At 64.0% G+C, this 92,467-nt stretch carries 84 protein-coding genes and 1 tRNA gene; 55 read left to right on the top strand and 30 right to left on the bottom strand.

From position 1 onward, the window contains the following. From C6A77_RS08865 to C6A77_RS08835, 6 genes are all read left to right on the top strand, one after another. Positions 1 to 4,647, top strand: coding sequence for an immunoglobulin-like domain-containing protein (locus C6A77_RS08865; protein ID WP_346330246.1), 4,647 nt, complete (start codon positions 1 to 3; stop codon positions 4,645 to 4,647). A gap of 309 nt (positions 4,648 to 4,956) precedes the next feature. Next, positions 4,957 to 5,298, top strand: a complete 342-nt coding sequence (locus tag C6A77_RS08855) for a tryptophan synthase subunit beta (protein ID WP_114169114.1) — start codon at positions 4,957 to 4,959, stop codon at positions 5,296 to 5,298. A 197-nt stretch (positions 5,299 to 5,495) separates the two neighbouring features. Then, the gene (locus tag C6A77_RS08850) at positions 5,496 to 6,395 is read left to right on the top strand and encodes a TauD/TfdA family dioxygenase (RefSeq protein WP_114169113.1); all 900 of its coding nucleotides are present in this window, start codon (positions 5,496 to 5,498) and stop codon (positions 6,393 to 6,395) included. A gap of 17 nt (positions 6,396 to 6,412) precedes the next feature. Next, positions 6,413 to 7,432: an ABC transporter substrate-binding protein gene (locus C6A77_RS08845; RefSeq protein WP_114169112.1), complete on the top strand. Its 1,020-nt coding sequence runs from the start codon at positions 6,413 to 6,415 to the stop codon at positions 7,430 to 7,432. Positions 7,433 to 7,438: 6 nt separating this feature from the next. Then, complete coding sequence (locus tag C6A77_RS08840; protein WP_114169111.1) at positions 7,439 to 8,302, top strand: ABC transporter ATP-binding protein; 864 nt, start codon at positions 7,439 to 7,441, stop codon at positions 8,300 to 8,302. 14 nt (positions 8,303 to 8,316) lie between these two features. Continuing rightward, positions 8,317 to 9,180, top strand: a complete 864-nt coding sequence (locus C6A77_RS08835; RefSeq protein ID WP_114169110.1) for an ABC transporter permease — start codon at positions 8,317 to 8,319, stop codon at positions 9,178 to 9,180. Between the two features lie 117 nt (positions 9,181 to 9,297). Here the strand turns inward: C6A77_RS08835 and C6A77_RS08830 are convergent, their stop codons facing one another. Then, the gene (locus C6A77_RS08830; protein ID WP_114169109.1) at positions 9,298 to 9,858 is read right to left on the bottom strand and encodes a WYL domain-containing protein; all 561 of its coding nucleotides are present in this window, start codon (positions 9,856 to 9,858) and stop codon (positions 9,298 to 9,300) included. Between the two features lie 207 nt (positions 9,859 to 10,065). Here C6A77_RS08830 and C6A77_RS08825 point away from each other — a divergent pair, with 207 nt between their 5' ends. The 8 genes from C6A77_RS08825 to C6A77_RS08790 all read left to right on the top strand — a co-directional run bounded on the left by C6A77_RS08825 (position 10,066) and on the right by C6A77_RS08790 (position 17,121). After that, entirely contained in the window at positions 10,066 to 10,860 is a 795-nt protein-coding gene (locus tag C6A77_RS08825) for a tetratricopeptide repeat protein (protein ID WP_114169108.1), read from the top strand. Between the two features lie 231 nt (positions 10,861 to 11,091). After that, positions 11,092 to 11,544, top strand: a complete 453-nt coding sequence (locus tag C6A77_RS08820; RefSeq protein WP_114169107.1) for a MarR family transcriptional regulator — start codon at positions 11,092 to 11,094, stop codon at positions 11,542 to 11,544. Beyond that, positions 11,541 to 13,628 (top strand): FUSC family protein, encoded by a 2,088-nt coding sequence (locus C6A77_RS08815; RefSeq protein WP_114169106.1) that lies wholly within the window; start codon positions 11,541 to 11,543, stop codon positions 13,626 to 13,628. Before C6A77_RS08820 ends, C6A77_RS08815 begins: the two co-directional genes overlap by 4 nt. Beyond that, positions 13,625 to 13,837 (top strand): DUF1656 domain-containing protein, encoded by a 213-nt coding sequence (locus tag C6A77_RS08810; RefSeq protein ID WP_114169105.1) that lies wholly within the window; start codon positions 13,625 to 13,627, stop codon positions 13,835 to 13,837. Before C6A77_RS08815 ends, C6A77_RS08810 begins: the two co-directional genes overlap by 4 nt. After that, positions 13,834 to 14,709, top strand: coding sequence for an HlyD family secretion protein (locus tag C6A77_RS08805; protein WP_114169104.1), 876 nt, complete (start codon positions 13,834 to 13,836; stop codon positions 14,707 to 14,709). Before C6A77_RS08810 ends, C6A77_RS08805 begins: the two co-directional genes overlap by 4 nt. Continuing rightward, positions 14,706 to 16,124, top strand: coding sequence for a TolC family protein (locus C6A77_RS08800; protein WP_114169103.1), 1,419 nt, complete (start codon positions 14,706 to 14,708; stop codon positions 16,122 to 16,124). The genes C6A77_RS08805 and C6A77_RS08800 overlap by 4 nt, the downstream gene beginning before the upstream one ends. A gap of 473 nt (positions 16,125 to 16,597) precedes the next feature. Further along, a complete protein-coding gene (locus tag C6A77_RS08795) occupies positions 16,598 to 16,873 on the top strand; it encodes a hypothetical protein (protein ID WP_114169102.1) in 276 nt (91 codons plus the stop codon). Beyond that, on the top strand, positions 16,870 to 17,121 hold the full coding sequence (locus C6A77_RS08790) for a DUF3077 domain-containing protein (protein ID WP_114169101.1): 252 nt from the start codon (positions 16,870 to 16,872) through the stop codon (positions 17,119 to 17,121). The genes C6A77_RS08795 and C6A77_RS08790 overlap by 4 nt, the downstream gene beginning before the upstream one ends. Before the next feature lie 205 nt (positions 17,122 to 17,326). Here the strand turns inward: C6A77_RS08790 and C6A77_RS08785 are convergent, their stop codons facing one another. Then, positions 17,327 to 17,776, bottom strand: coding sequence for a transposase (locus C6A77_RS08785; RefSeq protein WP_114169100.1), 450 nt, complete (start codon positions 17,774 to 17,776; stop codon positions 17,327 to 17,329). 237 nt (positions 17,777 to 18,013) lie between these two features. Here C6A77_RS08785 and C6A77_RS08780 point away from each other — a divergent pair, with 237 nt between their 5' ends. Continuing rightward, positions 18,014 to 19,957, top strand: a complete 1,944-nt coding sequence (locus C6A77_RS08780) for a cytochrome c/FTR1 family iron permease (RefSeq protein WP_114169099.1) — start codon at positions 18,014 to 18,016, stop codon at positions 19,955 to 19,957. 133 nt (positions 19,958 to 20,090) lie between these two features. On the opposite strand, the gene C6A77_RS08775 is transcribed toward C6A77_RS08780, so the two are convergent. Together C6A77_RS08775 and C6A77_RS08770 are read right to left on the bottom strand one after the other, a co-directional pair. Further along, positions 20,091 to 20,336, bottom strand: coding sequence for a TIGR02647 family protein (locus C6A77_RS08775; protein WP_114169098.1), 246 nt, complete (start codon positions 20,334 to 20,336; stop codon positions 20,091 to 20,093). 69 nt (positions 20,337 to 20,405) lie between these two features. After that, on the bottom strand, positions 20,406 to 20,708 hold the full coding sequence (locus C6A77_RS08770; protein ID WP_010951568.1) for a hypothetical protein: 303 nt from the start codon (positions 20,706 to 20,708) through the stop codon (positions 20,406 to 20,408). Positions 20,709 to 20,855: 147 nt separating this feature from the next. Here C6A77_RS08770 and C6A77_RS08765 point away from each other — a divergent pair, with 147 nt between their 5' ends. After that, positions 20,856 to 21,518, top strand: a complete 663-nt coding sequence (locus C6A77_RS08765; protein WP_114169097.1) for a glutathione S-transferase — start codon at positions 20,856 to 20,858, stop codon at positions 21,516 to 21,518. Positions 21,519 to 21,642: 124 nt separating this feature from the next. On the opposite strand, the gene argH is transcribed toward C6A77_RS08765, so the two are convergent. Beyond that, the gene (gene argH, locus C6A77_RS08760; protein WP_114169096.1) at positions 21,643 to 23,037 is read right to left on the bottom strand and encodes an argininosuccinate lyase; all 1,395 of its coding nucleotides are present in this window, start codon (positions 23,035 to 23,037) and stop codon (positions 21,643 to 21,645) included. 295 nt (positions 23,038 to 23,332) lie between these two features. Here argH and C6A77_RS08755 point away from each other — a divergent pair, with 295 nt between their 5' ends. From C6A77_RS08755 to rsd, 7 genes are all read left to right on the top strand, one after another. After that, positions 23,333 to 24,076, top strand: a complete 744-nt coding sequence (locus tag C6A77_RS08755) for a LytTR family DNA-binding domain-containing protein (RefSeq protein ID WP_114169095.1) — start codon at positions 23,333 to 23,335, stop codon at positions 24,074 to 24,076. Positions 24,077 to 24,272: 196 nt separating this feature from the next. Then, positions 24,273 to 25,214, top strand: a complete 942-nt coding sequence (hemC, locus tag C6A77_RS08750) for a hydroxymethylbilane synthase (RefSeq protein ID WP_114169094.1) — start codon at positions 24,273 to 24,275, stop codon at positions 25,212 to 25,214. Next, a complete protein-coding gene (locus tag C6A77_RS25950) occupies positions 25,211 to 25,978 on the top strand; it encodes a uroporphyrinogen-III synthase (RefSeq protein WP_241507401.1) in 768 nt (255 codons plus the stop codon). Before hemC ends, C6A77_RS25950 begins: the two co-directional genes overlap by 4 nt. A 45-nt stretch (positions 25,979 to 26,023) precedes the next feature. Beyond that, positions 26,024 to 27,121, top strand: a complete 1,098-nt coding sequence (locus tag C6A77_RS25945; protein WP_241507400.1) for a uroporphyrinogen-III C-methyltransferase — start codon at positions 26,024 to 26,026, stop codon at positions 27,119 to 27,121. Next, the gene (locus C6A77_RS08740) at positions 27,118 to 28,356 is read left to right on the top strand and encodes a heme biosynthesis protein HemY (protein ID WP_114169093.1); all 1,239 of its coding nucleotides are present in this window, start codon (positions 27,118 to 27,120) and stop codon (positions 28,354 to 28,356) included. The genes C6A77_RS25945 and C6A77_RS08740 overlap by 4 nt, the downstream gene beginning before the upstream one ends. Positions 28,357 to 28,578: 222 nt before the next feature. Beyond that, positions 28,579 to 29,085, top strand: coding sequence for a disulfide bond formation protein B (locus C6A77_RS08735; RefSeq protein WP_114169092.1), 507 nt, complete (start codon positions 28,579 to 28,581; stop codon positions 29,083 to 29,085). 230 nt (positions 29,086 to 29,315) lie between these two features. After that, positions 29,316 to 29,786 carry a sigma D regulator gene (gene rsd, locus C6A77_RS08730; protein WP_114169091.1) on the top strand — a complete coding sequence of 157 codons (471 nt, stop codon included), beginning with the start codon at positions 29,316 to 29,318 and terminating at the stop codon, positions 29,784 to 29,786. A gap of 9 nt (positions 29,787 to 29,795) precedes the next feature. Here the strand turns inward: rsd and C6A77_RS08725 are convergent, their stop codons facing one another. After that, positions 29,796 to 30,434 carry an FKBP-type peptidyl-prolyl cis-trans isomerase gene (locus C6A77_RS08725; RefSeq protein ID WP_114169090.1) on the bottom strand — a complete coding sequence of 213 codons (639 nt, stop codon included), beginning with the start codon at positions 30,432 to 30,434 and terminating at the stop codon, positions 29,796 to 29,798. Between the two features lie 382 nt (positions 30,435 to 30,816). Between C6A77_RS08725 and C6A77_RS08720 the strand changes: the two genes are divergently transcribed. Further along, positions 30,817 to 31,881 carry an AlgP family protein gene (locus tag C6A77_RS08720; protein ID WP_114169089.1) on the top strand — a complete coding sequence of 355 codons (1,065 nt, stop codon included), beginning with the start codon at positions 30,817 to 30,819 and terminating at the stop codon, positions 31,879 to 31,881. Here the strand turns inward: C6A77_RS08720 and C6A77_RS08715 are convergent. Next, on the bottom strand, positions 31,857 to 32,339 hold the full coding sequence (locus C6A77_RS08715) for a TIGR02444 family protein (RefSeq protein ID WP_114169088.1): 483 nt from the start codon (positions 32,337 to 32,339) through the stop codon (positions 31,857 to 31,859). The genes C6A77_RS08720 and C6A77_RS08715 overlap by 25 nt on opposite strands. Before the next feature lie 50 nt (positions 32,340 to 32,389). Between C6A77_RS08715 and C6A77_RS08710 the strand changes: the two genes are divergently transcribed. The 5 genes from C6A77_RS08710 (at position 32,390) to C6A77_RS08690 (ending at position 36,691) form a co-directional block, all read left to right on the top strand. After that, positions 32,390 to 34,300 carry an ATP-binding cassette domain-containing protein gene (locus tag C6A77_RS08710; RefSeq protein WP_114169087.1) on the top strand — a complete coding sequence of 637 codons (1,911 nt, stop codon included), beginning with the start codon at positions 32,390 to 32,392 and terminating at the stop codon, positions 34,298 to 34,300. Positions 34,301 to 34,384: 84 nt separating this feature from the next. After that, complete coding sequence (locus C6A77_RS08705) at positions 34,385 to 35,017, top strand: LysE family transporter (protein ID WP_114169086.1); 633 nt, start codon at positions 34,385 to 34,387, stop codon at positions 35,015 to 35,017. 204 nt (positions 35,018 to 35,221) lie between these two features. Then, a complete protein-coding gene (locus C6A77_RS08700; protein WP_114169085.1) occupies positions 35,222 to 35,680 on the top strand; it encodes a YbaK/EbsC family protein in 459 nt (152 codons plus the stop codon). Between the two features lie 60 nt (positions 35,681 to 35,740). Then, the gene (locus C6A77_RS08695; RefSeq protein ID WP_114169084.1) at positions 35,741 to 35,983 is read left to right on the top strand and encodes a DUF2789 domain-containing protein; all 243 of its coding nucleotides are present in this window, start codon (positions 35,741 to 35,743) and stop codon (positions 35,981 to 35,983) included. A gap of 69 nt (positions 35,984 to 36,052) precedes the next feature. Then, positions 36,053 to 36,691: an NADH:ubiquinone oxidoreductase subunit N gene (locus tag C6A77_RS08690; RefSeq protein ID WP_114169083.1), complete on the top strand. Its 639-nt coding sequence runs from the start codon at positions 36,053 to 36,055 to the stop codon at positions 36,689 to 36,691. 6 nt (positions 36,692 to 36,697) lie between these two features. On the opposite strand, the gene C6A77_RS08685 is transcribed toward C6A77_RS08690, so the two are convergent. The 3 genes from C6A77_RS08685 to C6A77_RS08665 form a co-directional block, all read right to left on the bottom strand. Then, on the bottom strand, positions 36,698 to 37,135 hold the full coding sequence (locus C6A77_RS08685; protein WP_114169082.1) for a CBS domain-containing protein: 438 nt from the start codon (positions 37,133 to 37,135) through the stop codon (positions 36,698 to 36,700). A 392-nt stretch (positions 37,136 to 37,527) separates the two neighbouring features. After that, on the bottom strand, positions 37,528 to 39,258 hold the full coding sequence (locus C6A77_RS08670) for a dipeptidase (RefSeq protein WP_114169079.1): 1,731 nt from the start codon (positions 39,256 to 39,258) through the stop codon (positions 37,528 to 37,530). Between the two features lie 160 nt (positions 39,259 to 39,418). Beyond that, positions 39,419 to 39,495: transfer RNA gene (locus C6A77_RS08665), tRNA-Arg, on the bottom strand. A 195-nt stretch (positions 39,496 to 39,690) separates the two neighbouring features. On the opposite strand from C6A77_RS08665, the gene C6A77_RS08660 reads away from it, so the two are divergent. The 8 genes from C6A77_RS08660 (at position 39,691) to C6A77_RS08625 (ending at position 46,875) form a co-directional block, all read left to right on the top strand. Further along, positions 39,691 to 40,440 (top strand): GntR family transcriptional regulator, encoded by a 750-nt coding sequence (locus tag C6A77_RS08660; protein WP_114169078.1) that lies wholly within the window; start codon positions 39,691 to 39,693, stop codon positions 40,438 to 40,440. Continuing rightward, positions 40,437 to 42,161 carry a fumarate reductase/succinate dehydrogenase flavoprotein subunit gene (locus C6A77_RS08655; RefSeq protein ID WP_114169077.1) on the top strand — a complete coding sequence of 575 codons (1,725 nt, stop codon included), beginning with the start codon at positions 40,437 to 40,439 and terminating at the stop codon, positions 42,159 to 42,161. The genes C6A77_RS08660 and C6A77_RS08655 overlap by 4 nt, the downstream gene beginning before the upstream one ends. A gap of 37 nt (positions 42,162 to 42,198) precedes the next feature. Further along, the gene (locus C6A77_RS08650; protein ID WP_008096634.1) at positions 42,199 to 42,444 is read left to right on the top strand and encodes a ferredoxin family protein; all 246 of its coding nucleotides are present in this window, start codon (positions 42,199 to 42,201) and stop codon (positions 42,442 to 42,444) included. 122 nt (positions 42,445 to 42,566) lie between these two features. Beyond that, entirely contained in the window at positions 42,567 to 43,973 is a 1,407-nt protein-coding gene (locus C6A77_RS08645; protein WP_114169076.1) for an ABC transporter substrate-binding protein, read from the top strand. A 16-nt stretch (positions 43,974 to 43,989) separates the two neighbouring features. Beyond that, entirely contained in the window at positions 43,990 to 44,772 is a 783-nt protein-coding gene (locus C6A77_RS08640) for an ABC transporter permease (RefSeq protein ID WP_114169075.1), read from the top strand. After that, positions 44,772 to 45,623, top strand: a complete 852-nt coding sequence (locus tag C6A77_RS08635) for an ABC transporter ATP-binding protein (RefSeq protein WP_114169074.1) — start codon at positions 44,772 to 44,774, stop codon at positions 45,621 to 45,623. Before C6A77_RS08640 ends, C6A77_RS08635 begins: the two co-directional genes overlap by 1 nt. Next, complete coding sequence (locus C6A77_RS08630; protein ID WP_114169073.1) at positions 45,620 to 46,585, top strand: HEAT repeat domain-containing protein; 966 nt, start codon at positions 45,620 to 45,622, stop codon at positions 46,583 to 46,585. Before C6A77_RS08635 ends, C6A77_RS08630 begins: the two co-directional genes overlap by 4 nt. Continuing rightward, the gene (locus C6A77_RS08625; RefSeq protein ID WP_114169072.1) at positions 46,585 to 46,875 is read left to right on the top strand and encodes a gamma-butyrobetaine hydroxylase-like domain-containing protein; all 291 of its coding nucleotides are present in this window, start codon (positions 46,585 to 46,587) and stop codon (positions 46,873 to 46,875) included. Before C6A77_RS08630 ends, C6A77_RS08625 begins: the two co-directional genes overlap by 1 nt. Here the strand turns inward: C6A77_RS08625 and C6A77_RS08620 are convergent. Both C6A77_RS08620 and C6A77_RS08615 read right to left on the bottom strand, forming a co-directional pair. After that, complete coding sequence (locus tag C6A77_RS08620; protein WP_114169071.1) at positions 46,870 to 47,733, bottom strand: ABC transporter ATP-binding protein; 864 nt, start codon at positions 47,731 to 47,733, stop codon at positions 46,870 to 46,872. The two genes, C6A77_RS08625 and C6A77_RS08620, sit on opposite strands and share 6 nt — an antisense overlap. Next, on the bottom strand, positions 47,730 to 49,331 hold the full coding sequence (locus C6A77_RS08615) for an ABC transporter permease (RefSeq protein ID WP_275937128.1): 1,602 nt from the start codon (positions 49,329 to 49,331) through the stop codon (positions 47,730 to 47,732). The genes C6A77_RS08620 and C6A77_RS08615 overlap by 4 nt, the downstream gene beginning before the upstream one ends. Positions 49,332 to 49,628: 297 nt before the next feature. Between C6A77_RS08615 and C6A77_RS08610 the strand changes: the two genes are divergently transcribed. After that, positions 49,629 to 50,666: an ABC transporter substrate-binding protein gene (locus tag C6A77_RS08610; protein WP_114169070.1), complete on the top strand. Its 1,038-nt coding sequence runs from the start codon at positions 49,629 to 49,631 to the stop codon at positions 50,664 to 50,666. A 37-nt stretch (positions 50,667 to 50,703) separates the two neighbouring features. Then, the gene (locus tag C6A77_RS08605; RefSeq protein ID WP_114169069.1) at positions 50,704 to 51,609 is read left to right on the top strand and encodes a TauD/TfdA family dioxygenase; all 906 of its coding nucleotides are present in this window, start codon (positions 50,704 to 50,706) and stop codon (positions 51,607 to 51,609) included. Positions 51,610 to 51,714: 105 nt separating this feature from the next. Here the strand turns inward: C6A77_RS08605 and C6A77_RS08600 are convergent, their stop codons facing one another. Further along, a complete protein-coding gene (locus C6A77_RS08600) occupies positions 51,715 to 52,629 on the bottom strand; it encodes a LysR family transcriptional regulator (RefSeq protein ID WP_114169068.1) in 915 nt (304 codons plus the stop codon). 192 nt (positions 52,630 to 52,821) lie between these two features. Between C6A77_RS08600 and C6A77_RS08595 the strand changes: the two genes are divergently transcribed. The 5 genes from C6A77_RS08595 to C6A77_RS08570 all read left to right on the top strand — a co-directional run bounded on the left by C6A77_RS08595 (position 52,822) and on the right by C6A77_RS08570 (position 61,489). Beyond that, positions 52,822 to 55,158 carry a TonB-dependent receptor gene (locus C6A77_RS08595; protein WP_114169067.1) on the top strand — a complete coding sequence of 779 codons (2,337 nt, stop codon included), beginning with the start codon at positions 52,822 to 52,824 and terminating at the stop codon, positions 55,156 to 55,158. A 17-nt stretch (positions 55,159 to 55,175) separates the two neighbouring features. After that, positions 55,176 to 56,852 carry an aryl-sulfate sulfotransferase gene (locus tag C6A77_RS08590; RefSeq protein ID WP_114169066.1) on the top strand — a complete coding sequence of 559 codons (1,677 nt, stop codon included), beginning with the start codon at positions 55,176 to 55,178 and terminating at the stop codon, positions 56,850 to 56,852. Between the two features lie 338 nt (positions 56,853 to 57,190). After that, entirely contained in the window at positions 57,191 to 58,633 is a 1,443-nt protein-coding gene (gene gabD / locus C6A77_RS08580; protein WP_114169065.1) for an NADP-dependent succinate-semialdehyde dehydrogenase, read from the top strand. Positions 58,634 to 58,816: 183 nt separating this feature from the next. Continuing rightward, complete coding sequence (gabT, locus tag C6A77_RS08575; RefSeq protein ID WP_114169064.1) at positions 58,817 to 60,094, top strand: 4-aminobutyrate--2-oxoglutarate transaminase; 1,278 nt, start codon at positions 58,817 to 58,819, stop codon at positions 60,092 to 60,094. Between the two features lie 135 nt (positions 60,095 to 60,229). Beyond that, positions 60,230 to 61,489 carry a response regulator gene (locus tag C6A77_RS08570; RefSeq protein WP_114169063.1) on the top strand — a complete coding sequence of 420 codons (1,260 nt, stop codon included), beginning with the start codon at positions 60,230 to 60,232 and terminating at the stop codon, positions 61,487 to 61,489. A gap of 75 nt (positions 61,490 to 61,564) precedes the next feature. Here the strand turns inward: C6A77_RS08570 and C6A77_RS08565 are convergent, their stop codons facing one another. Both C6A77_RS08565 and desA read right to left on the bottom strand, forming a co-directional pair. Continuing rightward, entirely contained in the window at positions 61,565 to 62,593 is a 1,029-nt protein-coding gene (locus C6A77_RS08565) for a sensor domain-containing diguanylate cyclase (protein WP_114169062.1), read from the bottom strand. A gap of 100 nt (positions 62,594 to 62,693) precedes the next feature. Beyond that, entirely contained in the window at positions 62,694 to 63,878 is a 1,185-nt protein-coding gene (desA, locus tag C6A77_RS08560; protein ID WP_114169061.1) for a delta-9 fatty acid desaturase DesA, read from the bottom strand. A 146-nt stretch (positions 63,879 to 64,024) separates the two neighbouring features. Between desA and dibA the strand changes: the two genes are divergently transcribed. Continuing rightward, a complete protein-coding gene (gene dibA, locus C6A77_RS08555; protein ID WP_114169060.1) occupies positions 64,025 to 65,920 on the top strand; it encodes a phosphodiesterase DibA in 1,896 nt (631 codons plus the stop codon). Between the two features lie 93 nt (positions 65,921 to 66,013). Here dibA and C6A77_RS08550 read toward each other — a convergent pair whose 3' ends face one another. From C6A77_RS08550 to tcyJ, 9 genes are all read right to left on the bottom strand, one after another. Further along, positions 66,014 to 66,658, bottom strand: a complete 645-nt coding sequence (locus tag C6A77_RS08550) for a methionine ABC transporter permease (RefSeq protein ID WP_008096606.1) — start codon at positions 66,656 to 66,658, stop codon at positions 66,014 to 66,016. Then, positions 66,648 to 67,757: an ATP-binding cassette domain-containing protein gene (locus C6A77_RS08545; RefSeq protein ID WP_114169059.1), complete on the bottom strand. Its 1,110-nt coding sequence runs from the start codon at positions 67,755 to 67,757 to the stop codon at positions 66,648 to 66,650. The genes C6A77_RS08550 and C6A77_RS08545 overlap by 11 nt, the downstream gene beginning before the upstream one ends. Before the next feature lies 1 nt (position 67,758). Further along, positions 67,759 to 68,559: a MetQ/NlpA family ABC transporter substrate-binding protein gene (locus C6A77_RS08540; protein WP_114169058.1), complete on the bottom strand. Its 801-nt coding sequence runs from the start codon at positions 68,557 to 68,559 to the stop codon at positions 67,759 to 67,761. Next, complete coding sequence (locus tag C6A77_RS08535) at positions 68,552 to 69,943, bottom strand: LLM class flavin-dependent oxidoreductase (protein WP_114169057.1); 1,392 nt, start codon at positions 69,941 to 69,943, stop codon at positions 68,552 to 68,554. The genes C6A77_RS08540 and C6A77_RS08535 overlap by 8 nt, the downstream gene beginning before the upstream one ends. Then, the gene (locus C6A77_RS08530; RefSeq protein ID WP_114169056.1) at positions 69,943 to 71,124 is read right to left on the bottom strand and encodes an SfnB family sulfur acquisition oxidoreductase; all 1,182 of its coding nucleotides are present in this window, start codon (positions 71,122 to 71,124) and stop codon (positions 69,943 to 69,945) included. The genes C6A77_RS08535 and C6A77_RS08530 overlap by 1 nt, the downstream gene beginning before the upstream one ends. Positions 71,125 to 71,227: 103 nt before the next feature. After that, positions 71,228 to 72,469, bottom strand: coding sequence for an SfnB family sulfur acquisition oxidoreductase (locus C6A77_RS08525; protein ID WP_114169055.1), 1,242 nt, complete (start codon positions 72,467 to 72,469; stop codon positions 71,228 to 71,230). Positions 72,470 to 72,797: 328 nt separating this feature from the next. After that, positions 72,798 to 73,556 (bottom strand): L-cystine ABC transporter ATP-binding protein TcyN, encoded by a 759-nt coding sequence (tcyN, locus tag C6A77_RS08520; RefSeq protein WP_114169054.1) that lies wholly within the window; start codon positions 73,554 to 73,556, stop codon positions 72,798 to 72,800. Between the two features lie 2 nt (positions 73,557 to 73,558). Continuing rightward, positions 73,559 to 74,227, bottom strand: coding sequence for a cystine ABC transporter permease (gene tcyL / locus C6A77_RS08515; protein WP_003255849.1), 669 nt, complete (start codon positions 74,225 to 74,227; stop codon positions 73,559 to 73,561). Further along, positions 74,224 to 75,018, bottom strand: a complete 795-nt coding sequence (tcyJ, locus tag C6A77_RS08510) for a cystine ABC transporter substrate-binding protein (RefSeq protein WP_114169053.1) — start codon at positions 75,016 to 75,018, stop codon at positions 74,224 to 74,226. Before tcyJ ends, tcyL begins: the two co-directional genes overlap by 4 nt. 304 nt (positions 75,019 to 75,322) lie before the next feature. Here tcyJ and epsC point away from each other — a divergent pair, with 304 nt between their 5' ends. Beyond that, entirely contained in the window at positions 75,323 to 76,255 is a 933-nt protein-coding gene (gene epsC / locus C6A77_RS08505) for a serine O-acetyltransferase EpsC (RefSeq protein WP_114169052.1), read from the top strand. Between the two features lie 327 nt (positions 76,256 to 76,582). Then, the gene (gene betT / locus C6A77_RS08500) at positions 76,583 to 78,544 is read left to right on the top strand and encodes a choline transporter BetT (protein ID WP_164497663.1); all 1,962 of its coding nucleotides are present in this window, start codon (positions 76,583 to 76,585) and stop codon (positions 78,542 to 78,544) included. Between the two features lie 119 nt (positions 78,545 to 78,663). Here the strand turns inward: betT and tauD are convergent, their stop codons facing one another. The 4 genes from tauD to tauA are packed head-to-tail and all read right to left on the bottom strand — an operon-like array spanning position 78,664 to position 82,169. After that, positions 78,664 to 79,497, bottom strand: a complete 834-nt coding sequence (gene tauD / locus C6A77_RS08495) for a taurine dioxygenase (RefSeq protein ID WP_114169116.1) — start codon at positions 79,495 to 79,497, stop codon at positions 78,664 to 78,666. 48 nt (positions 79,498 to 79,545) lie between these two features. Beyond that, positions 79,546 to 80,385, bottom strand: coding sequence for a taurine ABC transporter permease TauC (gene tauC / locus C6A77_RS08490; RefSeq protein ID WP_114169050.1), 840 nt, complete (start codon positions 80,383 to 80,385; stop codon positions 79,546 to 79,548). Further along, positions 80,382 to 81,170 carry a taurine ABC transporter ATP-binding subunit gene (gene tauB, locus C6A77_RS08485; RefSeq protein ID WP_114169049.1) on the bottom strand — a complete coding sequence of 263 codons (789 nt, stop codon included), beginning with the start codon at positions 81,168 to 81,170 and terminating at the stop codon, positions 80,382 to 80,384. Before tauB ends, tauC begins: the two co-directional genes overlap by 4 nt. A 27-nt stretch (positions 81,171 to 81,197) precedes the next feature. Next, positions 81,198 to 82,169, bottom strand: a complete 972-nt coding sequence (tauA, locus tag C6A77_RS08480) for a taurine ABC transporter substrate-binding protein (RefSeq protein WP_114169048.1) — start codon at positions 82,167 to 82,169, stop codon at positions 81,198 to 81,200. Between the two features lie 587 nt (positions 82,170 to 82,756). Here tauA and C6A77_RS08475 point away from each other — a divergent pair. From C6A77_RS08475 to C6A77_RS08440, 8 genes are all read left to right on the top strand, one after another. Further along, positions 82,757 to 84,091 carry an OprD family porin gene (locus C6A77_RS08475; RefSeq protein WP_114169047.1) on the top strand — a complete coding sequence of 445 codons (1,335 nt, stop codon included), beginning with the start codon at positions 82,757 to 82,759 and terminating at the stop codon, positions 84,089 to 84,091. Between the two features lie 167 nt (positions 84,092 to 84,258). Continuing rightward, positions 84,259 to 84,897, top strand: a complete 639-nt coding sequence (locus C6A77_RS08470; RefSeq protein ID WP_114169046.1) for a peroxiredoxin — start codon at positions 84,259 to 84,261, stop codon at positions 84,895 to 84,897. Positions 84,898 to 85,184: 287 nt separating this feature from the next. Then, the gene (gene ssuE, locus C6A77_RS08465) at positions 85,185 to 85,778 is read left to right on the top strand and encodes an NADPH-dependent FMN reductase (protein ID WP_114169045.1); all 594 of its coding nucleotides are present in this window, start codon (positions 85,185 to 85,187) and stop codon (positions 85,776 to 85,778) included. Positions 85,779 to 85,862: 84 nt separating this feature from the next. Next, on the top strand, positions 85,863 to 86,828 hold the full coding sequence (locus C6A77_RS08460) for a sulfonate ABC transporter substrate-binding protein (RefSeq protein WP_114169044.1): 966 nt from the start codon (positions 85,863 to 85,865) through the stop codon (positions 86,826 to 86,828). Positions 86,829 to 86,887: 59 nt separating this feature from the next. Beyond that, on the top strand, positions 86,888 to 88,036 hold the full coding sequence (ssuD, locus tag C6A77_RS08455; RefSeq protein WP_114169043.1) for an FMNH2-dependent alkanesulfonate monooxygenase: 1,149 nt from the start codon (positions 86,888 to 86,890) through the stop codon (positions 88,034 to 88,036). 10 nt (positions 88,037 to 88,046) lie between these two features. Continuing rightward, positions 88,047 to 88,844: an aliphatic sulfonate ABC transporter permease SsuC gene (gene ssuC / locus C6A77_RS08450; protein WP_114169042.1), complete on the top strand. Its 798-nt coding sequence runs from the start codon at positions 88,047 to 88,049 to the stop codon at positions 88,842 to 88,844. Beyond that, positions 88,841 to 89,653, top strand: a complete 813-nt coding sequence (gene ssuB / locus C6A77_RS08445; RefSeq protein ID WP_114169041.1) for an aliphatic sulfonates ABC transporter ATP-binding protein — start codon at positions 88,841 to 88,843, stop codon at positions 89,651 to 89,653. Before ssuC ends, ssuB begins: the two co-directional genes overlap by 4 nt. A 27-nt stretch (positions 89,654 to 89,680) precedes the next feature. Then, the gene (locus C6A77_RS08440) at positions 89,681 to 89,896 is read left to right on the top strand and encodes a molybdopterin-binding protein (protein ID WP_003255829.1); all 216 of its coding nucleotides are present in this window, start codon (positions 89,681 to 89,683) and stop codon (positions 89,894 to 89,896) included. A gap of 129 nt (positions 89,897 to 90,025) precedes the next feature. On the opposite strand, the gene C6A77_RS08435 is transcribed toward C6A77_RS08440, so the two are convergent. Together C6A77_RS08435 and gshA are read right to left on the bottom strand one after the other, a co-directional pair. Further along, complete coding sequence (locus C6A77_RS08435; RefSeq protein ID WP_114169040.1) at positions 90,026 to 90,658, bottom strand: TetR/AcrR family transcriptional regulator; 633 nt, start codon at positions 90,656 to 90,658, stop codon at positions 90,026 to 90,028. Further along, positions 90,658 to 92,235, bottom strand: coding sequence for a glutamate--cysteine ligase (gshA, locus tag C6A77_RS08430; protein WP_161959657.1), 1,578 nt, complete (start codon positions 92,233 to 92,235; stop codon positions 90,658 to 90,660). Before gshA ends, C6A77_RS08435 begins: the two co-directional genes overlap by 1 nt. Positions 92,236 to 92,467: the final 232 nt, after the last annotated feature.

Below are 92,467 nucleotides of genomic sequence, written 5' to 3'. Positions count from 1 at the left end.
GTGACCCAGGTCACCGATACCATCGATACCACTACCGTGACCTTGACCGCGACTCCGTCCGTGGCAGAAGGCGGCGTAGTGACGTACACCGCATCGGTCAACCACAAGGTCACCGGTTCGGATCTGGTGGTGAAGTTGGCCAACGGCCAGACCATCACCATCCCGGTGGGTGAGTCGTCGGCTTCGGTACCGTTCACCGCGCCGAACAACGTCCACAACACCAACCTGGACCTGAGCAACAAGATCACCAGCATCTCGGGTGGCAACTACGAGAAGACTGTGGCTGTCGGCGAGCCAGTGACCACCGTCACCGACAACCCGGCAACCCCGGACATCACCACGCTCTCGCTGACCGCGACCGACACCGTGGCCGAAGGCGGCAAGATCACCTACACCGCCACCTTGAGCAACCAGGCCGGTACCGATCTGGTGGTCAGGCTGAGCAATGGCGAGAGCATCACCATCGCGGCGGGCCAGAAGCAGGGTTCGATCACCATCGACGCCCCGGGCGACGATGTGTACGTTGACGCAGGGAACGTTCAGGCCAAGATCGACGGCACCACCGGCGGCGACTTCGAGCTGCTGGCTACCAGCGGTGCCTATGCGGTAACCAAGGTCACCGACACCATCGACCAGACCGGCCTGAGCCTGAGCGCCACGCCGACCGTCGCAGAAGGCGGCCAGATCACCTACGTCGCCACCCTGACCAACAAGGCTGGCACCGACATGACCGTCAAGCTCAGCAACGGTGCTGTGATCAGCATCGAGGCGGGCAAGCTCTCCGGCTCCGTGACCGTTCCGGCGCCCGCCGATGACGTCTACATCGATGCAGGCAACGTTTCGGCGAAGATCACCGAAACCAGCGGTGGCAACTTCGAGAAGCTGAACGTCAGCGAGACGGCGGCGGTGACCGCGGTCTCGGATACCATCCAGACCACCACCCTGAGTCTCAGCGGTACCACTGCCGTGGCTGAAGGTGGCAACGCCACCTACGTCCTGAACCTGACCAACAAGGCCGAGACCGACGTCACCGTCAAACTCAGCTACACCGGTACCGCCGCCGATGGCACGGACTACACCGGCGTCGCCACCGTGGTGATCAAGGCCAACACCACGCAGGGCACGTTCACCATCCCGACCTTCAAGGACAACGTCACCGAGGGCACCGAGCACTTCACCGTCAAGATCGACTCGGCCACTGGCGGCAACTTCGAGAAGCTCGACATCAGCACCAGCGCCGGTAGCGTGACCACCCAGATCTTCGAGCCGGCTCCGGTGCTGGACCTGGATGGCAACAACTCCAGCGGCAAGACCGGTGCCGACTACCAGACCACGTTCACCGAGAACCAGCCGGGCAGCGGCGTGTCGATCGGCGATGTGGACGTCACCATCACCGACTTCGACAGCTCGCAGCTGACAGGCGCGACGGTCACCCTGACCAACCGCCAGCCGGGTGATGCACTGAACCTGGGCAACAGCGTCAACGGCATCTCGATCAACGCCAACAGCACCGATGGCAAGGTAGTCCTGACCTTGAGCGGCTCTGCATCGCTGGCCGACTATATCCAGGCAATCAAGAACATCACCTTCATCAACAGCAGCGAGAACCCGAGCACCACGCCACGCGTCATCACCGTGACGGTGACTGACGGTGTGAACACCTCCAACACCGCCACCACAACGGTCAATGTCATCGCCGTCAACGATGCCCCCGTCGCCACCGGCGGCGCCGTCAGCGGCGTGGAAGACACCCCGCTGGTGCTCGGCTGGAGTGACTTCAACGTTTCCGACGTCGACAGCGCCCTGTCGAGCCTGGGCTTGACCTTCACCCAGCTGCCGACCGGTTCCCTGCAGTTGTTCAATGGCAGCGCCTGGGTCAACGTCGCCCAGAACCAGACGGTCAGCCAGGCCGACATCGCTGCTGGCAACCTGCGGTTCGTGCCGAAAGCCAACGAGTCGGGTACCGATGGTTATGGTGGCACCGGCGTTGGCAACAAGCAGGCCGACTACGCCCAGATCAAGTACAAGCCTACCGACGGTAGCGCTGCGGGCGGCGAGGCGACGCTGAAGGTCGACATCACGCCTGTGGCCGACAAGCCTGACCTGAACATCGGCAGCAACAACGCCGCTTCGCTGGGCCTGACCCGTGAAACCTGGACTAGCCTCACTGGCCTGGGCACCAACGGCAACGGCATCAGCGGTGCAGCGCTGAAGACCGTGTTCGCCAACTCCGGCAGCGCCGGCAAGACCGAGCAGGTTACCAGCGCCGACTCGGCTGGCAGCGTCGCCGCCGGCAGCGGCTCGAAGACCTCCGGCCTGATCTATCTGGAAGCCGGCCAGACCTACACCTTCAGCGGCGTAGCCGATGACAGCATGCAGGTGTATATCGGAAAAACCGCCGTGGTCGGCGCCACCTGGGGTGCGGGTGGCGGCATCGCAGGCAGCTACACGCCGCCGGTCAGCGGCTACTACACCCTGGAAATCTACCACGCCAACCAGTCCGGCCCGGGCAGCCTGGACATCAACGTCAAGGTCGGTAACGGCCCGGTGACCGACCTGAACAACTCGGCCATCCCGATGTACCCGAACGTGACTGCGATGGGTAACGCCGGGCTTTCCGTGTCCGACTTCCATGGCAGCGACGGCCAGGGTTACTACGACGGCTACAAGCTCAACGAAGGGCCGGAGAACGGCACCGTCAAGCTGGTCGGTATCTCGACCAGCCTGACCGACACCGACGGTTCGGAAAGCTTGAGCGTCAAGCTGGACGGCATCCCGGCAGGTTCGGTGCTCAGCGATGGCGCCGGCCATACCGTCACCGTCGGCGCCACTTCGGTCGACGTCACCGGCTGGAACCTTGGCGGCCTGAGCATCAAGCCGCCGGCGTACTACCAGGGCAGTTTCGATGTGAAGGTCACCTCGACCGCCACCGAGGGTGTTGGCGGCAGCAAGGCCTCCACCGAAGGCTTGATCAAGGTAACCGTCTATCCGGACACCTATACCACCAGCAACCTGACCACCGACAGCGACTCGTTCACCGGCACCGTCAGCAACGACGTCATCGTTGCCGACATCAGCGGCCTGCACGTGACGCCGGGTCAGGACTACAACATTGCGTTCATCGTCGATACCTCCGGCAGCATGGGCAGCGCGGTCGATGCCGCGCGCAACTCGCTGAAGTCGGTGTTCGATACCTTGGCCAACAGCGTCAAGGGCGCGCAATCCGGCACGGTGAACATCCTGCTGGTGGACTTCTCCACCCAGGTGAACAGTACCGTTTCGGTCAACCTCGGCGACAAGAACGCGTTGAGCTCGCTGTACACCGCGCTCAACACGCTCTACTCCAGCGGTTCGACCAACTACGAGGATGCCTTCAAGACCACCGCCAACTGGTTCAAGCAGTTGATGGAGGCGGGCAACACCGGCAGCCGCCAGACCTTCTTCATCACCGACGGTCAGCCGAACGTGTATCAGTCTGGTGAACGCGAGGGCACCTTCAAGAACATCGGCATCACGGTGGATTCCGTGCTCAAGTCGATCGGCTACAAGTTGGGCGACGTGGTCAGCTACAAGATGGTGGGCAGCGACAACCGCTTCAGCATCGATGCCAAAGGCAACATGACCGCCGAGTACTACAACAAGGGATGGCGTACCGACAGTGGTGCTTCTGGGCAGCTGCACCCGCAGGGCGATGGCACTTTCGAGTTCTCCTACACGGAAAACGGTTACTACGCGGACTCCAATTCGCAACAGAGCTTCCTGTTGCTGTCGAGCCTGTCCGGCGTGGAAGCCATCGGCTTGAACAGCGCGGTCAATGTCAACGACCTGAAGCCTTACGACAGCGATAGCAAGCCGCAGACCAACATCGACCCGAGCAAGCTGGCGGAAGCAATCCTGGGCCACAGCGAAGCCACCACGCCAGGCAACGACACTGTCAACGGCGGCGACGGCCACGACATCATCTTCGGTGACCTGGTGAGTTTCGGTTCGGTCGCCGGCAACGGTGTGGAGGCCATACAGGGTTATGTGGCAGGCCAGCTGGGGATGGCTGTGGGGGATATCGACGGCCGCGTGCTGCACAAGTACATCGTCGAGCACGTCAGCGAATTCGATGTCTCGCGCAGCAACGACGGCAATGACCTGCTCAACGGCGGCGCCGGCAATGACCTGCTGTTCGGCCAGGGCGGCGACGACACTCTGGATGGTGGCAAGGGCAATGACATCTTGATCGGCGGCCTGGGCAAGGACACCCTGCTGGGTGGTGAAGGTAACGACATCCTGCTGGGCGGCAAGGGTGATGACACCCTGACCGGTGGCAGCGGCGCCGATACCTTCGTGTGGAAGTCTGGCGATACCGGCAGTGATGTGATCAAGGACTTCAAGGTGGCCGAGGGCGACCGTATCGACCTGAAGGACCTGCTGCAGGGCGAGAAGGGCAGCACCATCGACAACTACCTGAAGCTCACCACGGTGGAAGGCACGACGACGCTGCAGGTCAGCAGCGAAGGCAAGCTCAACGCCGCCGGTGGTATCGCCAACGCCGACGTGACCATCAAGCTGGAAGGGGTGAACTGGTCCAACACCACGATCAACTCGTTGATCAGCGGTGCTGACCCGACCATCATCATCCACAATAAAGACAGCTGATCGCCGGCAAGTCAGCTCCTACAGGGATAGCGCAAGGCTTTGGTCAATTTCCAAAAGCTGGCGCGGTCCCTGTGGGAGCGGCCGTGGCCGCGAACACCGGCGTAGCCGGTGCCATCCACCGCGTCGCCTGCTTCGCGGGCTTGCCCGCTCCCACAGGGGAATGCGTATGCCACAGGTCAACGCTGCACCTGTGGCTCTTTCCTGCCATCTTCCGACAGCGCATACTCTGGCGCCGGAGCTGCGTGCCCGGCGATCTTTGCCTATGCTGCTGTCTACCATCAAAGGACCAACGTGACGAGGGACACCGCCATGTTCTACGTGCAACGCGATGCCGCCGGCCAGTTGCGGCGGGTAGAAGCGGCCGCTTTCGACGAGTTCACCGAAATGCTTCCCGCCGACCATGCCGACATCCAGGAATGGTTTGCCGATGACGTCGTGGAAAACAGCCTCAACCAGCTCAAGCAAAGCGACCTGGACATGATCCGCGTGCTCGAGGACCTGATCGATGTGCTGACCGCCAAAGGTGTGTTCAACATTACCGACCTGCCGGCTGGCGCGCAGACCAAGCTGCTCAACCGCTCCAAGGCGCGCAAGGCGCTCAGCAGCCTGACCAACCTCATCGAAGAAGAAGAGCAGGGCGGGTTGATCTGATCATCGGCGAGCAAATCCCGGTGCTATGGTTATTCTCTAAAGGTATTTAAATTATTGCTCTTATGACTTTATAGTCACTTCCACTGCGTACCCGTCGACCAATCGATGCGCCGCACGACTTGAACCCACACGGGAAATCCCCGTGCGTTTCTGATCGTTGCGCGCCATTGAAGTCGCGCACTGCGTGGGAGTGAAAAATGTCAGCCGCCTCGAACGCCTTGTCGATCATCGACAGCGCCCAGCCGCAACGCTTCGAAATCCGCCCGTTCTCCGGTGCCGTAGGCGCCGAGATCGTCGGCCTGGACCTGGCCAGACCGGTCAATGCCGAGGATTTCACCCGTATCCATCGCGCCCACCTCGACCACCATGTGCTGGTGTTCCGCGACCAGCGCATCAGCCCGGACCAGCAGATTGCCTTCAGCCGCCGCTTTGGTGAGCTGCAGATCCATGTGCTCAAGCAGTTTCTGCTCGCAGGCCATCCCGAAATCCTGATCGTTTCCAACATCATCGAGAACGGCCAGAACATCGGCCTGGGTGATGCCGGCAAGTTCTGGCATTCGGACCTGTCGTACAAGGAATTGCCCAGCCTCGGCTCCATGCTGCATGCCCAGGAACTGCCCAGCGAAGGTGGCGACACCCTGTTCGCCGACATGCACAAAGCCTGGGACGCCGTCCCGGCAGCCCTGCGCAAGGTGATCGAGGGCCGCAGTGCCGCTCATTCCTACACCGCCCGTTACGCCGAGACCAGGTTCGAAGGCAACTGGCGCCCGACCCTGACCGCCGAGCAGCTGGCGCAGGTTCAGGAAGTCATCCACCCGGTGGTCCGTACCCACCCGGAAAACGGTCGCAAGGCACTGTTCGTCAGTGAAGGCTTCACCACCCGCATCGTCGGCCTGCCAGACGACGAGAGCCGCGACGTGCTGCAACAGCTGTACGCCCTGAGCGTGCTGGAGCAGAACATCTACCGCCATCAGTGGCAGCCCCACGACCTGGTGTTCTGGGACAACCGCTCGCTGATCCACCTGGCCACCGGCTGCCCCGCACACCTGCGACGCAAGCTGTACCGCACCACCATCCAGGGCGATGCCCCGTTCTGACGACTGAGGAACCCATCATGCGCAAATCCATCAGCCGCCTGGCGGCAAGCATCGGCCTGGGCGCAAGCCTGGTCATCGGCAGCCTGGCGGCCCCCGCCGTGGCGCAGGCCGAAGGCAAGATCCGCATCGCCGAGCAGTTCGGCATCGTCTACCTGTTGCTGAATGTGGTGCGTGACCAGCACCTGATCGAAAAGCACGGCAAGGAGCAGGGCATCGACATCGAGGTCGACTGGGCCCAGCTGTCGGGCGGGTCGGCCATCAACGACGCCCTGCTGTCCGGTTCGGTGGACATTGCCGGCGCTGGCGTCGGCCCGCTGCTCACGGTGTGGGACCGCACCAAGGGCCGACAGAACGTCAAGGCCGTCGCCTCGCTGGGCAACTTCCCGTACTACCTGGTCAGCAGCAACCCCAACGTGAAGACCGTTGCCGACCTTTCCGACAAAGACCGCATTGCCGTGCCAGCGGTAGGCGTGTCGGTGCAGTCGCGCTTCCTGCAGTACGCCGCTGCCCAGCAGTGGGGCGACAAGGAATACAACCGCCTCGACAAATACACCCTGGCCGTGCCGCACCCGGATGCCACCGCTGCGCTTCTGGCCGGCGGCACCGAGCTCAACGGGCACTTCTCCAACCCGCCGTTCCAGGACCAGGTACTGGCCAACAAGAACGTGCACGTGGTGCTTAACAGCTACGACCTGCTCGGCCCCAACTCGCCGACCTTGCTGTTTGCTACCGAAAAATTCCGCCAGGACAACCCGAAAACCTACAAGGCCTTCATCGATGCCCTGGCCGAGGCTGCGGATTTCGCCCAGAAAGACAAGGCGGCCGCCGCCGATACCTACATCCGCGTGACCAAGGCCAAGATCGACCGCGACACGCTGATCAAGCTGATCGACAACCCGCAGTACGAATTCACCGTCACGCCAAAAAACACCTACAAGCTGGCCGAGTTCCTCTATCGGGTGGGTGCCATCAAGCACAAGCCGGCGTCGTGGAAGGACTACTTCTTCCAGGATGAACGCCCGCTGCAAGGGAGCTGACCGATCATGACCGCCCCATTGCCAGGCCACACGGCCAGCAACCTGAGCCGTGTCGCCACGCCGCCGTTGCTCAAGGTGGCCAACCTCAGCCTCGAATACCGCACCGCGCAACGCGTGGTGCGCGCCACCCACCAGGTCAGCTTCGAAGTCGACCGTGCCGACCGGTTCGTGCTGCTTGGCCCCTCCGGTTGCGGCAAGTCCACCCTGCTCAAGGCCGTGGCCGGGTTCATCCAGCCGCAGGAAGGGCAGATTCTGCTGCAAGACCAGCCGGTCCGCGGCCCGGGCCCTGACCGTATCGTGGTGTTCCAGGAGTTCGACCAGCTACCGCCGTGGAAGACGGTGAAGCAGAACGTGATGTTCCCGTTGCTGGTATCCGGCCAGCTGAAACACGCCGAGGCCGAAGAGCGGGCACTGCATTACCTGGAGAAGGTCGGCCTGGCCGCCTTCGCCGATGCCTACCCGCATACGCTGTCGGGCGGCATGAAGGCCCGCGTGGCGATCGCCCGGGCGTTGGCCACGCAGCCGAAGATCCTGCTGATGGACGAGCCGTTTGCCGCACTGGACGCACTGACCCGGCGCAAGATGCAGGAGGAACTGCTGCTGCTGTGGGAGGAAGTGCGCTTTACCCTGCTGTTCGTCACCCATTCCATCGAAGAAGCGCTGGTGGTCGGCAACCGCATTCTGCTGCTGTCGCCACACCCGGGGCGGGTGCGTGCCGAAGTGCACAGCCACCAGTACGACCTTGGCAGCCTGGGTGGCAGCGACTTCCAGGCCAGCGCCCGGCGCATCCACCGTCTGCTGTTCGACGAGGCGGACGACCTGCCGCAGCCGGACGACCTCGGTTTCAACGACATCCGCATCGCATACTGACAGGAGTTTCAGCCATGACCCCTACACCTGTACGCCAGGAATACGAGGTGCAGCTGCAGCCCCTGCTGAGTGTGCCTGTGGAGCGCCGACTGCCTCTGGCCCAGCGCCTGTGGCAGCAGGGCTGGTTGCGCAAGGCGGTTATCCTGCTGGTGATCGCTGCGCTCTGGGAAGCCGTCGCCCGTTATCAGGGCAACGACCTGTTGCTGCCAGGTTTCCTGCAAACCGCCGTGGCCCTGTGGGATGGCCTGGTCAGCGGAGAACTGCCGGCCAAGGTCGGCGTGTCGCTGGTCATTCTGCTCAAAGGGTACCTGCTCGGCATCATCCTCGCCTTCGGCCTGACCAGCCTGGCAGTTTCGACCCAGCTGGGCCGCGACCTGCTGGGCACGCTGACCTCGATGTTCAACCCGCTGCCGGCGATTGCCTTGCTGCCATTGGCCTTGCTGTGGTTCGGCCTGGGTGACAACAGCCTGATCTTCGTGCTGGTGCACTCGGTGCTGTGGGCGCTGGCGCTCAATACCTACGCCGGCTTCCTCGGCGTGTCGGAGACCTTGCGCATGGCCGGTCGCAACTATGGCCTGAGGGGGTTGCGGCTGGTGCTGCACATCCTGGTGCCGGCGGCGCTGCCGTCGATCCTGTCGGGGCTGAAGATCGGCTGGGCCTTCGCCTGGCGCACCCTGATCGCCGCCGAGCTGGTGTTCGGCGCCAGCAGCGGCAAAGGCGGGCTGGGTTGGTACATCTTCCAGAACCGTAACGAGCTGTATACCGACAAGGTGTTTGCCGGCTTGGCGGTGGTGATCCTGATCGGCCTGCTGGTGGAGGGGCTGGTATTCAACACCCTGGAGCGGTTGACCGTGCGGCGCTGGGGGATGCAGCGCTAACTGCAGGCCTGTGCCGGCCTCTTCGCGGGCTTGCCCGCTCCCACAGGAAAACCACACGCTTCAGCATCTGCGCAGTACCTGTGGGAGCGGGTTTACCCGCGAAAGGGCCAGCACAGGTTACGAATTCTGGTACTGCGCAGCCGCATTGCTAAGAATCCGGCCAATCTCCTCGCGCAACCCACCCGGCTGTTCCACCACAACCCCATCGCCATGGCTCAACAGCCACCAGCGCAACGGCCAGCCATCGCTTACCGTGGCGCGCAACCGGTGCCCATGCTCCAGCGCCGTCAGCTGCATGTCGCTGCTGAGCGGCGCATCCCGCAACTGTCGCGCCAGCGCATCGCTGATCCGCGCTACCAGTTCCACACCCTGACCTTGCGCCACTTGCAGCGCATCCCCGCGCAGGTGCGTCAGCAAGTCGAAGTTGCCGCGCAACTCGCCCACCGCGCTCGCCGACCAGTGCCAGCCAAACGGGATGCTCTTGTCATTGCGCTCCAGCGGAAATATCAGTGATAGCTCGTTGAGGTCGCGTTCGACCGTGCGTTTGCTGACAGAGAAGCCCACATCACGCAGGCGCCAGACCAGCTCGGCGCTGGTAATGCCTGGGGAACGGCTGGGCAGCTGGCGCAGCAGCGCCCACTGACGGCTGAGGGTGGCGCGAGTGGTGGCGAACGGCAAAAGATAACGTCCTTGTCTAGGCTTGCCGCAATAGGATGGCGGCAGGCGTGGGGCATGGCAATTGGCCACGGCCTGCTCAGATCAAGGAAGTCGCATTTGGTTGCCTGGTGCCGAATCGTTCGCGACAGGTTTTGACGTTACGTCACGCAGAATCACGCCTCATCACAGCCGAAGGTTGGGGTTGTGCGTCGTTCAATGAGGATGAACATGTCTGCTGCCAGCAATATCCATTCGCTGCTCGCCCGCTTGCTGCCCGAGCGGGTCATTGCCCCACCGGCCGTTGTCGGAAGGCGACAGCGCCTGTTTGCCGGTGTGGGGCTGCCCAGTTCGCGCGCGCTGCTGGTCAGCCGTCTGGACGAGGCCAGCGATGTGCAGGCGGTCTATATCGACCTGCGCCGGCAGGCGCTGCAAGGCAACGTGGCGGCGCTGAACGACCTCGGCTGGATCTGGCTCAACGGCAAGTACTGGCGCGCCGACACTGTGTTGGCCGGCCACCTGTTGCGCATGGCGGCCCTGCAAGGCAATGCGGCAGCGTGGTTCAACCTGGGCCAGCAGCACTACTTCGGCAAAGGCATCGAGCCCTCCTATGTGCAGGCGGCGGAGTGCTACCGCCAGGCTTTTGAGCGGGGCATGCTGCATGCCGCTGCCGCGTTGGGTGACCTATACGAGGAAGAGGTGTGCGATGGCGAGCTGCAGTGGCAGGTCGACCTGGTGCAGGCCTATCAGTGGTTCCTGCGCGGTGCCGAACGGGGCGAGGCACGCTGCCGATTCGAGGTGGGTTACCGGTTGCTGCACGGGCTGTATGTGGAGGCCGACATCAAGGCTGCGCTTTATTGGCTGGAGCTGGCGGCTGCGGCAGGGGTGGTGCAGGCGGCCGAAGAGCTGGCGGTGCACTTCAGCAGCCGGGACGAGGCGCGCTACCAGGAATGGCGTGACCGAGCGCTGCAGATGGGCAGTACTTTGGCCTTGACCATGAAGCTGGAAGACCAGATACAGCCTTGAATTCTTGTTGTCTGTCCGGCCCTCTTCGCGGGTAAACCCGCTCCCACAGGTACCGCACATGGCTTGAACCTAGGCAGCACCTGTGGGAGCGGGTTTACCCGCGAAGAGGCCGGCACAGGCAGGCAAAAGCCCTGCATGAACAACAATTCATCCATCCCCCCGGTTGACGACAGGGGTAGGCACAAGCGTATATTGATAGTTAGCAAACTATGAATATGCCTGGTTCCTGTCATGTCCCTTGATCTCCTGCGCCTGCAAGTCAGCAGCGGCATGGTGGTTGCCGCCCGCCACTGGCGGCGCATTTGCCAGACCGCGCTGACCGGCTACGGCATTTCCGAGGCCTGCGCCACGCCGCTGCTGATGATCGTGCGCCTGGGCGACGGCGTGCATCAGGTGGCCGTGGCCCAGGCCGCCGGCCTGGAAAGCCCGTCGCTGGTGCGCCTGCTCGACCAACTGTGCAAGGCTGGCCTGGTCTGCCGCAGCGAAGACCCACTGGACCGCCGTGCCAAGGGCCTGAGCCTGACCGCTGAGGGCCGCGCCCTGGCCGAAGCGATCGAAGCCGAGCTGGTGCGCCTGCGTCGCGAGGCGTTGCAGGGTATCGACCAGGCCGACCTGGAAGCCGCCTTGCGCGTGCTGCGGGCTTTCGAGGCCGCCGGCCTGGGCAAAACAGGCGGGGCGGCATGAGCGGGTTTTTCAGCTCGGTGCCCCCGGCCCGCGACTGGTTCTACGGCGTGCGAACTTTCGCCGCTTCGATGATCGCGCTGTACATCGCCTTGCTCATGCAATTGCCGCGGCCCTACTGGGCCATGGCCACGGTGTACATCGTTTCCAGCCCATTCCTCGGCCCCACCAGTTCCAAGGCCTTGTACCGTGCCTTGGGTACGCTGCTCGGTGCCGGTGGCGCGATTTTCCTGGTACCGCCGCTGGTACAGTCGCCGGTGCTGCTGAGCATCGCCATTGCCCTGTGGACCGGCACCTTGCTGTTCCTGTCGCTGAACCTGCGCACTGCTAACAATTACGTGCTGATGCTGGCTGGCTACACCTTGCCGATGATCGCCCTGGCGGTGGTCGACAACCCGCTGGCGGTGTTCGATGTGGCGTCCTCCCGTGCCCAGGAAATCTGCCTGGGCATCGTCTGCGCGGCGGTGGTCGGGGCGGTCTTCTGGCCGCGCCGGCTGGCACCGGTGGTAGTCGGCGCCACGGGTAACTGGTTCGCCGAGGCGATTCGCTACAGCGACACCTACCTGGCCCGCCAGGCCAGTGCCGAACAGGTGGGCGGCATGCGCGGGACCATGGTCACCACCTTCAACTCGCTGGAGCTGATGATCGGCCAGCTCGGCCATGAAGGCGCCGGGCCGCACACCCTGAAGAACGCCCGCGAGCTGCGCGGGCGCATGATTCACCTGCTGCCGGTGATCGACGCCCTCGACGACGCCCTGGTGGCCCTGGAAGGCCGCGCTCCGGCACAGTTCGCCCAGTTGCAGCCGCTGCTCGACGCCTCCCGCGAATGGCTCAAGGGCACTGCCGACAGCGCCTCGGTGGCCCGCTGGAGCGCCCTGCACGAACAGATCGAGCGCCTGCAACCCGGCGCCGCAGCCCTCGACCAGCGCGCCGAACTGCTGCTGTCCAACGCCCTCTACCGCCTGAGCGAATGGGTCGACTTGTGGCAAGACTGCTGCAGCCTGCAACATGCCCTGCGCAGCGACGACGCCAAACCCTGGCGCGCGGTCTATCGCCACTGGCGCCTGGGCCGCCTGACGGCGTTCTTCGACCGTGGCCTGATGCTGTATTCGGTGGCCTCCACCGTACTGGCGATCGTTGTCGCCTGCGGCCTGTGGATCGGCCTGGGCTGGAACGACGGCGCCAGCGCGGTGATCCTCGCCGCCGTGTCGTGCAGTTTCTTCGCCGCCATGGACGACCCGGCGCCACAGATCTACAGGTTCTTCTTCTGGACGCTGATGTCGGTCATTTTCTCCAGCCTGTACCTGTTCCTGGTGCTGCCGAACCTGCACGACTTCCCGATGCTGGTGCTGGCCTTCGCCGTGCCGTTCATCTGCATCGGTACCCTGACCGTGCAGCCGCGCTTCTACCTGGGCACCTTGCTGACCATCGTCAACACCTCGACCTTCATCAGCATCCAGGGCGCTTACGACGCGGACTTCTTCACCTTCCTCAATTCCAACCTGGCCGGCCCGGTGGGGCTGTTGTTCGCCTTCATCTGGACCCTGGTGATGCGCCCGTTCGGCGTGGAGCTGGCGGCCAAGCGCATGACCCGCTTTGCCTGGCGCGACATCGTCGAAATGACCGAACCGGCCAGCCTGGCCGAGCACCGCCAGGTGGGTGTACAGATGCTCGACCGCCTGATGCAGCACCTGCCGCGGCTGTCGCAAACCGGCCAGGACAGCGGCGTGGCGCTGCGGGACCTGCGCGTGGGGCTGAACTTGCTGGACCTGCTGGCGTACATGCCGCGGGCCGGGCAGCAGGCCCGCGAGCGGCTGAACACGGTGGTCGCAGAGGTGGGCGCGCATTATGCCGCCTGCCTGCGCGCCGGCGAGCGCCTGCACGCCCCGGCCGCGTTGCTGCGCAACATGGAACGCGCGCGCCTGGCGCTGAATCTGGATGAACTGTACGAGCGTGGCGATGCCCGTACCCACCTGCTGCATGCCTTGAGCGGCCTGCGCCTGGCGCTGTTGCCGGGGGTCGAGGTGATGCTTGAGCCAGCCGAACAACCGCAACTGCCCCCCGGCCTCGACGGAGCGCCCCTGTGATTGGTGAACTGGATATCAGCGGGGTCTTCCTGCCTACGCTGCTGGTGATGATGTTTGGCACCTACCTGCTGTTCCTCGGGGTGCACGCGGTGCTGGTGCGCGTGCACTTCTACCGCCTGGTCTGGCACCGGGCGTTGTTCAACGTTGCCTTGTATGCCGTGCTGCTTGGCGCGGTGGACCACTTTTGCCGAAACCTGATGCTGCCATGAAAAAACCTTTGCTGACCTTGGGCCGTGTGGTCCTGACCTTGCTGGTAGTGACCTTCGCCGCCGTGCTCGTGTGGCAAATGGTGGTGTACTACATGTTTGCCCCCTGGACCCGCGACGGCCACATTCGCGCCGATGTGATCCAGATCGCCCCGGATGTGTCCGGGCTGATCCAGAAGGTCGAGGTGCGCGACAACCAGACCGTCAAGCGTGGCGATGTGCTGTTCACCATCGACCAGGACCGCTTTACCCTGGCCCTGCGCCAGGCCAAGGCAACCCTCGGCGAACGCCAGGAGACCCTGGCCCAGGCCGCCCGCGAGGCGCAGCGCAACCGCAAGCTCGGCAACCTGGTTGCCGCCGAACAGCTGGAAGCAAGCCAGTCCCGCGAGGCCCGCGCGCGGTCCGCCGTCAGCGAAGCGCAGGTGGCTGTCGATACCGCCCAGCTCAACCTCGACCGCTCGGTGGTGCGCAGCCCGGTGGACGGCTACCTCAACGACCGTGCGCCGCGTAACCACGAATTCGTCACCGCCGGCCACCCGGTGCTGTCGGTGGTCGACAGTGCCTCGTACCACGTCGACGGCTACTTCGAGGAAACCAAGCTGGGCGGCATCCATATTGGCGATGCCGTGGACATTCGCGTGATGGGCGACAACACTCGCCTGCGTGGCCATGTGCAAAGTTTTGCGGCTGGTATCGAAGACCGCGACCGCAGCAGCGGCGCCAACCTGCTGCCCAACGTCAACCCGGCGTTCAGCTGGGTGCGCCTGGCCCAGCGTATTCCGGTGCGGATCGCCTTCGACGAGGTGCCGCAAGACTTCCGCATGATCGCCGGGCGCACTGCCACGGTGTCGATCCTAGAGGGCCAGCGGCCATGAAGCAGCTGATCCTGGCTGGCCTGTGTCTGTCGCTGGGGGCCTGCATGATGGCAGGCCCCGACTACCAAGTGCCGAACGGCGCGGCGGTGCAGCGCAGCGACCTCAACGGCCCGCTGCGCCAGGATGCCGATAGCGTGGTATCGGCGCCGGTGCCCGAGGACTGGTGGCAGCTGTATCAGGATCAGCGGCTGAACCAGCTGGTGCGCCAGGCGCTGGCGGCCAACACCGAGTTGCGCGTAGCTGCAGCCAACATCGCCAAGGCCCGTGCCCAGGTGGAGGTAGCCGAGTCGCAGGGTGGTTTCAACGGCGGCGTCAAACTGGGCGCCCAGCGCCTGCAGGAGTCTGGCGAAGCCTTCCTGCTGCCCGAGAAAGTGCCGGTGGCCAACATCGGCGAGGCCATCCTCAGCGCCTCGTACCAGTTCGACCTGTGGGGTACCTTCAAGCGCGGCACCGAGGCTGCCAAGGCCAATGCCGACGCGGTGCAGGCCGCCGCCGATACCGCCCGCATCACCCTGGTCGCGGATGTGGTCAAGGCCTACACCCAGGTGTGCTCGGCCAACGAGGAATACCACATCGCCCGCGCGTCGCTCGACCTGCAGGAGCAGAGCGTGAAGCTCAACCAGCGCCTGCGTGATGCTGGCCGTGGCGATGAAACCCAGGTCACCCGCTCGCAGACCCAGTTCAAATCCTTGCGCGCCGAGCTGCCACGCTTCAAGGCCGAGCGCGAGACTGGCCTGTACACCTTGGCGGCGCTGCTGGCCACACCGGTCGACCGGCTGCCTGCCGGCACGGCCGATTGCGCCGAGCTGCCACACCTGAGTCAGCTGGTCCCGGTGGGCGATGGTGCGGCCCTGCTCAAGCGCCGCCCCGACGTGCGCCAGGCCGAACGCCAACTGGCGGCCGCCACCGCCAACATTGGCGTGGCCACCGGCGCGTTGTACCCGGACATCAGCATCGGCGCTCAGGTCGGCACCATCGGTATCCTCGAAAACCTCGGTGAGCCGGCTACCAACCGTTGGGGCTTCGGCCCGCAGGTCAGCTGGACCATCCCCACCAACGGCACCCGCGCGCGCATTCGCATGGCCGAAGCCTCTACCCAGGCGGCCTTGGCTAACTTCGATGGGGTGGTGCTGAACGCCATTCGCGAAACCCAGACGCGTCTGGCGCAGTACAGCGCTTTGCTGGACCGGCGCGATGCGCTGGCCGAGGCAGAGAAATCGGCGAAGGAAGCGGCGGAGCAGACGCACCGCTATTACCAGGCAGGGCGTGAGTCGTTCTTGGCGGATTTGCAGGCGACGCGGACCTATACCGACATGCGCGCGCAGCTGGCAGCGGCTAATAGCCAAGTGGCGCAGGGGCAGATTGGCGTGTTCCTGGCGTTGGGTGGGGGGTGGAAAGACACCGCCAAGCCTTAAGGCCCGATCGCCGGCAAGCCAGCTCCCACAGGTACTCCACTGCATTCGAGACCTGTGATTAACCTGTGTGAGCCGGCTTTTCCATGCCTTGAAGTTGGTGCGGGTCCTGTGTGGCTTGCCGGCGATCGAGGGCAAAGCCCTCGCCTAGGTTCTGGAGCCGTAAGACATTTCCGAACCTGAAACCAAATGCTTCAGTTCGGACGCCCTGTCGAATTATCCTACAGCACCTGTCGGAAGGTGCTGTCTTGGCTGGAAAGTGTTCCCGGAATACTGTCGTGGGGTCGCCTCGCAAGGCGATCGGGCGTGAGACACCCGGATTTCATTCGGTAGCACCGCTTTATGGCGGTCGTGTGCGGACAGGCTTCGGCCTGGCCGGGATTACCGTATGTCCCGTGTCTCACACCGTGCACGACTGCCACCCAACTTCGTGAGACAAGGAGGGGAGCAGTTCAATCCCCATACGGAGTTCCGCCATGAACAAGCTCGTCCCCGATCCACCAGGTACCGATCTGCTGCTGCTCGACCCTCCCGCGCTCTCACTGATCGATCCACTCAGCCCCCAAGACTGCGAAGTGCTGATCAGCGCCATCACCCTGACCATCGATCACACCACCACAGTCCTGCTCGACAACCCTCCCGGCGACATGCGCAATGCCATGGGCATGAATATTCGATTGCTCTGCCGCCTGATCAACGCCGTGTGCGACCACACCCATGCAACCCACCGCGATCAAGGAGCGACCCGATGAGCGATGATCCGAGAGATTCCGCAACCGCTGGGGTGGAAACCTTCGACCTGTTCCGCCTGCAACCCAATGTGCCGTTCAGCCATGCCTTTTCGCAGTTGTCCATGCTGCTCGGTTGTATCCGCCACCTGACTACCGAAGCGGAAATGGAGAATGACTGCATTGCCGGCAGCGCTGCGCGGATACTCAGTGAAATGGCCAAGGCGCTCATCGATGATATGGAGCGAGGAATGAGCAAGGTTCTTCAATAGCCTTCAAGCACCTGGGGCCGCTGTGCGGCCCATCGCCGGCAAGCCAGCTCCCACAGGTACTCCACTGCATTCGAGACCTGTGATTAACCTGTGTGCTGGCTTGCCAGCGATGAGGCCCTGACAGGTCAGCTCCTGCTGTAAAACTGATGAGTAACTTTGTGGGAGCTGGCTTGCCAGCGATGGGGCCCTCACAGGCAATACCCGATCAGAGCCAGATCGCATCCCAATGCGGATAATCCCCTACCCTCACAACCAGACCCGCCCGTTTCGGGTTCATGACGATATACCGCGCCACATCTTGCACATCCTCCTCCCGGCGCAACGCCCGGTCATGAAAACCTTTCTGCCAGAGCTGACCGCTTCGCCCTCTATGCCTGTTGATCATCATGGTGCTACGAGACTTCACCCGGCGCATCAAGCGCTTCAGGCTGGCCGGCCCAAGTTCGACCAGCCAGTGAAGGTGGTCAGGCATTACCACCCATGCCAAAGATCGGGCGGCACCTTCCTCTTCAGCCTGGCGGAACTCCGCCACCAGCAAACGGGCCGAGTGAAAGTCATTAAAGATTGGGGCTCTGTTAAGGGTGGTAAGCAAATACAATCGGCTGGTTTCCGAGAACCGGCCGAGCCGCAACTGCTCTGAATGGGGACGATCCATGTTCCCTGCCTCCTGATGTATTGCTCGACAGGCTAGTGGCTATGGATCTGCTGCTGATGAATCAATTGGTACCCGGTGTTTCCAGTGACATCCGTGTAGCCTTGATCGCCGGCAAGCCAGCTCCCATAGCGATCCCGTCCGGTCCTCGCTCAGGACATCCTGTTTCATCTGATTTGTAGCAAGATTTTTCATGAAATCCGCCCGACGCCCTTGAGCGAAGCAAAGTGGAAGTGAACAATGTTCTCTTTCGCATTCCCTTCGAGACTGGCCATGAAAACCCGTTCCCGTCTGCTTGCCTGGCTGCCGGCCATATTGCTCGGCCCGGTGCTGGCGCTGTGTAGCACTTTGGCGCTGGCCGAAGCCCCCGCCGAGGCCACCAAGGCCCTGCACCTGCTGGATTACATTGGCGCCGACTACCCGCCGACCGTGCAGGACGGCAAGGTGATCGACGACGGTGAATACCGCGAGCAACAGGAATTCAGCGCGGTGCTGGCCGACCTGGTCAAACAGTTGCCCGCAAATGCCGAGCAAGCCCACCTGGAGCAAGGCATCCAGGCGCTGCGTGAGGCCATCGATCAGCGTCAGGAAGGCCCGGCAGTCGCCAGGCAGGCCCGCCAGCTGGGCGCGCGCCTGGCGGTAGCCTACGAAGTCAGCCAGGCCCCGGTGATTACCCCGGACCCGGCCCGTGGCGCTGCACTGTATGCGCAAAACTGTTCGATCTGCCACGGCGACACCGGCGCCGGCGACGGCCCGGCTGGCGTCGGCCTGGAACCTGTCCCCGCCAACCTGCGCGATGCCTCGCGCCTTGACCAGTTGAGCCTGTTCGACCTCTACAACACCCTGGCCCTTGGCATCGATGGCACCGAGATGCCGTCGTTCGCCGACCAGCTGGACGACCGCCAGCGTTGGGATGTGGCTGCCTACATCGCCAGCTTCACCGCCAAGCCGGAAGCCGGCAAGGGCGACAAGGCCTGGAACATCGCCGACCTGGCCCGCCAGACGCCGGCCGAAGTGGCCGCCACCGAGGGCGCCGCTGCGCTGGACGCCTTCCGCGCCCAACGGGCCCAGCCACCGCAGGTCAAGCGCGGCCCGGCGCAACTGCTCGAATACACCGCCAGCACCCTGGACAAGAGCCTGGCGGCCTACCGCGCAGGCGACCACGACCAGGCTTACGACCTGTCGGTGGCGGCCTACCTGGAGGGCTTCGAGCTGGTGGAGAGCTCGCTGGACAACATCGATACCCAGGCGCGCAAGGACACCGAAAAATCGCTGATGGCCTATCGGCAATCCTTGCAGGATGGCCTGCCCGTAGCCCAGGCCGAGCAACGCCTGGCCGAAGCCAAGGGCAAGCTCGAACAAGCGGCAAAACTGCTGGGCAGCGATGGCCTGAGCTGGTCGCTGAGCTTTGTTTCCGGCTTGCTGATCCTGCTGCGTGAAGGCCTTGAGGCGATTCTGGTGCTGGCGGCGATCCTGGCCTTCCTGCGCAATACCGGCCAGCAGTCGGCGGTGCGCAGCGTCAACATCGGTTGGGGCCTGGCGCTGCTGGCCGGTTTCGCTACCTGGGCGCTGGCGGCCTACGTCATCGATGTGGGCGGTGCCCAGCGGGAATTGCTGGAAGGCTGCACGGCGTTGTTCGCCGCAGTGATGGTGCTGTGGCTTGGCGTGTGGATGCACGACCGCCGCCACGCCGCTGCCTGGCAAGACTACATCAAGAGCAGCCTGGTCAGTGGTGGTGGGCGCTTTGGTTTTGCCGTGCTGGCGTTCTTCTCGGTCTACCGCGAACTGTTCGAAGTGATCCTGTTCTATGAAACCCTGTGGCTGCAGGCCGGGCCTGCCGGGCACCAGGCGGTGCTGGCGGGTGGCGCCACGGCGCTGGTGCTGCTGGTGGGGTTGGCCTGGGTGATCCTGCGTGGCTCGGCCAAGCTGCCGCTGTCGCTGTTCTTCAGCATCAACGCCGGGCTGCTGTGCGCCTTGTCAGTGGTGTTCGCCGGGCATGGCGTGAAGGCGCTGCAAGAGGCCGGGGTGCTGGGTACACGGCCGGTGGCGTTCTTCGAATTCGATTGGCTGGGGATTCATGCCGACGCCTATTCGCTGTCGGCGCAGGCAGTGGCCTTGCTGGCCATCGTGTTCCTGTACGGGCGTTCGCGTCTGGTAGAAAAACGCAGGGCGACCGTTCACTGACCGGGGCCGCGCTGCGGCCCATCGCCGGCAAGCCAGCTCCCACCCCGAGCGCATAGGCTTCAAGCCATTTGCAGTACCTGTGGGAGCCGGCTTGCCGGCGATGGGCTGCAGGGCAGCCCCTAGCATTATCAGTTCAAGCCGGTTGTGGCGCCTTGAGGATGTTCTGCAACAGCTGGACACTTTCGACGGCGTCATGACCCAGGCTGGTCAGGTAGCCACCATCAGGTTGGTCGGTCAGCCCCTTTTCATGCAGGCGTTGCGCCGCGGCAACCAGAGCAGGGGAGGCGTTCTTGTGAATCTTGATGCCTTCCTGGCTGCTGTCATGCTTGAACAGCGCGAGCACTTCCAGTTCGGCGATCAAATCGGGGGTAAAAGGCATGGCGACTCCTGACTTCCAGACAAGGATGGCGGCACCTATGGTGGTGCCTGACCTAGGAGTGTAGTCGGGTTATTCGTCGTCGCCTTGATCCATCTCAGGGGGCAGTTCCGGCAGCGCACGCAGGGCGTTTTCATACCACTCGCCGTTGAACGCGCGGTCTTCCACCAGCATGTTGTCGATCTCGAAGGCCAGCACATGGGCCATCAGGTTGAGGATGTCTTCACGCTCGTAGCCAACCAGGGTCAGCTTGTTGAAGGTGGCCTTGGCTGCAGGCGGCTCGCCGCTTTCGATCTGGTTTTCGATGGCCTGGGTCAGCGTTGCCTCGGCGAAGGCTTCGTCGTCGTCATTGTCGATATCGGTTGGCTCGCTCATGGCGCTACTCCTGTGTTTGGACGCACAGTGTGCCACGCCTGTAGCGGCAATGCCCGGGCATTGACGTGGCGCATGACACTGGTCAGCAGCTGGCGATCGGTCTATAAAAGCCGGGCCAACCCCTTACGGCCTGGAGGCTGTTACCTCATGCTCAAGCTTCATGGATTTGCGGTCAGCAACTACTACAACATGGTCAAGCTGGCCCTGCTGGAAAAAGGCCTGCCCTTCGAGGAAGTCACCTTCTATGGCGGCCAGGCCCCACATGCGCTGGAAGTGAGCCCGCGCGGCAAGGTGCCGGTGCTGCAGACCGAACATGGCTTTCTCAGCGAAACCAGTGTGATCCTCGACTACATCGAGCAGACCCAGGGCGGCAAGGCGCTGCTGCCGGCCGACCCGTTCGGCCAGGCCAAGGTGCGCGAGCTGCTCAAGGAAATCGAGCTGTACATCGAGCTGCCGGCCCGTACCTGTTACGCCGAGTCGTTCTTTGGCATGTCGGTGGAGCCGCTGATCAAGGAAAAGGCCCGGACCGACCTGCTGGCCGGGTTTGCCACGCTCAAGCGCAACGGCCGCTTCGCACCCTACGTGGCGGGTGAGCAACTGACCTTGGCAGACCTGATGTTCTGCTTCTCGGTCGACCTGGCCTGTGCCGTGGGCAAGAAGGTGCTGAACATCGACTTCCTGGAAGATTTCCCCCAGGCCAAGGCGTTGCTCGGGCTGATGGGCGACAACCCGCACATGGCGCGGATCGTGGCAGACAAGGAGGCGGCGATGCCGGCCTTCATGGAGATGATTCGTAGCGGTAAACGCTGAGAATAGTGTTGCGGCATTCGCGGGTAAACCCGCTCCCACAGGTACAGCACTGCTTTTGAAGCCAGTGCAACACCTGTGGGAGCGGGTTTACCCGCGAACGAGGGCGAAGCCCTCGCAATAGGGGTTAACGCGAAGCCAGCAGCGCCTTGCCGCGAGCAACGGCGGCACGCACCTGCGCCGGCGCCGTACCACCAATGTGGTTACGCGCATTCACCGAGCCTTCCAGGGTCAGCACGGCAAACACGTCCTGCTCGATCTGGTCGCTGAACTGGCGCAGTTCGTCCAGGCTCATCTCGGCCAGGTCCTTGCCGCTGTCCACGCCATACTTCACCGCATGGCCGACGATCTCGTGGCAGTCACGGAACGGCAGACCACGGCGTACCAGGTAGTCGGCCAGGTCGGTGGCGGTGGAGAAACCACGCAGGGCCGCTTCACGCATGATCGCATGCTTGGGCTTGATCGCCGGGATCATGTCGGCGAAGGCGCGCAGCGAGTCACGCAGGGTATCGGCGGCGTCGAACAGCGGTTCCTTGTCTTCCTGGTTGTCCTTGTTGTAGGCCAGCGGCTGGCCTTTCATCAGGGTCAGCAGGCCGGTCAGGGCGCCGAACACGCGGCCGCTCTTGCCGCGTACCAGTTCCGGCACGTCCGGGTTCTTTTTCTGCGGCATGATCGAGCTGCCGGTGCAGAAGCGGTCCGGCAGGTCGATGAACTGGAACTGCGCGCTGGTCCACAGCACCAGCTCTTCAGAGAAGCGCGACAGGTGCATCATCGCCACGCTGGCGGCGGCGCAGAATTCGATGGCGAAGTCACGGTCCGACACACCGTCCAGCGAGTTGCCGGCCACGGCCTCGAAGCCCAGCAGCTTGCAGGTGAGCTCGCGGTCGATCGGGTAGGTGGTGCCGGCCAGCGCGGCGCTGCCCAGGGGCATGCGGTTGGCGCGCTTGCGGCAATCGACCAGGCGCTCGTAGTCGCGGCTGAGCATTTCGAACCAGGCCAGCAGGTGGTGGCCGAAGGTGACTGGCTGCGCTGTCTGCAGGTGGGTGAAGCCGGGCATGATGGTTTCCGCTTCACGCTCGGCCTGCTCCAGCAGGCCCTGCTGCAGGCGGGTGATTTCGGCCAGGATCAGGTCGATTTCGTCGCGCAGCCACAGGCGGATGTCGGTGGCCACCTGGTCGTTGCGGCTACGGCCGGTGTGCAGCTTCTTGCCGGTGATGCCTATACGGTCGGTCAGGCGTGCTTCGATGTTCATGTGCACGTCTTCGAGGTCGACGCGCCAGTCGAACGTACCCGCCTCGATTTCGCCCTGGATGGTCTTCAGGCCATCGATGATGGTGTCGCGCTCGGCATCGCTGAGCACGCCGACCTGCGCCAGCATGGTGGCGTGGGCGATCGAACCCATGATGTCGTGGCGGTACAGGCGCTTGTCGAAATCGACCGAGGCGGTGAAACGGGCGACGAAGGCGTCGACGGGCTCACTGAAGCGGCCGCCCCAGGACTGATTGGTCTTGTCGGTGCTCATGGATTCACTCATTGCAGGCGTGAACGAAAAAGTGGCGCCGATGATAGCAGGGTTGGGCTGGCCGCCGCAGGGCGCTGGTCGAGAGAAATGCCCGGAAAATGCTGGCGAACGATTTCAAGGAATGAACGGCAGTGTTCCACGGACCGTCTACAGTTGGACAGAGGACGGGCAGTGAATCTGCCGTCGGAGTGAATCTTTGGCCATCGCACCGGTCTAGAGCGTGACCTTGTGTCGCTCGAACCCCACCTGTCTACGCTATACCTGTGCGAGACTCATTCAGGAATCCAGCGCAACTATGAATGTCCTGATCGTTGATGACGAACCCCAAGGCCGTGAGCGCCTCAGCCGGCTGCTCGGCGAACTGGAGGGCTACACCGTGCTGGAGCCTAGCGCCACCAACGGCGAGGAGGCCTTGGCGCTGATCGACAGCCTGAAGCCCGATGTGGTCCTGCTGGACATCGGCATGCCTGGCCTGGATGGCCTGCAGGTTGCCGCTCGCCTGTGCGAGCGCGAAGCGCCGCCGGCGGTGGTGTTTTGCACCGGGGATGATGAATACGGTGCCGAGGCTTTCAAGGACAGTACCCTCAGCCATGTGACCAAGCCGTTCCAGGCCCAGGCCCTGCGCGATGCTTTGCGCAAGGCCGAAAGACCCAACCGCACCCAGCTGGCGGCGCTCACCCGGCCGGCCAACGAAGGTGGCGGCCCGCGTAGCCACATCAGTGCCCGCACGCGCAAAGGCATCGAGCTGATCCCTTTGCCCCAGGTGATCTATTTCATTGCCGACCACAAATACGTGACCTTGCGCCATGAGGCCGGGGAAGTGCTGCTCGATGAGCCGCTCAAGGCCCTGGAAGACGAGTTTGGCGAACGCTTCGTGCGTATCCACCGTAACGCGTTGGTCGCCCGGGAGCGTATCGAACGCCTGCAGCGCACCCCGCTGGGGCATTTTCAGCTGTACCTGAAAGGCCTCGACGGTGACGCCCTGACCGTGAGCCGGCGCCATGTGGCCGGCGTGCGCAAGATGATGCAAACCCTCTGACTCGACGCCCTCTTGGCAAGGGCTGCGCCCTTGTTCGCGGCTAAAGCCGCTCCCACAGGTACGGTGCCGGTCTGAAGGCAGTGATGACCCTGTGGGAGCGGGTTTACCCGCGAAGGGCCCTATGCTGATCCACATCTGCTAGCGATACCGGCGATGCTGTTATCATCGGCAGCATTTCTCTGGATCGGGGCGTTTCATGTCCACTCGCGAAATCCGCATTGCCACCCGTAAAAGTGCCTTGGCCTTGTGGCAGGCCGAATACGTCAAAGCCCGCCTCGAGCAGGCCCACCCCGGTCTGCTGGTGACCCTGGTGCCCATGGTCAGCCGTGGCGACAAGCTGCTCGACGCGCCGCTGGCGAAAATCGGCGGCAAGGGCCTGTTCGTCAAGGAACTGGAAACCGCCCTGCTGGACAACGAAGCCGACATCGCCGTGCATTCGATGAAGGACGTGCCCATGGACTTCCCCGAAGGCCTGGGCCTGTACTGCATCTGCGAGCGTGAAGACCCGCGCGACGCGTTCGTCTCCAACCGCTTCGCCAGCCTCGACGCGCTGCCGGCCGGCAGCATCGTCGGCACCTCCAGCCTGCGCCGCCAGGCCCAGTTGCTGGCGCGCCGCCCGGACCTGCAAATCCGCTTTCTGCGCGGCAACGTCAACACCCGCCTGGCCAAGCTCGATGCCGGTGAGTACGACGCCATCATCCTCGCTGCCGCCGGCCTGATCCGCCTCGGTTTCGAAGAGCGCATCACTTCCACCATCAGCGTCGATGACAGCCTGCCGGCTGGCGGCCAGGGCGCGGTGGGCATCGAATGCCGCAGCGCCGACCGTGAGATCCACGCGCTGCTGGCGCCGTTGCACCATGCCGACACGGCCGACCGGGTGGTGGCCGAACGCGCCCTGAACAAACGCCTGAATGGCGGCTGCCAGGTGCCGATCGCCTGCTACGCGGTGCTCGAAGGCGACCAGCTGTGGCTGCGCGGCCTGGTCGGCCAGCCCAGCGGCGGCATGCTGCTGGTGGCCGATGCCCGCGCACCTCGCGCGGCCGCCGAAACCCTCGGCGTGCAGGTGGCCGAAGACCTGCTCGGCCAGGGCGCCGAGGCCATCCTCAAGGAAGTCTACGGCGAGGCCGGCCACCCGTGAGCCCATGGCGCCTGTTGCTGACCCGCCCTGCCGAGGACTGTGCGGCACTGGCGCAAAGCCTGGCGGCAGCGGGGGTGGGCAGCAGCTGCCTGCCGCTGCTGGCGATTGAGCCGATCGCTGTGGATAACCGGCAACGCCCGTTGCTGGAGGGCTTGCAGGACTTTCAGGCGATCATCGTGGTCAGCAAACCGGCGGCCAGGTTGTTGCTCGAGCAATTGGCCCTGGCTGGCCTGCAGCCACCCCGGCAAGGCTGGTTCACCGTAGGCGAGGCGACTGCCGCAGTGCTGCAAGCGGCGGGCCTGGCGGTGAACGTTCCGCCGCGTGGCGATGACAGCGAGGCCCTGCTCGCGCTGCCGGCCCTGCGCCAGGCAGTGGCCGGGCCGGCGCCACGGGTGCTGATCGTGCGTGGCCTCGGAGGTCGCGAACTGCTGGCAGAGCGTCTTGCACAGCAAGGTGCTAGTGTCGATTATCTGGAACTGTATCGTCGCTGCCTGCCGGCTTACCCGGCAGGCACGCTGATGCGCCGCATCGAAGCGGAACGCCTCAATGGCCTGGTGGTCAGCAGTGGGCAGGGTTTCGAGCACTTGCAGCAGCTGGCCGGCGCCGATTGGCCGCAGCTGGCGCGGCTGCCGCTGTTCGTGCCCAGCCCGCGGGTTGCCGAGCAGGCCAGGGCCGCCGGGGCCCAACAGGTTGTGGATTGCCGTGGCGCCAGTGCCGCGGCCTTGCTGGCAGCCGTGCAGCGCAGCGCTGCACCTGCCTCTTAAGGCGCTAAGCTGAACGCGATGCGCCCCCATGCAAAGGATGGATACGTGAGCGAGACTGTCTTGTCCAATAACGATCAACCGTCGGCACAGGCGCCGGCGGAGCCCGTCACCCCACCTGCCAAGCGCTCCGGCAGTGGCCTGGCAACGCTGGCCCTGCTGTTGGGCGCGGCCGGGGTTGCGGTAGGTGGCTGGGGTGTCTGGCAGGTACGTCAACTGCAGGGCAGCGAATTCGACCAGGGCCAGCACATCGAGGCGCTGAACCAGCGCGCCGAGGCCCTGCAGCAGCGTGAACAGCAGATCAGCGCGCAACTGGCCAGCCTGCCGGCGGCCAGCGAGCTGGAAGACCGCCGCCGCCTGGTGGCGCAGTTGCAAGGCGACCAGCAACGCCTGAGCCAGCGCCTGGAAACCGTGCTGGGCGAAAGCCGCAAGGAATGGCGCCTGGCGGAAGCCGAGCACTTGCTGCGCCTGGCCACCCTGCGCCTGTCGGCCTTGCAGGACATCACCAGTGCCAAGGCGCTGGTCGAGGGCGCCGACGAGATCCTGCGCGAGCAGAGCGACCCGGGTGCCTTCGCCGCCCGTGAGCAGTTGGCGCGCAGCCTGGCCACGCTCAACAGCACCCAGCAACCGGACCGCACCGGGCTGTTTCTGAAGCTGGCCGCACAGCGCGAACTGGTGCAGCAACTCAGCGCCCAGTCGCCGGAATTCGACAGCAATGCCGATGCCCTGGGGGCCCTGACCGCCGACGGTGATGGCGCCAGTCGCCTGTCGCAATGGTGGGCGGAGATTTCCAAATACTTCCAGATCGACTTCAACGCCGATGACAACGTGCGTCCGCTGCTCGCCGGGCAGCAACTGAACCAGCTGCGCCTGGCCCTGAGCCTGACCATCGAGCAGGCCCAGTGGGCGGCGCTCAATGGCGACGCCAAGGTCTACACCCAGGCGCTGGATGACGCCCGCAGCGTGCTGCTGGCCAACTTCAATGCCGACAACCCGCAAAGCAAGGCCATGCTCGACAGCCTCAACGCACTGGCCGAGCAACCGGTGTCGGTGGTTACTCCCGACCTCAGCCAAAGCCTGGCGGCAGTGCAGGCTTACATCCAGCGCCGTCACCTGCCGGCCGAGGCCGAAGGGGGCAAACCATGAAGCGCGTCTACTTGCTGGCGGTGCTGGCGATTGTGCTCGCCGCGGCGCTGGGCATCGCGGTCGCCAAACACAGCGGCTACGTGCTGATTTCCTATGGCAGCTTCCGCTACCAGTCGGGGTTGTGGGCAGCGCTGGCCGGCCTGCTGGCCGTGGTCGCGCTGCTGTGGCTGCTGCGCTATCTGGTTGGCCTGGTGCTGACCTCCAGCGGCGTGGTCAACCCGTGGTCGCGGCGTAACCGCAGCCGGCGTATTCGCCTGGCCATCGAGCAAGGCCAGCTGGACCTCGCCGAGGGTCGCTGGGCCAGTGCCCAGCGCCACCTGCATCGGGCTGCCGAGGCTGAACGCCAGCCGCTGCTGTTCTACCTCGGTGCCGCGCGTGCGGCTAACGAGCAAGGCCGTACCGAAGACAGCGACAACCTGCTGGAGCGTGCCCTGGAGCGCCAGCCGCAAGCGGAACTGGCCATCGCCCTGACCCATGCGCAGTTGCAGATGGACCGTGGCGAAAGCGATGGGGCGCTGGAAACCCTGCTGGCCATGCAGGAGCGCCACCCGCACAACAGCCAGGTGCTGCGCCTGCTGCAGCGCCTGTATCTGGAGCGCGGCGACTGGTCGGCACTGATTCGCCTGCTGCCCGACCTGCGCAAGCACAAGGTGCTGCCAGCTGCCGAACTGGCGGCCCTCGAGCAACGTGCCTGGGGCCAGAACCTGAGCCTGGCCAGCACCCGTGGCGAGGACGCGCAAAGCGCCCGCCAGGCGCTGGAGCGCGCCTGGCAGCAACTGACCGCGGCTCAACGCCAGGAGCCACAACTGGTGCTGGCTTACGCTGAGCAACTGCGCCAGGTGGGGGCCCAGAGCGAAGCCGAACAGGTGCTGCGCACTGCCCTCAAGCGTGACTACGAAAGCCACCTGGCCCGCCTGTACGGCCTGGTGCGCGGCGATGACCCGGCGCGCCAGCTGCAGACTGCCGAAGGGTGGCTCAAGGATCACCCACAAGACGCCAGCCTGTTGCTGACTTTGGGCCGCCTGAGCCTGCAGAACCGGCTGTGGGGCAAGGCACGCGACTACCTGGAAAGCAGCCTGCGCATGGAGCGCAACCCAGAGGCCTGCGCCGAGCTGGCGCGCCTGCTCGCCGGGCTTGGCGAGACCGAGCGCAGCAACCAGTTGTTCCAGGAAGGCCTCGGCCTGCTGGATGAGCGCCTGCTGGCCCTGCCATTGCCGGAAGGCGTCCGCGCCTGACCCTACCCCAGGGCCCGCGCCAAGGTGCGGGCTTCGGGGGCGGGTAACTTTTCTATCGATGTAAGTTTGATCTGCAGTCCATTTCTTCAGACGTTTCCTACTGCACCGCTGGAAATTTCCTTCGCTATTCAGCGACTTGTCGCTGCTGTCGCGCCTTGAAACAAAGCGCGTCTTTCCTCTACCGTTTCAAGCCACTTCATTGCCCCCGGACCTTCACCGCCCATGCTGCCGGCCCGTTTGCGCACCTTTTACCTACCTGCCTGCCTCGCTGCACTGGCGGTACTGGCCGCGTCCTTCCACCTGGAAAACGTGCTGGGGCTGGTGCCGTGCCCGTTGTGCTTCAGCCAGCGCCTGCTGCTGGGGCTGTACGCCCTGCTGTGCCTGGCGGCGGTGCTACACGCACCGGGTACGGCGGGCATTCGCTGTTACGCACGGGCGACGCTGGGCTGTGCGCTGGCCGGGGCGACGCTTGCCGCACGCCATGTGTGGCTGCAGGGGGCCGATGGCGCCTTGCCGGTGTGCCCGGTGCCTATCGGCCGGCTGATCGAGCAATCCTGGGGCGAGGCGGCTCGGCAGCTGCTGTTCGGCGGCCCGGATTGCAACGCGCTGGCCTGGAGTTTTCTCGACCTGACCCTGCCTGAGTGGAGCCTGCTGGCGTTCCTGCTGCTGGCGGTGCTGCCCTTGAGCTGCCTGTTGGCGTATCGTTTCCGCACCGTGGCAAGAACATGACCTGGCGCAAGTTTCGGCCATTGGCACGACCAATGGCCAAGTAACAGGGTATTAAACACTTGTATGAACTTTGTCTGCTGCATACCTTGAAGGCCAGCCCGTGCGGGAATAATCTCCCAGCACGCATACCGAAAACACAACTGCTCGATGCCGCCTGCTGATGTCACCTTTGTGCTGCATGGTCGTGGTGCGAGGTGCAGCGGCATCTACCCAGAAGGGAAGAGATCGCCATGCTCGATAGTTGTCAGAACGCTCAGGAACGCTGGGGTGGGGTTCACAAGCTGATCGATCGCTGGCTGAAGGAGCGCCAGGACCTGGTGCAGGCTTTCCGCGCGTTGCGCGATGCCAAGCCGGCCTTCGCCGACAAGGACACGCATGGGGACTTTTGCGCACTCCTTGTCGATTACGTTTCGGCGTGGCATTTCGAAGTCTGCGAGCAGTTGGTCAGCGAGGCCAAGGCTTTCGATGACGAAAAGGCGCTGAAGCTGGCCGAAGAGATCAACCCACGACTCAGCGACATCACGCAGATCGCACTGGCCTTCAATGACCATTGCGCAAAGGGCGAGTGCAAGGACACCGAACGCTTTGCCGAAAAACTGGGCAAGCTGGGCGGCCTGTTGCACGAGCGCTTCGAACTGGAAGACTGCCTGATCGAGGTACTGCACAACGCGCACAAGGAAGTAGACGCCGTCCAGGCTTGAGGGTTGGCGTCAGTCGCCAACCGCCAGCAGCTCGATCTCGAACACCAAGGGTGTGTAGGGTGCGATCAGGTCACCTGCGCCCTCGGCACCATAGGCTTGTGCCGACGGGATCACCAGGCGCCATTTGGCGCCGGCGTGCATCCGCGGCAGGGCCACCTGCCAGCCTTCGATCACCGAGTCCAGGTTGAACCACTGGGGCGTCTGGTTCTGGTCGAACACCGAGCCATCCGGCAGCCTGCCGACATAGCGCACTTGCACCTTGCCGCCGGCTTTGGCTTGCGCGCCCGTACCAGCCTGCAGTTCGCTGTAGAGCACGCCCTCTGGTAATTCGTGCATGCCATGACGGGCACGCTCGTTGGCCAGGAAACGTGTTTCGGCAGCTTGCAGCTTCTGCATGGCTGCATCGCCTTCCTGCGCTTCCTGCTCCTGAAGCAAGGCCTGCATGCGTGCCTTGTCGAGTTTCAGCGGTTGCCCCTGGTAGGACTGGCGCAGGCCTTCTACCAGCGCATCCAGCTGCAGGCCCGGCATATCCTGGCGCAGCCGTTCACCCAGGCTGGCGCCGAGGCTGTAAGCCAGGTCGTGTTCGTCGCTGTCGGCCAGGGCAAGAGGCGCCAGCAGGCATAAACCTAAAACAAGAAATCGAGGCATGGTCAGTTCCTGCGCCAATGAGCGTGGAAGTATGCCAGTGTTCACTACTTGTATCGGCCTTTTCATAGACCTTGTGGGAGCGGCCTTGTGTCGCGATAGGGCTGCAGAGCAGCCCCGCGATATTTACGGCGACGCTAGAATCCGGGGGCCGCGATGCGGCCCTTTCGCGACACAAGGCCGCTCCCACAAGGCGATAGTGGCCTGTAGATAAATGCCAAATATCAGCAATGATTTATTCAGCAACTACACTTGCTCGGAGCTGCACGATAACAACTTTGCCCAGGCATGCAACGCGGCGTAAACAATACTGTCAACATGCCCTAGCGGCGGTAGCAGCAGAAGCATAGTATGAGCCGCAATCTCGTCAGCCAGGAGGTAAACCATGTCGGCCAAGAAGAAGCCAGTAAGTACGCCGTTACACCTGCTCCAGCAACTTTCGGGCAGCCTGCTCGAACATTTGGAAGAGGCCTGCTCGCAAGCGCTGGCTGATGCGGAAAAACTGCTGGCCAAGTTGGAAAAGCAGCGAGTCAAGGCCCAGGAAAAACTGCACAACGGTCGCCTGAAACTGCAAGACGCGGCCAAGGCCGGTAAAGCCAAAGCGCAGGGCAAGGCGCAAAAAGCCATTGGCGAACTTGAAGAACTGCTCGATTCGCTCAAGGAGCGTCAAACCCAGACGCGTACTTATATCCAGCAACTCAAGCGCGATGCCCAGGACAGCCTGAAGCTGGCCCAGGGTGTCGGCAAGGTGCGCGAAGCTGCAGCCAAGGCGCTTGACCAGCGTGCAGCCAAGGCGCTTGACCAGCGTGCGGCCAAGACCAGCAAACCGGCAGCCGCGAAACCCGCTACCCGAGCGGTTGCGGCAAAACCTGCAGCCAAGCCAGCTGCTAAAACCACCGCTACTGCCAAACCTGCAGCCAAGCCAGCCGCCAAAGCCACTGCTGCTGCCAAACCTGCAGCCAAACCAGCTGCCAAGGCCACTGCTGCCGCGAAACCTGCAGCCAAGCCAGCCGCCAAAGCCACTGCCGCTGCCAAGCCTGCAGCGAAGCCAGCTGCCAAAACCACCGCTGCAGCCAAACCGGCAGCCAAGGCTACTGCTGCGGCCAAGCCTGCGGCCAAGCCTGCGGCCAAAACCACAGCTGCTGCCAAACCTGCAGCCAAACCAGCTGCCAAGGCCACTGCTGCTGCAAAACCTGCAGCCAAACCAGCCGCCAAAGCCACTGCCGCAGCCAAGCCAGCGACGAAACCAGCTGCCGCCAAAGCCCCAGCGCGTTCGGCCGCCAAGCCAGCAGCCGCCAAGCCTGTTGCCAGCAAGCCAGCCGAAGCCAAACCGGCTACGCCCGCCGCCAGCACTCCGGCCGCCACAACCAACTCGGCGACCCCGGCCGCTTCGGTAGCGCCATCGGCACCGGCCAGCACCTCGGCTCAGACACCGTCTTCGGCGTCCTGAAGCGCCGCCGCCGCGACGCGCAACCTGATCAGCGCGTCGTGGTGGCGGGCCTGGTCCGGCGCCAGCCGGCTCAGCCAGTCGCTCGTGGGCTCATGGGAGCCTGCGGGCCACTGCCACGCGCGTTCCTGCAAGCGCGTCAGCAATGCCTTCTCGGCCTGTAGTTCCAAACCCTTCAATTGCTCACGTAACGGCGCCAGCTGCGCATCACCTTGCGCGGCTGCCCGCCACTGTTGGCGCAAGTTGCGTAACGGGCTGACCACTTCACGCTGCCAGGGCTCGGCAACCTCGCGCAATGCCTGCAGGTACTCGTCACGCACGGCCACGCCACGCGCCTGCAGCCAGGTTGCGCACAGCAGCAGGCAGACATCGCCACCCAGCGCCTGAAGGTCGAGGCAGGCGGCTTCCACGCCGGGCCTGGCGTACAGGGCCAGGGCGTGATTCCACAGGTCGGTGTGCATGGTTCAACTCGCGCTATGGGCCAAGGAAGCTGGTAGACTCCGCGACCATCATGATCAGACTATCCAACCTCACTTTACAGCGTGGTCCGCAGCGCTTGCTAGAAGGCGCCGAGATGACCCTGCACGCCGGTCACAAGGCCGGCCTGATCGGCGCCAACGGTGCCGGAAAATCCAGCCTGTTCGCCTTGCTGCGCGGTGAGCTGTCGCCCGATGGCGGCGATTGCCAGTTGCCCGGCGACTGGCGCATCGCCCACATGCGCCAGGAGGTCGATACCCTCGACCGCCTGGCCGTGGACTATGTGCTCGACGGCGACGCGCGTCTGCGCAAGGTTCAGGCTGAGTTGGCTGCCGCCGAGCAGGCCCACGACGGCACTGCCCTGGCGCGCCTGCACAGTGAGCTGGAAAGCGCCGATGGCTATACCGCCGACGCCCGCGCCCGCAAGTTGCTGGCTGGGCTGGGCTTCACCAACGAGCAGATGGACCGCCGCGTCGGCGACTTCTCCGGTGGCTGGCGCATGCGTCTGAACCTGGCCCAGGCGCTGATGTGCCCGTCCGACCTGCTGTTGCTCGACGAGCCCACCAACCACCTGGACCTGGATGCGATCCTGTGGCTGGAGGACTGGCTCAAGGGCTACCCCGGCACGTTGTTGCTGATCTCCCACGACCGCGACTTCCTCGACGCCGTGGTCGACCATGTGCTGCACGTCGAGCAGCGCAAGCTGAACCTGTACAAGGGCGGCTACAGCGCCTTCGAGCGCACCCGTGCCGAGCGCCTGGCGCAACAGCAACAGGCCTACGAGAAGCAGCAGGCGCAGCGCGCGCACATGGAAAAGTACATTGCCCGCTTCAAGGCCCAGGCCACCAAGGCGCGCCAGGCACAGAGCCGGATCAAGGCCCTGGAGCGCATGGAGGAGCTGTCGGCGGCGCATGTCGATTCGCCGTTCGACTTCGTCTTCCGCGAATCGCAGAAAATCTCCAGCCCGTTGCTGAGCCTGTCCGAAGGCCGCCTGGGTTACGCCGACAAGGTCATCCTCGACAAGGTCAAGCTGCAGCTCACCCCGGGTGCGCGCATTGGTTTGCTGGGCCCCAACGGTGCAGGCAAATCGACCCTGATCAAGAACCTTGCGGGCGAACTCGAACCGCTGTCAGGCCGCCTGGTCCGGGGTGAGAACCTGGCCGTGGGTTACTTCGCGCAGCACCAGCTGGACTCGCTGGACGACAAGGCCAGCCCGCTGCTGCACCTGCAGCGCATCGCCCCCACCGAGCGCGAGCAGACGCTGCGCGACTTCCTCGGCGGCTTCGACTTCCACGGCGACCGCGTCGACGAGCCGGTGGTGAACTTCTCCGGCGGCGAAAAGGCCCGTCTGGCGTTGGCGCTGATTGCCTGGGAACGGCCAAACCTGTTGCTGCTCGACGAACCGACCAACCACCTAGACCTGGAAATGCGCCTGGCGCTGACCATGGCGTTGCAGGAGTTCGCCGGTGCCGTGGTGGTGGTGTCGCACGACCGTCACCTGCTCAAGAGCACCACCGATGATTTCCTGCTGGTCGCCGACGGCAAGGTCGACACTTTCGATGGCGACCTCGACGACTACAGCCGCTGGTTGGTCGAGTACCGTCAGCGCAGCGCGCCGGCCAGTACTGCCTCGGCCAACCCGGACAAGACCGACAAGAAGGCCCAGCGCCAGGCTGCGGCAGCCTTGCGCCAGCAACTGGCGCCGCACAAGAAGGCGGCCGACAAGCTGGAAACCGAACTCAACCAGGTGCACGCGCAACTGGCCGAGATCGAGACCGCGCTGGGTGATGGCGGCCTCTACGATGCTTCGCGCAAGGACGAGCTGCGTGACCTGCTGGCGCGTCAGAGCAAGCTCAAGCAGCGTGAAGGCGAGCTGGAAGAAACCTGGATGGAAGCGCTGGAAACCCTGGAAAACATGCAGGCCGAACTCGAGGCGTTGTCTTGATCGAATGCTGCAGAAATTACTGGTGATTTTTTCGCCAACGCCTTAGCTTAACGTTTTGCAACATATGTTCGAGCGAGGTGTGTGATGTCGATGGAAGTGTGGTTGGGCTTCTTTGCCGCCTGTTGGGTGATCAGCCTTTCACCCGGCGCGGGGGCGATTGCTTCGATGTCCAGCGGCCTGCAGTACGGCTTCTGGCGTGGTTACTGGAACGCCCTGGGCCTGCAACTGGGCCTGATCGTGCAGATCGCCATCATCGCCGCCGGCGTCGGTGCCATTCTGGCGGCCTCGGCCACAGCCTTCCAGATCATCAAATGGTTCGGCGTCGCCTACCTCGTCTACCTGGCCTACAAGCAGTGGCGTGCCCTGCCCATGGACATGAGCGACGAGTCCGCGGTACGCCCTATCGGCAAGCCGCTGAGCCTGGTGTTCCGTGGCTTCCTGGTCAATGTCAGCAACCCCAAGGCGCTGGTGTTCATGCTGGCGGTACTGCCGCAGTTCATCAACCCGCATCAGCCGCTGCTGCCGCAGTATGTGGCGATCACCGTCACCATGGTCAGCGTGGACATGTTGGTGATGGCCGGGTACACCGGCTTGGCCGCGCGGGTGTTGCGCATGTTGCGTACGCCCAAGCAGCAGAAGCGTCTGAACCGGACCTTTGCCGGTTTGTTCCTGGGTGCTGCCACCTTCCTCGCGACCCTGCGCCGCGCGCCGATCTGATAGATAAAGCTGGCGCGATCCCTGTGGGAGCGGCCGTGGCCGCGAACACCGGCGCAGCCGGTGCCATCCACCGCGTCGCCTGCTTCGCGCGCTTGCCCGCTCCCATAGGGGAAGATTCCCCACTGCTTTTATTGCACGCGTTCAGCGCTGCCTGCTACCAGCGGGCCTAGAATTGAACATTGGGGGCGAAACCGGAGGTGCATCATGCGTATGGCAAAGACCCTGCAGGATCGCCTGAACAAGGCCAACTGCGACTACGACATCATTCCCCATCCCCGTTCGGCCACCAGCCTGGAGTCGGCCCGCACGGCCGGCGTGCCCGCCGAGCGCGTCGCCAAGTCGGTAATGCTCGATGACCGCCGTGGCAACTACCTCATGGCCGTGTTACCGGCCAACCGGCATCTGGACATGACCAAGGTGCGCATGTCCGGGGCCTGGCAACTGACCCGGGAAAGCGGCCTGCCGAGCCTGTTCGGCGACTGCGAGCGCGGTGCCGTGCCGGCGCTGGGCGAGGCCTACCAGATAAAGATGCTGCTTGATTCGAGTCTTACCCGCCAAGGCGATGTCTATCTGGAGGCAGGTGATCACGATCATCTGATTCACATGAGCATGGAGCAGTACCTGAAGCTGGTGCCGCGCGCCGAAGTGCGTGAGCTCAGCTGATGCTCTCAACCCATGCCGGGCTGGCATCGTCGATGACCGGCCCGGCGACGAGGAGGAACCATGGATAAGCCGATTCATCCTTTGTCGGAGATTTTCCAACAGCTGGGGTTGCCGGACGATCCGGTCGAAATCGACCGTTTCATCACCACCCATTCGCCGCTGGACGACGATGTGAAGCTGGTTGATGCGCCTTTCTGGAACGATTCACAACGCGCATTCCTGAAAGAAAAGTACATTGCCGATGACGACTGGATCCCGATGATCGACCAACTGAACGAGGCGCTGCACCTACCCAAGAAATAAAGCGCCGAGCGGTGCCTGACGAGTGATTGGCCGTTGCTATGCTCAGGAAAACAACAAGGGGATAGCGCGATGAAAGATCCCTATGCACCGGGTTTCTGGTGCTCCGTGACGATCCTGGGCACGCTGACGGCCAGTTACTTCTACGGCATCAGGCACACGCAACAGATGAACCAGGCCGTGCATTTCCTGTATGCGGCTGCGGCTGTCACTGTGGCGGTGGTGCTGGTGGCGCTGACCTGGATCGCCTGGCAGCAGCTGCACCTGAACAAGCGCGAAGTGGTGCAGGGGCGAACGTTGCTGACCATCTGGAACACCAAGGTCGCGCTGCGCCGCGTCGAAACGGTGTTCGATCGCTATTTCTGGGGCAGTTACTGGCATTCGGGGCGCACGTTCGAAGAAGTCATGGGCGAACTCAGGGGCACACCGCTGGAGCAGAGCCTGGACGCGTTGAAACGCCAGTGCCGGCTACTCGACCGCGAGATTCATGACCACCACCATCACTGGCTGGCCAATGCCCGCGACCTGTCCAGCGTGGCCCAGGCCATGGCCCGTGAACGCTACCAGCTGGACCTGGGCGAACCTACCCACAGCGGCCACGGCAATACCGCCGTGCTCAACCGCGATCTGGAAGTGTTGGTGTACACCTGGTCGGCGCGCCTGCGCAGCTTCGACCATCAACTGGACGAGCTGGAGCGCGCATACCATTGAAGCGCGTCATTCGCCGCGGATGTACTGCTCCAGTTTGACGATCAGGCTGGCCTGTTCGGCGATGGTTTCCTTGACCAGGTCGCCGATCGACAGCAGCCCGAGCAGCTCGCCGTTGCTGACCACCGGTAGGTGGCGCAGATGGCGGTTGGTCATCAGGTTCATGCAGTACTCGAGGTTCTGTTTCGGTTCCACGGTGACCACCGGTGCACTCATGATCTCGCGCACGGGCGTCGCGGCGGACGAGCGGCCTTTGAGTACCAGTTTGCGTGCGTAGTCCCGTTCACTGACGATACCGACCACTTCGTTGCCCTCGACCACGGGCAGCGCACCGACGTTTTTCTCCGCCAGCATTTTCAGGGCGTCGAGCACCGAGTCATCCGGGCCGATGGTGTATACGGTCTGGTGCTGGGACTTGGTCTTGAGGATTTGTTCGACGGTCTTCATACGGGCCTCTGCGGGTGAAAAGTGCGCTGTCTCGGAGTAACTAAAGCATCCGGTACGGCGCTCTGCACGGCAATGCAGGAAACGGCATGGAGTCGATTGAAAAACGTCATGAAGGGGGGGCCTGTACCGGCCTCTTCGCGGCTAAAGCCGCTCCCACAGGAATTACACCGCCTTTGAAAACTGCGCTATCTCTGGTGGGAGCAACTGCTTGCTCAATTTTGAAACATTGGCGCCAACTCTGTGGGAGCGGGCGCGCCCGCGAACATCGGCGCAGCCGGTGCCATCCACCGCGCCGCCTGCTTCGCGGGCATGCCCGCTCCCACAGGATTGGTGTGGCCTGTGGGCCTTGTGCAATACCTGTGGGCTTTAGCCGCGAAGACCGTCACCACCAATCAGAGCTTCGGCAACTGCCCGATCCGCGCGACCATCTCGCTCACTACCTGCAGGTCCAGCATGAACTGTTCCACGGTCTTGAACTCGTTGTCGTTGTGCCCGGTGTACTTCACATCCGGCATGGCCAGGCCAAACTGCACGCCGTTGGGCAGGTCATGCACCGAGGTGGCGCCGGCCGAGGTGCCGAACTCGTGCTTCATGCCCAGGTTTTCAGTAGCCACGGCAAGCAGGGCCTTGACCCATTCGCCTTCAGGGTTACGGTACATCGGCTCGTCCAGGCTGTAGTCGAAGGCCACCGAGGTGTGGCTTTGGCGGGTCCATTTGCCCAGCTTGTCGGCCAGCTCGTCCTGGATCGTGGCAATGGCTTTGCCTTTGGGAATGCGCAGGTTCACCGCCAGCTTCAGGCCTTTGTCATCCACCCCGACAAAGGTCAGCGAGGCGGTCAGCGGGCCCATGAACGCGTCCTTGTAGGCAATGCCGAGCTTGTTGCCCAGGTAGTCCAGGCCCCAGTTGTCGGTGGCATAGCGGGCCGCATCGGTGAAGTGGTTGTGCTTGAGTGGTACCTGCTTGCCCAGGCCGTTGATGAAGTCGAGCATGCGGGCTACCGGGTTGACGCCAGACTCCGGCTCCGAAGAGTGGGCGGAAACGCCGGTCACCGTAAGCAGCACATTCTTGCCTTCAGGCTTGGCGTCGATGCTGAAATCGCCGCCATGCTTTTTCACGTACTTGGCGCCGGCTTGCTGCAGGCGCTTGGCCAGTTCTGCCGGGTTATCGGAGGTCAAGGTCGCCACCGAGGTGGTCGGGATCTGGTTGGTGGCCAGGCCGCCGGTCAGGTTGACGATTTCTGCGCCCTGGCCACTGGCCGGGCGTTTGCTGAAGCTGGCCATGACCGTGCCGTAGCCTTTTTCAGCGATGACCACCGGGTAGCCGCCATCGAGGGCCAGGTTGTAATCCGGGGTCGGGTTGCGCTCGAAGTAGTAGGGAATGGCATCGCCGCTGGTTTCTTCGGTGGTATCGATCAGCAGCTTGAACTGCCGGGCCAGCGGCAGGTTCTCGTCCTTGGCCACTTTCAATGCGTACATCGCCACGACAATGCCGTTCTTGTCGTCCTCGGTGCCGCGGCCGTACATGCGGTCACCGACCAGGGTGACCTTGAACGGGTCCAGGCGCGTGCCATCGGCCAGCTTCCAGTTGTCCGGGTTGACCGGCACCACGTCGGCGTGGGCGTGAATGCCGATCACTTCCTTGCCGCTGCCCAGCGAAATCTCGTAGACCCGGTTGTCGATGTTGCGGAACGCCAGGCCGAAGCTGTCGGCCAGGGCCTTGATCTTGTCGGCGATCTTGAGGAACTCGGGGTTCTCGTGCTGCGGCGTGCCCTCGACGTTGAAGGTGGGGATGGCCACCAGTTCACGCAGGGTCTCGCTGGCGGCCTTGCCGTACTTGATGCGGGTGTACAGGCCGAGCAGGCGGTTGATTTCGTTCTGTTGCTCGGCGGCCAATGGCTTGCCGGCCAGGTAGGCATCGAGGGTTGCCTCGAGGTTGTCGGCCTTGGCCAGGTCGTTGCCTTTGAGCTTGCCGAGGAATTGCTTGAAATCGCTCGGGTCGCTGCCGTCGAAGGCTTTGACGATGGCAGCGGACTGCTGCTGGGTAAGGTTGGCCTGGGCCGGCTGGGTGAACAGGCCGATGCTGGCCAGCAGCAGGGTAGTGGCGGTGAGTTTTTTCAGGTACATGGTTGTGCGCATTCCTTCGCCAATCATTGTTGTGGGTTACCCGTCGGGAAACGGGAAGACGCCCACGCTAACACCAATGACCCCTGGCACGGGAGTGCCAGAAACGCGACATGTCGCACAAACGAAAAAGCCCTGGGCGCAGGCCCAGGGCTTTTTGATATGGCGCACTCGGCGGGATTCGAACCCACGACCCCTGCCTTCGGAGGGCAGTACTCTATCCAGCTGAGCTACGAGTGCAACGCGCACGCATGATACCCATCTGCGTCGGTGGCGTCCATCGCCTTGATCTATGGCTGTTTTTCCCCGTTTGCCTGGTCCAGAGGCAAATCCATCTATCCATATGCGATATCAGTATTTCCTTACAGCTGCTTATGCCGACTACTCTCCGGTCACAACTTGTTATAACAAGTCACTGATCAGCGAAGAGACACCATGGCCGAACTGCTTCCCCTGTCCCCGGTACCGCTTTATACCCAGCTGAAGGAACTGCTGCGCGAGCGCATTCTCGACGGCACCTATCCACCGCACAGCCGCATGCCCTCGGAAAGCGAACTGGGCAAGGCCTTCGACGTCAGCCGCATCACCGTGCGCCAGGCGTTGGGCGACCTGCAGAAAGAAGGGCTGATCTTCAAGATCCACGGCAAAGGCACCTTCGTCGCCAAGCCCAAGGCGTTTCAGAACGTCACGACCTTGCAGGGCCTAGGTGAATCGATGACGCAGATGGGCTACGAGGTGATCAACCGCCTGCGCAGCTTCCGCCATGTGCCGGCCAATGCCGTGGTGGCGGCGCGCCTGCAGGTCGAGGAAGGCAGCCTGGTCACCGAGATCCGCCGCGTGCGCCTGATCAACCGCGAGCCGGTGTCGCTGGAGCTGACCTGGCTACCCAAGGCGGTCGGCGAAAAACTGGAGAAGGCCGACCTGGTCACCCGCGACATCTTCCTGCTGCTGGAGAACGACTGCGGGATTGCCCTTGGCCATGCCGACCTGGCGATCGACGCGGTACTGGCCGACAGCGACCTGACCCAGGCGCTGGAGGTGGAAGAGGGCGCGCCGATCATGCGCATCGAGCGCCTGACCCACGCCGCCGACGGTACCCCGCTGGACTTCGAACACCTGTACTACCGCGGCGATGCCTTCCAGTACCGCCTGCGTATCGACCGCCAGAAGGGGAGCAAGGCATGAGCATCCAGACCCAGGACTACGACATCATCGTCATTGGCGGCGGTACCGCCGGGCCGATGGCCGCGATCAAGGCCAAGGAGCAGGACAAACACCTGCGGGTGCTGTTGCTGGACAAGGCCAACGTCAAGCGCAGCGGCGCCATCAGCATGGGCATGGACGGGCTGAACAACGCCATCATCCCCGGTCACGCCACGCCGGAGCAGTACACCAAGGAAATCACCGTAGCCAATGACGGTATCGTCAACCAGGCCACCGTGCATGCCTATGCCACCCACAGCTTCGAGACCATCGAGCAGCTCGACCGCTGGGGTGTGAAGTTCGAGAAGGACGAAACCGGCGATTACGCGGTGAAGAAGGTTCACCACATGGGTGCCTATGTGCTGCCCATGCCCGAAGGCCACGACATCAAGAAGGTGTTGTACCGGCAGCTCAAGCGGGCGCGGGTCGAGATCAGCAACCGCATGGTCTGCACCCGTGTGCTGCTTGACGACGAAGGCGCCGCCGCTGGCGTGCTGGGTTTCGATTGCCGCAGCGGCGAGTTTCGTGTGGTCCGCGCCAAGGCGGTGATCCTCGCCTGTGGTGCCGCCGGGCGCCTGGGCCTGCCGTCATCGGGCTACCTGATGGGCACCTACGAAAACCCGACCAATGCCGGTGATGGCTATGCCATGGCGTACCACGCTGGCGCCGAGCTGGCCAACCTCGAATGCTTCCAGATCAACCCGTTGATCAAGGACTACAACGGCCCGGCCTGCGCCTACGTCACCGGCCCTCTGGGCGGCTACACCGCCAACAGCAAAGGCGAGCGCTTCATCGAGTGCGATTACTGGAGCGGGCAAATGATGTGGGAGTTCCACCAGGAGCTCGAAGGCGGCAATGGCCCGGTGTTTCTCAAGCTCGACCACCTGGCCGAAGAAACCATCCAGAACATCGAACAGATCCTGCACAGCAATGAACGCCCCAGCCGTGGCCAGTTCCATGCCGGACGCGGTACCGACTACCGCCAGCACATGGTCGAGATGCACATTTCCGAGATCGGCTTTTGCTCGGGCCATTCGGCCTCCGGGGTGTGGGTCAACGAGAAGGCCGAGACCAGCGTCAAGGGCCTGTATGCCGCCGGCGACATGGCCGCCGTGCCGCACAACTACATGCTCGGGGCCTTCACCTATGGCTGGTTTGCCGGGGTGAATGCGGCGCAGTACGTGGCCGGGCGCGAGTTCGCCGAGGTCGATGCGGTGCAGGTCGAACGCGAGCGTGCGCGGGTGTTCGCCCCGCTGCAACGCGAGCATGGCCTGCCGCCAGCCCAGGTCGAATACAAGCTGCGGCGGATGGTGAACGATTACCTGCAGCCGCCGAAGGTCACCAAGAAGATGGAAATCGGCCTGGCGCGCTTTGCCGAGATCGAGCGTGACCTTGCCCAGATGAAGGCCAGCAACCCTCACGAACTGATGCGGGCCATGGAAGTTTCGGTGATTCGCGACTGCGCGGAAATGGCCGCCAGGGCCTCGCTGTTCCGTGAGGAGAGCCGCTGGGGCCTTTATCACAACCGGGTGGATTTCCCCGAGCGAAACGATGGCGAGTGGTTCTGCCATTGCCACCTGAAAAAAGGCGAAAACGGCGAAATGACCAGTTTCAAGAAAGCGGTCGAGCCGTACCTGATCGCTTTGGATGCCGAAGAGCAGACCGCCTATGACCGGCTGCGGGTGAAAGCCGACGCTGCCTGAGTAAAACAGAGGGCCAAAGGCCCCAAGGACCCGTGAAATGGCTTACCAGCCCCAGGAAATCTTCTTCCGCAGCAGCGCCCCGGTAACCATCGATGAAGACAAGTGCATCGCCGAAAAAGGCTGCACCGTCTGTGTCGAGGTCTGCCCCATGGATCTGCTGGCGATCAACCCGGCCACGCAGAAAGCCTATATGGCCTTCGACGAATGCTGGTACTGCATGCCCTGCGAAAAAGACTGCCCCACCGGCGCGGTGAAGGTCGACATTCCGTACCTGTTGCGCTGATTCATCTCCGCCATCCGGTAAACCTCCGGACGCGACTTCTGCAATGCCCCCTCGTTTCCCACCACCCAGGCCCGGTGGCGGAGACGACACCAGAACTCAAAACGATTCGAGGGGAAACACTCATGCGCCTTGTAGCAACCGTGGCCGGCCTCGTGCTGGCGCTCGCTGGTGTCAACGCCAGCGCCGAAACCATCCGTATCGCCATCGGCACCCAGGACACCACCATCAACTGCGCCACCGGTGGCCTGCTGATCCGCGAGCTGGGCCTGCTGGAAAAGTACTTGCCACACGATGGCAAGTACAAGGACGCCCAGTACCAGGTCGAGTGGAAGAACTTTACCAGCGGTGCGCCGCTGACCAACGAGATGGTTGCCGGCAAACTCGACTTCGGCGCGATGGCCGATTTCCCGGGTTCGTTCAATGGTGTTGCGCATCTGGATGCCGGCAAACGCAGCCTGTTCATCAGTGTGCTGTCGGGCAGTGTGCATGGCAGCGGCAACGGCATCGTGGTACCGGCGGCGTCCAGTGTGCAGTCGCTTGGCGATCTCAAGGGCAAGACCATTTCCGTGCCGTTCGCTTCCACCGCCCATGGCATGCTGCTGCGCGCCGTCGCAGCCCAAGGCTGGGACCCGCAGAAAGATGTGCGGATCATCGCCCAGGCGCCGGAAATCGCTGGCTCCGCCCTGCGCAGCAACCGCATCGAGGCCCACGCCGACTTCGTGCCGTTCGCCGAACTGTTCCCCAACCGCGGCTTTGCCCGCAAGATCTACGATGGCGCCCAGGCTGACGCGCCGACCTTCCATGGCGCCCTGGTCGATGCCGGCTATGCCAGCAAGTATCCGGAAGTGGTGACCGCTTACCTGCGTGCCAGCCTCGAAGCCAACCGCCTGATCGCCGCCGAACCGGAAAAGTACAGCGAGTTGATCGAGAAGGTCACCGGCATCGAAGCCGAGGTCAACTACCTGTTCCACGGCCCACTCGGGCTGCAGACCCGCGACCTGACCTGGAAGCCTGAGTACCGCAAGGCCGTGGCGACGTCCATCGATACCCTCAAGCTGCTGAAAAAGACCGACCGCGGGCTCGACACCAGCAAGTTCATCGACGACCAGTACATCCGCGCCGCCTTCACCCAAGCCGGCCTGGACTACGAAAAGGCGCTGCACGATTACGCTGCGCTGCCACTTCAGGCCAATGACGCACTGACCGGCAAGCCAATCACCGATTTCACCCGCCTGGCGCAAATCTGGGTGCGCGGTGAAGACAAAGTTCGCCATTACGCATCGCCGCAAGCCGCGTTGGCAGCCTTGGCCCAGTTGGAGCAAGAGGGCAAGGATATCCGCGCCATCTACGCCCAGGCTGCCGACAGTGGCATCAAGTTGCTGGCCAACCAGGCCTGGTTCGTCCGCAACGCCAAAGGTGAGCTGGCTGCGTTCCTGCTCAAGGACCAGGCCGAGCAGTACGCCAAGGCCCATGGCGGTGAAGCGCTGGACTTCGTCAGTGCCAACCAGAAGCTGGTTGCCCAGCGCTGACCCAGGAGCCCGCCACATGATCCGCACGCTCAAGCGCTGGCCTGTGCGCCTGGTTTCGCTGCTGGCCTGCCTGCTGTTCTGGCAGTTGGCGGCCAGCCTGAAGCTGGACCTTGGTCTGCTGACGTTCACCTATGTACCTACGCCGAGGTCGGTGCTGGATGCGACCTGGCAGTTGCTCACTTCCAGCGCACTGCTGGCACACCTGGGCAGCAGCCTGTCGCGGGTGTTTGCCGGTTATGTCGCTGCGGCGCTGCTGGGCGTGGCGCTAGGGTTGCTGATCGGGCGCTGGAAGTGGGCCGAAGACCTCCTGCTACCGCCCCTGGAAGTGCTGCGGCCAATCCCGGCGGTGGCGTGGATACCGTTGGCGATCCTGATGTTCCCGTCGTCGGAATTGTCGATGGTGTTCATCACCTTCACCGGCGCGCTGTTCCCGATCCTGCTCAACACCGTGCATGGCGTCGAGGCGGTCGACCCGCGCCTGGTGGCGTCGGCGCGCAGCCTCGGCGCCGGGCGTTGGGCAATCCTGCGGGAAGTGGTGCTGCCTGGCGCGCTGCCGAGCATCGTCACCGGGCTGGCCATCGGCATGGGCACCTCGTGGTTCTGCCTGGTAACCGCCGAGATGATTTCCGGGCAGTTCGGCATCGGCTATTACACGTGGGAGTCCTACACCCTGCAGAACTACCCGGACATCATCGTCGGCATGCTGTTGATCGGTGTGCTTGGCATGGGCAGCAGTGCCCTGGTCAAGCGTCTCGGTGCATTGGCCACGCCTTGGTATCGCACGCGGAGGGCTGCCTGATGAACAGTTATCAACAGGCCCCTGGGCGCATCGATGGCCAAGGCGTGTCGATTTGCCTGGGCCAGGGCCGCGAGGCATTCGAAGCGGTACAGCGCCTGGACTTTGCCGTGGAGCCCGGCGAGTTCGTGTGTATCCTCGGGCCTTCCGGCTGCGGTAAATCGACCTTGCTCGGTGCCTTGGCCGGGCACCTGTCGCCCAGTAACGGGCAACTGCGCGTGGACGGCCAGGCCATTGACGGGCCATCCCCGCAGCGCGGCATGGTGTTCCAGCACCACACCCTGCTGCCCTGGCGCAGTGTGCTCGACAACGTGGCGTTCGGCCTGAAAATGCAGGGCCTGGGCAAAGCCGAGCGGCGCCAGCAAGCGCATGAAATGCTGCAACTGGTCGGCCTGGCCGATTTTGCCGGGCGCTGGCCCAGCCAACTGTCTGGCGGCATGCAACAACGTGCGGAGATCGCCCGGGTGCTGATCAACCGCCCGCGCCTGCTGCTGATGGACGAACCCTTCGGCGCGCTCGACGCACAGACCCGCGCGCGTATGCAGGAGCTGCTGCTGGAGGTATGGACGCGCATCCGCACGACCGTGGTTTTCGTCACCCACGATATCGATGAAGCGCTGTTCCTGGCCGACCGCATTCTGGTCATGAGCCCGCGCCCCGGGCGCTTTATCGAAGACCTGCGCCTGGCCTTTCCCCGCCCACGCCGGGTCGGCCTGCTGACCAGCCCCGAATTCACCCACCTCAAACGCCACTGCCTGGCCTTGCTGCGCCATGAAGAGGGCCGCGAACTGCCGCGCCTGACCCCGCTTGGCCTGCCAGGCACCGACCACCTGCCATTACGGATCGCGCTATGACTGAACGAAGCACCGACAACCCCGACGTCCTTGAACTGCTGCCGCGTCTGGAGGCGGGCGACGCCGGTGTGCGCCGAATCGCCCTGATCGAACTGGCGGATCTGGAAGACCCCGAGGCGCTGCCATGGCTGACCGACGCGTTGCTGGTCGACAGCGCCGACGAGGTGCGTGCCGAGGCCGCGCGCTTGCTGGAGGCCTGGGAACAACCCGAGGTTATCCAGGCGCTGTGCGCGGCGTTGGCCGATAGCGCCGAAGCAGTGCGCCTGGCTGCGGCCCAGAGCCTCAGCGAATTGAAGAGCCAGGAGGCCGGGCAACTGATCCTGCCGTGGGCCGCCCATGCCGATGCGTTCGTCCGCGCCAGTGCCCTGCGAGCGTTGCGCGAATTGCGCCTGGAGGACGCTGCCCAACCCGCACTGCAAGCGTTGCAGGACCCGGACGCAGCTGTGCGCCGCGAAGCGGTCGGCATTCTCGGCTGGCTCAAGCATGAACCGGCGTTGCCGGCACTGGCGTTGCTGGCTGAACGCGAGCCGGATACCGAAGTACGCCGTGCTGCCATCGGCGCCTTGGGCCTGGCCCGTGACGGCACTGTGTTGCCCGCCTTGTTCGCTGCGCTGAATGACCACGCCTGGCAAGTACGTGAAGAAGCGGCCACCACCTTGGGCAAGGTTGGCCATGCCCAGGCCGGCCCGGCGCTGGTCGAAGCGCTGGGCGACAGCTTCTGGCAGGTGCGCCTGCGTGCCGCGCGCTCGCTGGGCCGGCTGCGTCATGCCGCAGCGCTGGAGGCGCTTGTGGCGCTGCTTGGCCACGGCATTGCCAACCTGCGCAAGGAAGCTGCACTGGCATTGGGCGAACTGGGCCAGGCAGGTGCCTTGCCGGCGTTGCAGGCGGCCGAGGCCGACAGCGATCCAGAAGTGCGCAAGGCGGTGCGTATCGCCCTGGCGCAGTTGCGCGGGGTGGCCTGATGGCAGCCCCGAGCGCGATTCGCAACCAGCGTGGGGCCGGGCAACTGGTCTTGCAGTGGGCCGATGCCGAGCTGGTGTTCAGCCATGCCCGGCTACGCGGCGCCTGCCCCTGCTCGCAATGCCGGGCTGCCAGGTTGCAAGGGCGGCTGTCGTTGGTCAGCGCCGATGTGCATGTGGAACAGGTAGTCATGCAGGGCTATGGCGTGCAGCTGCTGTTCAGCGATGGGCATGAGCGGGGCATCTATCCTTGGCAATACTTGCGCGATCTCGGTCAGTCGCTACAGCTATAGCGCGATCAATTCGGGCCGCAGGCCTTCCACCCGGCGCGCTGGCGGCGGCAGGTAGCCGCCGTCGCCGGTAATCTGGTGCAAGACCTTTTCGCGCAGGCCGTGCAACGCTGCACCGGTGCGCAAGCGCGGGTGCGGCAGGTCGATCTGCACCACCGACTTGATCCGGCCCGGGCGCGGCTCCAGCACCACCACCCTGTCGGCCAGGTAAGTGGCTTCTTCGGCATCGTGGGTAACCAGCAGCACCGTGATGCCGGCACGTTCGCGAATGGCCAGCAGTTCGTCCTGCAGTTGCTGGCGGGTCAGCGCATCCAGCGCGCCGAACGGCTCGTCGAGCAGCAGGATGCGCGGGCTGGCCACCAGGCCGCGGGCAATCGCCACGCGCTGGGCCATACCGCCAGACAGTTGGTGCGGGTAGGCCGACTCGAAGCCGGCCAGCCCCACCAGTTGCACGAACTCGTGTACCCGCCGCGCGCGCTCACCCTGAGTGAGCCGTTCGTTGACCAGGCCCAGGGCAATGTTCTGTTCCACACTCAGCCAGGGGAACAGCCGGTGTTCCTGGAACACGATACCGCGCTCGCCGCCGATGCCGCTGACGGTATGGCCGTCGATGCGGATGCTACCGCTGTAATCGGTGTCCAGCCCCACCAGCAGGCGCAGCAAGGTGGACTTGCCGCAGCCGGACGCGCCGACGATGGCAATGAACTCGCCCTGGTTGATCGACAGGTTGAAGTCGCGGATGGCCTCCAGCGGCTGACCATCGACGCGGAACACTTTGCCAACCCCCTCGAAGCTGACCAGGGGCGGGGTGGCGTCGGGCTGGTTGGCCGCGCGCAGGTACGAGGTATTGAATGCAGTCATGCGGTTCTCCAGCGCGTGGCGCGCGATTCGAGGCGTTGTCCAAGGGTGCCGAGCAGGGCGCCGACCAGGCCGATCAACAGCATGGCGGCCATTATCTGGTCCATGCGGAACAGTTGCTGGGCGCCGATCATCAGGCTGGCGATACCGCCGTCCGAAGGCATGAAGTATTCAGCACCGATCGTGCCCAGCCAGGCGTAGATCAGTGACAGGCGCAAGCCGGCGAAAATTGCCGGGGCCGCGCCGGGCAGCACCAGCAGGCGCAGGCGTTGCCACAGGTTCAGGCGCAGGGTGCGGGCCGCTTCGCCCAGCTGCGGCGAAAGGCTGGCGATCCCGCGTTGGGTGGCGATCAGCAGCGGGAAGAACGCGGCCAGGCCGACGAATACATGCTTGGCCCCCTCGCCCAGGCCGAACCAGGCGGTCAGCAGCGGCACCCAGGCGAACAGCGCCACCTGGCGCAAGGCCGACAGGCTGGGCCCGAAGACCCGCTCGGCGGGGGTGCATAGCCCCAGCAGCAAACCGCCGAGCAGGCCTGCGCTGCCGCCCAGCAGCAGGCCAGTCAGGGTGCGCTGCAGGCTCAGCAGCAAGGCCTGCGGCAGGGAACCATCGGCCAGGCCGGCCAGCAGCGTATGCAGTACCTCGAGCGGCGAGGTCAGGATGTTCGTATCGACCCAGGCAAAGCTGCTGCTGGCCTGCCACAACGCCAGGAGCGTCAATGGCAACAGCAGGCTTTGCCAGCCGCGTGGCAGCGGCCCGCGCTGCTGTTCGCCCGTGGCCGGTTGCGGCCAGTACAACAGGCGCCGTTCCAGGGCAGAGAACCCGCGCTCCAGCAGCGCGCCAACCAGGCCGATCACCAAGATGCACAGCAGCACCAGGTCGAGCATGAACAGCTGGCGCCCCCACACCATCAGGTAGCCGATCCCTTCGCTGGAAGCCAGCAACTCGACGGCCAGCAGCGAGGTCCAGCCGGTGGCGAGGGCCAGGCGTACGCCGGTAAGAAAGGCCGGCAGGGCGGCCGGCAGCAACACGCGCAGCAGGCGAAGGTGGCGAGGCAAACGCAGCACCGCAGCGGCCTCGCGCAGTTTTGGCTGGGCATCGCGCACACCGACCAGCGTGTGCAAGGTGACGGGGACTACCACCGCTTTCACCAGCACCACCAGCTTGAGCCATTCGCCGATGCCGAAGAACAGCATGAACAACGGGATCCAGGCCAAGGTCGGGATCTGCGCCAGCGCCACGAAGGTTGGCAGCACCAGCGTCTGCGCCTGTCGCGAAGCACCCAGCCAGATGCCCAAAAGCAAACCAGTGCCGATGCCGACCGCCAACCCCCCGAACAACCGCTGCAAGCTTATCCACAGGTGCCCCCACAGCTCGCCGGAGCCAAACTCCAGCGCGCTCTGCCATACCAGTGTCGGCGCCGGCAAAATCTGCTCGCTCATCCACTGCTCTCGGCTGGCCACCACCCAAAGCAGCGCAATAACCACAGGCAACAGCCACGGCAGCAAGCTGGCGCGATCTTTGTGGGAGCGGCCTTGCGTCGCGATAGGGCCGCGCAGCGGCCCCCGAAACCAACCCCGACCTCTGCTCAGAATTCCATTCATCGGCCATCTCTCGAAACGTTGCCAGAATATTCACTTATGGAATAAAAAAAATTCCAAAGTAACGTTCAAGAGATAAGACCATGCGCTCTCTGCATGCGGAAGTCCTTATCCGTTGCGTTTTCCTCATATTTTCCATGCGTTTTTCGCAAGCCAGCCCGGGGCCCCCGTCCCACCTGGTTTATGCAAATCGGTTACTAGCGAATGAAGTTTTGATCTTTTGCGGTTCTAACCAGACCTGCCTAGCTTCTGGCCAAAGCGCCGGCCATCGCCGGTGGCAGCCTGCCAAGGAGCCTTGCCATGAAAACCCCGCTGCGCCACCTGATCACCGCCCTCGGGCTGGCCTTCACCCTCAGCGCCCACGCGGCTGAGCCAGCCAAGCCGCAAAGCATCCGTATTGCCGTGCCCGACCTCAGCGCCGGCAGCAAGCCCAGCGCCGGCGGCGTGGTCGATGTGCTGCGTGAGCAGCAGCTGCTGGAGAAGGAATTTGCCAAGGACGGCATTCGTATCGACTGGCACTTCTTCAAGGGCGCCGGGCCGGTGGTGAACGAGGCGTTGGCCAACGGCCAGGCGGATTTCGCCTACCTCGGCGACCTGGCAGCCATCGTTGGCAAGGCCAATGGCCTGGATACCCGCGTGCTGTCGGCGGGCGTGCGGGGGGTGAAGAGCTACCTGGGCGTGGTGCCCGGTTCCGGCATCAAGACCCTGCACGACCTCAAGGGCAAGCGCGTGGCAGTGTTCCGCGGCACCGCCAACCAGCTGTCATTTGCCAGCGCCCTGGCCAGCCAGGGGCTGAGCGAGCGCGAGCTGAAGGTGATCAACCTGGACTTCAACGCGGCCAACGCTGCGCTGGCGGCCAGGCAGATCGACGCCACCTGGGGGCTGTCCAACCTGCTGTCGCTGCGCGAGCGCGGGCTGGTCGAGTTGCCGGTCAACTCGCGTGACCTGGAAGGCGCCGGCAGTACCCAGGCCGTGCTGCTGGGTACCGGCGACTTCATCCGCCAATACCCCGAACTGGTCCAGCGCCTGGTCAATGCCCAGCAGCAGGCCAGCGCCTGGCTACGCGACGAACATAACCGCCAGGCCTATATCGACCTGGTGGCCAGCAACGCCAACTGGCCGCGCAGCATTCTCAGCGACGACCTGGCCAGGGAAGACCTCGCCCATTACTTCGACCCTCGGCTGGATGCCGGCTTCGTCGGCCAACTGCAGCAAGGCGTGGACCTGGCGGCCAAGGAGCGCCTGATCCGCCGTGGCTTCCAGGTGGCCGACTGGATCGAACCGCGTTTTCTCGATGCTGCACTGAAACACGAACAGGCCGTGCAGGCCGCCCGCTGAACCCCGAAACCCGCCAATGACCGCAAGGACCACGACCATGAGCAATGCCGCCCTGGCCACCGTGCCACACGCCCTCGAACTCGACATTCACCCGGTTGCCGGCCGTATCGGCGCCGAGATACGCGGCGTGCAGTTGTCCGCCGACCTCGATGCCGCCACGCTCGACGCCATCCAGGCCGCGCTGGTGAAGCACAAGGTGATCTTCTTCCGTGGCCAGACCCACCTCGATGACCAGAGCCAGGAAGCCTTCGCCAAGCTGCTCGGCGAGCCGGTCGCGCACCCCACCGTGCCGGTGGTGGATGGCACCAGCTACCTGCTGCAGCTGGATGGCGCCGAGGGGCAGCGGGCCAATTCCTGGCACACCGACGTGACCTTCGTCGACGCCTATCCCAAGGCGTCGATCCTGCGCAGCGTGGTAGCGCCGGCCGCGGGTGGCGATACCGTGTGGGCCAACACGGCGGCGGCCTATCAGGAGTTGCCGGAGCCGCTGCGCGAACTGGCCGACAAGCTGTGGGCGGTGCACAGCAACGAGTACGACTATGCGAGCCTCAAGCCCGATGTGGACCCGGCCAAGCTGGAGCGCTACCGCCAGGTATTCACCTCCACCGTGTACGAGACCGAGCACCCGGTGGTGCGCGTGCACCCGATCAGTGGCGAGCGGGTGCTGCAGCTGGGGCATTTCGTGAAGCGCATCAAAGGTTATTCGCTGGCCGATTCGCAGCACCTGTTCGCCGTGTTGCAGGGGCATGTGACGCGCCTGGAGAACACCGTGCGCTGGCGCTGGCAGGCGGGCGATGTGGCGATCTGGGATAACCGCGCGACGCAGCATTATGCGGTGGATGATTACGGGACCCAGCCGCGGGTGGTGCGGCGGGTGACGCTGGCGGGTGAAGTGCCGGTCGGGGTGGATGGGCAACTGAGCCGCACTATCCGCAAGGGTTGAGGGATATGAGGAGCCCTGTGGGAGCGGGTTCGCCCGCGAATACGATGGCGGCCTCACCGCCGCATTCGCGGGTGAACCCGCTCCCACAGGGGCTGCAGCCAGCCTTCAGGATTCGGTATCACAGGCAATCAACTGCCTGACCAACCCCTGGGCCAGCGGCGACAAGCCATACCCCACCCGGCTCACCACCCCGTAACGGGTGTAGAACGCCTCTTCCTGCTCCGGCGTCAGGTCGGCCAGCTGCAACGGCACCAACCCACCGTCCCGCTGATACGGCCGCAAATTGGCATTGCAGGCAATGCCGATGGTGTCCGAGTGCATCACCACGTTCAGCAGCGCATAACCATGCTCGCACTCCACCGACGGCAGAAAGTCCTGCCGCCCGCTGAGGTCGCTGAGGATCTTGCGGATGTTCGGCGGGCGGAAGGTAGTCGCCAGCGGGTAGTCGAACAGGTCACGCGCCTGCACGCGCTCGCGTCCGGTCAGCGGGTGCCCGGCGCGGCAGCAGAAATGCCAGCGCTGCGGCGCCAGTTTGTGCACCTGGTAGTCCGGGTCGGACTCGAACTGGCGCGTGTCGGCGACGAAGAACTCGATCTCCTCGGCAACCAGCTTGCGGTTCAGCGCCTGCCAGTTATCCACCTGAAAGCAGGTCCGCGCCGCCGGGTACTCGGCAACGAAGCGCGCCACCGCCCGTGGCACCAGGCCACCGGCTGGCGCCGGGCCCGAGCCGAAGCGCACCACCCCGGTGGTGGCGCCGTTGAACTGGTGGATTTCATTGACCAGGTTGTGCGCGCCATGCACCAGCCGCCGCGAATGCTCCAGCACCAGCAGGCCCTGGCGGGTCGGCGCCAGCTCTTTGCTGGCGCGGTCCACCAGGCGGCAGCCGATGTTGTGCTCGAGGGTCTGGATGCTGCGGCTGAAGGCCGATTGCGACAGGTTCACCGCCGCCGCTGCGGCGACGAAGCTGCGGTGCTCGACCAGGGCGATGTAATGGCGCAACTGACGGAGATCGATATGCATTTTCTACATTGAAACCTTCGGTCAAATGCAATTGCTGACAAGGGCGAGTCCCCTTATAAAGGGAGTCACTTATTCCACAAAATATGAATTACAAATATTTATATTTCTTAAAAGAATATAAGCCCGACTGACCGCGATTCGGTTCCGCCAACGGAAATGCTCGCCAGGGCCCATGCCTCAAGGAGCATTTGCATGTCCGGAGTTTCCCGTTGGCCGGCGCGCGCGTCGCGTTTCACCTTGCAACCCTTGGCTGCCGGCGTATTGCTGGCGGCGTCTTCTGCCAGCTTTGCCGAAGAGCCGGTAAGCGCCACCCCGGTGCTGGAACAGGAAGCCAAGCTCGGCACCGTCACGGTCAACGCCCGCCGTCGTGAAGAAACCGCGCAAAGCGTGCCCACGCCCATCAGCGTGCTGGATAGCGAAACCCTGGAAACCCAGCGCATCTACCGCGTGCAGGATCTGCAACAGCTGGTGCCCAGCACCAACGTCGCCTACGTGCATGCCCGCCAGTCGAGCATCTCGATCCGCGGCCTGGGCAACAACCCGGCCAGCGATGGCCTGGAAGGCAGCGTTGGCATCTATCTGGACAACGTCTACCTCGGCCGCCCCGGCATGGCTGTGTTCGACCTGCTGGATGTCGAGCAACTCGAAGTGCTGCGCGGCCCCCAGGGCACGCTGTTCGGCAAGAACACCACGGCCGGCGTGCTCAACATCACCACGCGCAAGCCCACCTTCCACCGCGAGGGCAGCGTCCAGCAATCGATCGGCGAAGACGGCTACCTGCAGACCCAGGGCAGCTTCTCGGGGCCGATCAGCGAGACCCTCGCCGGGCGCATCAGCGCCTATCGCACCGAAGACGACGGCTATGTGAAGAACATCCACAACGGCGATGACCTCAACGGTGGCAAACGCCAGGGTTTTCGCACCCAGCTGCTGTTCAAGCCCAGCGAAACCTTCAACCTGCGCTGGATCGGCGAATACAACGAAGAGGATTCCAACAACGGCATCCTCAGCCTGTACAGCACCGGCCCCACCATCAACGGCGTCAACCGCTACGAAAGCCTGGCCGCCCAGGCGGGCGCGACGCTGGTGTCGGGCAAGGACCGCAAGGTCAACTTCGACGCCGACCAGCAGGTGACGGTGTTCCAGGGCGGTACCTCGGTGGAAGCCAACTGGACCCTGCCCAACGACTTCACCCTGACCTCGATCACCGCCTACCGCTGGTGGGACTTCACCCCGCGCAACGACGACGGCCTCGATGTACCGGTGTTCTACAGCGCCGGCGTGTCGGTGCGGGACAAGCAGTATTCCCAGGAAATCCGCCTGGCTTCACCCACCGGTGGTGCCTTCGACTATGTGCTCGGCGCCTACTACTTCAAGCAGGACCTGGACAACAAATCGTTCACCTATTACGGGCCGCAGGCGGATATCTGGAACCTCACCCCGGCGGGCGCCCTGGCCAACGTCGACACCATCGGCAATGGCCATATCGATACCGACAGCTACGCGCTGTTCGCCCAAGGCACCTGGCACCTCACCGACCGCCTGGACTTCACCGCCGGCATTCGCGGCACCTATGAAGAAAAGAGCGCCTGGGTGACCCGCGATGCGCCGACAGGTGGCGCGGCAGTTACCGGCGCTGCCGCTGCGGCGCGCCAGGGCAGGGTGGGTGCCTACGATTCCGGAGACCTCAACCAGTACAGTTTCAGCCCCTCGGGCCTGCTGGGCCTGAGCTATCGCTTCAACGAGCAGCTGCTGGGCTACGCCACCCTGACCCACGGCGAGAAGTCCGGTGGTATCAACCTGACCGTCGGCGCCGCGCCACGGCTGGGCACCGACTCGCTGCTGGTTGGCACCGAACGGGTCAACAACGCCGAGCTGGGCTTGAAAAGCACCTTGTTCGACGGCCGTCTGCAACTCAACAGCAACCTGTTCTGGGCCGAAGTGCATGGCTACCAGGCCAACGTCTACGACCAGATCAACCGCGTGCAATACCTGGCCAACGCCGGCCGGGTGCGCTCGCGGGGTCTGGAATTCGAAGCCACCGCGTTGCCGATCCGCGGCCTCACGGTCAACTTCAACGGCTCGTGGAACGATGTGCGCTACACCGAATACAAGGACGCCCCGTGCCCGCCAGAGGTGAGCCTGGCCAATGCCACCGCCACCTGCGACCTGTCCGGCCACCAGGTGGTCGGCGCCTCCAAGTACATCGCCAACCTCAACACCCAGTACCAGTGGCAGGCCAGCGAGCACATCCAACCCTACGTCACCGCCAGCTACGCCTTCCGTTCGAAGGCGGTGGGCACCATCGACGATTCCGATTTCGGCCAGATCCCCAGTTACGCGCTGGTCAACCTGTCTGCCGGGGTACGCCTGGACCAGGGTGACGGCGTGGTCGACCTGTCGTTGTGGGTGAAAAACGCCGGCGACAAGACCTACTTCACCAGCCTGTGGAACTCCGCCAACGGTGGCTATGCCGGCGTGCTCGGCACCCCGCGCACCTTCGGCGCCACCGCCCGTTACGACTTCTGAGCACAAGGAGCTTTGCCATGAATGCCAAGACCGAAACCCCAGCCCTGCCCGAGGGCGCGTGCCTGACCGCCAAGGTCCCCGAGCGTGACGAAGCGCTGCTCGGCGATGTGGTGGTGAACCCCTATCGCCTGGCGCCGCTGACCGCGATCATTCGCGATGGCGGGCGCAGCCTGAGTGGCGCCCATGTGCGTGTGCTGGGGCGTGGCGAGCGCGGCGTGGACATCGTCTACGACGTGGCCGACCGTTCGCTGTGGACCTACGGTGGCATCCCGGTGTTCGGCCTGTACCCGGACCACGTCAACCAGGTGGAGGTGACCTACAAGCTGGACGGCGAGCGCATTCGCGAGCAGTACCAGATTTACGCCCCGGCCGTGCGCCTGCCGGTCGTGGCCAGGCAAACCGCGGCGTTGCCGGAGGTAGAGCCGGTCAAGGTGGCGCCGGGCTTCGAGCAGCGCCTGTATCTGTTCAACCACCTGCAAGGTGACATTCCGGGCGGCCGCGCCTTCAAGTGGAACGCGCTGGGTGGGGCAGCGGAGTGGGACCAGGTGGGCACCAACTGGATTGCCGACAGCAATGGCGATGTGCGCTGGTACCTGGACATCGAGCAGATCCACGACTCCAACCGCCGTGACGGCCTGGGCGGCACCATGGGCTTCCAGCAGACCCGCGACGGCAAGCTGATCTGGGGCCAGGGCCAGACCTACTCCAAGTACGACCTGCTGGGCCGGCGCATCTGGCAGCGCAGCCTGCCCGACAAGTTCGCCGACTTCTCCCATGAAATCCGCGAAACCGCCAATGGCACTTACCTGCTGCGGGTCGGCACCAGCGATTACCGCCGGCCCGATGGCAAGCGTGTGCGCTCGATCCGCGACCACATCATCGAAGTCGACGAGGCGGGTGATGTGCTGGACTTCTGGGACCTCAACCAGATCCTCGACCCGTACCGTGGCGACCTGCTGGAAACCCTGGGCAAGGCCGCCATCCAGCTGACGCCAGGGGTGCACAAGCAGGACGAGCGGCTGGCCAACGAACTGGCCGAGGGCGACCTGCCCTTTGGTGACACGCCGGGGGTAGGTACCGGGCGTAACTGGGCGCACGTCAACGCTATCGATTACGACGCCGATGATGACAGCATCATCGTTTCAGCGCGGCACCAGGGCGTGGTGAAGATCGGCCGTGACAAGCAGGTGAAGTGGATTCTTGCCTCGCCCCAGGGTTGGCCGCAGCATCTGCGTGAAAAGGTACTGAAACCGGTTGAAAGTGCAGGTTTCGACTGGTCATGGACCCAGCACACCGCCTGGCTGACTGGCAAAGGCACACTGACCGTGTTCGACAATGGCTGGGGCCGCGACTTTGCGCCCACCAAGCTGACCGGCAACTACAGCCGGGCCGTGGAGTACCGTATCGATGAGGCCAAGGGCACAGTCGAGCAAGTGTGGGAGTACGGCAAGGAACGTGGCGACGAGTGGTACAGCCCGGTGACCTCGGTGGTGGCCTACCGGCCGGAGACCGACACCCAGTTCATCTACTCGGCGTCGGTGAATTTCCTGACCCCGCAGAAGCTGACCACCACCGTGCTCAACGAGGTACGGCGCGGCACCCAGGAAGTGCTGGTGGAGCTGAAAGTGCACAGCCGGCAGCCTGGCAGCGTGGGTTACCGGGCCCTGGTGATCGACCTGGCCAAGGCGTTCTGACCTGTTCCTTCCGGGAGGGCCGTCGGTCCTCCCATCACATTTCCTTCGGCTCGTTCGTCTAACCTGTACTGGCCTCTTCGCGGGTAAACCCGCTCCCACAGGATCTCTACAGAATTCAAAATCTGTGCAGTACCTGTGGGAGCGGGTTTACCCGCGAAGAGGCCGCTTGCCATTACACAGACGATGAAATTTCCGCCAGGGTGTTCAACCATTCGTTCTTTTTTTCGAACAGCCTATTGTCCAACACCCCAGCAGCCGCTTAGCATTCGTTTGAGATTTCAAACGCTCGATGCCCTGCGTTGGGCGCTTTTCAACAATCAACAATTCGGGAAGCCGACATGCAGCTCAAAGACGCTCAGTTGTTCCGCCAGCAAGCCTACATCAATGGTGAGTGGCTGGATGCGGACAACGGCCAGACCATCAAGGTGACTAACCCGGCCACCGGTGAAGTCATCGGCACCGTGCCGAAGATGGGCACTGCGGAAACCCGCCGCGCCATCGAAGCCGCCGACAAGGCCCTGCCGGCCTGGCGTGCCCTGACCGCCAAAGAGCGTTCGGCCAAGCTGCGTCGCTGGTTCGAACTGATGATCGAGAACCAGGACGACCTGGCGCGCCTGATGACCACCGAACAAGGCAAGCCGCTGGCCGAAGCCAAGGGCGAAATCGCCTACGCCGCCTCGTTCATCGAGTGGTTCGCCGAAGAAGCCAAGCGCGTCTACGGTGACACCATCCCGGGCCACCAGCCAGACAAGCGCCTGATCGTCATCAAGCAGCCGATCGGCGTCACCGCGGCCATCACCCCGTGGAACTTCCCGGCCGCCATGATCACCCGTAAAGCCGGCCCGGCCCTGGCCGCTGGCTGCACCATGGTGCTCAAGCCTGCCTCGCAGACCCCGTACTCCGCCCTGGCCCTGGTCGAGCTGGCCCACCGTGCCGGCATCCCGGCTGGCGTGCTGAGCGTGGTGACCGGCAGCGCCGGCGAAGTGGGCGGCGAATTGACCGGCAACTCCCTGGTACGCAAGCTGTCCTTCACCGGCTCGACCGAAATCGGTCGCCAGCTGATGGAAGAATGCGCCAAGGACATCAAGAAGGTTTCCCTGGAGCTGGGTGGTAACGCCCCGTTCATCGTGTTCGACGACGCCGACCTGGACAAGGCGGTCGAGGGCGCGATCATCTCCAAGTACCGCAACAACGGCCAGACCTGCGTTTGCGCCAACCGTATCTACGTGCAGGACGGCGTCTACGACGCGTTCGCCCAGAAGCTGGCCGCCGCGGTTGCCAAGCTGAAGATCGGTAACGGCCTGGAAGAAGGCACCACCACCGGCCCGCTGATCGACGGCAAGGCTGTCGCCAAGGTTCAGGAGCACATCGAAGACGCCGTTGGCAAAGGCGCCAAGGTGCTGTCCGGCGGCAAACTGATCGAAGGCAACTTCTTCGAACCGACCATTCTGGTCGACGTACCGAAGACCGCCGCTGTCGCCAAGGAAGAGACCTTCGGCCCGCTGGCGCCGCTGTTCCGCTTCAAGGACGAGGCCGAAGTCATCGCCATGTCCAACGACACCGAATTCGGCCTGGCCTCGTACTTCTACGCCCGCGACATGAGCCGTGTGTTCCGTGTTGCCGAAGCCCTGGAATACGGCATGGTAGGTATCAACACCGGCCTGATTTCCAACGAAGTGGCACCGTTCGGTGGCATCAAGGCGTCGGGCCTGGGCCGTGAAGGTTCCAAGTACGGTATCGAGGACTACCTCGAAATCAAATACCTGTGCATCAGCGTCTGATCGCACGGTAGCGGCTTTACCTCTGCCAGCGGGGCGCGAGAGCGACGTCTCGCTGGCCTTTTTTACATTGCGGTACCTGGTGGCCAGGGCGTTCACGGCAGTCGATCAACGAATACTGTTCGCGAGCACTCCCAGCCACCCCCGAATAAAAGCGCCACTCCAGACCGGCGCAATGAGGGCATTATGAGCAAGACCAACGAATCCTTGATGCAACGTCGTGTCGCCGCCGTCCCACGTGGCGTTGGCCAGATCCACCCGATCTTCGTCGATACCGCGAAGAATTCGACGGTGATCGACGTTGAAGGCCGCGAACTGATCGACTTCGCCGGCGGCATCGCAGTACTGAACACTGGCCACCTGCACCCGAAAGTGGTTGCAGCCGTGCAAGAGCAGCTGACCAAGGTCAGCCACACCTGCTTCCAGGTGCTGGCCTACGAACCGTACGTAGAGCTGTGCGAAAAGATCAACAAGCTGGTCCCAGGCAACTTCGACAAGAAGACCCTGCTGGTCACCACCGGCTCCGAAGCCGTTGAAAACGCCGTCAAGATCGCCCGTGCCGCCACCGGCCGCGCTGGCGTCATTGCCTTCACCGGCGGCTACCACGGCCGTACCATGATGACCCTGGGCCTGACCGGCAAGGTCGTGCCGTACTCCGCTGGCATGGGCCTGATGCCAGGCGGCATCTTCCGCGCCCTGTTCCCGAGCGAGTTGCACGGTGTCAGCGTTGACGACGCCATCGCCTCGGTCGAGCGCATCTTCAAGAACGATGCCGAGCCGCGCGACATCGCCGCGATCATCCTCGAGCCAGTACAAGGCGAAGGCGGTTTCCTGCCAGCGCCGAAAGAGCTGATGCAGCGCCTGCGCGAGCTGTGCGACAAGCACGGCATCCTGCTGATCGCCGACGAAGTGCAGACCGGCGCTGGCCGTACCGGCACCTTCTTCGCCATGGAGCAGATGGGCGTCGCGCCTGACCTGACCACCTTTGCCAAGTCCATCGCTGGCGGCTTCCCGCTGGCCGGTGTGTGCGGCAAGGCCGAGTACATGGACGCCATCGCCCCGGGCGGCCTGGGTGGCACTTACGCCGGTTCGCCGATCGCTTGCGCCGCGGCCCTGGCCGTGATCGAAGTGTTCGAAGAAGAGAAACTGCTGGACCGCAGCAAGGCAGTCGGCGAGCGCCTGACCGCCGGCCTGCGCGAAATCCAGAAGAAGCACCCGATCATCGGCGACGTCCGTGGTCTGGGCTCGATGATCGCTGTCGAAGTCTTCGAGAAAGGCACTCACACCCCGAACGCTGCTGCTGTTGGCCAGGTTGTCGCCAAGGCCCGCGAGAAGGGCCTGATCCTGCTGTCCTGCGGCACCTACGGCAACGTCCTGCGGATTCTGGTTCCGCTGACCGCCGAAGACGCCCTGCTGGATAAAGGCCTGGCCATCATCGAAGAATGCTTCGCTGAAATTGCCTGATGTGATGTGCTGTAGAAAAAACCCGCTTCGGCGGGTTTTTTTATGCCCAGAAAACCCAGGTGGCGCTATCGTTGTGGCAGGACTCGCTTAGGAAGCTGCGATGGATTGCGTGTCAGGGATTTTCAGGAGTCGGCGATGAGCGCTGCAAACCCCACCCCACCAAGCGTGCTGATTGTCGAAGGCGACCCCTGGGTGCGTGACATGCTCAGCGAAATGTTGCTTAGCGTGCGCTGCGATGCCCGCCTGCAGGTCTGCGCCGACGGTGAACAGGCGCTCGGGGCCTTGTCCGGCAAGCCCGATCTGATCATCGCCGCGCGCGAGCTGGCCGGCGTCGATGGCCTCGACCTGCTGCGCAAGGTGCGCGCCAAAGGCTCGGGGTTGCCGTTCATCCTCATGAGCAACCGCAGTGACAGCGCAAGTGTGCGTGAGGCGCTGCCCCTGCACCCCACGGCCTACCTGAGCAAGCCGCTTGACCTGGACAACCTGCGCAAGCGCCTGGAAGAGCTGCTGCTGGCCGTGGGCGAAGAGATCGCCTGCCCGGTGCCGGCCTTGCAGCCTGGTGCCAGCCTGCCGGCGTATCTGGAACAGCGCCGCGCCAGCGCCGACGGCGGGCCGCTGCTGGCCGATGTGCAAGTGGCGATCAAGCGCGCGCTCAACCCCCACGGCCTGAACCTGAGGGTGCTGGAAGAGGAAGTGCAGCAGGACCCGCAGATCACTGCCGTGCTGATTGCTGCCGCCAACAGCGCAGCGCTGCACCGCGAAGCGCCAGTGCAGACGTTGTTGCAGGCGCTGAACAAGCTTGGCAGCACGCAGAGCATGAACCTGATTCTGGGCATGACCCTGAAACGCAGCGCGCGCCTCAGCGACCCGCTGCTGGCCGAGCATGCGGCGCGTTACTGGGACCTTTCGCTGCACGCTGCCGAATATGGCCGAACCTTGGCGCGCATGCTCGAGCTGGATGAAGGGCGTTGCTATTGCGCGGGGTTGCTGCATTGCCTGGGCGACCTGGCGGTGCTGCGCTGCCTGCAGGAATGGCGGCTGGCCGGTGGTGAGCTGGATGAGGACAAGGTGCAGCTGTCGCTCAACGAATTCGGCGCGGCGTTCGGCTCGGCGCTGCGTACCCGTTGGCGGTTGCCGCTGACCCTGCGCGAATTGATCGCGGCGATCTACCAGTTGGGTGGCGGGGTCTATTCGCGGGAGATTCTGGCCATGAACCTGGCTGGGCTGTTGTCGCGGCTGCCGGCCGAGCAAGGGTTGGAGAAGGTCGCCAGCAGCAAGACCGCGCGCCTGCTCAAGCTTGGGCTGCCGGAGCTGAGCCGGCTGCGCAAGGTGGACAATCTGGAGGTTAAGCCGCAGGAAGAGCCGCCGGTGGCTGAGGCCGAGGTTTCCAGCTGAGATTTTGCGGTTAGGTTCGTTGAACCCCGCGCAGATCCTGTGGGAGCGTACAGGCCGGCAAGTGGTGAAAAACAGTCAGCTGCGAACGATCCGGTTCTTGCCCTGGCGCTTGGCCTGGTACATCGCCGCATCGGCCCGGGCATACAGGCTGTCCAGGTTCACATCGTCGTCGGTCAGCCCGGTCACGCCCTGGCTCACCGTCACCCCGTAGGTCTGCTCGCCATGGCTGAAGCTCAGCCGCTGGATCTGCCGCTGCAAGCGTTCGGCAATTTGCTCGGCTACCTGGGCGCTGCAGCCCGGGAATACCGCCGCGAACTCTTCGCCACCAATGCGCCCGAACAGGTCGCCACGGCGTAGCACGGCTTTGCCGCTGTCGGCGATCTGCTGCAGTACCTGGTCGCCTTCCTGGTGGCCGTAGCTGTCGTTGATGACTTTGAAGTCGTCGATGTCCAGTAGCAGGAAAGCCAGTGGCGTACCGTCTTCGCGGGCATTGGCGAAGGCCTGCTGGGCACATTCGAAGAAGTGCCGGCGGTTGCTGCTCTGGGTCAGCACATCGGTGGTGGCCAGGCGCTGCAGTTCGCCTTCGAGCTGCTTCTTCTCGGTGATGTCTTCGGCGATGCCGACAATGATCACCCGGTCGCCGTCGCGTTGCTGGTTGATGTAGCACTTGTCGCTCAGCCAGCGCAGCTGGCCGTCGGCATTGAGGATGCGATACTCGCGGTCTTCCACCGCGCCCTTGAGCAGCACCTGGGCCAGGCTGCGTTCGGCGAATTCCAGGTCGTCGGGGTAGATGCTGTCGCGCCACTCGTTGAAGTTGGCCATCAGCAGGCTCACCGGGCGGCCGAAGATGCGTTCGTAGGCGGGGCTGACGTAAAGCACCTGGCGGGTTTCCCAGTCGAAGGCCCACACCACGGCATTGACGCTGTCGAGCAGCGAGCTGAACAGCTGTTCGCGTTCGCTCAGGCGGGCTACCTCACCCTGGGCGTGGAGTAGTGCCAGTAGAGTCTGGGCGGCCTCGGGAGGCGGGGTGCCGGGCAGTGTCGTTGGAATGTTCTTGGCCATGTGCACGGAGCAGGTCTCGACATGAAAGCGTGCGGCCAGCATCCGGCCCGCCACGCGGGCGATGTGCCATTTTGGAGTGGAGACCCGTGGGCTAAGTTCCGAACGGCATGCCTCGGCCAGGAGGCATGCCGATCAACGGCGGTCAGGCGCCGGTCGGGCGCAGGGAATAGGTTTTCAGCTGTGCCGCGAAGTCGCGCAGGGCATGGATGCCGCTGGTTTCCGCCTCGTGAACCCAGTCCTTGATGGCGGCCAGCATGTCATGGCCGTTGGCGCTGGTGCGCGCCCAGATCTGTTGCAGGGCCAGGCGTTTTTCGTAAATGGTCTTCAGTGCCTGGCTGTGGGCGAGCATCGATTCGATGCGCACATGGTGGCGGTCTTCCAGCAGGCTGGTTTCACGCGACAGCAGGCGCTTGGCACGGCGGAAGTGGTGACGCACCGAGGCATCGACGCGGGCCAGCTCCTGCTTGACCAGCGGGCCGATCACCAGCTTGCGGTACTGCGCCATGATCTGGAAGCGGTTGTTGAGGATGGCCATGGCGGTGTCCATGTCCAGGCTGCCTTTGCCTTCGACGCGGTGGGCGATTGGCGCCACGCGCTGCACCTTGGCCAGGCGCAGCAGGCAGAACAGGCGGATCCACGCCCAGCCCATGTCGAATTCCCAGCGCCTGACCGACAGCTTGGCCGAGTTGGGGTAGGTGTGATGGTTGTTGTGCAGCTCTTCGCCACCGATGACGATGCCCCACGGCACCAGGTTGGTGGCGGCGTCGCGGCATTCGAAGTTGCGGTAGCCGAGCGCGTGGCCCAGGCCGTTGACCACCCCGGCGGCCCAGAACGGAATCCACATCATCTGCACTGCCCAGATGGTGATGCCGATGCTGCCGAACAGCAGCAGGTCGATCACCGCCATCAGCGCGATGCCGCCCAGCTTGTAGCGGGAATAGAGGTTGCGCTCGATCCAGTCTTCGGGGCAGTTCTTGCCGTAGATGCGCAGGGTTTCCGGGTTGCGCGCCTCCTCGCGGTAAAGCTCGGCACCTTTGCGCAACACCGTACTCAGGCCCTTGTGCACCGGGCTGTGCGGGTCGTCCGGGGTTTCGCACTTGGCGTGGTGCTTGCGGTGCACGGCAGTCCATTCACGGGTGTTCTGCGCCGTGGTCAGCCACAGCCAGAAACGGAAGAAGTGCTTGAGCGCGCCATTGAGCTCCAGGGCCCGGTGCGCGGAGTAGCGGTGCAGGTAGACCGTGACGCTGACGATGGTCACATGGGTCATCAGCAGGGTGATGCCGACCAGTTGCCAGGCCGACAAGTCGAGCAGGCCGTTGTACCACATAGGTATGAATACCCTCGGAATGCAGGGGGAAGGGGTGATTATCCCTTGGCAGGGAAATAAAACCAGTCAACCGTTCAGATAGGAAGTCACGGCATGTTTCAGCCTTTATAATGCCCCTTCCTTTTTGATGGACTCTCGCACCCGACATGTCTGTTTCCGTCCGCGACGCCTTGCGCATGGCTGCGCTGTATGTGGTGCTGTCGATCCTCTGGCTGACGCTGGCCGAGGTGGTGCTGCGCGGCATGACCGAAAATTCCCTGGCACTGACCGTGGGCCGGCAGATCAATGTGGTGGTCTGGGTGCTGTTCAGTGCCGTGCTGATCTATGTGTCGCGGGTGCGCCTGCTCAATTTCATCGGCCGTGGCGCGCGCCTGCGGTGCGAAGACCGGGAACGGCTGCGCATGGCGGCTGCCGTGTTCGACAGCACCCTGGAGGGCGTGCTGGTGACCGACCGCCATGGCCTGATCGTGCATGTCAACCGCGCCTTCATGCGCATCACCGGCTACCAGCAGGACGAAGTCATTGGCCAGCGCCCGAACAAGTTCAAGTCTGGGCGCCACGGCCTGGCGTTCTACCAGCAGGTGTTCGCCACGTTGGCCGAGAAGGGCGAGTGGAGTGGCGAAATCTGGAACCGGCGCAAAAGTGGCGAAATCTACCCGCAGTGGCAGACCATTTGCGCCATCCGCGACGATGAAGGCGAGCTCAGCCATTACGTGGCGGTGTTCAGCGACATCAGCGCCATCAAGCATTCGGAACAGGAGCTGGCCTATCTGGCCCACCACGACCCCTTGACCGGGCTACCCAACCGCCTGCTGTTCACCGACCGGGTCGAGCAGGCGCTGGCGGCGGCCCAGGCCAACAAGCGCGGTTGCGCCTTGCTGCTATTGGACCTGGACCACTTCCAGAGCATCAACGACGGCCTTGGCCATACCATCGGCGACCAGTTGCTGAAGCTGGTGGGCGAGCGCCTGGTCGAGGTGCTGGGCGGCGGCGTGACCCTGGCGCGCCTGGGCGGCGACGAGTTTGGCGTACTGGCGGAGAACTGCCAGCAGGTCGGCCAGGCGGGCAAGCTGGCGCAGGGCATCATCGAGCGCATGCGCGAGCCGTTCGTGTTCGATGGCCATCGTCTGTTCATCAGTATCAGCGCGGGCATCAGCCTGTTCCCCGACGACGCCTTGAGCGCCGAGCAGTTGCTGCGCAACGCCGACTCGGCCTTGTACAAGGCCAAGAGCAACGGGCGAGCCTGCTATGCGCTGTATACCGAAGAGCTGACCGCCCATGCCCAGCACCGGGTCGAAACAGCTGGCGAGCTGCGCCGCGCGCTGGAGCAGGACGAGCTACGCGTGTTCTACCAGCCGGTGCACGACCTGGCGACCGGCCGCCAGGTCGGCGTCGAGGCCCTGGTGCGCTGGCAGCACCCTCTGCGTGGCCTGGTGCCGCCGGGCGAATTCATCCCGATTGCCGAGCGCACCGGGCTGATTGCCGAGATCGACGCCTGGGTATTGCGCCAGGCGTGCCGGCAGATGGTGCAGTGGCAGGGTGACGGCCTGCAGCTGGCGTTCGTGGCAGTGAACATTTCCAGCCGGCTGTTCGGTCAGCATGAGTTGTACCAGCAGGTCGCCGAGGTGCTGCATGACACCGGGCTGGACCCGGCCCTGCTGGAGCTGGAAGTGACCGAGAGCGCGGTGATGGAAGACCCGGAAGTGGCGCTGGAGCAGTTGCATCGCTTGCGCGAACTGGGGGTAGCGCTGGCCATCGACGACTTCGGCACCGGCTATTCGTCGTTGTTGCGGCTCAAGCGCCTGCCGGTGCAGAAGCTGAAGATCGACCAGGGTTTCGTTGCCGGGTTGCCGCATGATGAGGACGATATCGCCATCGTTCGGGTGATTATCGCCCTGGCGCGCAGCATGGGCATGCAGGTGCATGCCGAGGGTATCGAGCAGGCCGAACAGGCCAGTTTCCTGTTGCAGGAACTGTGTCAGCTGGGGCAGGGGTACTGGTTCGGGCGGCCGGTGCCGGCTGCCGACTTGCGCTGGAGCTGAGGGCCTCTTCGCGGGCGCGCCCGCTCCCACAGGTACTGCACCGGGCTTGAGGTCAGTGACATCGCTGTGGGAGCGGGCATGCCCGCGAAGCATTCAACGCTTGTTCAAGCCTTTCGCCAAACGGTCCCCGCCCAGCTGGATCAGCGCCACCAGCGCCACCAGCATGGCGATCACGGTCAGCATGATCTGGCTGTCGAAGCGCTGATAGCCATAGCGGTAGGCGATATCCCCCAAGCCACCGGCCCCTATCGCCCCGGCCATGGCCGACGAGTTGATCAGGGTCACCAGGGTAATGGTGAAACCACCCACGATCCCCGGCAGCGCCTCCGGCAACAGCACATGCCAGACGATGTGCCAGCGCCGGCAACCCATGGCCTGCGCAGCCTCGACCAGGCCATGGTCGACTTCGCGCAAGCTGACTTCGGCAATTCGCGCGAAGAACGGGGTGGCGGCAATGGTCAGCGGCACCACCGCCGCCCATACGCCATACGTGGTGCCCACCACCAGGCGGGTGAAGGGGATCAGCGCGACCATCAGGATCAGGAACGGGATCGAACGGAACAGGTTGACGAAGGCACCCAGCACCCGGTTCAGCAGCGGTGCCTCGAAGATGCCACCCTTGTCGCTGGTGACCAGCAGCACCGCCATCGGTACGCCCACCAGCAGGGCAATCAGCGACGACACGCCGACCATCAGCAGGGTATCGAGCAAACCTTCCAGCAGGCGATCAAACCACATGGCCCAGTACCTCCACATCCTCGGCCCAGCGGCGGGCGCGTTCCAGCAATTGGTGGGTGTCGTGCGGCGAGTGCTGTACCGACAGGATCAACTGCCCCAGGGCGTGCTCGCCGACCGTTTCCACGCCGCCCTGCAGCAGGCGCACGCGGCCGCCCAGTTCGTTGAACAAGGCCGACAGCTCCGGCTCGCCGAGCAGGGTCAGCTTCAGCACCACGGCACTGTCGCGGCTCGCCGGGCTGGCCTGCAGGCTGGCTTGCAGTGCGGCGGGCAGCCTGGCCTGCAACGGCGCGAGCAAGGTACGGGTGACCTCGTGGCGCGGCGAGCCGAATACCCGCCAGACCTCGCCCTGCTCGACCACTTCGCCGCGCTCCAGCACCACTACCCGGTGGCAGATATCGCGGATCACCGCCATTTCGTGGGTGATCAGCACGATGGTCAGGCCCAGGCGCCGGTTGATGTCGCGCAGCAGCTCGAGGATCGAGGCGGTGGTTTCCGGGTCCAGTGCCGAGGTCGCCTCGTCGCACAGCAGGATCTCGGGGTCATGCACCAGCGCCCGGGCAATGCCCACCCGTTGCTTCTGGCCGCCCGACAGCTGCGCCGGATACACGTGGTGCTTTTCCTGCAGCCCGACCAGTTCGAGCAATTCGCGCACCTTGCGCTGGCGTTCGGCCTTGGCCACGCCGGCTACCTTCAGCGGCAGCTCGACGTTCTGCCACACGGTCTTGGCCGACATCAGGTTGAAATGCTGGAAGATCATGCCGATGCGCCGGCGCAGCGCCACCAGGTGGTCTTCGTCGAACGGGGCGATGTCCACCTGGTCGATCAGCACCCGGCCCTGGCTGGGTTGCTCCAGGCGGTTGATGGTGCGCAGCAGGGATGACTTGCCGGCGCCGCTACGGCCGATGATGCCGAAGATCTCGCCATGGCGGATGTTCAGGTCGATGCCTTGCAAGGCCGGTTGCGCCTGGCCGGGGTAGGTCTTGCCGAGGCCAATGAAGCGCACATGGGCGGCATTGACCTCCGGGCGCAAGGCCTGCTCCCTGGCCGTTGGCGGCAGTGCTTGTGGGGTGGGCGCCCGGAGCGCGCTGGCCTGGCTCATGTCAGCCTTCCCAACCGGCCTGGTACAGCTTGCCGTGGGCCTTGTCGAGGGCGGCGCGAACGGCTGGCGAATGCTGGTAGATGTCGACGAACCTGGCCAGGCGCGGGTCATCCTTGCTCTGCGGGCGAATGACGAACTGGATCACGTATTCCTTGTTCTCCAGGCCATCGAACAACAGCGCGGAGCCTGCGTCGAAGCTGTTGGCCAGGCGGATGTAGGCCGGGTAGCCCTGCACCAGGTCGGCGTCGTCATAGGCGCGGACCAGTTGCACCGCCTCGACCTGCAGGATCTTCAGCTTTTTCGGGTTGGCGGTGATGTCGTCCTCGGTGGCTTTGTAGCCGACCCCCGGCTTGAGCGTGATCAGCCCGGCCTTGGCCAACAGCTGCAGGCCGCGCCCGCTGTTGATCGGGTCGTTGGCGATGGCCACGCTGGCCCCTTCAGGCAGCTCGGCAAAGCTTTTGTATTTCTTTGAATACAGGCCGACGTTGTTGATGATGCCCGGCGCGTAGGGCACCAGGTTGAAGCCGGCGGCTGCCTTGGCGTTTTCCAGGAACGGGATGTGCTGGAAGTAGTTCACGTCGATGTCGCCGCTGTTGAGGCTGACGTTGGGCGCGATCCAGTCGCTGAACTCGACCAGTTTCACTTCCAGGCCTTGCTTGTGCGCTTCTTCGACGGCTGCTTCCAGCGGGATGGCGAAGGCCGAGGTGGTGCCGATCTTCAGCGGCTCGGCAGCCAGGGCGTTGGCGGACAGGCCGAGGCTGAGGGCGATGGCCGCGACGGGCCGGATCAGTTTCTCAAGCATGGTGCAGGGCTCCAGTCGGGGCAGGGGTAGAGGTGAAGCGGTAAGCCGCGCCAGGGTGGTCGGCGGGCAGGTGCGGGTGGTCGGCCTGGAACAGCTTCTCGCGCAGGGTGCCTTCCGCGTAGGCGGTCTTGTAGCGGCCGCGCTGTTGCAACTGCGGGATCACCAGGTCGATGAAGTCTTCGAAGCTTTCCGGGGTGACCGTGCGGGTCAGGTTGAAACCGTCCAGGCCGGTTTCATCGACCCAGGCGATCAACTGCTCGGCCACCTGTTCCGGCGCGCCGACCAGGGTCACGTAGCGGCCACCCAGGGCGTGCTGTTGCAGCAGGCGGCGGCGGGTCCAGGCGTTGTCCTGCAGCTGGCGTGTGGCCGACTGGATGGCGTTGCCCTGGCTGAAGGCAATCGGTTCGTCCAGTTCGAAGGCAGCGAAGTCGATGCCGGTGGAGGCGGCAAAGTGCGCCACCCCGGCCTCGGCGCTGGCGTGGCGCAGGTACTCGGCATGCCGGGCCTGGGCCTGTTGCTCGGTCGCGGCGACGATCACCGTGATGCCCATGAACACTTTGACCGCGTGCGGATCGCGCCCGGCGGCCTGGGCGGCGGCGCGCACCTTGTCGACCTGGGCGCGGGTGGCGGCCTTGTCCTGGCCACTGATGAACACGCACTCGGCATGGTTGCCGGCGAAGGCCAGGCCACGCGGCGAGCTGCCGGCCTGGAACAAGACAGGCGTGCGCTGCGGCGAGGGTTCGCACAGGTGGTAGCCCTCGACCTGGTAGAACTCGCCCTGGTGGCGGACCTTGCGCACCCGGTCGGGCCTGGCGTACACGCGCTGCTGGCGGTCGGCGACCACCGCATCGTCGGCCCAGCTGCCTTCCAGCAGCTGGTATAGCACCTGCAGGTACTCGTCGGCCTGGTCGTAGCGGCGGTCATGTTCGGGTTGCTGGGCCAGGCCCATGGCCCGGGCGGCGCTGTCGAGGTAGCCGGTGACGATGTTCCAGCCGACCCGGCCGTTGCTCAGGTGGTCCAGGGTGGAAAGGCGCCGGGCGAACAGGTACGGCGCCTCGTAGGTGAGGTTGGCGGTAAGGCCGAAACCCAGATGACGGGTCACGGCAGCCATGGCTGAGACCAGCAGCAGCGGGTCGTTGACCGGCAGCTGGATCGACTCCTTGAGGGTCACATCCAGCGATTGGCCGTAGACGTCGTAGGTGCCGACGATGTCGGCGATGAACAACCCGTCGAACAGGCCACGCTCCAGCAGGCGCGCCAGGCTGGTCCAGTACTCCAGGGTCTTGTACTGGGTCGAGGTGTCCCGTGGGTGGGTCCACAAGCCGTGGTTGATGTGCCCGATGCAGTTCATGTTGAAGGCATTGAGCAGAATCTGCCTGGCCATCAGATGGTCCCCCGGCGTGGCGGGTTGGCATCGTTGAGGTAGTAGTTGCCGATGGCGTGGTACTTCCAGCGCACCGGGTCGTGCAGGGTGTGCACGCGGGCATTGCGCCAGTGGCGGTCGAGGTTGTGTTCGGCCAGGGTGGCCTGGCTGCCGCCGAGTTCGAACAAGGTGGTGCCGGCGGCGAGGGAAACCTCGGTGCTGATGGCGCGGGCTTCGGCCACGGCAATGGAGGCGGCGGCGACGTTGTCGGCTGTGCTGTCGTCGCGGGCGCGGTCGAGGTATTCGCCGGCACGTTCCAGCAGGGCTTCGGCGGCATGCAGGCGGATCGCCAGGTGGCCGAAGCTTTTCAGCGTCAGCGGGTCATCCGTGGCCTTGTCCAGGCCGGAGTCGACCCACGGGCGGCTGCGGGTGCGCACGAAGTGCAGGGCATCCTCGAAGGCGGCGCGGGCGATGCCGGTATCGATTGCGGCGTGGAGAATCTGCGCCAGCGGGCCGACCGGGGTGGGGCGTTCGAAGGCGCTCTGGAATGGCACCACATCGGCGGCACTGACGTACACGTTGTCGAACACCACCGAACCGCTGCCGGTGGTGCGCTGGCCGAAGCCGCTCCAGTCGTCGATCACTTGCAGGCCATGGCTGTCGGCCGGGACGAAGGCCAGCTGTTGCGTGCCCTGGTCGTCGATCACCGAAGTGGGAATGCGCTGGGCGTAGATGGCGCCGGTGGAATAGAACTTGCGGCCATTGATGCGGAACCCTTCGCCGTCACGGCTCAGGCGGGTGGTGCGATCGTTGGCGGTTCTGGTGCCCAGTTCGGCCAGCGCGTTGCCGAAGCGGCGGCCGGCCAGTACTTCGGCGTACAAGCGCTGTTGCTGCTCGGGGCTGCCGTTTACCCGCAGCACTTCCAGGCTGTAGAAATGGTTCTGCGGGATTTGCCCGAGCGAGCCGTCGGCCTGGGCGACAAGGGCGATGACCTTGGCCAGGGTGACGTTAGACACGCCGGCACCGCCGAAGGCCTTGGGTACGCTGATGGCCCACAGGCCGGAGCGGGTGAACAGGTCCAGTTCGGCATGCGGCAGGCGGCGCTCGCGATCGCGCAGGGCGCTGTCGCGGCGCAGTTGGCGGGCGATGTCTTCGGCGACGGCCAGGGCCTGGGCGTCGTCGGTGATGATGTTCGTCGTCATGAGTTTCTCCGGGGGCCGCTGCGCGGCCCTTCGCGGGCATGCCTCGATCCTGTGGGAGCGGGCGTGCCCGCGAAGGGCTGCACAGCAGCCCAAAGGCAGCAGATCAGATCCAGGAATGCCGCGCAGGCAAGGTGCCGTTCAGGTGGTAAGCGCCCACCGCGTGGTACTTCCAGCGCACCGGGTCATGCAGGGTGTGCACCCGGGCATTGCGCCAGTGGCGGTCGAGGTTGAATTCGGCAAGGGTGGCGCGGCTGCCGGCCAGTTCGAACAGCTTTTCGCTGGCCTGCAGGGCAATTTCGGTGGTCAGCACCTTGGCCTCGGCTACCGCGATCGACGCCCGTGCTGCGCTGGCGGCATCCACCGGCGCTGCGTTGACCGCGTCGAGCACCCGCGCGGCCTTGCGCAGCAGGGCTTCGGCGGCGTGCAGTTCGAGCTTCAGGCGGCCGATATCGGCGATCACATAAGGGTCATCGCTGGCACGCTCCACGTTGGCGTCGACCCACGGCCGGGATTTTTCCCGCACGAAGCTGATCGCGTCTTCGATCGCCGCTTCGGCAATGCCGGCATCGATCGCCGCCTGGATCAGCTGCGAAGCCGCGCCCTGGGTGTTGGGGACGTCACGCTGGCGCCAGTTGTCGATTACCAGGTCGGCCTCCACCGGCACTTGGTCGAGCAGCACCGTACCGCTGGCGGTGGTGCGTTGGCCGAACCCGGACCAGTCATCGACGATGCGCAACCCCGGGCTGCCGCGGCGCACGAACGCCAGGCGCTGGCGGCCTTCGTCGTCCAGTGCCTTGACCGCCACCCAGTGAGCGAACAGGGCGCCGGTGGAATAGAACTTCTCGCCGCTGATGCGATAGCCGTCGCCGACGCGGGTGATCCTGGCCTTGAGGGTGAGGGTGTCTCTGGTGGTGCGTTCCGGGCCGGCATTGCCGATGCGCCAGCCGTCCAGCACGCTGCGGAAGATGACGGCCTGTTGCGCCTCGGTGGCGGTCAGGCGCAGCAGTTGCAGCATGCCGAACTGGTTTTGCGGTATCTGCCCCAGGGCCGGGTCGGCAGCGCTGATCAGGCGGAACACTTCGGCCACGGTCTCGAACGAGACCTCGGGGCCGCCATGCGCCTTGGGTACGCTGATGCTGCCCAGGCCGCTGCGGGTGAACAGTTCGATCTCGGCCCATGGCAGTTTGCGTTGCTGGTCGCGGCGGGCAGCCTGCTCGCGAGCGACGGCGGCCACTTCGCGGGCTGCTTGCAGGGCTTCGGCGTCGTTGCGCAGGACCTTGGCAGGCAGCAGCAGGGGCGAACTGTCCAGGTCGCTATGAAATTGGGTATTGGCTTGGCTGGACATCAGTACCGCTCCGTGGCTGCACTCAATGCCCTGGCGTTACGCACTGGGGTGATGGTGATCCTGACCATTGCTGACCTCACAAGAAAGTTATGTCGCTACAGCTGATTGCGACAGACGTGTGCTGGTCCGGTGGTCCGGTCGATATACCCTAATGCTTTATAAAAAGTTTATGAATTAACTTTTTGGAATATGTTTAGAAGGGGGGATTTGCTGGGGATGTGCCGGCCTCTTCGCGGGCACGCCCGCTCCCACAGGGGCTCCACAGGCTTTGAGAGCTGTGGAGGCTCCCTGTGGGAGCGGGTTTACCCGCGAAGAGGCCAGTGCAGGCTTACTCGGAGGCAGCAGTACCGAGGAACTTGCGCAAGAACTGGCGGGTACGCTCTTCCTTCGGCGCCGCGAACAGCGCCTTGGCCTCGCCCTGTTCGACGATCACACCCTTGTCGAAGAAGATCACCCGGTTGGCTACATCCCGGGCAAAGCTCATCTCGTGGGTAACGATGATCATGGTGCGCTTTTCCTCGGCCAGGCCGCGAATGGTCGCCAGCACTTCACCCACCAGCTCCGGGTCCAGCGCCGAGGTCGGCTCGTCGAACAGGATCACTTCCGGCTCCATGGCCAGGGCCCGGGCGATGGCCACCCGTTGCTGCTGGCCACCGGACAGGCGCCGTGGATAGGCGTCTTCCTTGCCCGCCAGGCCGACCTTGGCCAGCAGGCGCCGGCCCAGTTCCACGGCCTGTTCGCGGGCGGTTTTCTTGACGATCACCGGCCCCTCGATCACGTTCTCCAGGGCAGTGCGGTGCGGGAACAGGTTGAAGTTCTGGAACACGAACCCGGCCTGCTGGCGCAAACGGCGAATCGCATTTTGCTGGCCACCCAGCGGGCGGTTGGCGTCGATGCTGATTGCGCCGATCTGGATCTGCCCGGCGTCGGGTGTTTCCAGCAGGTTGAGGCAACGCAGGAAGGTGGTCTTGCCCGAGCCGCTGGGGCCAATGATGGCCACCACCTCGCCGGGCTGCACGGTCAGGTCGATACCGGCGAGCACGGTCTGGCCCTTGAACCGCTTGGTCAGGCCTTTGACTTCAATCATGCTCAGTGCTCCTGGTCATGCTGGTTGACGCGCGCTTCCATGCGGTTCTGGAAGTGCGCGAGGATGCTGCACAGCACCCAGTAGATGACCGCCACCGCCACGTACATGGTGAACACTTCGAAGGTGCGCGCGGTAATCAGCTGGGCCTGGCGGAACAGCTCGGGCACCTGAATGGTCGCCGCCAGGGCGGTGTCCTTGACCAGCGAGATGAAGCTGTTGCCCAACGGCGGCAGCGCGGTGCGCAGGGCCTGGGGCAGGATCGCCCGGCGCATGGCCTGGACGCGGGTCATGCCGATGCTGGCTGCGGCTTCCCACTGGCCACGATCGATCGAAGAGATCGCCGCGCGAAGGATTTCGCAGATGTAGGCTGCCATGTTCAGTGACAGGCCGATCAGCGAGGCCGGGATCGGGTCGAGCTCGATACCGATTTGCGGCATGCCGAAGTAGATGACGAACAACTGCACCAGCAACGGCGTGCCGCGGAAGAACGACACGTAGACCCGCGCCAGCCAGTTCAGCGGCAAGATCTTCGACAGCCGCATCAGCGCCAGGGCAAAGCCCAGCACCAGGCCGAAGAACATGCCGCCAACACTGAGCAGCACCGTATAGCCCGCGCCCTTCAGCAGGAAGGGCGCGGAATCGACAACGAGTTGCAGGCTTTCAGCGATCATTTGGTGACATCGGCACCGAAGTATTTCTCGGACAGCTTGGCCAGCGTGCCGTCAGCCTTGAGCTTGTCCAGCGCCTTGTTGATCGCGGCCAGCAGTTCCGGCTCGCCCTTGCGCAGGGCCACGCCGCTTTCCAGGCGCGAGAAGGCATCGCCGGCCAGTTCGGTGTCCTTGGCTTTCTGCGCGTATTCCAGCGCGGCCAGGCGGTCGATCAGGATGGCATCGATGCGGCCGTTGCGCAGGTCGGCGAACTTGCTCGGGTCGTCTTCATAGGTGCGTACGTCAGCTTGCGGGACGTCCTTTTTCACCCATTGCTCGTAGTTGGTGCCCAGGCCTACACCTACCTTCTTGCCGGCCAGGTCCTGCGCACCTTTGATGTTCAGCTGCTCGGCCTTCTTCTTCAGGATCAGCGCCTGGATACCAGAGATGGTGTAGGGCTCGGAGAAGTCGTACTTCTTCTTGCGCTCTTCGGAAATGGTCACCTGGTTGATCACCACGTCCAGGCGCTTGGACTCCAGTGCGGCGAGGATGCCGTCCCACTTGGTCGGCTGTACCTTGGCCTTGACCCCCAGTTCCTTGGCCAGCAGTTCCGACAGCTCCACTTCGAAGCCGGTCAGCTTGCCGTTTTCGTCCTGGAAGCTGAACGGTGGGTAGGTGCCTTCGAGGCCGACGTTGATCACGCCTTTTTCCTGGATGGTCTTCAGTTGCTCGCCGGCAAAGGCCTGGCCGAGCAGGCCGGCACCCAGCAGGAGAGCCAGGCTGGCGTTGAGTAGCGGTTTGGCGAATTTCGACATGTCAGAGCCCCGCGCTTGTTGTGGAAGTGGTGGGTGGCGACTATAGGGTTGGCCGCTTAGGCCTGGAAATAATAAAAAATTATTTTGTTATTCCCTTATGTTTTTTGCCAAGGTGCTGGCTGCGTTGAGGGTAGGCGAGGTTGCCGGCGCCGTCATCGCTGCTTATGCCTGACTTAGCGCAGGATGGAATAAAGCGTTGTTTTTTCCAAGGGCCGGATTTGCCGTAGAGTGGATTGCAAGTACGCAGGTAGGGCCTTTTCGCGGGCCTGACCTGCCAATAAAAATATTCAGGCAGGAGAAAACCGTGAGCGAACACCCTTCATCCGGGCATTGGCAGTTGCAGAACATCGTCACCGGCCTGCGCGGCGCCCGTGAACAGTGGCGCACCCGCAACGGCCGCAGCAGCGGCGAGCAGGGCGGGCGTGAGCTGCCGTCGCGCGAGGCGATGCGGCAGATTCTCGAGCAGCTGTGCGGCGCGCTGTTCCCCATGCGCCTTGGCCCGGTCGACCTGCGCGAAGAAAGCGAAGACTTTTACGTCGGCCATACCCTGGATGCTGCGCTGACCGCCTTGCTCGTCCAGGCCCGCCTGGAACTGCGCTATGCCGCGCGGCAGAACAAAGCCGAGCTGGCTGGCGTCGATGCCCATGCCCTGCGCCTGGTCCAGGACTTTGCCGCCGCCCTGCCGGGCCTGCGTGTGCTGCTCGACACCGATGTGCTGGCCGCGTACCACGGCGACCCGGCAGCGCGCAGCGTCGATGAAGTGCTGCTGTGCTACCCCGGCATCCTGGCGATCATCCACCACCGCCTGGCGCACCACCTGTACCAGGCCGGCCTGCCGCTGCTGGCGCGGATCAGCTCGGAGCTGGCGCATTCGGCCACGGGGATCGACATTCACCCTGGGGCACAGATTGGCCCGAGTTTCTTCATCGACCACGGTACCGGCGTGGTGATCGGCGAAACCGCGATCATCGGCGAGCGCGTGCGCATCTACCAGGCGGTGACCCTGGGCGCCAAGCGCTTCCCCAGCGATGAGTCGGGCACCCTGCACAAAGGCCTGCCACGCCACCCGATCGTCGAGGACGATGTGGTCATCTATGCCGGGGCCACGGTGCTGGGGCGAATCACGATCGGCAAAGGCTCGACCATTGGCGGCAATGTGTGGCTGACCCGCAGTGTGCCGGCCGATAGCAACATTACCCAGGCCAACCTGCAGCTGGATTGCCAGGACAAGAACTGATCCTCCGTTGCCTGTACTGGCCTCTTCGCGGGTAAACCCGCTCCCACAGGTACCGCACAACACTCATCTTCTGTGCGGCCCCTGTGGGAGCGGGCAAGCCCGCGAAGAGGCCAGTGCAGGAGCACACCAACCAGCGCCTCAATTCGCATTGAAATCCGATCCATGTTTAACTTGAACGCTTGTTCAATGAAAAAACGCTGGTCCGCTGCCGGTGTTCAACAGGAGGATTCCTTTGCTGAACCCGTTCATTCCGAACCTTACGTCATTTGACGAGGTGCGCCCCCTATGAGTGCACCGACCCCATCCCTTGCCCACGGCAAGATCCGCATGAACCCCCCGGTGTTCTATTTCGCGGCGAGTTTCATCCTCATCTTCGGCCTGGTGGTCATTGCCTTTCCGCAAGCAGCCGGCGACTGGTTGCTGGCGGCGCAGAACTGGGCGGCCAACACGGTCGGTTGGTACTACATGCTGGCGATGACGCTGTACCTGGTCTTCGTGGTGGTCACCGCCTTGTCCGGCTACGGCAAGATCAAGCTCGGTGCCGACCACGACGAACCCGAGTTCAGCTACCTGTCGTGGGCTGGCATGCTGTTCGCCGCGGGCATCAGCATCACCTTGTTCTTCTTCTGCGTTTCCGAACCGCTGACCCACATGCTGCAGCCGCCCCAGGGCGAAGCGGGCACGGCCGAGGCCGGGCGCCAGGCGATGCAGATACTGTTCCTGCACTGGGGCCTGCATGGCTGGGGCGTGTTCGCTTTCGTCGGCATGGCCCTGGCCTACTTCGCCTACCGGCACAACCTGCCGCTGGCCTTGCGTTCGGCGCTGTACCCGCTGATCGGCAAGCGCATCAACGGGCCGATCGGTTATGCGGTGGACGGCTTCGGCATCATCGCCACGGTGTTCGGCCTGGGCGCCGACATGGGTTTTGGCGTGCTGCACTTGAACGCCGGCCTCGACTACCTGTTCGGCATCGACCATAGCCAGTGGGTGCAGGTGCTGCTCATTACCTTGATGATGGGCGCGGCGGTGGCAGTGGCGGTTGCCGGGGTGGAAAAGGGCGTGCGGGTGATGAGTGACATCAACCTGTTCCTGGCCTGCGCGCTGCTGCTGTTCGTGTTGTTCGCCGGGCCTACCCAGCACCTGTTCAACACCCTGATCCAGAACCTCGGCGACTACCTGGGCGCCTTGCCGCGCAAGAGTTTCGACGTCTATGCCTACGGTGACAACCGTGACTGGCTGGGCGGCTGGACGGTGTTCTACTGGGCCTGGTGGATTGCCTGGGCACCGTTCGTGGGCTTGTTCATCGCCCGCATCTCCCGGGGCCGTACCATCCGCGAGTTCGTCTTTGGCGTGCTGCTGATTCCGCTGGGCTTCACCTTGGCGTGGATGTCGATCTTCGGCAACAGCGCGCTCGACCAGGTGATCAACCACGGCATGACCGCGTTGGGCCAGTCGGCGCTGGATAACCCGTCGATGAGCCTGTACCTGCTGCTGGAGACCTACCCCTGGAGCAAGGCGGTGATCGCCATGACGGTGTTCATCAGCTTCGTGTTCTTCGTCACCTCGGCCGACTCCGGCACGGTGGTGCTTTCGACCCTGTCGGCCAAGGGCGGTGATGCCGACGAGGACGGGCCGAACTGGCTGCGGGTGTTCTGGGGCGCGATGACGGCGCTGATCACCAGTGCGTTGTTGTTCGCCGGCAGCATCGATTCGCTGAAGTCGGCGGTGGTGCTGACTTCGCTGCCGTTCTCGCTGATCCTGCTGTGCATGATGTGGGGGCTGCACAAGGCGTTCTACCTGGAGTCGCAACGGCAGATCGCGCAGATGCACTCACTGGCGCCGTTCGCCCAGTCGCGTCGCGGCCGTGGTGGCTGGCGCCAACGCCTGAGCCAGGCAGTGCACTTCCCGTCGCGTGACGAGGTGTACCGCTTCATGGATGATGTGGTGCGCCCGGCGATAGCCGATGTGCGGGAAGTGTTCGAGCAGAAGGGCTTGGTGCTGATTACCCAGGACGACCCCAGCCACGACAACGTCAGTTTGAAGATTGGCCATGGCGAGGAGCAGCCGTTCATCTATCAGGTGCAGATGCGCGGGTATTTCACACCGTCGTTCGCCCTGGGTGGGCTGGGCACGCAGGAGTTGAAGAACCGCCGCTACTACCGGGCGGAGGTGCACCTGAGCGAAGGCAGCCAGAACTACGACCTGGTCGGCTATAGCAAGGAGCAGATCATCAACGACATCCTCGACCAGTACGAACGGCACATGCAGTTCCTGCATCTGGTCAGGTAGTAACCTGTACCGGCCCCTTCGCGGGCTCGCCCGCTCCCACAGGTTCAACGCAGTTTCTGAAAGCTGTGCCGCACTTGTGGGAGCGGGCGAGCCCGCGAAGAGGCCGGCACAGGCGCCAACTAAAAGGGCGCATCCCCAAGGATGGTCGCCCGATGCATCACCCGCCGGTTCGGCCGGTAATCATCCACGGCAAAATGCTGGGTCACGCGGTTGTCCCAGAAGGCCACATCATTCTCCTGCCAGCGCCAACGAATGCTGAACTCCGGCCGCGTGGCATGGGCGAACAGCAGTTTCAGCAACGCCTCGCTTTCCAGCTCGCTCAGCTCATTGATGCGCGTGGTAAACCCCTCGTTGACGAACAACGCCTTGCGCCCGCTTACCGGATGCGTGCGCACCACCGGGTGTGACAGCGGCGGATTGTTGCGCCGCGTGGCTTCCCAGCGCGCCAGGTCCTCCGGTGTGGTACCGAAGCGCTCCAGCGGGAACGACTTGGTGAAGTCGTGGGTGGCAGTCAGCCCCTCAAGCATATCCCGCAGCGGCGCCGACAAGGCTTCGAAGGCCGCGATGCCGCTGGCCCACAGTGTGTCGCCACCATAGGCTGGCAGCTGCTTGGCGCTGAGCACCGCGCCCAGTGCCGGGGTTGCCAGGAAGGTCACATCGGTGTGCCACACGGCATTGTCGCGCACATCGGTCACCGCAGTGTCGAGCACCAGCACCTGCGGGGTGTCCGGCACGTTGGGGTAGATCGGGTGGATGTGCAGGTCGCCGAAACGGGCGGCAAAGCGTGCCTGTTGCTGCGGGTTGATCGGCTGGTCGCGGAAGAACAGCACCTGGTGTTGCAGCAGCGCCTGTTCGATGGCGTCGCGCTGTTCGGTGGTGATCTCGCGGCTGATGTCCACGCCACTGATCTGGGCGCCGAGCGCCGGGCTGAGGGGGGTGATGGTCAGGCTCATGTCGGTCTCTTCAATCAGGCGCCAGGCTGCTGGCGTGGTCAACAGGGTTCAGTGGCTCTGCCCGTGCCAGGGCACCAGTTTGCGTTGCAGGGCACGCAGGCTCATTTCCAGGGCAAAGGCGATCAGCGCGATCAGCAAAATGCCCAGCACCACCACATCGGTAACCAGGAACTGCGCCGCCGACTGCACCATGAAGCCCAGGCCGCTGGTGGCGGCGATCAGCTCGGCGGCCACCAGGGTCGACCAGCCGACCCCCAGGCCGATGCGGATGCCGGTAAGAATGTCGGGCAGGGCGCTGGGCAGGATCACATGGCGAATCAGCTGCGCCTTGGTCGCGCCCAGCGACTGCGCGGCGCGCAGCTTGGCCGGGTCGACCGTGCGCACCCCCGTGGCGGTGGCAATGGCGATAGGCGCGAAGATCGCCAGGTAGATCAGCAGCACTTTCGACAGCTCGCCGATGCCGCACCAGATGACGATCAGCGGCAGGTAGGCCAGCGGCGGTATCGGCCGGTAGAACTCGATCAGCGGGTCGAAAATGCCGCGGGCGACCCGGTTGTAACCGATGGCGATGCCCACCGGGATAGCGCTGAGGACGGCGGCCAGCAGGGCCACGCCGATGCGCCCGAGGCTGGCGCCCAGGTGCTGCCACAGGCTGGCATCCATGTAGCCTTGGCTCAGCAGCACCCCGGCCTTGGCCAGGATATCGCCGGGCGACGGCAGGAACAGCGGCTCGATCCAGCCGGCGGCAGTCACCAGCCACCAGGCCAGCAGCAGGCTTGCCAGGGTCAGGGTGCTGATCCAGCGGGTGGGCAACGGGCGGCGCAGCGTGGCGGCTGGCCGCGGTCGGGCGTTGCGTTTGCCGGCAACCGGCAGGTCCAGGCTGCTCATGCGCGCTCCTGCAGACTTTGACGTTGGGAGAACACCCGCGCCAGCACATGCTCGCGGGTTTCGATGAAGGCCGGGTCGGACTTGATCGCCCGCGCCGATTCGCCAGCGGCATAGCGCTGGCCGAAATCCAGTTGCAAGCGTTCCACCACGCGCCCCGGGTTGGGCGCCAGCAGCACCAGCTCGCTGGCCAGGAATACCGCTTCCTCAATGTCATGGGTAATCAGAAACACCGGCTTGGTGGTGCGTTGCCACACTTGCAGCAGCAGCTCCTGCATCTGCTCGCGGGTGAAGGCATCCAGCGCGCCGAACGGTTCGTCCATCAACAGCACCCGGGGGTCGGCCGCCAGCGCCCGGGCCAGGCCCACGCGCTGTTTCTGGCCACCGGACAACTGCCAGATACGCCGCTCGGCAAAGCCGTCGAGGTCGACCAGGGCGAGCATTTCGCGGGCTTTGGCTTCGCGCTCGGCGCGCGCGACACCGGCCAGCTCCAGGCCGAAGGCGACATTGCCCAGCACGTTCTGCCAAGGCAGCAGCGCATCGTCCTGGAACACCACGCCGCGCTCGGCACCGGGGCCTTGCACCGGCACGCCGTCAAGGGTGATACGGCCGCCGCTGGGGCTGACGAAACCGGCAATCAGGTTGAGCAGCGAGGTCTTGCCGCTGCCGGACGGCCCCAGGGCCACCAGCAGCTGGCGTGGCCCCAGGCTCAGGTTGATGTCGGCCAGCACCGGGGTATCGGCGCCGGGGTACTGTGCGCTGATGCGCTCCAGCTCGAGCAAGGCCATGGCAGGCTCCGGTCGGTTTCTACAGGCTTAGTTGGGGAGGTATTGGGCGCTGACGTAGGGCGAGTAGTCCGGTAGCACCGCGTCGACCTTGCCTTGCTGCTTGAGGAAGGTGGCCGTGTCGGTCAGTGCCTGGGTGGTCGGCGCACCCAGTGCGTTGGCCTGGTCGGCGGCCAGCGGGTAGACGTTGCCCTGCAGCAGCACCGGGATGTCGGTGGGTTTGGCGCCGGACAGCTTGGCCAGCTTGGCTACGTTGTCGGGGTTGGCCAGCCAGGCTTTCGGGTCTTTGCGGTAGTCGGCGTAGGCGTCCAGGGTGACCTTGGCGAAGGCCTTGACCACGTCCGGGTGCTTGGCGGCGAAGTCCTTGCGCACGATCCACGCGTCGAAGGTTGGCGCGCCTTTTTCGGCCAGCTCGCCGGAGGTGATCAGGACCTTGCCGTTTTCCTTGGCCACGCCAAGGGCCGGGTCCCAGACGTAGGTGGCGTCGATGTCGCCGCGCTTCCAGGCGGCAATGATCGCCGGCGGGGCGAGGTTGAGAATCTGTACCTTGGCCGGGTCGATGTTCCAGTTTTTCAGGGCTGCCAGCAGGCTGTAATGGCCGGTGGAGACGAACGGCACGGCGACTTTCTTGCCAATCAGGTCCTGCGGAGCCTTGATGCTGTCACGTGCGACCAGTGCTTCACCGGCGCCAATCTGCGTGGCGATGAGGAAGGTCTCGACCGGCAACTTGCGGGTTGCGGCGGCGGCCAGCGGGCTGGAGCCCAGGTAGCCGATCTGCACGTCGCCGCTGGCGACGGCGGTGATCACATCGGCGCCGTTGTCGAATTTGCGCCAGTCGATGCTGGCCTTGCTGGCTTTCTCGTAGCTGCCATCGACCTGCGCCACCTTGGCCGGATCGACGGTGGTCTGGTAAGCGACGGTCAGGTCGGCAGCCTGGGCCAACCAGCTGGCGCTGGCGAGGGTCAGGGCGGCGAACAGGCGCAGCGGAGCGTGCGGGATCATGGTGAACCTCTCGTCAGGCAATTGGTGTATTGGATGGCGAGAAGGCTAAATGATCTAAGAAAACTAAAATAAATAACTTTTTAGCATTAGCTTAGGAGGCAAATGCTTTAACCCTGTGGGAGCGGGCATGCCCGCGAAGCAGGCGACGCGTTGGATGGCACCGGCTTCGCCGGTGTTCGCGGGCGCGCCCGCTCCCACAGGGGCCGCAACAGGTGATCTTGCTCAATGGCGAAACCACAAGCGGCTGCTACGCTTTTCCGTCCCGATAGAACGATCCGGAATTAGGTTATGAGCAAACGTTTGCAAATAACATTTGGTTATGAATTGCGACGTTGATACAACGAATGGCAGTAACAGTTCCTAACATATTCCGTAAAAATCTTAGCAATTCATAAAACGGTCATTTTGGATTTATAGGATTGTCATTATCCTGTAGCGCAGTGGCGTCTTAGACCAAAGTCGCGAAACGTTTAGAAACGATTGACTTCATGGTCACGCTTTGGGACTAAATCGCCAATCCACGGTGAGCGGGGCACAAGACCCCTCCGCCAGAGATACACAAGAATTAGAACGTAGAGGAGCAAAACATGTACAAGTCCAGCCTGGCCCTGGCCGTGGCACTGGGGGTTCTCGCCCAACAAGCAGGCGCTGCCGGTTTCGTCGAAGACAGCAAGCTGTCGCTCAGCTCGCGCACCATGTACTTCAACGATGACAACCGCGAAAGCGGTATCGACCAGAAAGAAAGCGGTCAGGGCTTCAAGCTTGACTACCTGTCTGGCTTCACCGAAGGCACCGTAGGCTTTGGTGTCGACGTTCAAGCGCTGTGGGGCATCCACCTGGATGGTGGCCGTGGTAGCCGTCCAGATGCCAACAACACCTTCTTCCCGAGCGACTCCGATGGTTCGGCAGTCCATGACTGGGCTCGCATTGGCGGCAACGCCAAGGCGCGCTTCTCCAAGACCGAAGTCCACTACGGCAGCGCCCTGGCGCCTAACCTGCCGATCCTGGTCTCCAACGACGGTCGTGTGCTGCCGCAGACCTTCGAAGGTGGCACCCTGCAGTCGAAGGAAATCGACAACCTGACCCTCAACGCCGGTCAACTGACCCATGCCATGGGTCGTGCGTCGAGCAACCGTACCGGTCTTTCGGTTTCTGGCGCCTTCCGCGACAGCAACAAGTTCCAGTTCGCCGGTGGTGACTACAAGCTCACTCCAGACCTGACCCTGCAGTACTACTACTCGAACCTGGAAGACTTCTACAAGCAGCACTTCCTGGGTGCCACCCACGTCTACAAGATTGCCGACAACCAGTCGTTCAAGACTGACCTGCGCTACTTCGACAGCAGCAGCGATGGCAAGAATGGCCAGACCGGTTACGCCTTCGACAACAACGGTGGCTTTGCGCAAAACGCCGGCGAGGTCGACAACAAGACCTGGAGCGCCATGTTCACCTACACCCTGGGTGGCCACGCGCTGATGCTCGGCCACCAGCAGGTGGGTGACGATGGTGGTTTCGTCTGGCTGAACCAGGGTAGCGTTCGCAAGGACGGCGCCACTTCTTCGCTGGAAGGCAATGGCGGCGCGAGCTTCTACCTGTTCACCGACAGCATGATCAACCAGTTCGCCCGCGCTGGCGAGAACACCACCTTCGGTCAGTACTCCTATGACTTCGCGGCCCTGGGCGTTCCAGGCCTGAAGGCTTCGGTGGCCTACCTGCGTGGTGACGATGTACGCAACAAGTCCGGCGACGGTAGCTACAACGAATGGGAACGTGACGCACGCGTCGACTACACCCTTCAGCAAGGCACCCTCAAAGGCCTGGGCTTCAGCCTGCGTCAGGGTGTCTACCGTGGTAGCGGCGAAAGCGCTGCGGACAAAGACCAGACTCGCTTCATCGTGAACTACACTTACAACTTCCTGTAAGCCGTAGCTGAACAACAAGCCTCGCCTCGTGCGAGGCTTTTTTGTGTCTGTAACTATGTATTCCTATTGGTTATAAATAAATCATTATTTATTCTTTTTATTTTTAACCGAATGCAGGCACATTGAACCCACACGGTGTACAGAACCCAGCACAGGAGCCGCAGCCCATGAGCCTCAAACTCGGCGATATCGCCCCCGATTTCGAACAGGATTCCAGCGAAGGCAAGATCCGCTTCCACGAGTGGCTGGGCAACAGCTGGGGGGTGCTGTTCTCGCACCCGGCCGACTTCACTCCGGTGTGCACCACCGAGCTGGGCCTGACCGCCAAGCTCAAGGACGAGTTCGCCCAGCGCGGGGTCAAGGCCATCGCCCTGTCGGTGGACCCGGTCGATTCGCATCACCGCTGGATCGATGACATCAACGAGACCCAGAACACCGTGGTCAACTTCCCGATCATCGCCGACGCCGACCGCAAGGTGTCCGACCTGTACGACCTGATCCATCCGAACGCCAGCGACACCCTGACTGTGCGCTCGCTGTTCGTCATCGACCCGAACAAGAAGGTGCGCCTGACCATCACCTATCCGGCCAGTACCGGGCGCAACTTCAATGAAATTCTGCGGGTGATCGACTCGTTGCAGCTGACCGACAACCACAAGGTCGCCACGCCCGGTAACTGGCAGGACGGTGACGACGTGGTGATCGTGCCTTCGCTGAAAGACGAAGAAGAAATCAAGCAGCGCTTCCCCAAAGGTTACCGGGCGGTCAAGCCCTACCTGCGGCTCACCCCGCAGCCAAATCGTTAAAGAATCCTCGTTGCATTGCTCTTAGCCATAGCAGGGATATTCGGGCCGTTTCGACGGCCCTTTTTTATGTCCGCTGAAACCGCGTGAGCTTCTTCTCGGGCACGCCCGCTCCCACAGGGATAGCGTAATTCTCAGGCTTTGTGCGGTCCCTGTGGGAGCGGGCGTGCCCGCGAATAGGCCTTTGAAGCTAAATGCAAAAATGGAATAAACAAATGAAAAAATATGATTTCTAGATATATGTGTCGGCTGTTAATGTCAGCTCCAACAGAACACAAGGAAACGCTGCAATGCTGGTCGTCTCAATCGGTGGTAGCCCAAGTACCCGTTCACGCTCTGGCGTGTTGCTGGAGCGTTCGCGCCAGTGGCTGCAAGAGCGTGGCGTCGAGGTGGTGACGTTCCAGGTACGTGGCTTTCCCGCCGAGGACCTGCTGCACGCCCGCTTCGACAGCCCGCAGGTGCAGCACTTCCAGCAATTGGTGGCCCAGGCCGATGGCCTGATCGTCGCGACCCCGGTGTACAAGGCATCGTTCGCCGGGGCCCTGAAAACCTTGCTCGACCTGCTACCCGAACGCGCTCTGGCCAACAAGATCGTGTTGCCAATCGCCACCGGCGGCAGCATCGCCCACATGCTGGCGGTGGATTACGCACTCAAGCCCGTGCTGTCGGCACTCAAGGCGCAAGAGACCCTGCAAGGGATCTTCGCCGACGACAGCCAGGTTGCTTACGCAGAAGGCAGCAAGCCCGCGCAGCTGGCAGCAGCGCTGGAAGAACGTCTGCTCGATGCGCTGGAAACCTTCCACGGTGCATTGGCCCGTCGGCCTCGCCCCGTGGCCCCCGGTGTGTTGAATGAACGGCTGATCAGCGCTCGCTGGAGCATCTGACCGGCCCCACCCGCTTCACCACCTTACTCGCCCGACAACGAGGCAAGCAGGTGCAACCCGAACCTACTCGCACAGGAGAGCGCCATGCGCACAGTCTTCTTGCGTCGCGGTCTGGTCGCCCTGTTTGCGGCGGCTGTGTCCTTCGGCGCCATCACCCAAGCCCAGGCCGAGAGCCTGCGTATCGGTTATCAGAAATACGGCACCCTGGTGCTGCTCAAGGCCAGGGGCACGCTGGAAAAGCGCCTGGCCGAGCAGGGCGTGCAGGTGCAATGGACCGAGTTCCCCGGCGGCCCGCAGCTGCTTGAAGGGTTGAACGTTGGCTCCATCGACTTCGGCGTCACCGGCGAAACCCCACCGGTGTTCGCCCAGGCTGCCGGTGCCGACCTGCTTTACGTGGCCTACGAACCGCCAGCCCCGCACAGCGAGGCGATTCTGGTGCCGAAGGGCTCGCCGGCCCAGTCGGTCAAAGACCTCAAGGGCAAGAAAGTCGCCTTCAACAAAGGCTCCAACGTGCACTACCTGCTGGTCCGCGCCCTGGAAGACGCAGGCTTGAAATACAGCGACATCCAGCCGGTGTACCTGCCCCCGGCCGACGCCCGCGCTGCCTTCGAGCGCGGCAGCGTGGACGCCTGGGTGATCTGGGACCCGTACCAGGCCGCCGCCGAACGGCAACTGCAAGCGCGCACCCTGCGTGATGGCAAGGGCTTGGTCGACAACCACCAGTTCTACCTCGCCACCCGCAACTATGCGACCCAGCACCCGGCGGTGATCAGCACCTTGATCGAGGAAGTGCGTGCCGTGGGCGAGTGGTCCCAGGCCAACCCTCAGCAAGTGACCGACCAGGTCGCACCGCTGCTCGGCCTGCCCGCCGACATCACCCTGACATCGGTCAAGCGCCAGGGCTACGGTGCCGCGCCGCTTACCCCGGAGGTGGTGGCCGCGCAGCAGAAGATCGCCGACACGTTCCAGGCGCTGAAGCTGATTCCCAAGCCGCTGAGCATCAAGGATGTGATCTGGACACCCCCGGCCAAGGTCGCCAGCGCGCCTTGATTGATTCGCCTGCGTCGGGGCGCCGCCCCGGCTGAGCCCCCCTTGAGGAGACAACTCCAATGAGCCTGAACATCTTCTGGTTCCTTCCCACCCATGGCGACGGCAAATACCTGGGCACCGCCGATGGCGCTCGCGCCGTCGACCACGGCTACCTGCAGCAGATTGCCCAGGCCGCCGACCGCCTCGGTTTTGGTGGCGTGCTGATCCCGACCGGGCGTTCCTGCGAAGACTCCTGGCTGGTCGCGGCGTCGCTGATTCCGGTGACCCAGCGCCTGAAGTTTCTGGTCGCCCTGCGCCCCGGGATCATTTCGCCGACCGTGGCAGCGCGCCAGGCGGCCACCCTCGACCGCCTGTCCAACGGCCGTGCACTGTTCAACCTGGTGACCGGCGGCGACCCGGATGAGCTGGCCGGTGACGGCCTGCACCTGAACCATCAAGAGCGCTACGAGGCTTCGGTGGAGTTCACCCGCATCTGGCGCAAGGTGCTGGAGGGCGAAACCGTCGACTACGACGGCAAGCATATCCAGGTGAAGGGCGCCAAGCTGCTCTACCCACCGATCCAGCAACCGCGCCCGCCGCTGTACTTCGGCGGCTCTTCCGAAGCCGCGCAGGACCTGGCCGCCGAGCAGGTCGAGCTGTACCTGACCTGGGGCGAGCCGCCGAGCGCGGTAGCGGAAAAAATCGTCCAGGTCCGTGAAAAAGCTGCCGCCCAGGGCCGCGAAGTGCGTTTTGGCATCCGCCTGCATGTAATCGTGCGGGAAACCAACGAAGAAGCCTGGGCCGCTGCCGACAAGCTGATCTCGCACCTGGACGACGACACCATCGCCCGCGCCCAGGCCTCGCTGGCGCGCTTCGACTCGGTCGGCCAGCAACGCATGGCCGCGCTGCACAACGGCAACCGCGACAAGCTGGAAGTCAGCCCCAATCTCTGGGCCGGAGTCGGCCTGGTCCGTGGTGGTGCCGGTACTGCGCTGGTGGGCGATGGCCCGACTGTCGCGGCACGGGTCAAGGAATACGCCGAGCTGGGCATCGACACGTTCATCTTCTCCGGCTACCCGCACCTGGAAGAGTCGTACCGGGTGGCCGAACTGCTGTTCCCGCACCTGGATGTGCAGCGCCCGGAGCAACCCAAGGCCGGCGGTTATGTAAGCCCGTTTGGCGAAATGGTGGCCAACGACATCCTGCCCAAGTCCGTTGCGCAGAGCTGAGGGCCGGGCCATGAGTCGTGCAACTTCCAACAACCTGGCCCAGCGCCTGGCGCCGTGGGCGCTGCCGCTACTGCTGCTGGCCGTCTGGCAGCTGGCGGTCAGCGCCGGCTGGCTGTCGACGCGCATCCTGCCGGCGCCCAGCGCGGTGCTCAGCGCTGGCGTCGAGCTGGTGCGCAGCGGTGAAATCTGGACTCACCTGGCCATCAGTGGCTGGCGTGCCGGGCTGGGCTTCGTCATCGGCGGCAGCATCGGCCTGGTGCTGGGCTTCATCACCGGCCTGTCGAACTGGGGCGAGCGCCTGCTCGACAGCTCGGTGCAGATGATCCGCAACGTACCGCACCTGGCGCTGATCCCGTTGGTGATCCTCTGGTTCGGTATCGACGAGTCGGCAAAGATCTTCCTGGTGGCGCTGGGCACACTGTTCCCGATCTACCTGAATACCTACCACGGCATCCGCAACGTCGACGCGGCACTGGTGGAGATGGCGCGCAGCTATGGCCTGTCCGGCTTCAGCCTGTTCCGCCAGGTGATCCTGCCGGGGGCGCTGCCTTCGATCCTGGTAGGCGTGCGTTTCGCCCTGGGCTTCATGTGGCTGACCCTGATCGTTGCCGAAACCATTTCGGCCAGTTCCGGCATCGGCTACCTGGCAATGAACGCCCGTGAGTTCCTGCAGACCGATGTGGTGGTGCTGGCGATCGTCCTGTATGCCGTCCTCGGCAAGCTCGCCGACCTCGCCGCCCGCGGCCTTGAGCGTGTGTGGCTGCGTTGGCACCCGGCCTATCAGGTAGCGAAGAAGGTGGCCGCATGAGCGTACTCAAGGAACAGCCGCCACGCTTGCTGCGTGGCATCCCGCTGGCCGCCAGCGGCCTGCGCAAGGCTTTTGGCCAGCGCGAGGTGCTCAAGGGTATCGAGCTGCATGTTCCGGCTGGCCAGTTCGTCGCCATCGTCGGCCGCAGCGGCTGCGGCAAGAGCACCTTGCTGCGCCTGCTGGCCGGTCTCGACCAGCCCAGCGCAGGCCAGTTGCTGGCCGGTGCCGCTGCGCTGGAGGAGGCCCGCGAAGAGACCCGCCTGATGTTCCAGGAGGCGCGCCTGCTGCCGTGGAAGAAGGTGATCGACAACGTCGGCCTGGGCTTGTCTGGCGACTGGCGCGCACGTGCGCTGGAAGCCTTGGAAGCGGTGGGCCTGGCCGACCGCGCCAATGAATGGCCGGCGGCGCTTTCTGGCGGCCAGAAGCAGCGCGTGGCCCTGGCCCGGGCGCTGATCCACCAGCCGCGCCTGCTGCTGCTGGACGAGCCGCTCGGTGCGCTGGATGCGTTGACCCGGATCGAAATGCAACAACTGATCGAACGCCTGTGGCGTCAGCACGGCTTCACCGTGCTGCTGGTCACCCACGATGTCAGCGAGGCGGTTGCCGTGGCAGACCGGGTGATCCTGATTGAGGACGGCGAGGTCGGGCTCGACCTCACTGTCGATCTGCCACGGCCCCGCGCGCGGGGTTCGCATCGCCTGGCCGCGCTGGAAAGCGCAGTGCTCAACCGTGTTCTGTCGGCCCCGGGCGCTGCGCCCGAGCCGGACCCTGTAGCCCCTTTGCCCACGCAACTGCGTTGGGCGCACTGAACCCCAGAAGCCAAAAGGAAGCAAATCATGACCATCAAAGCAATCAACGTTCGCAACCAGTTCAAAGGCACCGTGAAAGAAATCCTCGAAGGCCCGGTACTGTCGGAAATCGATGTGCAGACTGCCTCGGGTATCGTGACTTCGGTCATCACTACCCGCTCCGTGCGTGAGCTGGAGCTGCAGGTGGGCAGTGAGGTTATTGCCTTCGTGAAGTCGACTGAAGTGTCCATCGCCAAGTTGTGATGCGGGCTTCTGGGGCTGCTCTGCAGCCCTATCGCAACACAAGGCCGCTCCCACATTTGTCCGGTGTACGCAGGACCATGTGGGAGCGGCCTTGTGTCGCGATAGGGCCGCAACGCGGCCCCAAAATCTTCAGCTGGAACGCTTGGCCAGAAACGGCGGCAGATACAACCCCAGGTACGCCTCGAACACCCGTTTGCCTTCCTCGGCCATACGCGGCGTGATCGCCTCATGCAGCTGCACTGACCGCGCATACACGCGATCGCTCAATTCCATGGCCAGGGCAAACACATCCATATCCAGCGGCATCACCGGCAAGTGAAAATGCTGGTCGAACAACTTGTGCATCAGGTCGCCCAGCTCCATGTCATGCTGCCGGTCGGCCTGCACCACTTCGCTCAGCCCGTGTTGCGCCAGAATCAACTGCCGCGCCGCCGCATCTTCGTTGTAGATATCCAGCATGCGCTGCTCGATCAGCCGTGACAGCTCATGCCAGGTGCTGAACGCGCAGCTGTCGATCGGTGCACTGAGCGCCTCGCGAAATGCCCGGTGCACATCGGCCGTCAACGCCTCCAGCAACGCCGGTACGCTGGCGAAGAAGTGATACACCGATGACGGTGGGATCTGCGCGCGCTCGGCCACGTTGTAGATCGACAGTGCTGCCACCCCTTGTTCGGCCAGCAGCTCGCGAGCGGCCGCCAGGATCGCCTCGATCCTGGCCTGGCTGCTGGCGCGCGGCTTGCGCGGGGTGGCGTTGCGGGTCATCAGTTGCTGATTGCCAGGATACTGGCCTGGTAGGCGCCGACGAACAGGTCGAAATCGCCGACTTCTTCCTGTTCCAGTTCGGCCTGTTTGGCCAGCGACTCGCGAGCGAGGGTTTCGAAGGCCTGTTGGCGCTCGACCGGCAGTGGCTGCTCACGGAAGGTTTCGGCGTGGATGCGGCTCTGGCGCAGCGAGAACTGCACGAAGTTCTCGTCATGCTCGGTCATGCGTGCCAGCACCTGGGCCGAAGGCGTCAGCGAGGCGTCATCGACCTTGGCCTGTTGCGCATCCAGGGCCTTGGCGTGTTCCTGGCCGCCTTGTGCCTGGTCGAGCAGCTCGGCCAGTGGGCGGATGCGCTCGATCAGCTCGCCGGCCCATTCCTTGAGGCCGATCGGCTGGCCATTGCGGTGCAGTTCCAGGCCCGGGCGACGTCCTTCCTTGACCACGGTCAGGAAGTTGTTGGTGCAATGGCCGCATTCGCCGTTGTCCAGCTGTGGGCTGTCCTCCAGCGCGCAGAACAGCAGGAACGCGTCGAGGAAACGCGCCTCGGTCAGGTCGATGCCCACCGGCAGGAACGGGTTGATGTCGAGGCAACGCACCTCCACGTACTGCACGCCCCGCGCGGTCAAGGCCTGGATCGGCCGCTCGCCGGTGTAGGTGACGCGCTTGGGGCGAATGTTCGAGTAGTACTCGTTTTCGATCTGCAGAATGTTGGTGTTCAGCTGCACCCACTCGCCGTCCACGTGCGTGCCGACTTCAACATAGGGCGGGTAGGGCGTGCCGACCGCCTTGCGCAGGCTGTCGGTGTAGCTGGCCAGGTTGTTGTAGCACGGCGTAAGGCCTGCCTGGGCGTTGCTCTGGTAGCCCAGGTCGCTCATGCGCAGGCTGGTGGCATAGGGCAGGTACAGGGTTTGCGCGTCCAGCTCTTCGAGCTGGTGCGGGCGGCCACGCAGGAAGCCTTTGTCCAGGGCCGGCGAGGCGCCGAACAGGTACATCAGCAGCCAGCTGTAGCGGCGGAAATTGCGGATCAGCGCGATGTAGGCCGACGACTGGTAGTCGCGGTCGTTCTCGCTGCTGCCCTCGCTTGCGCGCAGCAGCGGCCACAGCGCCTCTGGCAGCGAGAAGTTGTAATGGATACCGGCGATGCACTGCATGGTGCGGCCGTAACGCAGGGCCAGGCCCTTGCGGTAGACGTGCTTGAGCTTGCCGATGTTCGAGCTGCCGTACTCGGCAATCGGGATGTCCTCCTCGGCCGGCAGCGTGCATGGCATCGACGGGCTCCACAGGTATTCGTCACCCAGCTTGCTGTAGACGAAACGGTGGGTCTCCTCGAGGCTTTCCAGCACCTTGGCCGGGTCGGGCAGGGCCGGGGTGATGAACTCCAGCAGCGACTCGGAATAGTCGGTGGTGATCTGCTCGTTGGTCAGCGCCGATCCCAGGGCTTGCGGATGCGGGGTCTGGGCCAGGCGACCTTCGTCGGTCACGCGCAGGCATTCGCGCTCAATACCGTGCAGGCACTGCTTGAGCAGGGGGAGATTGGCGCCGAGCAGGCTCAGGCGGCGGTTGAGGAGGTCGCTCAAGATGTATTCCTTCACGCGTCAGTCGCCCCAATATGGGGGTAGAAAAGACGGTCTACAAGGGTAGTGGGAAAAGGAACTGGCGTTGTCGCCTGGTTTACGCGGTTCCGGCATTGCGCAGCGCCGACTTCGGGGGGGGGGGGGGGGCCCCCCCCCCCCCCCCCCCCCGCCCCCCCCACGGGGGGGCCGGGGGGGGGGGGGGGGGGGGGGGGGGGGGGGGGGGGGGGGGCGGGGG

The sequence above is a fragment of the Pseudomonas sp. AFG_SD02_1510_Pfu_092 genome, from assembly GCF_003331055.1.
GTDB lineage: Bacteria > Pseudomonadota > Gammaproteobacteria > Pseudomonadales > Pseudomonadaceae > Aquipseudomonas.
This window is presented reverse-complemented; position numbering and strand designations above follow the sequence as displayed.

Coding starts and splice junctions, on each gene's coding strand:
- C6A77_RS08855 (WP_114169114.1), top strand. CDS start 4,957: ATGTTCTACGTGCAACGCGATGCCGCCGGCCAGTTGCGGCGGGTAGAA.
- C6A77_RS08850 (WP_114169113.1), top strand. CDS start 5,496: ATGTCAGCCGCCTCGAACGCCTTGTCGATCATCGACAGCGCCCAGCCG.
- C6A77_RS08845 (WP_114169112.1), top strand. CDS start 6,413: ATGCGCAAATCCATCAGCCGCCTGGCGGCAAGCATCGGCCTGGGCGCA.
- C6A77_RS08840 (WP_114169111.1), top strand. CDS start 7,439: ATGACCGCCCCATTGCCAGGCCACACGGCCAGCAACCTGAGCCGTGTC.
- C6A77_RS08835 (WP_114169110.1), top strand. CDS start 8,317: ATGACCCCTACACCTGTACGCCAGGAATACGAGGTGCAGCTGCAGCCC.
- C6A77_RS08825 (WP_114169108.1), top strand. CDS start 10,066: ATGTCTGCTGCCAGCAATATCCATTCGCTGCTCGCCCGCTTGCTGCCC.
- C6A77_RS08820 (WP_114169107.1), top strand. CDS start 11,092: ATGTCCCTTGATCTCCTGCGCCTGCAAGTCAGCAGCGGCATGGTGGTT.
- C6A77_RS08815 (WP_114169106.1), top strand. CDS start 11,541: ATGAGCGGGTTTTTCAGCTCGGTGCCCCCGGCCCGCGACTGGTTCTAC.
- C6A77_RS08805 (WP_114169104.1), top strand. CDS start 13,834: ATGAAAAAACCTTTGCTGACCTTGGGCCGTGTGGTCCTGACCTTGCTG.
- C6A77_RS08800 (WP_114169103.1), top strand. CDS start 14,706: ATGAAGCAGCTGATCCTGGCTGGCCTGTGTCTGTCGCTGGGGGCCTGC.
- C6A77_RS08795 (WP_114169102.1), top strand. CDS start 16,598: ATGAACAAGCTCGTCCCCGATCCACCAGGTACCGATCTGCTGCTGCTC.
- C6A77_RS08790 (WP_114169101.1), top strand. CDS start 16,870: ATGAGCGATGATCCGAGAGATTCCGCAACCGCTGGGGTGGAAACCTTC.
- C6A77_RS08785 (WP_114169100.1), bottom strand. CDS start 17,776: ATGGATCGTCCCCATTCAGAGCAGTTGCGGCTCGGCCGGTTCTCGGAA.
- C6A77_RS08780 (WP_114169099.1), top strand. CDS start 18,014: ATGTTCTCTTTCGCATTCCCTTCGAGACTGGCCATGAAAACCCGTTCC.
- C6A77_RS08775 (WP_114169098.1), bottom strand. CDS start 20,336: ATGCCTTTTACCCCCGATTTGATCGCCGAACTGGAAGTGCTCGCGCTG.
- C6A77_RS08770 (WP_010951568.1), bottom strand. CDS start 20,708: ATGAGCGAGCCAACCGATATCGACAATGACGACGACGAAGCCTTCGCC.
- C6A77_RS08765 (WP_114169097.1), top strand. CDS start 20,856: ATGCTCAAGCTTCATGGATTTGCGGTCAGCAACTACTACAACATGGTC.
- argH (WP_114169096.1), bottom strand. CDS start 23,037: ATGAGCACCGACAAGACCAATCAGTCCTGGGGCGGCCGCTTCAGTGAG.
- C6A77_RS08755 (WP_114169095.1), top strand. CDS start 23,333: ATGAATGTCCTGATCGTTGATGACGAACCCCAAGGCCGTGAGCGCCTC.
- hemC (WP_114169094.1), top strand. CDS start 24,273: ATGTCCACTCGCGAAATCCGCATTGCCACCCGTAAAAGTGCCTTGGCC.
- C6A77_RS08740 (WP_114169093.1), top strand. CDS start 27,118: ATGAAGCGCGTCTACTTGCTGGCGGTGCTGGCGATTGTGCTCGCCGCG.
- C6A77_RS08735 (WP_114169092.1), top strand. CDS start 28,579: ATGCTGCCGGCCCGTTTGCGCACCTTTTACCTACCTGCCTGCCTCGCT.
- rsd (WP_114169091.1), top strand. CDS start 29,316: ATGCTCGATAGTTGTCAGAACGCTCAGGAACGCTGGGGTGGGGTTCAC.
- C6A77_RS08725 (WP_114169090.1), bottom strand. CDS start 30,434: ATGCCTCGATTTCTTGTTTTAGGTTTATGCCTGCTGGCGCCTCTTGCC.
- C6A77_RS08720 (WP_114169089.1), top strand. CDS start 30,817: ATGTCGGCCAAGAAGAAGCCAGTAAGTACGCCGTTACACCTGCTCCAG.
- C6A77_RS08715 (WP_114169088.1), bottom strand. CDS start 32,339: ATGCACACCGACCTGTGGAATCACGCCCTGGCCCTGTACGCCAGGCCC.
- C6A77_RS08710 (WP_114169087.1), top strand. CDS start 32,390: ATGATCAGACTATCCAACCTCACTTTACAGCGTGGTCCGCAGCGCTTG.
- C6A77_RS08705 (WP_114169086.1), top strand. CDS start 34,385: ATGTCGATGGAAGTGTGGTTGGGCTTCTTTGCCGCCTGTTGGGTGATC.
- C6A77_RS08700 (WP_114169085.1), top strand. CDS start 35,222: ATGCGTATGGCAAAGACCCTGCAGGATCGCCTGAACAAGGCCAACTGC.
- C6A77_RS08695 (WP_114169084.1), top strand. CDS start 35,741: ATGGATAAGCCGATTCATCCTTTGTCGGAGATTTTCCAACAGCTGGGG.
- C6A77_RS08690 (WP_114169083.1), top strand. CDS start 36,053: ATGAAAGATCCCTATGCACCGGGTTTCTGGTGCTCCGTGACGATCCTG.
- C6A77_RS08685 (WP_114169082.1), bottom strand. CDS start 37,135: ATGAAGACCGTCGAACAAATCCTCAAGACCAAGTCCCAGCACCAGACC.
- C6A77_RS08670 (WP_114169079.1), bottom strand. CDS start 39,258: ATGTACCTGAAAAAACTCACCGCCACTACCCTGCTGCTGGCCAGCATC.
- C6A77_RS08660 (WP_114169078.1), top strand. CDS start 39,691: ATGGCCGAACTGCTTCCCCTGTCCCCGGTACCGCTTTATACCCAGCTG.
- C6A77_RS08655 (WP_114169077.1), top strand. CDS start 40,437: ATGAGCATCCAGACCCAGGACTACGACATCATCGTCATTGGCGGCGGT.
- C6A77_RS08650 (WP_008096634.1), top strand. CDS start 42,199: ATGGCTTACCAGCCCCAGGAAATCTTCTTCCGCAGCAGCGCCCCGGTA.
- C6A77_RS08645 (WP_114169076.1), top strand. CDS start 42,567: ATGCGCCTTGTAGCAACCGTGGCCGGCCTCGTGCTGGCGCTCGCTGGT.
- C6A77_RS08640 (WP_114169075.1), top strand. CDS start 43,990: ATGATCCGCACGCTCAAGCGCTGGCCTGTGCGCCTGGTTTCGCTGCTG.
- C6A77_RS08635 (WP_114169074.1), top strand. CDS start 44,772: ATGAACAGTTATCAACAGGCCCCTGGGCGCATCGATGGCCAAGGCGTG.
- C6A77_RS08630 (WP_114169073.1), top strand. CDS start 45,620: ATGACTGAACGAAGCACCGACAACCCCGACGTCCTTGAACTGCTGCCG.
- C6A77_RS08625 (WP_114169072.1), top strand. CDS start 46,585: ATGGCAGCCCCGAGCGCGATTCGCAACCAGCGTGGGGCCGGGCAACTG.
- C6A77_RS08620 (WP_114169071.1), bottom strand. CDS start 47,733: ATGACTGCATTCAATACCTCGTACCTGCGCGCGGCCAACCAGCCCGAC.
- C6A77_RS08615 (WP_275937128.1), bottom strand. CDS start 49,331: ATGAATGGAATTCTGAGCAGAGGTCGGGGTTGGTTTCGGGGGCCGCTG.
- C6A77_RS08610 (WP_114169070.1), top strand. CDS start 49,629: ATGAAAACCCCGCTGCGCCACCTGATCACCGCCCTCGGGCTGGCCTTC.
- C6A77_RS08605 (WP_114169069.1), top strand. CDS start 50,704: ATGAGCAATGCCGCCCTGGCCACCGTGCCACACGCCCTCGAACTCGAC.
- C6A77_RS08600 (WP_114169068.1), bottom strand. CDS start 52,629: ATGCATATCGATCTCCGTCAGTTGCGCCATTACATCGCCCTGGTCGAG.
- C6A77_RS08595 (WP_114169067.1), top strand. CDS start 52,822: ATGTCCGGAGTTTCCCGTTGGCCGGCGCGCGCGTCGCGTTTCACCTTG.
- C6A77_RS08590 (WP_114169066.1), top strand. CDS start 55,176: ATGAATGCCAAGACCGAAACCCCAGCCCTGCCCGAGGGCGCGTGCCTG.
- gabD (WP_114169065.1), top strand. CDS start 57,191: ATGCAGCTCAAAGACGCTCAGTTGTTCCGCCAGCAAGCCTACATCAAT.
- gabT (WP_114169064.1), top strand. CDS start 58,817: ATGAGCAAGACCAACGAATCCTTGATGCAACGTCGTGTCGCCGCCGTC.
- C6A77_RS08570 (WP_114169063.1), top strand. CDS start 60,230: ATGAGCGCTGCAAACCCCACCCCACCAAGCGTGCTGATTGTCGAAGGC.
- C6A77_RS08565 (WP_114169062.1), bottom strand. CDS start 62,593: ATGCTGGCCGCACGCTTTCATGTCGAGACCTGCTCCGTGCACATGGCC.
- desA (WP_114169061.1), bottom strand. CDS start 63,878: ATGTGGTACAACGGCCTGCTCGACTTGTCGGCCTGGCAACTGGTCGGC.
- dibA (WP_114169060.1), top strand. CDS start 64,025: ATGTCTGTTTCCGTCCGCGACGCCTTGCGCATGGCTGCGCTGTATGTG.
- C6A77_RS08550 (WP_008096606.1), bottom strand. CDS start 66,658: ATGTGGTTTGATCGCCTGCTGGAAGGTTTGCTCGATACCCTGCTGATG.
- C6A77_RS08545 (WP_114169059.1), bottom strand. CDS start 67,757: ATGAGCCAGGCCAGCGCGCTCCGGGCGCCCACCCCACAAGCACTGCCG.
- C6A77_RS08540 (WP_114169058.1), bottom strand. CDS start 68,559: ATGCTTGAGAAACTGATCCGGCCCGTCGCGGCCATCGCCCTCAGCCTC.
- C6A77_RS08535 (WP_114169057.1), bottom strand. CDS start 69,943: ATGGCCAGGCAGATTCTGCTCAATGCCTTCAACATGAACTGCATCGGG.
- C6A77_RS08530 (WP_114169056.1), bottom strand. CDS start 71,124: ATGACGACGAACATCATCACCGACGACGCCCAGGCCCTGGCCGTCGCC.
- C6A77_RS08525 (WP_114169055.1), bottom strand. CDS start 72,469: ATGTCCAGCCAAGCCAATACCCAATTTCATAGCGACCTGGACAGTTCG.
- tcyN (WP_114169054.1), bottom strand. CDS start 73,556: ATGATTGAAGTCAAAGGCCTGACCAAGCGGTTCAAGGGCCAGACCGTG.
- tcyL (WP_003255849.1), bottom strand. CDS start 74,227: ATGATCGCTGAAAGCCTGCAACTCGTTGTCGATTCCGCGCCCTTCCTG.
- tcyJ (WP_114169053.1), bottom strand. CDS start 75,018: ATGTCGAAATTCGCCAAACCGCTACTCAACGCCAGCCTGGCTCTCCTG.
- betT (WP_164497663.1), top strand. CDS start 76,583: ATGAACCCCCCGGTGTTCTATTTCGCGGCGAGTTTCATCCTCATCTTC.
- tauD (WP_114169116.1), bottom strand. CDS start 79,497: ATGAGCCTGACCATCACCCCCCTCAGCCCGGCGCTCGGCGCCCAGATC.
- tauC (WP_114169050.1), bottom strand. CDS start 80,385: ATGAGCAGCCTGGACCTGCCGGTTGCCGGCAAACGCAACGCCCGACCG.
- tauB (WP_114169049.1), bottom strand. CDS start 81,170: ATGGCCTTGCTCGAGCTGGAGCGCATCAGCGCACAGTACCCCGGCGCC.
- tauA (WP_114169048.1), bottom strand. CDS start 82,169: ATGATCCCGCACGCTCCGCTGCGCCTGTTCGCCGCCCTGACCCTCGCC.
- C6A77_RS08475 (WP_114169047.1), top strand. CDS start 82,757: ATGTACAAGTCCAGCCTGGCCCTGGCCGTGGCACTGGGGGTTCTCGCC.
- C6A77_RS08470 (WP_114169046.1), top strand. CDS start 84,259: ATGAGCCTCAAACTCGGCGATATCGCCCCCGATTTCGAACAGGATTCC.
- ssuE (WP_114169045.1), top strand. CDS start 85,185: ATGCTGGTCGTCTCAATCGGTGGTAGCCCAAGTACCCGTTCACGCTCT.
- C6A77_RS08460 (WP_114169044.1), top strand. CDS start 85,863: ATGCGCACAGTCTTCTTGCGTCGCGGTCTGGTCGCCCTGTTTGCGGCG.
- ssuD (WP_114169043.1), top strand. CDS start 86,888: ATGAGCCTGAACATCTTCTGGTTCCTTCCCACCCATGGCGACGGCAAA.
- ssuC (WP_114169042.1), top strand. CDS start 88,047: ATGAGTCGTGCAACTTCCAACAACCTGGCCCAGCGCCTGGCGCCGTGG.
- ssuB (WP_114169041.1), top strand. CDS start 88,841: ATGAGCGTACTCAAGGAACAGCCGCCACGCTTGCTGCGTGGCATCCCG.
- C6A77_RS08440 (WP_003255829.1), top strand. CDS start 89,681: ATGACCATCAAAGCAATCAACGTTCGCAACCAGTTCAAAGGCACCGTG.
- C6A77_RS08435 (WP_114169040.1), bottom strand. CDS start 90,658: ATGACCCGCAACGCCACCCCGCGCAAGCCGCGCGCCAGCAGCCAGGCC.